Below are 93995 nucleotides of genomic sequence, written 5' to 3' on the forward strand. Positions count from 1 at the left end.
ATGTCCTTGCCGCCCAGGTCCATGTCGAACCCGGCGTCGCGCAGGGCGCGGACCTTGTCCTCCTCGCGCGCCTTGGTCTCGACGAACTCCTCGATGTCGGGGTGGTCGACGTCGAGGACGACCATCTTGGCGGCGCGGCGGGTGGCGCCCCCGGACTTGATGGTCCCGGCGGAGGCGTCGGCGCCGCGCATGAAGGAGACCGGGCCGCTGGCGGTGCCGCCGCTGGAGAGCAGCTCCTTGGAGGAACGGATCCGGGAGAGGTTGACGCCGGAGCCCGACCCTCCCTTGAAGATCACGCCCTCTTCCTTGTACCAGTCGAGGATCGACTCCATCTGGTCGTCGACGGCCAGGATGAAGCAGGCACTGACCTGCTGCGGCGAGGCGGTGCCGACGTTGAACCAGACGGGCGAGTTGAAGCTGAAGACCTGGTTGACCAGGGCGTGCTTGAGCTCGTGGTCGAAGATCTCGGCGTCCTCGTCGGTGGCGAAGTAGCCGTGCTCGACCGCCGTACGCGTGTAGACGCCCACCACCCGGTCGACCAGCTGCTTGAGGCTCCACTCGCGCTGCGGGGTGCCGACCGCGCCGCGGAAGTACTTGGTGGTCACGATGTTGGCGGCGTTGACCGACCACGACCGGGGGAACTCGACGCCGCGCTGCTCGAAGTTGATCGAGCCGTCGCGCCAGTTGGTCATGACGACGTCACGGCGCTCCCAGGTCAGCTCGTCATAGGGATGCACACCTGGCGTGGTGAAGATGCGCTTCATCTTCAGGCCCTTGCGCGGCCTCTTGCTCCCACGTGCCACCGCGCCGACAGTCTCCGTCATGACTTCCCCCTCCTGGGGCTCCGCAGAGCCCACGAATCGGACCACACCAACGCGCCGCCTCAACCCCCGGCGCCCGGGGTCTGCATCAGTCCTGCTCGGTGGAGCGCTCCGCCCGGAGCCGCTCGATCTCCGCCTCGAAGTCGGCCAGGGTCTCGAACCCCCGATAGACGGAGGCGAACCGCAGGTACGCCACCTCGTCCAGCTCGCGGAGCGGGCCCAGGATGGCCAGCCCGACCTCGTGGGCCGCGATCTCGGCGCACCCGGTGGCCCGGATGCTCTCCTCGACCCGCTGGCCCAGCTGCGCCAGGGAGTCCTCGCCGACGGCACGCCCCTGGCAGGCCCGCCGGACTCCGGCGATCACCTTTTCCCTGAAGAACGGCTCCGTCACGCCGCTGCGCTTGCTCACCATGAGCAGGACGGTCTCCTGCGTGGTGAACCTGCGCCCGCATTCCGAGCACGTGCGCCTGCGGCGGATGGCCCCACCGTCCTCGGTGGCCCGGCTGTCGATGACGCGCGTGTCCAGGTGGCGACAGAACGGACAGTGCACGCGTGTCGCCTCCTTGAACTAACGGAACGGCCGACCTGTCTCACCTACCCACGGCGCGCACGCCCAGGCGTCCGCGCACACATCTTCGAATAGTCGAGATGCGGTAATGGAACCACAAGCTGTGGTGATGAGTTGCGATGCAGCCACTAGATGTTGTGGTCCAACCGTAGAAGTGCGCGACCATGAACGCAAGTTGAAACGACCTTGCGGGACGAAGTCGCTGATCAGCCCTCACATCGCGGCGTGTCGCCGCCGGGCGGGACCCCTCTCGTCCCGGACGCCCCTTCCCTCACACACGCCCCGGGCGATCCGTCAGACGGGACGCCCCGCCACACCTCTCCCCCACCCTTTCGGGCCCTTCCCCTACGTACGCCACCGCCTCGGCCCCGTCACGGGGAATCAGGACCCCGGCCCTTCGGTCCCCCCGGAGACAAGGACCCTAGACCCCCCGGCCCCGCTACGCGGGACAGGACTCCCGGCCCTACCGCGAAGGACAGGACTCCGCCCCTTCGGCCCCCTCGAAGACAAAGACCTTAGACCTCCCGGCCCCGCCTCGGGGACGAGGCCCTCGGGCCCCGGCCTCCCTCAGCGGACGAGGCCCTCGGGGAGGTAGAGCCGGGTCCCCGGCCGGACCTCGGGGCCGGACAGCCCGTTGAGGTCCATGACGCGACGGACCGTCGGGCCGGCGTCGGCCTCCTCCGTCAACGCGTCCGCGATCTCCCACAGCGTGTCGCCCGCGTGCACCGTGATCCGGGGCAGGCCCTCGAGATCGGGCCGCCCGCCCGCGGAGGCCATGTCGATGCGCCCGCCGATCCAGAGCACCCCCAGGGTGAACAGCGCGAGCGCCGCCACCACCACAATCCTTCCACGCCTGGTGAGCCGGAGCGGCCGCCGGACGGCCGCCGGACGGGTGGCGCCGGAACGGTGAGCCCGCACCACGGGCACCACCACCGCCCCCCGCGCCTTCCCCTGCCCGGACGCGCGTCCGGCTCCACGCACGGTTGCGCGCCCGGGTTCCCGGTTGCCCCCTCGTCGCGGCTCGCGGCCCGGCTCTCGACCAGGCCCCCGGCCTGACTCCCGGCCGGCTCGCCGCCCCCGCTCACGCCCGGACGCCCGCCCCGCCTCACGCTTGGAGCCCTGCCCCGCCTCATGCCCCGGGCCCTGTCTCGGCTCGCGCTTGGAGCCCTGCCCCGCCTCCCGCCCCGGCCCTTGTCTCGGCTCGCGCCCCAGGCCTTGTCTCGGCTCGCGCCCCGGCCCCTGCTTCGGCTCACGCCCGGGCGCCCGCTCGGCCCCCCGGCCGGCCCCTCGCCCGGACGCCCGCCCGGAGCCCTGCCCGGCCCCCTGTCCCGGCTCCACCGTGGAGCCCCGCGCGACCTCCGGCCCCGCTCCCACCTCAGCCCCTCGTGCGACCTTCCGCCCCAGCCTCGCCTCGGACTCTCGCGCCGCTTTCCGTCCCAGCCCCGCCTCAGACCCTCGTGCGGGCTCCGGCGTGGGGCCCGGCTCCGGATCCGGCTCCGGGCGCGGGGGCGGCACGAGCCTCAGGCGTGGCGCCTCCGATGATCTCTGCGCCGTCCGGGATCTCGGCGCGGTCCTGGATCGCGGTGTCGTCGTGGTCGGTTTCATGGTGACCCCCATCCCCTCGACCTGGCCGAACACATGTCGAAGAAAGATCGGCGAATCGAACACGATGTCGATCGAACTCCCGTACGATGTTGTACACCACAGCGTCGCCGATTTCGAGGACATTCGAACAATTGTTTGAATATGATCTTCGGCCAAGGTATGGTCGCTGTGTGCGACGTGTCAGATACAGACCGGGAGGCGAGGAGTTCGTATGAGCCAGCACAACGAGAACGGTTCGGCCGCCAGCGACCTGGCGGTTCGAAGGCGTGACTCCCTTGGCCTCACCCCCAGGCAGCGGAAGATCCTTGAGGTCATCCGCGATTCCGTGCAGCAGCGCGGCTATCCGCCGTCCATGCGGGAGATCGGCGAGGCGGTGCAGCTCACCAGCACCTCCAGCGTGTCGCACCAGCTGACGGCGTTGCAGCGCAAGGGCTACCTGCGGCGTGACCCGCACCGCCCCCGCGCCCTGGAGGTCCGCCTTCCCGGCGAGCCCGTGCTGTGGGTGGATCCCGACTCCGGTGAGGACGAGACCCCGGTCAGCCGCCCGACCGCCGCCTACGTCCCCCTGGTCGGCCGGATCGCCGCCGGTGGTCCCATCCTCGCCGAGGAGAGCATCGAGGACGTCTTCGCCCTGCCCAAGCAGCTTGTCGGCGAGGGCACCCTCTTCCTCCTCCAGGTGACCGGTGACTCGATGATCGAGGCCGCCATCGCCAACGGCGACTGGGTGGTCGTACGCCAGCAGCCGGTCGCCGACAACGGCGACGTGGTCGCGGCGATGATCGACGGCGAGGCCACGGTCAAGACCTTCAAGCGCAGGGACGGCCATGTCTGGCTCGTCCCGCACAATCCCAACTACGACCCGATCCCGGGTGACGAGGCCACCGTGCTCGGCAAGGTCGTCGCGGTCCTCCGCAAACTCTGAGCCACGGCCGCACGCTCTGAGCCACGGCCGCACGCTTGGGCCACGGGCCTCCGCAAGTTCCGGGCCACGGGTCCTGCGCAGGCTCTGACGCGGGCGTGCCCAGGGCAGGCCACGGACCGCTCCCCGCACCCGCCGAGCGAGCGGTGAGCGGCCACCTTCGGGACACGCCGCGTCCTGACACGAGTTCCACGCCCGCGCCTCCAGCCTCCACGCGACACGCCGGAGGACGCGCGACACGCCGGATGGGTGGTGTCCCGACATCGGGACACCACCCATCCGGCGTTCTCAGGGCCTCACCCGCCCGCCTACGGGACGATGTTGACCAGCTTGGGCGCGCGGACGATCACCTTGCGCGGCGCGCCGGACAGGAAGGGCCGGACCTTCTCCGACTCCAGGGCCAGCGCCTCCAGGTCCGTCTCGGAGATCTCCGGGGAGACCTCCAGCCGGTCGCGCACCTTGCCCGCGACCTGGACGACGCAGATGACCGACTCCTGGACCAGCAGCGCCGGGTCGGCCACCGGCCAGCCCGCGGTGGCGACCGAGGCGGAGTGCCCCAGCCGCTCCCAGCCCTCCTCCGCCACGTACGGCGCGACCAGGGACAGCATGACCGCCAGGGCCTCGGCGGCCTCCCTCACCGCCGGGTCGGCGGCGCCGGGGCCGGAGTCGATGGCCTTGCGGGTCGCGCTCGTCAGCTCCATCATGCGGGCCACCGCGACGTTGAAGCGGTGGGAGTCGACCAGCTTGGTGACCTCGTCGATGGTGTGGTGGACGACCTTGCGCAGGTTCAGGTCTCCGGCGGTGACGTCCGCGCCGGGAGCCGAGGCCGCTCCGGCCTCGGCCATCACGCGGAACGCGCGGGCCAGGAACTTCTGCGACGCCGCCGGTGAGACGTCGGCCCAGTCGATGTCGTCCTCGGGCGGCCCGGCGAAGACGACGGTCAGCCTGACCGCGTCGACACCGTAGGCGTCGATCTGCTGCCCCAGGTCGACGCCGTTGCCCAGCGACTTGGACATCGCCTTGCCCTGGTTGATGACCTGCCCCTGGTTCAGCAGGCGGGTGAAGGGCTCGACAAAGTCGATCATCCCCATGTCGTGCAGGACCTTGGTGAAGAACCTGGCGTACAGCAGGTGCAGCACGGCGTGCTCGACGCCGCCGATGTACTGGTCGATCGGGCCCCACCGGCGGACGCGCTCGACGTCGAACGGACCGTCCTCGTACGCCGGGTCGACGTAACGCAGGAAGTACCACGACGAGTCGACGAAGGTGTCCATCGTGTCGGTGTCGCGCTTGGCCGGGCCGCCGCACTTGGGACAGGAGACGTTCACCCAGTCCTCGGCCGAGGCCAGCGGGGAGACGCCCTTGGGCGCCAGGGCCTCGCCGCGCATGTCGGGCAGGGTGACGGGCAGCTGGTCGTCGGGGACGGGCACCTCGCCGCAGTCGGCGCAGTGGATGATCGGGATCGGGCAGCCCCAGAAGCGCTGGCGCGACAGCAGCCAGTCGCGCAGCCGGAAGTTGACCGTGAACCGTCCGGTGCCCCGCTCGCTCAGCACCTCGATGATCTTCCGGATCGCCTCGGTCTTGCCCAGGCCGTCCAGCGGGCCGGAGTTGACCATCGCGCCGTCACCGCTGGTGGCGATGCCGGTCTCGCCCGGGTCGGCCAGGCCGGTGTGCACGACCACCCGTACCGGCAGGTCGAAGGCGCGGGCGAAGTCCAGGTCGCGCTGGTCGTGCGCGGGCACGGCCATGATGGCGCCGTGGCCGTAGTCGGACAGCACGTAGTCGGCCGCCCAGACCGGCATGCGCTCGCCGTTGACCGGGTTGACGGCGTACCGGCCCAGGAAGACGCCGGTCTTCTCCTTCTCGGTGGACAGCCGGTCGATGTCGGACAGCTTGGACACCTCGACCCGGTAGGCCTCGAACGCCTCGCGCCGGTCGTCGGTGACGATCTCCTCGGCCAGCGGCGCGTCCGGGGCGACCACGAAGAAGGTGGCGCCGTACAGGGTGTCGGGACGGGTGGTGTAGACGGTGACCGGCTCGTCGCGGCCCTCGATCACGAAGTTGACGTCGGCGCCCTCGGACCGGCCGATCCAGTTGCGCTGCATGGTCAGCACGCGCTCGGACCAGCCGCCCTCCAGCAGGGCCATGTCGTCCAGCAGCCGGTCGGCGTAGTCAGTGATCTTGAAATACCACTGGGTCAGCTCGCGGCGGACGACCTCGGCGCCGCAGCGCTCGCACTTGCCGTCCTTGACCTGCTCGTTGGCCAGCACGGTCTGGTCGTTGGGGCACCAGTTGACCAGGCCGCCCTTGCGGTAGGCCAGGCCGCGCTCGAAGAAGCGGTTGAACAGCCACTGGGTCCACTTGTAATACGAGGTGTCGCTGGTGTGCAGGCGGCGGGACCAGTCGAAGGAGATCCCGTAGCGCCTGTAGGAGTTGGCCTGGGTCTCGATGTTGGCGTAGGTCCACTCCGCCGGGTGCGCGTTGTGCTTGATCGCGGCGTTCTCGGCGGGCAGGCCGAAGGAGTCCCAGCCGACGGGGTGCAGCACGTTGTAGCCGCGCTGGACCCAGTAGCGGGAGATGACGTCGCCCAGGGCGAACACCTCGGCGTGCCCCATGTGCAGGTCGCCCGAGGGGTAGGAGAACATGTCGAGCATGTAGCGCCGCTCACGCGGGTCGGCGGGGTCGTCGGAGGCCCGGAAGGGGTCCAGTTCCTCCCACCTGCGCTGCCACTTGACCTGCAGGGCCTGCGGGTCATAGTGCTGCTCGTCGCTCTGCATGTCGGCTCGCTCGCTCACGTCGGTTTCCTCGGGGTGTGTCTGCGTGGATGGTCTGACCCGTCCGGCCCAATACAAAAACCCCCCGCTCACGCGGAGGGCAGCCGCATCGGCAGGGCGCTCAGGGACGGGGACGCCGATGCGGCCCGATAAGCAGGGTCGCGGCACGCATAGACCAAGACTATCGCAGCCCGCAAGCCGTATTCGTGGCCAGGGAAAACGGGGCCGATCACGACAACCGGGGGACAGGATCCGGCCGGCTCGGCAGAATGGGGGTTTCCGCACCGGCCGGGAGAACGAGACTCGATGGCTATACGCCTGTTGTGACCTCGTATGTCTCTCGCGTTTACTCTTTTAACCGTGGCACATTCAGCAGAGCCGGGGCAGGGCCCGGATCCGATGGAGGTCGGCCTGCCCATGCAGGATCCACCGACCGACCCCACCGGACTCCAGTTCAGGGGGGCGTTCTCCGGTTTCCCTGCGAGCCCCCCCGTCTCACGTGAGACCATGCCCAATACGCCTAATTCGGGCACCCGCGCGGGAGGTAAGGAAAGCATGGCCTCGGAGCAGTCCAGCCAGTCCCACCTGCCTTCGGCATGGCCGGAGGCTGCCGAGCCGTCGCCCTCGCGGCCGAACGACCCCCTCGGCTCCGGTGCCCGGCCGTCCCGCCCCCAGGACGAGCCGCAGGGCGGCAACGGCTCCTCGTGGCAGACCTCACCCGGCGGCGGCCCCTCCTCCGGAGGCAGGCCCCAGAGCCCCCAGCCCCACGACGACGGCCGTACGCCGAACCCGCAGGCCGACGGCTGGGCCCAGGCGACCGGCCCGCAGAACAACGGCTGGGCACAGGCGTCCAACCCCCGCAGCGACAGCTGGTCGGAGGCCTTCAGCCCGCGCAACAACGGCTGGGCGCAGGCGTCGAACTTCCAGGGTGACAGCTGGTCCCAGGCGTCCGGCCCCCAAGGATCCGTGCAGGGGTCCGGTTCACAGGGTGACGGCTGGGCGCAGGCATCGGGTTCCCAGGGGTCCGGCTCCCAGGGTGATGGCTGGTCCCAGGCATCCAGCCCGCAGGGGCCCGGTTCGCAGGCCGACGGCTGGGCGCAGGCGTCCGGCCCCCAGGACGCCGACAACCGGCACCAGACCTCCCCCGGCAACGGCTGGCCTCAGCCCACCCCCTCGCAGGACGGCTGGGCGCAGGCCTCCATGCCGTCCAACGACGGCGGCCGTACGCAGAGCCCGCAGGCCGACGGCTGGGCCCAGGCGTCCGACCCGCGCAACGACGGCTGGGCGCAGGCGTCGACCCCCCAGGGCGACGGCTGGGCGCAGGCATCGGGTTCCCAGGGGTCCGGCTCCCAGGGTGATGGCTGGTCCCAGGTATCGGGTTCCCAGGGGTCCGGTTCGCAGGCCGACGGCTGGGCGCAGGCGTCCGGCCCCCAGGACGCCGACAACCGGCACCAGACCTCCCCCGGCAACGGCTGGCCCCAGCCCACCCCCTCGCAAACCCAGTCCCAGTCCCAGTCCCAGGACGGCTGGGCGCAGGCCTCCGCGCCGTCCAACGACGGCGGCGCCCCGTCCTCCCCGAACAACGGCTGGCCGCAGTCCGCCCCGTCACAGGACGGCGACACCCGGCACGCCCCCACCCCTCAGGCCGACTCGTCCAACGGCTGGGCGCGGGCCACCGCGTCGCCCGACGCCGGCTGGCCCAGCACCACGCCCCACGACGACGGCCGCGCGCAGAGCCCGCAGGCCGACGGCTGGGCCCAGGCGACCGGCCCGCGGAACAACGGCTGGGCACAGGCCTCCGATCCGCAGGGGTCCGGCCCGCAGACCTCCGCACCGCAGCCCTCCACACCGCAGGGGGACGCGCACCGGCAGGGTTCCGGCACGACGGCGGGCGAGACGCGGCAGCCCACCGGACCGGGGCACGACACCCCCGCCTGGCCCCCGGCACAGCCGGCGGAGAACAACGCGTGGCCGCCCTCACCCGCGCAGGCGGGGAACGCCCAGTGGCCGCCCACACCCCCGGCGGGCGGGCACGCGTGGCCTCCGGCCTCCTCCCCGGGGAACGGAGGTCCCGCTGACGCGCAGACCTCGGCGTTCACCCCCTCGTGGGCGGGCGCCGACGCTCCGGCGGCTCCCTTCGGGGGCGCTCAGCCGGGCCTCGCGCAGGGAGGTGCCCAGGGCGCCCCTTCCGGTGCCGTCCCCGGCGGCCCCCCTTTCGGAGGCGCCTCACCTGACGGCGGCACGGACGACGGAAACGGCCGGCGCAGCTACGGCGTGCCGGACAACCCCGCGATGTGGGCCCTGGCGGCGAACGCGGCGGCCACCGGCGCGCCCTCACCTCAGGCGACCCCCCTCCACCCCGGAGCGGCCGGCTCCCCGCCTCCGCCCCAGCCCGGCCAGCCGGGTCAGCCGGGTCAGCCCGGACACTCGGGCCACCCCGGTCAGCCCGGCCACCCCGGTCAGCCCGGACATCACCTGAGCCGCGACCCGTCCGACCCGAACAGGCCGTTCGTCACCGCGGGCCAGATCAGCGGCCCGAAGACACCCCCGCCCGAGCGCCAGCAGGAGCTGTGGAACACGGTCTTCGGTGACAACTACCAGGCCATCGAGGACGAGGACGAGGAGCAGGGACGACCGGTCTGGATCTTCGCGCTGGCCGGGTCCGTGGCCATCGCGCTGCTCGGCGCGGTGCTCTGGGCGTTCCTGGCCGGGCCGCTCGCCGGCGGCGAGGAGATCGCCTCCGACCCCAAGCCCTCGGCGACGGCCACCAAGAAGCCCGCCAAGCCCGCCGCCGTCGGCCGCCTGCCGCGTTTCACCGGCGACGCGTCGCCGGTGGCCGGCACGCTCACCGACCAGCAGGCGGGCATCACCCTGGCACAGCTCGGCGCCCCCTGGCGGCAGGACCAGCGGCCCAGCGTGCCCACCACCTACGGCTTCACGACCCGCCAGTACCTCCCGGCGGGTACGGACTCCACGGGCAAGACCCAGTTCGCGCAGCTGATGTCGGGCCCGCTCTCCCCGCGTCTGAAGAGCAAGTACACCTCGCCGGAGAACCTCGCACCGGTGATCAACGCGGTGGCCTCCAGCGGGCGCAACAAGTTCTTCCCCGAGGACAACACCGCCCGCAAGACCGCCCAGCAGACCCTGTCGGTGAACGGCCTGCCCGGTCAGCTCGCGGCGTACGAGATCACCTCGGGCGACTCGAAGACGACCATGGTCGTGGCGGCGGTGAGCACCGGCGCCGACCTGCCCTCGATCGTCTACATGTCGGTGCCGGACAGCAAGAAGGAGCTGCTCCCCGACATCAACACCGTCTTCAAGTCGATCCGCGCGGCGGGGTAGCGACACCCCACGGGCCGCGCGGCGGGGTGAGACCCCGAGGGCCGCGCGGCGGGTGGTGACCGTCGCGGGCCCGGCGGGCTCCGAAGGCCGCTGAAGCCGCCGAAGGCCACGAAGCCGCTGAAGGCCACGGAGAGCTCAGAAGGTGCACTCCATCCGCTTGATCCCGTTGATGAAGCTGGAGTGGAGCCGTTCGGGAGCGCCACCCTCGATCGTCGGGACGCGGCGGAGCAGCTCCCGGAACATGACGGTGATCTCGCGGCGGGCCAGGTGGGCGCCGAGGCAGAAGTGCGGCCCCGGGCCGCCGAAGCCGATGTGGGGGTTGGGGTCACGGGTGATGTCGAAGCGGAGCGGGTCGGTGAAGACGCTCTCGTCGCGGTTGGCGGCCCAGTAGTAGAACACCACCTTCTCCCCCGCGCGATAGAGGTTGCCGTTCATCTCGTGGTCGCGGGTGAGCTTGCGGCGCATGTAGTTGACCGGTGAGGCGAGGCGGACGATCTCCTCGACGGCACCGGGCAGGCGCCCGTCGAGGTCCCGCAGCAGCAACTCGCGCTGGTCGGGGTTCTCGGTGAACAGGCGCAGGCCGTGGGAGATGGCGTTGCGGGTGGTCTCGTTGCCCGCCACCACCAGCAGGATGAAGAACGACCCGAGCTCCTGCATCGTCAGCTTCTCGCCGTCGATGTTGGCGTTGACCAGCGACGAGGTGAGGTCGGCCGTGGGATGCTCCGCCCGGTGCGCGGCGAGGTCCTGGACGAGTTGCTGCAGCTCCATCCCCGCGGTGAGCAGCCTCTCCGCGACGGTGTTCATGTCGAGGCCGACGTACTCGGGGTCGAAGCCTCCGAGGATGACGTTGGACCTGTCGAAGACCGTGCGGTAGTCCTTCTCCGGGATCCCCATCATGTCGCAGATGATCTTCAGGGGCAGCTTGGCGGCCACCTCGGTCACGAAGTCGCAGCCGGATCCCTTCTCGATCAGGTCGTCCACGATCCTCGCGGCCGCGGTGTCGACGTCGGCCTCGAACTGCTTGATCATCTTCGGCGTGAACGCCCGGGACACGATCCTGCGCAGCCTCGCGTGCCGGGGGTCGTCCATATTGATCATCGAACCGAAGTACTCGGCGAACTCGGCGGGCATGTCGAGGATGTTGGTGGCCCCGCCGTCCCCCGAGCAGAACACCTCGGGGTTGCGGCTGGCCTCCAGGATGTCGGCATGCCTGACCAGCGCGTGGTAGCCGACCCCTCGCGGGATCAGCGGGGTCTCCATCTCCTGGTAGAAGACGGGACGCTCCAGCTCCCTCAGGAGCCGGAAGGCGTGCTCCCGTTCCCGCATGGGCCTGGCCCAGAAGTCGGAGTCCGACAGGTCGAAGTCGTCGGCGGAGACGATCGGCTTCCGCTCGGCTGGCGTCACGCTCATGGCGCCCATCATTTGGGAAAGCAAACGCTTGCGTCAATGAGGCGTCCCGGGCCGCTCCCGGAAGACGTCCGCGAACCGCTCTGGGAAGGCACCCCGGGCCGCCCTCAGAAGTCGCAGTCGAGGTGCTTGATGCCGTTGATGAAGCTGGAACGCAGGCGGTCGGGCTCCCCCGCCGAACGGATGCCGGGCAGGCGGGTGAACAGCTCGCGGAACATCACGGTGATCTCGCGGCGGGCCAGGTGGGCGCCGAGGCAGAAGTGCGGCCCCGGGCCGCCGAAACCGACGTGCGGCCCCTCGGTGCGCCGGATGTCGAAGCGGTACGGGTCGGTGAAGACGCTCTCGTCGCGGTTGGCGGCCCAGTAGTACAGCAGGACCTTGTCGCCCTCGCGGTAGAGGTGGCCGTTCATCTCGTGGTCGCGGGTGAGGCTGCGGCGCATCCAGGCGACGGGCGAGGCGAGGCGGACGATCTCCTCGACGGCACCGGGCAGGCGCCCGTCCAGATCCTGCAGCAGCAGCTCGCGCTGGTCGGGGAACTCGGTGAACAGGTGCAGGCCGTGGGAGATGGCGTTGCGGGTGGTCTCGTTGCCCGCCACCACCAGCAGGATGAAGAACGACCCGAGCTCCTGCATCGTCAGCTTCTCGCCGTCGATGTTGGCGCTGGTCAGGGCGGTGATGAGGTTGTCTCCGCCCTCGGCGGCGAGGGAGATGACGAGGTCCTGGAGCCCCTGCCCCGCGCCGAGGAGCAGCTCGGCCGCGCGGCTGACGTCGGCGATGAACTCGGGGTCGCCGCCCGACAGGATGATGCTCGTGGCGTCGAAGACCGCCTGGTAGTGCTCGGGGCCGATGCCCATCATGTCGCAGATGATCTTCAGGGGCAGCTTGGCGGCCACCTCGGTCACGAAGTCGCAGCCGGGCCCCTTCTCGATCAGGTCGTCCACGATCCTCACGGCCGCGGCGTCGACGTCGGCCTCGAACTGCTTGATCATCTTCGGCGTGAACGCCCGGGACACGATCCTGCGCAGCCTCGCGTGCCGGGGATCGTCCATATTGATCATCGAACCGAAGTACTCGCCGAACTCGGGGCCGAGGTCCTGGACGGAGGTCGCCCCCCGGCCCGAGGAGAAGATGTCGGCGCGGCGGCTGGCCTCGATGATGTCCGCGTGCCGCACCAGGGCGTAGTAGCCGGGGCCGGGCGGGGCGAAGGAGATCTCGGGCTCGGCGAACAGGAGGGGGCCCGGCTGCGCGCGGAGCACCGCGAAGGCGGCCTCCCGCTCGGCCATCGGCCGCTCCCAGAAGGAGATGTCCGACAGGTCGATGTCCGCGAGTGAAACCGTCATGCCAGCCTCCACTAGAACCGCATTCTGTTTCATGGATCTTGCCACAGGACCCTCGGCTCAACCAGCCCAGAACGAGGTCGCCGGCCTTCCGGGAACGTTCCCGACATGGGAGGCGCCCGGCCTGGGAACATGCTCCCGCCTGGAACCCGGTGAAAGGAAGGCCACGGCCTGGCCAAGCTGGTCCGTCCGTCCGTCCGTGCGGGCCCGTGGCCGTAGGGCGCCCCGGCGGTCGGGAACTCGCTGCTCAGCGGCCGTACGGTCCCGCGGTCCTGCTTCCGCCGGAAAGAGATGTCCGCCGGAAGGAGCGTCCATGGAAAGAGCCGTCCACGGAAAGAGCCGTCCGTGGAAAGAGCCGTCCACGGAGAGACCGGAAAGAAAGGAGGGGGCGGGTCAGCGGTCGGCGGCGATGAGGTCGGCGGCCCTTTCGGCGATCATGACGGTGGGCGCGTGGGTGTGTCCCCGGGTGATGAGCGGCATGACCGAGGCGTCGGCCACCCGCAGCCCGGCGATCCCCCGGACCCGCAGGACCGGGTCGACCACCGACCCGGGATCGTCGCCCATCCGGCAGGTGCCGACCGGATGGTAGAGGGTCTCGCTGCGCTCGCGGATCCAGCGGACGAGCTCCTCCTCGCTCCTCGGGTCCCAGTACGGGTCCATCGGCGGCCCCGCGAGCGGCCGGAGCGCCTCGGTGCCGAACAGCTCCCTCGCCTTCCGCAGCCCCGCGACCTGCCGCCGGACGTCGGCCTCCGCCGTCAGGTAGCCGGGGTCGATCACGACGTCCCGGCCGTCCAGCGAGAGGCGTCCGCGGCTCTCCGGCCGGAGCAGGATCGAGGCGATGGTGAGGCCGTGGCCGGGCGGCGGGGTGAGGCCGTGGTTGATGAAGGAACCGGGGGCGAAGATCAGCTCGATGTCGGGGGCGGGCTCCTCCTCGGAGGTGCGGATGAACGCCACGGCCTCGCCGACGTTGGAGGTGAGCATGCCCCGGCCGCCGGTCAGGAAGCGGAGCAGGTTGACGACCGACTCGGCCCCCGCGAGGGTGATGGGCCTGAGGCAGTGCAGGAAGACGCCCGACGCGAGGTGGTCCTGGAGGTTGGCGCCGACCTCCGGCAGCTCGTGGACCGGCTCGACACCCGCGGCCCGCAGCTCGTCGGCCGGGCCGACGCCCGACAGCATCAGCAGGTGCGGTGAGCCGATCGCTCCGGCCGACAGGACGACCTCCCGGCGCGCCCTCACCACCGCCGTGCCGTCCCCGTTGTCGCCGCCGTACTCCACCCCGGTCGCGCGCCCGTTCTCGACGAGCACCCGGCGTACGCGCGAGGAGGTCAGCACGGTGAGGTTGGGCCGCCTGGCCGCGGGGGCGAGGTAGGCGTCGGCGGAGCTCCAGCGGCGGCCCCTGCGCTGGGTGACGGGGGTCGGCGAGCAGCCCTCGTTGGAGGGGCCGTTGAGCTCCTCCAGGCGGGCGATGCCCAACTCCTCGCAGGCCCGCAGGAAGAGCGCGGTCGCGGGGTTCGGGGAGCGCAGCTCCGAGATGTGGATCGGGCCCGCCGTGCCGTACACGCCGCCGCGGTTGGAGCCGGTGCGGCGCTCGATCCTGTGGAAGTACGGGAGGACCTCCTCGTAGGACCAGCCCGGCACGTCCCATCCGTCGTAGTCGGCGCGGTGCCCGCGCACCCACATCTGGGCGTTCATCGAGGAGGACCCGCCGAGCATCCGGCCGCGCGGCCAGTAGAGCTCCCTGCCGGACAGCTCGGGCTGCCTGGCGGTGGTGAAGTCCCAGTCGCGCTCGGTCTTGAACAGCTTGGAGAAACCGGCGGGCATCCGGACCTCCAGCCCGCGGTCGGAACCGCCCGCCTCGACGAGGGCGACGCTCGTTCCGGGGTCGGCGGAGAGACGGTTGGCCAGGACACATCCCGCCGACCCCGCACCCACGACGACGTAGTCGTACTCCACGCTCACCGACCCTTCATCGCACAACCAGCCGGCTCGCCTCCCCGTAAGCGTGCTCTTATTTACTTACGTCCCCATGCCTTGCCCGTCAATTTGTCACCGTGTTACCTACCGGTCAGTATCCCGGGCTGCCAGTATGAGCGAGTCAGAGCTTGCTCGGAGGAGGACGCACGATGCTCAACCTGTCGATCGCACTGGAGGACAGCGCCAGGGAGGCCCCCGACCGCACCGCACTGGTCTTCGGTGACCTGCGGCTGCCGTACTCCCTGGTCAACACCATCGCGAACCAGGTTGCCAACCTACTGGTCTCCCGCGGGATCGGTAAGGGCGACAAGGTGGCGCTGGCCTGCCCCAACCTGCCCTACTTCCCGTTCGTCTACTACGGGATCCTCAAGACGGGCGCCACGGTCGTGCCGCTCAACGTGCTGCTGCAGTCCAGGGAGATCGCCTACCACCTGGAGGACTCGCACGCCAAGGCGCTGTTCTGCTTCGAGGGCACCCCCGAGCTGCCGCTGGGCGAGCGGGGCAGGGCGGGCTTCGAGGGTTCCTCGGCCGAACACCTCTTCGTCCTGCCCGCCGCCGCGTTCGCCACCGAGTCCGAGTACGGGGAGACGCTGTGGGCCGCGCTGGAGGGTGTCTCCGGCGAGTTCGAGACCGTGCAGACCTCACCCGACGACACCGCGGTGATCCTGTACACCAGCGGCACCACGGGCCAGCCCAAGGGCGCCGAGCTCAGCCACCAGAACATGCTGCTCAACGCCATGGTCTCCGACGGCATGTTCCCCCGCACCGAGGGCGGCGACGCCTACCTGGCGGTGCTGCCGCTGTTCCACTCCTTCGGGCAGACCGTCGTCATGAACGCCGGGTTCCTGCGCCGGGCGACCGTCGTGCTCGTGCCGCGCTTCGAGCCGGGACCGGCCCTGGAGCTGATGCGCGCCGAGAACATCACGCTGTTCGCGGGCGTGCCGACCATGTACTGGGCCATGCTGACGAAGATCCACGCGGACGGCGACGAGGTGCCCACCTCGCTGCGGATCGCGGCCGCCGGCGGCGCCTCCTCCCCCGTCGAGGTGCTCAAGGACTTCGAGAAGACCTTCGGGGTCGGCATCCTGGAGGGGTACGGCCTGTCGGAGACCTCCCCGGTGGCCAGCTTCAACCAGCTCGGCAAACCCACCAAGCCCGGCACGATCGGCACGCCGATCTGGGGCGTGGAGATGAAGCTGATCGACGGCGACTGGAAGACGATCGAGGGCGAGGGGCCCGGCGAGATCGCGATCCGCGGCCACAACATCATGAAGGGCTACTACAACCGGCCCGAGGCGACCGCCGAGGTCATGCGGGACGGCTGGTTCCGCACCGGCGACATCGCCACCCGCGACGCCGACGGCTACTACTCCATCATCGACCGGGCCAAGGACATGATCATCCGAGGTGGATTCAACGTCTACCCGCGCGAGCTCGAAGAGGTCCTGATCACCCATCCCGAGGTCTCCCTCGCGGCGGTGGTCGGGGTCGCCCACGACTCGCACGGCGAGGAGGTCAAGGCGTACGTCATCCGCACCCCCGGCGCGACGATCACCGAGGAGGAGCTCATCGCCTGGGGCAAGGAGAACATGGCGGGGTACAAGTACCCGCGGATCGTCGAGTTCCGCGACGCGCTGCCGATGACCGCGACCGGGAAGATCCTCAAGCGCGAGCTCCGCTGAGGGGCCGCACCCGCCACCTGACCTCCATGAGGTCGCGAACGGCGGCGGGGCCGGGCTCCTGACGGCACGCGACGTGCCGTCAGGAGCCCGTCCCCGAGGTTCCGGGCCGACCGGGACAACCGGGCCGGGGTAACCGAGCCGGGCCAAGACGTCGGGCCGACCGGGATGTCAGGCCGGCCCGAGGTGTCGGGCCGGCCACGATGTCAGGGCGACCGGGACGTCAGGCTGAGTAGACCTCGAACTCGGACAGCTGCCCGGCGGGCCAGCCGGTGTTGCCGGTGACGTTCACCCGGACGTACCGGGTGGACGTCGCGGTGAACGTGATCGTCACCGTGTTGCCCGAGCCCGGGTCGAAGGAGCGGCCCGCCGATCCCGCGAGCGTGGTGAACGACGACCCGTTCGTGCTGCCCTGCACCGACAGCGTCTGCGTGCGGGCCTGCCACGCCGCCTGCGGCGGAAGCTTCAGCACCACCCTGCCGACCGTCGCGGCGGCGCCCAGGTCGACCTGGATCCACTGCGGGAACGCGTTGTTCGCGCTCTCCCAGTAGCTGTTCGCGTCACCGTCGACCGTGTTCGCCGGGACGAGGTTCTGCGTGTGGCTGCTCGCCGACGTCGCCTTGCCGCGCGCCAGGTTGGCGTTCGGGGCGGCGTCCGTGGTCACGGTCACGGTATTGGACGGGGACGAGGCGTTGGCGGCCGCGTCGTGGGCGGTGACGGTGAAGGTGTACGCCGTCGCGGGGCTCAGCCCGGTCACCGTGTGCGCGGTGCCCTGCACGGTGGCCACGACGGTGCCGCCCCGGCGCACCTGGTAGCCGGTCACCCCCACGTTGTCGGTGGAGGCCGACCACGACAGCGACACTCCGGTCGCCGTCTTCCCGGTCACGGTGAGGTTGCCCGGGGTGCTCGGCGGCTGCGTGTCGCCCCCGGTGACGGACCCGTACACCTCCAGCTCGCCCAGCTGCGCGGCCGTCCAGCCGGTGTTGCCGGTGAAGGTGAGCTGGACGTACCGGGTGGAGGCGGCGGGGAACGTGATCGTCACCGTGTTGCCCGAGCCCGGGTCGAAGGAGTGTCCCGCCGGTCCGGCGAGCGTGGTGAACGACGACCCGTTCGTGCTGCCCTGCACCGACAGCGTCTGCGTGCGGGCCTGCCACGCCGCCTGCGGCGGCAGCTTCAGCACCACCCTGCCGACCGCCGCCGCCGTCCCCAGGTCCACCCGGAGCCACTGGGGGTAGGCGTTGTTCGCGCTCTCCCAGTACGTGTTCGGGTCGCCGTCGACCGCGTTCTGCGGGACGAAGTTCTGGTTGTGACTGCTCGCCGTCACCGTCTTGCCCCGCGCCAGGTTGGTGGTGGGGTCGCCGCCCCCGACCATGGGCTGGGTGGGGCGGACGGCGGTGAGGGCGATCTGGCCCTTGAGCATCCGGCCGCCGTCGCCGGTCAGGCGCAGGTAGTAGTCGGCCGAGCAGGCGGTGCCGTCCTCGTCCAGGGCGAGCATGCCGGAGTTGGCCGGGACGTCGGCGAGGGTCTCGGCGGTCTTGGCGATCTGGTTGCCCTCGTTGTACTCGTCGAACATGGAGATGTAGATGCCCTGCGCGCCGACGCGGACCATGTTGTAGAACTGGCGCCACATGAAGTCGCCGTGGCGGCGCTGGCGGGTGGTGACGTCGCCGGGCAGCACGCAGGGCTGGTAGTCGATGCCGTGGGCGTCGCAGTCGGCCTGGTCGGGCAGGTTGACGTTGGTGTAGAAGTGGTCGACGTCGGCGATGGTCCCGATGCGCCCCACCATCCACGGGGAGATCATGTGGAAGGCGTGGTAGACGTCCAGGAAGCCCGGCCGGGAGTCCTCGACGCCGCGCCGCCAGTGGGTGGGCACCCCGCCCATCACGTAGCAGCCCTGGGCCTTGAACCAGTTGACGACGTCCAGGCAGGGGCCGGGCGCCCAGGGGCGCTTGGGGTCGTTGAAGCCGAAGCCCCAGATGCCGACGACGGGCTTGCCGTTCTGCACGGCGTAGGCCGACGAGGCGGTGTGCGCCCTCATCTTGGTGAGCCAGTCGGTCTTGATCTCCGGCTGCATGTTCGTCCAGTCGGTGACGTCGTACATGATGTAGTACTTGCGGCCGTTGGCCTCGGCGGCGGCGCGGACCTTGGCGGCCATCGCGTCACGCGTGGGGCCCTCGCCGCCCATCGGGTTGAAGCGCTGCAGGGCGGCGGTGTCGATGTTGTTCTCGCGCATCCAGCGGAAGTGGGTGTCGACGGTCTGCTGGTCGTAGGAGGAGAACAGGGTGGCGGGGCGGCCGTTGTTGAGGTTGGCGTAAGCGGTGGGATAGGCGTTGGTGTACTCCCGCATGTCGGGCCAGGCGACGATGGTGTTGTTGGAGGGCGAGGGGCTCTGGGACATGTCCTGGCTCCAGTGCCACCAGCCGTTGATCGGGGCGGCGTCGCCCTTGCAGGCGAACCAGCCCTGGTAGCCGACGGTGATCTTCCCGACCACGTCCCCGGGCGGGCTGGCGGCGTGGGCCGCGCTGCCCAGCGCGGACAGTAGCTGCGACGACGACACCGCGGCGAGGGCGGACCCGGACATCACGGAGGTCATGAACCTCCGGCGCGAGACGGCCACGTGAGACTCCTTTCGTCCGGAGCGGCCATCCGTGCTTCGCCGCTCCTTCCGGGGGCGGGGGGGTGCCGTGCCGGTGAGCCCGCGTGTCCGGCCGGAACGCGTTCCGCCCGGGAGGAAAGCCGCACGCCACAGGCACGGGAGCGGCCCGCGCCGTCCCCGGCGCGGCAGCGGGCTGCCTGCGTCATCCTGACAGGAACCGATACGCAAACGCAATAGTCAGAAATGTAGATGAAATCTTCCGGCATCAACTTGCAAGAATTTGCGTTCGGTGTTTGCGTCCGGACCGTTCCAAGGCGCGCGTCTCGTGGCGGGAAACGAACGGCCCCCGCCACGGGGTGTCCGTGGCGGGGGCCGGAGAGTCCGGTGTGAACGCGTTCACCTGAGCGCCCGCGCGGATTCTCGTAGAGGAACATCCCGTACGAGCGTCTCCCGCGCGGAGGTCTCCCGTGTGCGCGTGTCCCGGATGCGCGTGTTGTGGATGCGCGTGTCGCGGAGGTCAGGGCCAGTCGAGCGAGGGGCGGAGCGGGACGCCGGCCGTGCCGTCGGCGTCGAGCTTCACCCCGAGGACCTGGTGGAGCTGGATCTTGTTGCGTTCGAAACCGACCACGCAGGCCGCCATGTAGAGGCGCCAGACCCGCGCCGTCCCCTCGCCGACCTCTTGGACCGCCTCGTCCCAGTGCTCGTCGAGGTTGGCGCACCAGAAGCGGAGGGTCTGCGCGTAGTGCTCGCGCAGGTTCTCCTCGTGGCGGATCTCGAAGCCGGTGTCCTCGATCTGGCGGGCCAGGTAGCCGACCGACTCCAGCTCCCCGTCGGGGAAGACGTAGCGGTTGATGAAGCCGCCCGCGTTGAGGGTCTTCTCCGTGCCCGTCGGGCGGGTGATGCAGTGGTTGAGCAGCCGCCCGCCGGGGACGAGCTTGTCGTACAGGAAGCGGAAGTAGAAGGGCAGCTGGTCCTTGCCGATGTGCTCGGTCAGGCCGATCGAGCTGACGGCGTCGAAGCCGGTCTCCGGCACGTCGCGGTAGTCCATGTGGCGGACCTCGGCGAGCTCGCCGAGACCGGCCTCCGCGATGGCCTTCTGCGCCCACTCGGCCTGCTGGCGCGAGAGGGTGACCCCCAGCGCCTTCACGCCGTACTCGCGGGCGGCGTGGATGACCATCCCGCCCCAGCCGCAGCCGACGTCCAGCAGCCTCATGCCGGGCTTGAGGTCCAGCTTGCGGGCGACGAGCTCGAACTTGGTGCGCTGCGCCTCCTCCAGCGTGGAGTCCCGCTCGGGGAAGACCGCGCAGGTGTAGGCCATGGAGGGGCCGAGCACCCAGGAGTAGAACCTGTTGGAGACGTCGTAGTGGTGGTGGATGGCCTCGGCGTCGCGCTGCTTGGCGTGCCTGCTGCCCATCCGGGCGAGCACGCTGCGCCGCACCTCCTGCGGGGGTGGCGGCATCCGCGTCAGCAGCGGGCGGACCCCGAGGGCCCGGATGGCCGAGAGCTTCTGCCCGACCGGGATGTCGTTGACGGTGAGCGACCACATGCGGGACAGCAGGGTGTACATGTCGCCGTCGACGTCGAGGTGACCGGACACGTACGCCCTGGCCAGACCCAGCTCTCCGGGGGCCTGTGCCAGGTACGCGACGGCCGCCGGGGTCTTCACCTCGACACTGATGTCGGCACCGGCCGGCCCGGCCTTGCTTCCGTCGTAGGCGACGAAGCGCACGTCCGCCTCGGGCCCCATGACCTTCTCGAAGATCTCTGCGAGCAACACAGAATCAGCCTCTCTTAACGCCCCCGAACACACTTGTCGTAGAGGTCGAGCAACCGGCCACCCCCGTCGTATGCCCGCTTGACCGGCCAGTAGGCGGTTCCGTTATAGAACCGCCAGAATTCATCCTCCGGGTAGAACGAAGTGGAGTACAGCGATTTATGCCCCTCCAGTTCGTGAACGCGGTTCTCGATCAGACGGTTGTGGTAACCGTCGAACTGCCCCCTGGGGAGGGGGACCGTTCCCCAGAAGCCGAAGTTGACGTAGAGCCGTCCCGGCTCCAGCGGGTAGAGCGGCCACTCGCCGTCGGATCTCAGCGGGCACATCCAGACCGGCGCCATGCCGACCTTGTCGTGGAAGAACTCCAGGAACTCGGCGCCGCGCTCGACGGGCACCTCGATGTCCTGGATGACCGACTCCTGCACGGGCAGGTCGCGCCAGCGGTCGACCCTGGCGACCACGCCGTACTTGCGGTCGAGGCCGACGAGCCTGCGGTAGACGTCCGAGCGCATCCACTTGCGCGGCATCAGGGAGCGCACCAGCGCGGTCTGCACGCCGAAGGCGCGCGAGCACCAGAACCAGTCGGTGTCCCAGCGCCACAGGTAGTCGCGGACGGTGAGCCAGTCGCGGGTCCTGGTCTGGATCGACCGGTAGTAGATGCGCATCCCGGTGTAGTCGGACAGATACGGGGCGCGCTCGGCGAAGCGGCCCACCGTGATGTAGAGCTCTCCGGGGCCGAAGAACGTGCCGTCGACGAAGTCGACGCGCTCGCCCTCGTACTCGCCGCGCTCGCAGATCTCACGCATCGCGAGCATGCACTTGTCGGCGTCGCCGAACGGGATGTGGGTCAGCCTCACGTACGGCTGGACGGGCTTCAGCTTGATGCGGATCCGCAGGGCGTAGCCGAGCGTGCCGTAGGAGTTGGGGAACGCGCGGAACAGGTCGCGGTGCTCGTTGTCGTCACGGGCCACCACGATCCTGCCGTCGCCGGTGAGGATCTCCAGCTCCTCCACCGACTCGTGCGGCAGGCCGTCCCTGAAGCTGGTGGACTCGATGCCGAGCCCCGTCACCGCTCCGCCCAGCGTGATCGTCTTCAGCTGCGGCACGACGTACGGCATGAACCCGTGGGCGAGCGTGGCGTCCACCAGGTTCTCGTAGGTCGTCATCCCCTGGACCTCGGCGGTCATCGCCACCGGGTCGACCTGGATCACCTGGTCGAGGTCCCTGGCCGAGAGCTTCGCCGACCGGGCGCCGTCCCTGAACCGGAACAGGTTGGTGGTGGCCTTGGAGAGCCGGGGCACCGCGTCTCCCGGGAGGGCGGCGTAGGACTCCCTGATCTGCTCCACCGCCTGACGGTGCGCCGACATCCCCGTCATCTGTCGCACGGTGATCACCCCCATGACCTCGTTGGAAAGATCGCCCCTAGGCACGTTATAACTCGGATGTCTCCGGAGCCAGGCAGGGCGCGTTAAACACGGGAAAACTCTACGACCGTCCTTCTTACGATCTTCGACCGACCACCGCGTCGACCCCGTTGACCACGTTCGCGACGGGGCGGCCCTCGATCGCGGCCTGCAGGTTGTCCAGCACGCACCGGATCAGGCGACCGGTCGACTGGGGGGTCACCCCGGCCACGTGCGGCGAGAGCAGCACCCTCGGGGCGGTGCGCAGCGGGTCGTCCTGTGGCAGCGGCTCGGTGTCGAAGACGTCGAGCGCGGCGCCGCCCAGATGCCCCGACTCCAGGGCCGACAGCAGCGCCGCCGAGTCGACCACCTGCCCCCGCGCCGCGTTGACGAGCAGCGAGCCCGCGGGCATCAGGGAGGGGTCGACGAACCTTCTGGTCTCCTCCGTCAGCGGGACGACCAGGACGAGGACGTGGGAGCTCGCGACCAGTTCACCGAGCTCACGGTAGGTGTAGGGCACCTCGCGCGGCGTGCGGGTCCAGTAGGAGACCTCGCACCCGTGGGCGGCGAACATCCGGGCGGCGGCCTCGCCGATCGGGCCGAACCCGACGATGCCGACGCGCGAGCCGTACAGCTCGGCGGGCCCGAGCTCCAGCTGCGGCCAGCGTCCCGCGCGGACCGCGGCGTCGGCGTCGAGCAGCCGCCGCGACAGCGCGAGCGCGGCGGCGAGACACCACTCGGCCACCCCGATCGCGCTCACCCCCGCGGTGTTGGCCAGCGGCACGCCCGCCCCGGTGAGCGCGGCGAGGTCGTGGCCGTCCACGCCGACGGAGGGCTGCTGCACGAACGCCAGGTTCGGCGCGGCCCGGACGGCCTCGGCGTCCAGGGCGAGCCCGCCGCTCCAGTCGCCGACCACGATCTCGGCCTCGCCGAGGGCTGTCAGCAGCGACTCCCGGTCGCGGGCCGCGGGGACCGACACGGCGACCCGGTCACCGAGCGAGCCGAGCAGGTTGCGCACCGCCTCCTCGGGGAGCGGCGGCAGCGCGAGCACCCTCCAGGGCGCGCCGCCCGCCGCCTCGGGGTGGAGGCCGCCGGACGTGCTCTGGGTCATGTGACTCGCCTCCAGGGGAAGGAACGTGGAACTTTGGGGACTTCGGGGGACTTGAAGACCTTGGGGGGTTGCAAGGGGTAGGCCGTCGGGCGCGGGGTCCGCGCTCCGCGGGACGGGTCACTCGCCTCCGCGCGGGTGGAAGCTGTCGAACACGCGGGTCATCAGGGCCTGCTGGGCGACCCACTCGTCGTCGTGGGTGGTCCAGCTGAGCACCATGACCGAGTCGCCCACCTCGACGAAGCGCCGTACCTCGTGGTAGGTCACCCCGGCGGTGGCCCAGGGGGCTCCCCCGCTGTCCTTCATCGTCCAGGTGAACTCCCACTGGAGCCCGGCGCCGTAGGCGAGGGGGATCTTGGCCGTGTCCTCGGAGTGGATGTCGCTCCACTGGGCCACGTTCTCCTTGACGATCTCCTGGAGCGACTCCAGGCCGTCGACGCCCCCCTCCAGCGGCTCCACCGACAGGTGGGCGGCGCCGTCGCGGCGCAGCCACTGGGTGTAGCCCGTCTCGGCCGCCCAGTCGCCGTTCCAGCCGGCCGGGTAGCCGATGGACCAGTTCTCCGGGGGGCGGGCCCGCCAGGTCTTCAGCCCTCCGGCGGGCACCGCCGCCGCCCTGGTCCTGCTGGGCTTGGAAGTGGGGGTCGGGGTGGGGGTCTCCGACGCGTTCTCCTCCGTCGGCTCCGGGGTGGCCTCGACGACGGTGGGCGCCGAGCGGGCCACCGGCCGCTGCTCGGGCTGTGACATCGCCACGGCCGCCGCGGCGCCCCCGGCCGCCAGGAGCACGACGGCCCCCACGATCAGCGGGAGCCGCCCTCCCTTCCGGCGTCCGGACACGGCCGCGCTTCTGGTCTCGTGCCCGTCCCACCCTCCGGCGTGGTGGGAGGCCTTGCCGATGCGGCTGAAGTTCTCCTGCGTACCGCTCGGGATCCCTCCCGTACGGTGGCCCCCGGTCCCTCCCACGCGGCGGACGGCGGTCTCCCCGGTGCGGCGGGCCGCGGTCGCCGGGTCGTTGATGACCTCGGCCAGCATGGCGTCGGCCTGCTGCGCGGTGAGCCGGTGGGCGGGCTCCCGCTGGAGCATGCCGGTGAGCACCGCCCGCGTCTCCGGGGGCAGCACGCCGAAGTCGGGCTCCTCGGTGAGGAGCGCGCCGAGGGTGGAGATGGCGTCGCGGCGCTCGAAGGGCCCGTGGCCGACCAGGGCCGCGTAGAGGGTGGCGCCGAGGGCCCACAGGTCGGACCAGGGGCCGGCGTCGACACCGGTGGCGCGCTCGGGCGGCAGGAAGCTCGGCGAGCCCGTCACCATGCCGGTCTGGGTGAGCGAGGTGTCGCCCTCGATGACGGCGATGCCGAAGTCGGAGAGCACGGCGCGGCCCTCGGCGTCCAGCAGGATGTTGCTCGGCTTGACGTCGCGGTGCAGGATCCCGGCCTCGTGGGCCGCGCGCAGGGCCGACAGGACCTGGCGGCCGATGTCGGCGACCTGGTGCACCGGCAGCAGGCCGACCTCGTCCAGCCCGCGGGCCCTGACCAGCTCCATCACGATCCAGGGGCGGCCGTCCTGCTCCGCCACGTCGTAGATCGCCACGATGCCGCGGTGGTTGAGCCTGGCCGCCGTCCTGGCCTCGCGGGAGGTGCGGGTCAGCTGGACCTGGTGCTCGGCCGGGGAGAGGTTGGGCGGCAGGAGCACCTCCTTCACGGCGACCGAGCGGTTGAGGAGGGTGTCGTAGCCCTCCCACACGACGCCCATGCCGCCCCTGCCGAGCTCTCGCAGCAATCGATAGCGCCCAGCGACCACCCGTTCACTGTGCGGATATGTCATCGCAAAACCCCTAGGTCCCATTCGGAGAGGGCGCAAGTTTCCCATACACGCGCGGGCGCCACGCGACTCCTCGCGATGTGTCTTGCCATGGAAAGCCGAATGTTGTTCTACTTGGGCGGGAGGGGCGGCCGTGATCAAGACCGATCGATCGCTCGTTCACGCCGTACCCGACGAGACCGGAACGCAGCCGAGGAGAATGCCGATGGAGCGCGTGACCAGGAAGGGCCCGCTGGCCGGAGTCCGCGTGCTCGAACTGGCGGGGCTGGCTCCCGGGCCGTTCGCCGGGATGATGCTGGCCGACCACGGGGCCGAGGTGCTGCGCGTCGACCGCGTGAGCGCCGTCGCCAGGGCCGGCGACAGGCCGCGCCCCGACGTGATGGACCGGGGCAAACGGACGATCGGCCTGGACCTGAAGTCCCCCGAGGGGGTGGCCGCGTTCAAGGAGCTGGCCCGCCACGCCGACGTGGTCGTCGAGGTCTTCCGGCCGGGGGTCGCCGAGCGCCTCGGCATCGGCCCGGCCGACCTGCACGCGGTCAACCCGCGCCTCGTCTACGGGCGGATGACCGGCTGGGGCCAGGACGGCCCGCTCGCGCCGGCCGCCGGGCACGACATCGACTACATCGCCGTCTCCGGCGTGCTGTCGATGCTGGGCCGCGAGGGCGAGCGCCCCACCCCGCCGATCAACATCCTCGGCGACTTCGCCGGGGGCGGCCTCATGCTCGCGTACGGCGTGCTGCTGGCGTTGATCGAGCGGGAGCGCACCGGCGAGGGCCGGGTGATCGACGCCGCCATGGTGGACGGCGCGGCGACGCTGTTCGCGATGTTCCACCACGGCGTGCAGACCGGCGGCTGGGGCCCGCGCGGCACGAACCTGCTCGACACCGGCGCGCCGATGTACGACACCTACGAGACCGCCGACGGCCGGTACGTGGCCGTCGGGGCCCTGGAGCCGCAGTTCTGGGCCGAGATGGTCACCCTGATGGGCCTGGAGGACCTGCCCGACCGCGGCGACAGGGCCCAGTGGCCCGCGCTCCGCGAGCGGCTGACCGAGGCGTTCCGGTCCAGGACCCGCGCCGAGTGGGAGGCGGTGTTCGACGGCTCCGACGCCTGCGTCTTCCCGGTGCTGGAGGGGGACGAGGCCGCCGACCACCCGCACAACAAGGCCAGGGGCACGTTCGTCGAGGTCGGCGGGGTCAGGCAGCCCGTGCCCGCGCCGCGCCTGCTCGGCGTGCCCGAGCAGGACCTCTCCCCCTCCACCCGGCTGGCGGACCTGTCCTCCTGGGGGCTGCCCGACGAGGCCGCGACGCGGCTGCGCGAGGCCGGGGTGCTGGCCTGACAGGCGGCGAGACGGGCAGGCAGACCGCGGGCGACGGTCCCGTCGGCACGAACACCGAAACAATGGAAGGCACTGAAGGCGTGAAGGACACGAGCACCGGGGGTACGGGGAACATGGACGTTTTCGAGGCCCTCTACACGACCAGGGCGATGCGCAGGGTCAAGCCGGACCCGATCCCGGAGGATGTCCAGCGGAGCATCCTGGACGCCGCGGTCCGCGCGCCCAGCGGCGGCAACGTGCAGAGCTGGCGTTTCCTGCTGGTCGACGACCTCGCGGTGAAGGAGCGGCTGGGGCCGCTCTACCGGGACGCCCTCGGGCGGCTCTTCGAGGGCCACTACAAGCCGATGCGCGAGAAGGCCGAGGCCGAGGGCGACACCCGCACGCTCAACGTGCTGAAGTCGGCCAAGCACCTGGCCGACCACTTCGAGGGCTACCCGCTGCTGCTGTTCGCGTTCGTCCGCAACGACCCGTCCGGCGGCTCGATCTTCCCCTCGGTGTGGAGCGCTCAGCTGGCCGCCCGTGCCCACGGGGTGGGCAGCGCGCTGACCAGCGTGCTCGGCATCTTCTATCCCGAGGAGACGCTGCGGGTGCTCGGCGTGCCCGAGGGCAAGGGCTGGACCCTGGCCTGCACGGTCACCTTCGGCTACCCCACCGGACGCTGGGGCGTCGCGCCCCGCCGCCCGGCGCACGAGGTGAGCTACCGCAACCGGTGGGGCCAGGAGGTGGGCTTCGAGGTCCCCGAGCCCCTGTGGAAGCCGGAGAGCTGACCCCGGCGGCCCTGGGCCGCCCACCTGACACCGGAACGGCCTCCACCCGAGGCACCGGCGCGCCCGAAGGGCCGCCCGGCCGGACGCGTCGACGCGTCCGGCCGGGCGGCCCTTCACCTTTCCGGGGCCCGGTCGGCTTCTCCACTGCAAGCGGGCCGTTCTACACGGGACACACCTACCGCAGTCGTACGTCTCTTCGTTGTAGGTGTTGATTCGAATGTAGTAGATGTACTACATTCATTCACATGAGTACTGCATCATGTGTCCGCGCCCCGTCCCCGCCACCAGCCACGCGGCTCTCCTGAGCCGGGAAGGGCGCCGGAATGTCAGCGGAAGACGTCTACAACCGGATCTCGGTACTGAGAGCCGAGCGCGGGATCTCACGTAAGGATCTGGCGGCCGCGCTGGGGGTCCACTACCAGACGATCGGCTATCTGGAGCGCGGCGAGTACAGCCCGAGCCTGTTCCTCGCCATGCGGATCGCCGAGCACTTCGAGGTGCCGCTGGAAGTCGTGTTCTCCCTCAAACCGTTCCCCCGGCTCGGCAGTGGCCAGGCCAGTTGACCCCCGCCCCGGCCGGCAGGCCCGGGTCTCCCCCCGGAGGTATTCGATGAACACGTGGAAAGAAACCTGGAGCAAGTCCCGGGCCGAGCTCCTGCAGCCCGACGAGCTGCCCGGCTGGTACGCCACCCGGAGCCGCAGGCGGCTGATCGCCTCGGTGGTGATCCTCGCGCTGGCGCTCCTGTGGGCGGACGTCGCCGTCTCCTGGGCCGACGCGCCGGGCGACGGCGACGAGCTGTCCGACTTCGCGCTACTCGCGATCAGCACGGTCCTCTGCATACCGGCGATCTCGTTGCTCAACATCGCGACCCGCGGCGTCGTCGAGCTGTCCGAGCGCGATCTGGACGAGCGTCAGGTGGCCGAACGCCTGCGGACCGTCGCCATCTCCCAGCGGATCATGTCGGGCATCCTGGTCGCCCTCTTCGTCACGGCCCTCGTGGGGGGCAGCCTCCCGGGCCCCGACTACTCCATGCCGGCGGACGCGATCTTCTCCCTGGCGCTCGCCCTGATGCTGACGCACTTCATGCTCCCGCTGATCGTCGCCGGATGGCGGCTGCCCGACCCGCCCGGCGACGACGACTGAGCCCGCCCCGGTGGGCGGACCGGCCGGGAGCGGCCCGTACGGCGGCGAGATCCCGGCGCGACAACGCACGGCGGGGAGGTCCGGTTGTGGCCACGAGGGCCGCACCGGGCCTCCCCGTTCGGTTCGCGGGAAAGGTCCCGCTCCACGCGTCGGGAACGGTCCCGCTCAGCGCATCGGGGACAGGACCGCCGCGTAGATGTCGGCGCCCCCCGGGTGGTGCACCTCCAGATCCGTGGTGAAGGACCTCGGCGGGGTGCCTCCCGACTCGGTGTGCTTCCACAGCTGCTGCCAGGCCTCCAGCAGGACGCCCGGCATCGGCCCGCGGGCCTCGACCTTCAACGACGGCACCCCGGGCACCCGTACCGCCACCATGCCCTCGGGCAGCGCCGCGGCGCTGCGCACGGCGACCCCGACGATCTGGGTGTAGGAACCGTGGTGGTCACTCTCGTAGTCGGTGAGCACCGCGTAGATGTTCTCGTCGACCCGTCCCGGCACGTGGGCGAAGGCACCCGGGGATCCCGCCCGCGCCCAGAGCGCGCCGAGCCTTCCCCGGCCCGGCTCCGCCTCGTCGGCGTTCGACGTCCGTACGGCATGACCTACGACGAGCATCTCGGGCCGATCAACCACGATCACAATGCCTCCTCATGGCCATCCACTTATTCACGCAAACCGGATCTTAGCCTTCGGCCCGACCTGCCCGGTCATCTTCGGAGACCCGGAAAAGGGGAACGCTCATCTCTGGCAAATCACGGGATAAGGTGGATCAACGTGAAATTTCTCAATGGGACGGCACCGGCTCACGACCTGACCTACAGCGACGTTTTCATGGTCCCGTCGCTCTCCTCCGTCGGCTCGCGGCTCGCCGTCGACCTCTCCAGCCGGGACGGCACCGGGACCACCATCCCCATCGTGGTCGCCAACATGACGGCGGTGGCGGGACGGCGGATGGCCGAGACCGTCGCGCGGCGGGGCGGGATCACCGTGATCCCGCAGGACATCCCGATCGACGTGGTCGCCGACGTCGTCGACTGGGTCAAGAGACGCGACCTGGTCCACGACACGCCGTTGACGCTCACCCCGCACGACACCGTCGGCGAGGCGCTCAACCTGCTGCCCAAGCGGGCCCACGGCGCGATCATCATCGTCGACTGGGACAACCGCCCGACCGGCGTGGTCACCGAGAGCGACTGTTCCGGCGTGGACATGTACACCCAGCTCTCCCAGGTGATGTCCGACCACCTTCTCACGCTGCCCGCCGGGCTCGACCCGCGCGAGGCCTTCGACCGCCTCCACGAGGGCCGTCACCGGCTCGCCCCGATCGTGGACGAGGAGGGCCGGCTGGTCGGCATCCTGACCAGGACCGGCGCGCTGCGCGCCACCCTGTACCGGCCCGCCGTCGACGACTCGGGCAGGCTCCGCGTCGCGGCGGCCGTCGGGGTCAACGGCGACGTGGCCGCCAAGGCCAAGGAGATCCTCGACGCCGGGGTGGACTGCCTGGTCGTGGACACCGCCCACGGCCACCAGGAGAAGATGATCGGTGCCCTGAGGGCCGTCCGCGCGCTCGGCCCGGACGTGCCCGTCGCGGCGGGCAACGTCGTCACCGCCGAGGGTGTACGGGATCTCGTCGAGGCGGGGGCCGACATCCTGAAGGTCGGCGTCGGCCCGGGGGCCATGTGCACCACCCGGATGATGACCGGTGTGGGCCGCCCGCAGTTCTCCGCCGTGCTGGAGTGCGCCGCGGAGGCCCGCAGGCTGGGCCGCCACGTGTGGGCCGACGGCGGCGTCCGCCACCCCCGTGACGTGGCCCTGGCCCTGGCCGCGGGGGCGTCCAACGTGATGATCGGCTCGTGGTTCGCGGGCACCTACGAGTCGCCCGGCGACACCCGTACCTCCGCCGACGGGCGCAAGTACAAGGAGAACTTCGGCATGGCCTCGGCCCGCGCGGTACGGCTGCGCACGGCCGAGGACTCCCCCTTCGACCGGGCGCGCAAGGCGCTGTTCGAGGAGGGGATCTCCACCTCCAGGATGTATCTCGACCCGGCCATGCCCAGCGTGGAGGACCAGATCGACGCCATCGTGGCCGGCCTGCGCTCCTCGTGCACCTACGCGGGCGCCACCACCCTGGAGGAGTTCCACGAGCGGGCGGTGGTCGGCGTGCAGAGCTCGTCCGGCTACACCGAGGGCATGCCGCTCCACCAGAGCTGGTGACCCACCCGCGGGGGCGCGGCTGCGGGGGTTCGGGGTCGCCGCCCCCGCGGCGGGTCCATCCGTGGGAGCGCGGCGCCGCCGTACGCGTGGCGCCCGCTCTCGCGGATCACCCTCCCGCAGGCCCTCGCCCGCGGACCACCTCCCGCGGGTCATCTCCCACAGGTCATCTTCCGCGGGTCCTCGGCGCCTGGTCGTCGAGGTCGGCGCGGGTGCCGGAGGCGCGGCGGTCCTCCAGCGGCAGCGGTCTGCACCGGTAGCGGGTGAGCCGGTACACCGCGGCGAAGGCCGCGAGTACCAGCGCCACCTCCACTATCACGATGAACACGATCATTTCCGATTCCTTCGTGACCTCGGCGCCGGTGCCCCTTCTCCCGCCCCCACTGGCGCCGTATTGCAGGAACCCTAACGGTAAGCCCTTACCAATGTCCAAAATGTCCGACTTTCTTTTCCAATTCATGGAATTGACCGCCTGCACTCCCCGGGATTCGCCACGCGCGACAAGATCCTGGCAAGGGACGCGCATCCTCCCGGGGACACGGGGTAGTCGGCTCGTCGAGCCATCTCCCACCCCCGAAAGGCGAGCGGAAATGAATGGAACGCCCACCGGCCTGGACACGCAGGTCGTCGTGGACCGGAGGGTCCTGGCAGGCTACGACAACTACCTCGCGGCGCAGCGAACCGTGGACGGGCTCTCCGACGCGGGATTTCCCGTCGAGAACGTGGCGATCGTCGGCAGCGACCTGAAACTCGAGGAGACCGTCACCGGCAGGATGACCAACGGGCGGGCCGCGCTCACCGGAGCCGGGAGCGGCGCGGCCTTCGGCGTCGTCGTGGGCATGTTCCTCGGCCTGTTCACCTCGACCACGATGTCGTTCTTCGTGCTCGTGCTCTGGGCGGCCCTGTGGGGTGCGGTGATGGGCGCCGCGTTCGGGTTCATCAACCACGTGTTCACCGGCGGCAAGCGGGACTTCGCCTCGCGCAGCGCGATCGTCGCGGGTCGCTACGACGTGCTGGTCGCGGCCTCGCACATGGACCACGCGCGGGCCATCCTGGAGTCGACTCCCGGCCCGGCCGACACCATGGTGGTCGAGGTCCCCCCGTCCGCCGGCCTGTACGACCCGGCCGCCGCGGGGAGCACCGCCCCCGCCCACCCCATCCCCCCTCGGACGCTCGCCACCGACGTCCCCCCGCAGCCGACCGCCCCCGACATCTCGGGCCGCCCGGTCACCTCCGACCTCCCCCCGCAGCCGGTCACCCCCGACTTCACCCCGCGACCGGCCACCTCCGACCTTCCCGCGCAGCCGGGTACCCTGTCCGGCCCCGCCACCGAGGACACCCCGGCCCCCGTGCCGCCGAGCACCTCACCGGTCACCGGCGAACGCCCCGTCCCCGCGCGGCCCGACACCTCCGAGCACCAGATCCCCGCTCAGCCCACCTCCCCCGACCGCTCCACCGCCTCGGCCGCCAAGGAGCGTCCCGGCTCCTGAAGCAGGTAGGGGAATCCGGTGGGCCTCCCGGACGGGAGGCCCACCGGACCTGTTCCGGATCTCGGGAAACCGGCGGTGCCGACCGAGGCGACAGCCGTCGAGGGACCTGATCACAAGAGATCCACCCACCCGGGGGACCGGGGGCCTGCCCATGGGAACCGGACGAGGCCGGACCTTCCTCGCCCTCGGAGAAACCATCGGGCCACACACACGTCCGGATCACGCCGGTACCCGCCGACGCCGCCAGGATCGATCGGCCATTCGGACGACACCCCTGGTTCCGTCGACTCAGATTCCTTTCTCCCGCAATCTCCGGCGAATGCGTCCCGCTTCCGCGCGCGCCACCTCGGTTTCGTCAGAAGCTCTCATCCGGTCCTCCTCGAACAGCAGGACGCGGGACAGGCACTGAAGAGCGTCCGCCATTCGCTCACGCCACAGGGCGAACTCCTCCGTCGACGTTCCCCCGCCGGTTTCCGCGACCGGACCTCTCTGAAACCTCGGAGCGCGCTTCGGAACTCGGGCGGCATTCCCACCTGGCGCTCATCCTGGCCGCTCACACCGGTCGGGGCGGCGGTGTCCCGCTCCTCACCGGGGCAGCGACCGGACGGAAGGGGACGGCTCGCTATTCGTCCGCGTCCCACGCGCCCAGGAAGAAGAACTCCAGGGGGATTTCCAAGCTCGGCCAGGGGCCGTGTTCCTCGGTAATGGCGAGAATCTTGTGAACGACTGTTACGAAGCGCCTTGGACTCGCCCGCAAAAGATTGTCGGAGTCCTCGACCAGAACCGCATAAGGCCCTCTCCCTTCATCAGGGATGTTCGAGTAGTAATCCTGGAATCCCCACCAGTTGCCACCGGTCGGATGAGGCCATCCGAGCCGTTCGCCTATGTCGTCCAGCAACTCGGCCACGGAGGCGTCCTCCGTCACCCGGACGGCCGAGACCTCGAACCCCAGCCCGCTCAAGAGCTCGTTCAATCGCGATTTGTTCGACTGGTTGACCAGGTAGGGACGCCCTCCGCCCACCCACGGGGTCTTCTCCAGAACTTTCAGGTAGCTCATGTTCCGCCTTGTGATCGATGTCCGGGGTCTCACCACCGAACTGGACGAACGCCCCGTGGCCGTCACTGTAGTGATCCATTACCTCGGCAGGGCACCGGGCGATCGCCGTCGCCCTTCACGACGCTCCCGGGTCACGCCCCCAAAGCCGGAGGGCGCCCCGGGACCGGGGCGCCCTCCGGGAGGTGGACGCGGAAGAGGATGGCAGGTCAGCCCTTGACGCTGCCCGCCAGCAGGCCGCGGACGAAGTAGCGTTGCATCGACAGGAAGACGATCAGCGGGATGATCAGCGAGACGAACGCTCCCGAGGTGAGGCGTTGCCACTCGTTGCCCCTGGTTCCGGCCATCTGTGCCAGCCGTACCGTCATCGGGGCGCTCTCCGGGGTGCCTCCGGCGAAGATCAGGGCCACCAGCAGGTCGTTCCAGACCCAGAGGAATTGGAAGATCGCGAAGGTGGCGAGCGCGGGGACGACCAGCGGGAGGACGATCGTGCGCAGGACCTTGCCGTGGCTGGCCCCGTCGACCCTGGCCGCCTCCATCAGCTCGCCGGGAAGCTCGGACATGAAGTTGTGCAGCAGGAAGACGCCCAGCGGCAGCGCGAAGCAGGTGTGCGCGAACCAGACCTGAATGAACCGGGCCGGGCCCTCCAGGTCCCAGGCGGGCATCAGCTGGAGGCCGAAGACGGACACGCCCTCGGAGAAGAACGACAGCAGCGGGACGAGCGCCATCTGCAGCGGCACGATCTGCAGCGCGAAGATGCCGATGTAGATCCACTCACGCCCGCGGAACGGCAGCCAGGCCAGCGCGTACGCGGCGAAGGTGGCCAGGGCCAGCGGGAAGAGCACCGACGGGATCGTGATGACGATCGAGTTGATCAGGAAGCTCATCATCTGGCCGGAGGACGAGGAGGTGCCGAACAGGACCTCCTGGTAGTTCTCCAGCGTGAGCTGCGGGCTGGAGAAGAACGTCCACCAGCCGGTGGTCTTGACCTGGTCCTCCGGGCGCAGCGAGGAGAGCAGCAGGCCGAAGGTCGGGGTGGTCCACAGGACCGCGATGACGATCGCGACGAGGCTGGCGATCCGGCCGCTCAGCCTCCGCCGTACGCGCTGCGGCGCGGTCGTCGTTCCGGGCCGCGCCACGGTCTGGGTCAACGTGGCCATGTGGACTCCTTCGCCCGCCGCGTGCTCGCGGCGCCTGGCCGGCCTGCTCGCCCGGTCACCTGACGGCCTCCCTGCGCTGGCGGATCTGGTAGATCACGATCGGGGTCACCAGGACGAACAGGAAGACCGCGAGGGCCGCGCCCTTGCCCGTCTCGCCGTACCGGAACGCCTGGTTGTACATCTCGTTGGCGATGACGCTGGTGTCGAACTGGCCGCCGGTCATGGTGCGGACGATGTCGAACAGCTTGAGCGTGCCGATCGACTGCGTGACCAGCACCACGATCACGGCCGAGCGGATCGACGGCAGCGTCACCCGGAAGAACATCTGCAGCGGGGTCGCCCCGTCCAGCTTGGCGGCCTCGATGATCTCGGCCGGGATCCCCTTGATCGCGGCGGAGAGCACCACGGTGGCGAACCCCGCCTGGATCCAGACCATGACCACGATCAGGAACAGCGTGTTGAGCGGCGCCTCCTGGAGCCACTGCTGCGGCTCGCCGCCGAAGGCGACCGTGATCTGGTTGAGCAGGCCGATCTGGTCCTGCTCCTCGGAGCGGTAGGCGTAGACGAAGCGCCAGATGATGCCCGCGCCGACGAAGGAGATCGCCATCGGCAGGAAGACCAGCGACTTGGCGAGCGACTCGAAGCGGGTGCGGTCGACCAGGACGGCGTAGACCAGCCCGATCGCGGTCACCAGCAACGGGACGAGCAGCACCCACACCAGGGTGTTGCGAAGGACGGTCACCGCCTCGGGCTGGGTGAACATCCAGGAGTAGTTCTCCAGGCCGACCCACTGCTTGCCGTCACCGCTCATGAACGACAGCAGGGTGGTCCGCACGGCCGGTACGACCAGGCCGATGGCGAGGAGCAGGAGGGCGGGCAGGAGAAGGATCGTGGCGTGGGGCCACGCGCGCCGCCGCATCGGAGCGCGGTCGACCAGCACCAGGATCACCGCGACCACCACGAGGAACGCGGCGACGCCGATCAGCAGCTGGACGACCTTGGGCAGTTCGGCGGCGAAGTCGAAGTCCATCGGAGGATCTCCCGGAAGGATCGGGCCGGGCGGGCGACGGTCCGGCCCCGCGTCGCCGCGGGGCCGGACCCACCGGGTCAGGTCAGGACTTGGGCCAGGAGGCTTCGATGTAGTCGAGGACCGTCTTGGTGTCCTTGCCGTTGATCCAGTCGGTCATGCCCTTCCAGAACGTGCCCGCGCCGACCGCGGCCGGCATCAGGTCCGAGCCGTCGAAGCGGAAGACCGTGCTCGGGTCCTGGAGCATCTCCATGGAGAGCTTGTCGATCGGGTTCTGGGCGTTGGCCGGGTCGACGCCCTTGCGCGCGGTGACGTAGGTCGCCAGCTTCATGCGGGTGGCGGGGAACTCCGCTCCGGCGAGGTAGGCCTGGACGGCCTGGACCTCGGGACGGTCGGCGAAGGCCGCCACGAACTCGCCCGCGCCGAGCACCGGCTTCTTGGCGGGGTCGTTGCCCGGCAGGTAGAAGGCGAACACGTCGCCGTCCTCGGCCACCTTGGTGCCCTCGGGCCAGAAGTTGGCGTAGAAGGACGCCTGGCGGTGCAGGGCGCACTTGCCCTCGGTGATCGGGACGCCGCCCTCCTGGAAGGCGGTGCTCGCGATCGACTTGACCGGGCCGTAGCCGCCGTTGACGAACTTCTCGTTCTTGAGGATCGCGCCGACCTTGTCGACCGCCGCGGTGACCTTGGGGTCGTTGAACGGGGTCTTGTGGCTCACCCAGTCGTCGTAGCCCTCGGGACCGGCCTCACGCAGCATGAGGTCCTCGATCCAGTCGGTGGCCGGCCAGCCGGTCGCGTCACCGGACTCGATGCCCGCGCACCACGGCTTGACGCCGGTGCCGGCGATCGTGTTGGTGAGCGTCATGAGCTCGTCCCACGTCTTGGGGATGGCCCAGCCCTTCTCGGTGAACATCTTCGGGGAGTACCAGACGAAGGACTTCACGCTGGCGCCGAGCGGGGCTCCGTAGAAGACGCCGTCGACGGTGGAGTACTTGGCCCAGTCCTCCGACCAGCCCTCGGCGGTGAGCTTCTTGACCTCCTCGGAGGCGGGCTTGAGCTTGCCCGCCTTGGCGAAGCGCTCCAGGAGGCCCGGCTGCGGGAAGAAGGCGATGTCGGGCGGGTTGCCACCGTCCGCGCGGACCTGGATCTGGGCCTCGAACTCGCCGGTGCCCTCATAGGTGATCTTCAGTCCGACGCAGTCGGCGAACGGCTTCCACGCCTGCTCGAAGAGGTCGGCCTCCGTGTCGCGGATCGGCGAGTAGATGCTGACGGTCTTGCCGTCATGTTTGCCGTACTGGCTGAAGGCGGCGCATTCGGGGGCGGCGGCGGCGCTGGCGCCGCCGCTCGCCGACGGCGCGGGGTCCGAGGAGCCACAGGCGGTGACGACCAACGCCAGCCCTATGCTGCCCGCCACAAGGGCGGTGCGCCGAGGCCGAGAGAGGAGCGACATGGAACCTTCCTCCATATACACAATTGCCGGGGAGTGTGAGAGCGCTCTCTGGAAGAATTGTCTGCCCACAACGCGATGTCAAGAACTGTGATATTACGGTTACGGTCTCAATTTTCTTGACACGATCAGTGCGATACCGTGATGCTCCAGAGAGCGCTCTCACGTGAACAGCCGAACAGAATGGGGCGGTGAGGACATGACCATGTCCGCCGAAAAGTCCTACGACCTTCAGGACTCCGGCGTGCTGAGGTTTCCCGAGGGCTTCGTCTGGGGCGCCGCCACCGCGGCCTACCAGATCGAGGGCGCCGCCCGGGACGACGGCAGGGGCCCCTCCATCTGGGACACCTTCTCCCGGACCCCCGGCAAGGTCCACGCGGGCCACACCGGTGACGTCGCGTGCGACCACTACCACCGCTATCCCGAGGACGTCGCGCTCATGCGCGACCTCGGCCTGCACTCCTACCGCTTCTCCATCTCCTGGCCCCGCGTGCAGCCCGACGGATCCGGCCCGGCCAACCCTCGCGGCCTGGACTTCTACGACCGCCTCGTCGACGAGCTCCTCGGCAACGGCATCACCCCCATCGTGACGCTCTACCACTGGGACCTGCCGCAGACCCTGGAGGACCGGGGCGGCTGGACCAACCGGGAGGTCGCGCAGCACTTCGCCGACTACGCCGCGATCGCGCACGGCAGGCTGGGCGACCGGGTCGAGACGTGGACCACCCTGAACGAGCCCTGGTGCTCGGCCTTCCTCGGCTACGCGTCGGGCATCCACGCCCCCGGCCTCGCCGAGTCCGCGCTGGGCTTCGCCGCCGCCCACCACCTGCTGCTCGGCCACGGCCTCGCCGTCCGGGCGCTGCGCGCCTCCGGCGCCGCGAAGGTCGGCATCACGCTCAACCTCTCCCCTGTGATCGGCGACGACACCCCGGCCGCCGAGCTCGTCGACGGCCTGCAGAACCGGATCTTCCTGGACCCGCTGCTGCGCGGGGAGTATCCCGCCGACGTCGTCGAGCGGGCCCGCCGCTTCACCGACTGGTCCTTCGTCCACGACGGGGACCTGGAGACCATCAGCGAGCCGATCGACCTGCTGGGCGTGAACTACTACCACCCGCAGACCGTGACCGCCCGCGCCGGCGAGCCCGCCAACCCGGTCTACCCGGGCAGCGAGGGCATCGCCTTCGACGGGGCCGACGCGCCGCGGACCGCGATGGGATGGCCGGTCCAGCCGTTCGGCCTGACCGACCTGCTCCTGCGGCTCTCGCGCGACTATCCGGGCACCCCACTCATCATCACCGAGAACGGCGCCGCCTTCGACGACGTCGTCGAGGACGGCGAGGTGCACGACGTCGGCCGTCTGTCCTACCTCGACGGGCACCTGCGCGCGGCGCACGCGGCCATCGAGGGCGGCGCCGACCTGCGCGGCTACCTCGTCTGGTCACTCCTGGACAACTTCGAGTGGGCCGAAGGGTATCGCAAGCGGTTCGGTGTCGTACATGTCGATTACGCGACGCAACGCCGCACCCCCAAGGACAGCGCCCTGTGGTACAGCGAGGTCGTACGCCGGAACGGGCTGTGAGGGCCCGTCCAACCCTGGAGAAGGTGGCCGCCCGGGCCGGTGTGTCCCGGGCGACCGCCTCGCGCGTGGTCAACGGCTCCACGCGCGTGGCACCGCAGATCCGCGACGCGGTCAACCGCGCCGTGGAGGAGCTGGGCTACGTGCCCAACCAGGCGGCGCGGAGCCTGGTCACCCAGCGGGCCGACTCCGTGGCACTCGTCTTCCCCGAGCCGGCGACCCGCGTCTTCTCCGACGACCCGACCTTCGCCGGGATCATCCGCGGGGTCAGCATGGAGATCGAGGAGGCCGACAAGCAGCTCGTGCTGATGCTCACCGGCATGGCGGGCGGCTACCAGCGGGTGGAGCGCTACGCCACCAACGGCCACGTGGACGGCGTGATCATCGCGTCGATGCACGGCACCGACCCGCTGCCGGGCATCCTCGCCAGGCGCGGGGTGCCGGTGGTGTGCAGCGGCCGGCCGACCGTGCCCAGCAGCCTGCCGTACGTGGACATGGACAACGCCGGCGGCGCCGAGCGCGCGGTGCGGCACCTGATGGAGCGGGGCAGGCGGCGCATCGCCACCATCGCCGGGCCGCAGGACATGATCGCCGGGATCGACCGGCTCAACGGCTACCGCGCCGTGCTGCGCGACTCCGACCGCCGCTCCATCGTGGCGGTCGGCGACTTCACCCGCGACTCGGGGACGTCGGCGATGCGGCAGCTGCTCGCCGACGACCCGGAGATCGACGCGGTGTTCGTGGCCAGCGACCTGATGGCGCTGGGCGCGCTCTCCGCCCTGCGCCAGGCGGGCCGGCGGGTTCCCGAGGAGGTCGCGGTGGTCGGCTTCGACGACATCCCGGCCGCGTCCTACACCGAGCCCCCGCTGAGCACGGTCAGGCAGCCGACCGTCGAGATGGGGCGGAGGCTCGCCCGCATGGTCCTCGACCTGGAGGAGAAGACACAGGTGATGCTCCCCACCGAGCTGGTCGTACGGGAGTCCACGGCCTCCTGAAGCGGGGACCGTCTCCTGAACCGGGGAACACGGCGCCGCGCCCCGGGCGCGGGACCACGCGACGCCGTGCCCTGCGCGGGACCACGACCGCCCCGTGCTCCGGCCGCGGACTACGACGACGCCCGGACGACCAGTTCCGTGGACACGATCACCGGTTCGGCCGGGCCGCCCTCGAAGAGGGAGAGCAGCAGACGGACCATGGCCGCGGCCTGCTCGGCGTGCGGCGTGTGGACGGTCGTCAGCGGCGGGTCGGTGTAGCGGGCGGCCTCGATGTCGTCGTAGCCGACGATCGCGACCTCCTCGGGAATGCGCCGGCCCGCCTGGCGGAGGGCGTGCATCGCGCCGATCGCCATCAGGTCGTTGGCGGCGAAGACCGCGTCGATCTCCGGGTCGTCGACCAGCAGCTGCCGCATCGCCACCGCCCCCGACTCCCGGGTGAAGTCGCCGACCGCGATGATCGAGCGGCGGTCGGAGTCACGGAGCACCTCGCGGTAACCGGCCAGCCGGTCCTGCCCGCCGATCATGTCCAGCGGCCCGGCGATGGTGGCGATGCGCCGCCTGCCCCGTTCCAGCAGGTGCCGCACGGCCGTGGCGGCGCCCTCGACGTTGTCGTTGTCGACGTACGGCATCGCGACCGGCACGGCGGGCCTGCCGTAGGAGACGACCGGGACGCGCAGCCGCGTTAGCGCGACCGGCAGCGGGTCGGCGCCGTGGCTGGAGACGAGCATGACGCCGTCGACGTGGCCGCCGGCGATGTAGTGCTCCACCCGGGCGTGGCTCTCCGGCGACCCGGCCAGCAGCAGCACGACCTGCTTGTTGACGGCCTCCAGCTCCAGGCTGGCCGAACGGATGACGGTGGAGAACATCGGGTCGTCGGAGAACACCCGGTTCGGCGACTCCGAGACGACCAGCGCGACCGAGTTGGTCGTCTGGGTCACCAGGTTCCTCGCCGCCCCGTTGGGGACGTAGCCGAGCTCGTTCACCGCGCGCATGACCAGGTCCCGGATGTCGGCGGTGACCGTGGTCTGGCCGTTCACCACCCGGGAGACGGTCGACCGGGAGACCCCGGCACGGGCGGCGACCGCCTCCAGGGTGGGTCGTCTCATCGTCTTCTTCCCCTACGGTCGGTTACAGTCCGTTACGCGTGATGACATCGCGGTACCAGAACGCGCTGTCCTTGAGCAGACGCCGCTGGGTGGCGAAGTCGACGTGCACGATCCCGAACCTACGCCGGTAGCCTTCGGCCCACTCGAAATTATCCAGCAGCGACCAGACCAGGTAACCACGCACATCCGCCCCGTCGGCGATCGCGGCGTGCACGGCGCGCAGGTGGCCGTCCAGATACTCGGTCCTGCGGGTGTCGTGGACGTGGCCGTCCTCCACGACGTCGTCGAAGGCCGCGCCGTTCTCGGTGATGAGCAGGCCGACCTCCGGGTAGTCGTCGGAGAGCCGCACCAGCAGGCGGGAGAGGCCGTTCGGCACGATCGGCCAGCCCATCGCGGTGGCGGGCACGCCGTCCGCGGAGCAGAACCGGATGTCCTCGCTGCCCGGCCACGCCGCGTCGGCCGCCTCGCCGGGCCCCGCCTCCACCACGCACGGGTTGTAGTAGTTGACGCCCACCAGGTCGATCGGCTGGTTGATGGTCGCCAGGTCGCCGTCCAGGATGTGGCCGGCGCCGCCGTTGCGCCCGACGATGTCGAGGAACCCCTGGGAATACTCTCCGCGCAGCGCGGGGTCGAGGAACTGCCCGACCAGCATGGTGTCGATCCGGGTGACCGCCTCGGCGTCCGCCTCGGAGATCTCGGCCCCCGGGTCGCTCACCTGGGCGGGGGTGATCACCGGTGACAGGTTCAGGACCAGCGAGATCTCCTCCGCGCCGCTCTCGCGCAGTGCCCGCGCCGCCATCCCGTGCCCCAGCAACAGGTGGTGGGCCGCGCGCAGCGCCGCCGCGGCGTCGGTCCTGCCGGGCGCGTGCACCCCGTTGCCGTAGCCGAGGAAGGCGGCCACCCACGGCTCGTTCAGGGTCGCCCAGTTGCGGACCCGGTCCCCCAGCCGCGCGTGCACGGCCGCCGCGTACTCCTCGAAGCGGTGGGCGGTGTCGCGCTCGGGCCAGCCGCCCGCGTCCTCCAGCGCCTGCGGGAGGTCCCAGTGGTAGAGGGTGGCGTACGGCGTGATGCCCGCCTCCAGCAGCCGGTCCACCAGGCGGCTGTAGAAGTCGAGGCCGCGCGCATTGACGGGCCCCTTGCCGTACGGCTGGACCCGGGGCCAGGCGATCGAGAACCGGTAGGCGGCCAGGTTCAGCTCGGTCATCAGCCGGATGTCGTCGGCGTGGCGGAAGTAGTGGTCGCAGGCCACGTCGCCGGTGTCACCCCCGACGACCTTGCCCGGCGTACGAGAGAAGGTGTCCCAGATCGAGGGCTCGCGGCCGTCCTCCTTCACGGCTCCCTCGATCTGGTAGGACGCGGTGGCCGCGCCCCAGACGAAACCGGTGGGGAAGTCCGCACGCCCTTCCGTAAGGGTGGCCCCCCGAGTGCCGACGACGGTCATCCCTTCACCGCTCCCTGCATGATTCCTCCGATGATCTGTTTGCCGAGTAGAGCGAACACGATGACCAGCGGCAGCGTGCCGAGCGTGGTACCCGCCAGGCCGAGCACGTAGTCGTTGACGTATCCGCTGGCCAGTGTGGACAGGGCGACCTGGACCGTCGGATCCTCCGGGGTCAGGACGACCAGCGGCCAGAAGTAGTCGTTCCAGACCGACATGAAGGTGAGCATGCCGAGCACCGCCGCCGCCGGGCGGGCGGCCGGGAGCACGACGTGCCAGAACAGGCCCCAGGTGCTGCAGCCGTCGACGCGCCCCGCTTCGAGCAGCTCCGTCGGCAGTGCCCGGGAGAGGTACTGGGTCATGAAGAACACGCCGAACGCGTTGACGAGCGCGGGCACGATCAGCGCGTACATGGTGCCGGTCCACTCCAGCTTCACCATCAGCATGTACAGCGGGATGATGCCGAGCTGGGTCGGCACCATCATCGTCGCGACGGTGAGCAGGAGCAGGGCGTTGCGTCCGCGGAAGCGCAGCTTGGCGAAGGCGAACCCGGCCAGCGTGGAGAAGAACATCACCGCGATCGCGACGGAGCCCGAGACGATGACGGAGTTGAGCATCGCCAGCGCGAAGGGGACCGTGTCGAAGACGCGGGCGACGTTGGCGAAGAAGTTGCCGCCGGGGATCAGCGGCGGCGGCACGTCGGCCAGGGCCGCGTTGTCGCGCGAGGCGACCACGACGCTGTAGTAGAGCGGCAGCATGGAGAAGAACGCCACCGCGATCAGCGTCAGGTAGGTGAGCCTGCGGGCGGCGCCGCCGGAGCGCCGCCGGACCGCGGTGACGGCGGTGTGAGCGCTCACGACAGCCCTCCCTTCCCGCGACGGGTGAGCAGGTAGTTGACGCCGGCGACCACCACGATGAAGACGAACATCATCCAGGAGATGGCCGAGGCGTAGCCGAAGTCAAGCTTGGTGAAGTTCTCGTAGATGAAGAGTGAGAGCGTCTGGTACTGCCGGTCCACCCCGCCGGTGATGATGTAGGAGCTGAACAGCAGCGGCTCGGCGAGGATCTGCATGGCGCCGATCGTCGAGGTGATGACGACGAAGATGATCGTGGGCTTGATCATCGGAATGGTGATCTTGCGGAGCTGGGTCATCCCGCTCGCGCCGTCGATGGTGGCCGCCTCGTACAGCTCACGCGGTACGGCCTGCATGGCCGCGAGGAAGATCAGCGCGTTGTAGCCCGTCCACCTCCACATGATCATGGTGGAGATGGCGAAGTGGGAGCTCAGCACGCCCTCGTTCCAGGCGACGCCGTCCACGCCGACCAGTGAGAACACCCAGTTGATCATGCCGAAGTCCCGGCCGAACAGCTGGCTGAAGATGACCACCACCGCGACCACGCTGGTCACGTTGGGCAGCAGCAGCGTGATGCGGAAGAAGGTCTGCGCCCGCAGCGGCCGGTTGAGCAGGTGGGCCAGCCAGATGGCGAGCAGCAACTGCGGCGCGGTGGACAGCACCCCGATGGACAGGGTGTTGAAGGTGGCGTTCCAGAAGTAGTCGTCGGCGAGCAGCGTCCTGAAGTTCTCCAGGCCGACGAACGTCTGCTCGTCCCGGAGCAGCGTCCACTCGTGCAGGCTCACCCAGGCGGTGTAGGCCAGGGGGAACAGCCCGAACGCGGAGAACAGCAGGAAGAAGGGGGCGACGTAGGCGTACGGCGAGCCCTTGACGTCGAGCTGGTGGACCAGATGGCGGCGGAGGCGGGGAGGCCGCGTCGGCCTGTTCGGTGGGACCGCCGCCAGGCGATCGGGCGCGCGGGTGGCCATGGCAGCTCCTTTCGGCGATTCGTTGGACGGCGGGGGCGGGCGACTCGCGAGGGCGGTGGAAGGTACAAGCAGGTGGCCGACCGGTGCGGGACCAGTCGGCCGGGGGCGACTACTTGATCCTGCTGACGTCCTTGAGCGCCTGCGCCCAGGCCTCCTCCGCGTTCTGCTTGCCCTGGTCGACCCGCTGGAGGCCGTTGCCGATCGCCTGCAGCACGTCACCGGCCTTGGGACCCACGGGCTGCGGCTTGAGCGCCTTGGCGGCGTCGGTGAAGATCTTGCCGATCGGCGCGTTGCCGAAGTACGGGTTGACGTAGTCCTTCACCGCGGGGTCGTCGTACAGGGCGGGCAGCGAGGGCAGCGCGCTGGCCTCCTTGAAGAGCTTGATCTGGCTCTCCTTGTTGGTCAGCAGGTCGATCAGCGCCGCGGCCTCCTTGGGGTGCTTGCCCTGCTTGGGCAGCATCAGGTGGGTGCCGCCCTGGTTGCCGCCGCCACCGGGTACGGCGGCGATGTCCCAGGTGCCCTCACCGGGCTTCTGGTCCTTGATCGTGCCGGTCTTCCAGGCCGGGCAGACCATGGTGGCGAAGGTGCCCTTGGCGATGCCGGTGTTCCACGGCGGCGAGAAGGCGGCGAGGTTGGCCGAGAGACCGTCGTTGATCATCTTCACGCCGGTGTCGTACGCCTGGCGCACGGCGGGGTTGGTGGCGGCGACGATGTTGTACTGGGCGTCGTAGAAGCCGACGGGGGCCTGCTCGACCATGGCGCGGAAGTGCTCGCCGGGGCCGTCGGTGAACTTGGCGCCCTCGACCTTGCCCGCGACGAACTTCTTGCCCGTCTCGATGTAGGCGTCCCACGTGGGCCAGAGCGCCGAGACCTCGTCGCGGTCGGTGGGCAGGCCGGCCTTCTTGAACAGGTCGGGGCGGTAGCACATGGCCAGGCCGCCGACGTCGGTGCCGAGGCCCAGGAGGGCGGAGCCGTCGTGGGAGACGCCCAGGTTCCACTTCCAGTCGAGGTACTCGCTCTGGCGCTTGTCCAGGCCGTACTCCTTGAGGTTGTGGAACTTGTCCGGCACCGGGGTGAAGGCGCCGATGTAACCGCCTTCGACGGCGACCACGTCCGCGGCGCCCGCGCCGGTGGTCAGCTGGGTGATGAGGTTGGTGTGGTGGTCGTTGAACTGCGCGCGGCGCTCCACGATCTCCACGTTGGGGTGGGTCTTCTTGAACTCCTCGTACAGCGGCGCGAAGTGGAAGTCGCTGAACAGCCCGACGGTCAGCTTGATCTTCTCGGCCGGCGCGGAGGCCGCCCCGCCGCTCCCGGCGGTCTCGGCGCCACCGCCGCCGCAGGCCGTCAGGCCCAGGGCCAAGGCGGAAACGGCGACCATCGGGGCGAGGAACCGCTGGCGTGACTTACGCATGGAACCCTCCTAGGGTCCTCATAAGTGATCATGGAGAGAGCGCTCCCTGAGCAGATTGATGCCAAGCGGGTGACGTGTCAACGGCCCCCCTGGCGCCGACAGGAGCTCGGCGATCAGCTTTTTACGGAGAGCGCTCTCCCAAGCCGTTGAACGTTTTCGCAGGTCACAAAGGTTTTCGGGTTAAATTTTCTAGTGGATGGAGCGTTCCCACGATGAAAGGTCACATTAAGGTCGCGTTTCCGTCGTGTTCCATGACGCCGCGCCGAGCTCTTGACACTCCTTACGGACCGGGTCACTCTCTTTCTCAGAGAGCGCTCCCCAGTGACTCTCGCCATGACTCCACGCGCCCCGGGACACCCGCGGCGCCGATGACCGCCGCCCGTGCGCGAAGCGCTCCCCCGTCACCCGCGGCTCGCTTTCCCGTGTACGAGGCGAGCCGGGGAACGCACTCACCGTCCGCGTGAGGCGCGGTCGGGAACGGGGCTCGCCCTCCGCGTGCGTAAGGCGCGCCCGGGAACGCGGTTCACCGTCCACGTGCGCGAGGCCGCCCACCTCGCGCCTCCGGAAGGACGACCCTCCGGAAGGACGACTCTCCGGAAGGACGACGCGAAGGCCGCCCCGGCCCCCATGGCTCTCGCGGCGGCGCCGGAACCCGTAGAGTCGTTCGGCCGGTCGGAAATCGACCGGCGCGTATCCAACCAAGGAGAACCACGTGGCACTGGAGAAGCCGGAGATCGACTTTCCGGAAGGCGCCCCGCCCTCGGAGCTGGAGATCGTCGACATCGTCGTAGGGGACGGCCCGGAGGCCAAGCCGGGGTACCAGGTCACCGTGCACTACGTCGGCGTGGCCTTCTCGACGGGCGAGGAGTTCGACGCGTCGTGGAACCGCGGCGACGCCTTCCAGTTCCCGCTGGGCGGGGGCCGGGTCATCGCGGGCTGGGACCAGGGCGTCGCGGGCATGAAGGTCGGCGGCCGCCGCCGTCTCACCATCCCGCCGCACCTCGGTTACGGCAACGCCGGTGCGGGCAACCGCATCAAGCCGGGCGAGACGCTCATCTTCGTCGTGGACCTGCTCGGCGTCAGCTGACGCCCAGGGGCAAGACGGCACGGGCGGGCGGGTCTCACCGGCGACGGGAGGCCCGCCCGGCGTGTTCCCCGCGTCCGCCGCGCCTTACATGTCCGCCGCATCTTGTACGTCTACCGTGTTTCGCGCGTCCGCCGCGTCTTGTGCGTCCGTCACGCTCTGCGCGTCCACCGCGTCTTGTGCGTCCGCCGTGTTTCGCGCGTCCGCCGCGTCTTGTGTGCCCCTCACCTCTTGTGTGTCTGTCACGTCCCCTGTGTCCGGTGCCGTCCCCCGCGTACCTCAACCGGGCGGTCATCTCGTGTTCAGGGGATTCGAGGGAGGGTTCATCCTCCCGGAAACGCGACGACTCCGAAAAGCAGCGCCGCACCTCACCGAAATGCCGTGTGCAGCTCTTAAGCTGGCCATTGTGTTGTTGATCGACCTCGCGCGCACCTCGGCGGCCGTGACCGCCAGCTCCGCCCGGCTGGTGAAGACCGCCCACCTCGCGGAGCTGCTCGGCAGGGTCGAGCCCGACGAGGCGGAGATCGCCATCGCCTACCTCTCCGGGGAGCTGCCGCAGCGCAACGTCGGCGTGGGCTGGACGAGCCTGCAGGACCCGCCCGAGCCCCGGCTGGCCGCCACCGCCACCCTGCGCGGGGTCCACGACCTGCTCGACCGGATCAAGGCCGTGTCCGGTCCCGGCTCGCAGAGCGCGCGCAGGACGCTGGTCGCCGAGCTGTTCGGCTCCCTCACCCGCCAGGAGCAGGTCTTCCTGTCCCGGCTGCTCCGGGGCGAGCTGCGCCAGGGCGCGCTCGAGGGAGTGATGGTCGAGGCCGTGGCGAAGGCGGCCGCGGTGCCCGCCGCCGAGGTCAGGCGGGCGCTGACGCTGCGCGGCTGGCTTCCCGCCGTCGGCGCCGCCGCCCTCGGCGGCGGGGTCGAGGCACTGCGCGCCTTCCACCTGGAGGTCGGCCGCCCGGTGTCGCCGATGCTCGCCCAGAGCGCCACCTCCATCGCGGCCGCGTTCGGCAAGCTCGGCGGGCCGGTCGCCGTCGAGTGGAAGCTCGACGGCGTCAGGGTCCAGGCGCACCGCTCGGGCGACCGGGTCGCCGTCTTCACCCGCGCCCTCGAGGACATCACCGCGCAGGTGCCCGAGCTGGTCGAGGCGATGAGCACCCTGCCCTCCCGCGACCTGGTCCTCGACGGCGAGGTCATCGCGCTGCGCGCCGACGGCCGCCCCGAGCCCTTCCAGGTCACCTCGGGCCGCGTGTCCAGCCGTACCGACGTGCCCCGCGCCAGGGAGAGGACCCCGCTGAGCGTCTTCTTCTTCGACGCGCTGCGGGTCGACGGCGCCGACCTGCTCGACCTGCCGGGTGAGGCGCGCCACGCGGCCCTCGCCGCCGCCGTGCCCCCGGAGCTGGTGACCCCCCGCCTGGTCACCGGCGACGTCGCGGACGGCGAGGCGTTCTTCAAGGACGTGATCAGGAGCGGCCACGAGGGCGTGGTGGTCAAGTCACTCCTGACGCCCTACGCGGCCGGGCGGCGCGGCGCGGGCTGGATCAAGGTGAAGCCCCGGCACACGCTCGACCTCGTCGTCCTCGCCGCCGAATGGGGCAGCGGCCGTCGCGAGGGCAAGCTCTCCAACCTGCACCTGGGCGCCCGCGACCCGCTGAACGGCGGCTTCGTCATGCTCGGCAAGACCTTCAAGGGCCTCACCGACGAGCTGCTCGCCTGGCAGACCGACCGCTTCCTCGGCATCGCCGAGGGCCCCACCGACGGCTGGACGGTCACCGTCCGCCCCGAGACGGTCGTCGAGATCGCCTTCGACGGCGTGCAGCAGTCGAGCCGCTACCCCGGCGGCATGGCGCTGCGCTTCGCCAGGGTCATCCGCTACCGCACGGACAAGACGGCGGACCAGGCCGACACCGTCGAGATGGTCCGCTCCCTCATGCTCTGACGTTCTTCATGCTCCGACGCCCCGCCACGCGGTTACCGGCCCCGTACGCGTGCCTCCCCCGGCCCGTCCGTTCATCGGCGCAGGGGACGCCGCGGGTGTCATTTCACGAGACGCAGGGTGAAGGGGTACCGGAAGTCGCCGTCGCCCGCCGCGGCCACGGCGCCGACCACCGACAGGACCACGCCGCCGATCCACAGCAGGGGCGTCAGGACGAAGCCGATGAACGTGATCGCCAGCACGATGGTCGCCGCGAGCATCGTCAGCTGGAAGTTGAGGGCCTCCACCGAGTGGGCCCGGACGTAGGGCGAGGTCTTGCCCGCGGTGAGCATCATGACCGCCGGGCCGATGACCGGGAGGCCGATCAGCGGAAGCAAATGGGACGCCATCGCGCCCAGACGCTCGGCTCCGGTGTCGCCCCGCGTGCCGGGGCGTCCGCACGCGGCCTGGGCCCGGCCCATGACCGGCGGGTAGGGCAGGGGCCGGACCGGATGCGTGCCGTACAGCTCCTGCATGATCGGGACGAGATCACCGTGGACGCGGGCCGTCATCGCCCGCTCCAGCCTGTCGTCGAACTCGATCTTGTCGAGCCTTCCCTCCGCGTAGGCGGCCTGGACGTGCTCGACCACCCGTTCACGATCCTGGTTGCTGACCCGAAGCCCCGCGTGACCGGGCTGGGGAGCCGCCGACACGCCCCCGTACCCCGGGCCCGCTGGTGTAGCTGTGCCTGCCATGAGACCGATACCCTTTCGTCGCCGCTTCGACCTCAATGCTCGTCCAGATTGTCGGCCCCGTATATCAGGATGAACCCCCATAAGCCCCTGAGACCCATCCCTGGCCTTCCGCCATGGAACGAGCAGGAGAGGTATACAAGGAAATATGAGATGGCGAGATCGCTATGGGTTGAGGCGCCTGCGCGGGCCGAAGATCGCCAAGTACGACCGCGCCACGACCGACGCCGACATCGAGTCGCTCATCGCCTTCGCGAAGTCGCGCCGGGGCGTCGAGTTCTACGTCGAGCCCGAGACCTTCGCGACGAACACCACGGCGGTGGCCGTCGCCGACGACGGTGAGTGGACCCGGCGCCGGGTCGGCTCCCCCGCGGTGATCCGCAAGGTGGCCCGCGACCTGGCCCTGCCCGTCTACGACGTGCAGCTGACCGGATACCCGCCCCGGATGAGGGCCTACAACGAGCGTCAGAAGCGCGCGGAGGGCTGAGCCGGAAGACCGGCCGCACACCTCGTCGCCGGAGCATCACCTGACCTACCGGGTTCGCCCGGGTTCACCGGCTCATCGGGACGTCACCGGCATCGGGGAGACCCCGCCCCCGGTGACGCGGGAACACGAAGGACCGGCGGCCGCCTCGTGGCCGGGGCCGCCGGACTCCTCCACCCTCGCGTCCGCACCTTCGCGGGATGACCGGCCGACGGGATCCGGCGAATCGCGAGACGACGGCTGCCGGGACGGCGAATGTCGGAACGGCGGATCGCGAGACGACTGATCGCGAGACGGCGGATGTCGCCGCCGTGCGCGCGGGCGGCATCGGCCGACGCGCCTCAGGCCCATGCCACCACACCTCGCCCACCCAACCGGCGTGCCCCGAGTCCACGCCACCACGCCCCGCCCACCCAACCGGCGTGCCCCGGATGCGTGCCTCCGCGCCCCGCCCAACCGGCGCGTCCAGGCCCCACGGCATTGCGCGGTCTTCTCACCATGCGGGATTCCCCTGGTTGAAGTGGCCGGCGAGAGGCAATCTCGATACATGCCGAGCAATGTCGTACCGGAGTGCGGGTGGCCGGGGGTCGGCCGCGTAATCTTTTTCTTCCCTTCAGGTGAGTACCCTCCGCAGGTTGAATCCCGCGATCATGAGTCGCTATGTAAACAGGATTTATGCGTATATGTACGTTTCATGTTGGTGCATGGTATGCGCTGAAGAGTGATGCCGATGGATTTCAAGGTTCTTGGACCGATCGAAGTGCGTACGGCCAACGGGCAGCCGATCGCCCTCGGACGGCGCAAACAACGAGTGTTGCTCGCCGCCCTGCTGCTCAATGCGGGTAAGGCGATCCCCACCCATCGGATGCTCGACTGGTTGTGGGGCGAACAGGCTCCCGCCAACGCCGAGTCGAACCTCTACACCTATATCTCCGCGCTACGCCGGGCACTCGGTTCGCCTTCCCGGATCGAGGCGGGCTCCAACGGCTACGTGCTCCGGGTCGCCCCCGGTGAAATAGACGTGAGATTGTTCGAAGAACTCGCCTCTCAAGGCCGTCTGATGTTATCCGAAGGGCGAAATGACGTCGCGCTCGAACGGTGCACCAGGGCTCTGGGCCTCTGGCGCGCCGAGTCGGTCCTGGAGGGGCTACCCCTGCCCGAGCCGTTGCGGGGCGAGGCCGCGCGGCTGGAGCGGCTGAGGACCACCGTCGTGGACGCCTCGCTGGAGGCCCGTCTGGCGCTGGGCCAGCACGGCGAGGTGCTTCCGGACCTGGAGGCGCTGACACGCAGGGATCCGCTGAACGAACGGCTCCGGGCACAGCTCATGCTCGCCCTGTACCGTTCCGGCCGCCGGGCCGACGCGCTCTCGGTGTACCAGCGCGCGCGGGAGCTGCTCGCCGCGGAGCTGGGCGTCGACCCCGGCCCGGACCTGATCCGGATGCACCAGCAGATCCTCGTCGACGACTCCGCGCTGGCGGCTCCGTCACCGTCGGTCATCGCCCGCAGGGTCTTCCCCCCCGCCGAGCTCCCGATCGACTCGGCCGCCTTCACCGGGCGTGCCGCCGAGGTCTCACGGCTGCGGACGGTGCTGGTCTCCGCGGCCCCCGGCCAGCTCGTCGTCTCCGCGGTCGCCGGAGCGGCCGGGATCGGCAAGTCGGCGTTCGCCGTGCACGTCGCCCACCAGATCGCGGACCGCTTCCCCGACGGGCAGCTCTACGTGAACCTGCACGGCTCCACCCCCAACGTCAAGCCGCTGCACCCGGCCGAGGTCCTCGCCCGCCTGTTGCGCTCCCTCGGCGGCGACGACGCGGCCGTGCCGACCGAGGTGGACGAGGCCGCCGCGCGATTTCGCTCGCTGACCGACGGCAGACGCCTGCTGTTCCTGTTCGACAACGCCCGGGACGCCGCGCAGGTACGGCCGTTGCTGCCGGCCAGTCCCACCTGCTGCGTGCTGATCACCTCCCGCAGGATGCTGACCTCCCTGGACGCCGCCGCGCACCTGCGTCTCGACGTCATGGCCGAGGAGGAGATGACCACCCTGCTGAGCCGCCTGATCGGCGACGAGCGCGTCGCCGCCGACCCCTGGGCGGCGCGCGCGATCGTACGGCTCTGCGGCGGCCTGCCGCTGGCGATCAGGATCGCCGCCGCCCGGCTCATCGCCCGGCCCGGCCTGTCGCTGCGCGGCCTCGCCGCCCGCCTCGCGGTCGAGGACCACCGCCTGTCCGAGCTGCAGGCCGACGACCGGGCGGTCCGGGCCTGCTTCATGGTGAGTTACCGCAGCCTGGACCCCGAGCACTCCCGCATGTTCCGGCTGCTGAGCCTGCTCGGCGGGTCCGACATCAGCGTCGCGGTCGCCGCCGCGCTGGCCGACCGCCCGGAGGAACGGACCGCGGATCTCCTGGACCATCTCGCGGACGTCCAGCTCCTGGAGGTCCGCGACGTGGACCGGTACCGCATGCACGACCTGCTCTGCCTGTTCGCCCGCGAGCGGACCCGGCTGGAGGAGACCGAGGAGGAGCAGGTGCGGGCCGTACGGCGGGCGCTGCACAGCTCCTTTGTCATCGCCTGCACTCTCGGTGACGTGTGCAACCGGCGGACCAGGCGAGACGCCAAGTTCGGTCACCTGGCGCTCGGCCGCTTCGGCATGCCCGCCGAGGGCTGCACGGCCGATCCCCGGTGGCTCAACGCGAAGATGGCCGACCTGATCTCCACCGCGCGCCAGGGGTCCGGCGCGGCGGGCGACGGCGGCGGTCTCCCGATCGTCCACGGCGCCCACCGGCACCGGTCGTCGTACGGGTGGGGCGGCTAGGGACACCGGAAACTCCCCCGGAGCGTCCGGGGGTCACGGAGGCGAGGCGGCCGCGCCCAGCGGGCCCACCGTGCCCACCGTGCCCACCAGGCCGGCCGGGCCCACCGCGTCGACCGCACCAACCGGGCCTCTCGTCGCCTCCCATCGCCTCCCGTCGCCGTCCACGGATGGGAGCGCTCCACCCCGTCGACGGCTACGAGAAATGAGCGATCCGAACCGGCGGGTAACGTGAACATGCTGAAAATAATTTCAGCGAACAACAGCCGAAATCACGGGAATTTACACGCTTGAAATATTCTCACGTACCCCCGCCGTAATCGCGGGATCCGGCATGCCCGAAATCACCGTCACACGCGGCCGTCGTGACCACGGGATCTGCGAAAGACGGCCCGACGAGTTCGCGCGCCGCGCCGCCCTTTTCGGCTCACGGTTCATCACGCGGGCGTCAACCTATACAGACTTGTATGGTGCGAGGTATAGCAGCATTTAACACCATTAGCGAGTTATCTCTTGTCTTCTCACACCTCTGGAGAGAAGGCCGGCACCTCGCGCAGGAAGACCCAGGGGATGACCGGTGACAGCGGCGGTAGTGCCGCAGGAGCCCGACGGGCACCCACCTCGCGACGATTGCCATCCTCGAACCAAACTCATCTGTGACGCCAGAAGCTGAAAAATCGCGGGAAAACGCCAGGAAAGGGCGGACGTGTCTGAGTTAATCGGCATCGATGAGTGTGAAAACCTTACCGTGAAGCAGGTTCAGAACCTGTACGGGAAGTACGTCAGCCGCAGCCAGGTCAACCTCATGACCTCGTTCGGCTTCGGCCGCGAGCTCGCCGAGCGGGCCGAGGGCGCCTGGATCTGGACCCGTGACGGCCGCCGGATCCTCGACGTCACCGGCGGGGTGGGCGTCCTCAACCACGGCCACAACCACCCGCGCATCCTGGCGGCCCGGCGCCGCTTCGCCGAGGCCAGGCGGATGGAGGTCCACAAGGCGTTCTTCTCGCCGTACGTGGCCGCGCTGAGCCACAACGTGGCCACCCTGCTGCCCGGCGACCTGAACATCTCCTACTTCCCGAACTCGGGTGCCGAGGCCAACGAGGGCGCCATCAAGATGGCGTACAAGTACCACGGCGGGAAGCGCAACACCATCCTGCGGTCCGACATCAGCTTCCACGGCAAGACCCTGGGGGCCGGGAGCCTGACCGGGTCGTCGGAGAACTCGTTCCGCTTCCCCGGGCTCCCGAACATCGTCGTCCATCCGTACGGCGACCTCGCGGCCGTGCGGGCGGCGGTCGACGCCGCGCGCACCCCCGACGGGAAGTGCGACGTCTACGCGATCATGGTGGAGCCGTTCAGCGCGTCGAGCATGCGCTCCTGGTCGGAGACGGACCTGCGCGAGCTGCGGCGGCTCTGCGACGAGCGCGACATCATCATGATCTTCGACGAGGTGTACACCGGCTGGGGCAAGACCGGCAGCCTCTTCTACTTCATGCGGTACCCGGACCTGCTGCCCGACATCCTCGTCTACTCCAAGTCGCTGGGCGGCGGGAAGGCGTCGATCGCCGGGTACACCGCGCGCGAGCCCATCTTCCGCAAGGCCTACGACCGGCTCTCCGACGTCATCCTGCACAGCACGACCTACTACGGCTTCGGCGAGGAGACCGTCACCGCGATCGAGGCGATCAACGTGATCGTCGAGGAGGACTATCCCGCGCGGGCACGGCAGATCGAGCGCATCCTGAAGCCCGGCCTGGAGAACATCCAGAAGCGCCACCCGGACGTCGTCGGCCAGGTGACCGGCACCGGGGCGCTGTGGGGGGTGTTCCTGACCGGCGGCCCCAAGGTGCTCGACCTGGCGGGCAAGCTGGTGCCCGGCTTCTCCAGCGACCCGCACTTCCGCACCAAGCTGATCACCCTCTCGGTGATCGCCGACCTCTACAGCGAGCACGACATCGTGTCGTACTACAGCCCGAACGTCGAGAACCCCCTCGTCGTCGCGCCGACCCTCGCCATCGAGCCCGACGACGTCGAGTACTTCGTGCAGAGCCTCGACAAGACCCTGTCCAAGGGCCTGCCCCGGCTGCTCGCCCGGTTCGTACGGGAGAAGGTGGGATCGCGGTGGCCTCTCGGGTCGTAGTGACCGGCAGCGCCGGGATGCTCGGCGGCAACCTGGTGCGGCGGCTCGTGCTCGACGGCCACGAGGTGGTCGGGGTGGACCTGCGCCCGCCGTCCGATCCGGACCCGGGATGGAGCCACCGGGTCGGCGACGTGCGCGACGTCGCGCTGATGGCCGAGGCGATGGCCGGGGCGGACGCGGTCGTGCACTGCGCCGGCGCGCTGCCCAGCTATCCGGCGGAGCAGATCCAGAGCCTGATCGTCGGGGGCACGCACAGCGTGCTGGAGGCCGCGCGCCTGGCCGGGGTGGAGCGGACGGTCCACATCTCCTCCACCGCCGTGTACGGGCTCCCCAAGCTGGTGCCCACCCCGGAGGAGCACCCGCGCGAGCCGGTCGACCCCTACACCAGGGCGAAGACCGAGGCTGAGGAGCTGGCCGACAAGTACCGGGCCGGCGGGATGTGCGTGCCGATCCTGCGCCCCAAGACCTTCCTCGGCCCCGGCCGGATGGGCCTGTTCGCGATGCTCTTCGAGTGGGCCGAGGAGGGCCGGAACTTCCCGGTCCTCGGCCGCGGGGACGTGCGCATCCAGATGCTCGCCATCGAGGACCTGGTGGACGCCGTGGCCGGCGTCCTGACGGCACCGGCGGACGTCGCGAACGACACCTACAACCTCGCGGCCGCGGAGTTCGGCACGCTGCGGGAGGACTTCCAGGCGGTGCTCGACACGGCCGGCCACGGCAGGCGTGTCGTGTCGCTGCCCGTCCGGCCGGCCCTGGCCGGGCTGCGGCTGCTGGAGCGGACCCGCCTGTCCCCGGTGTACGGACGGCTGGTGCACAAGCTGCTCGCCGACTCCTACGTCAGCATCGACAAGGCCCGGGACCGGCTCGGCTTCCGGCCCCGGCTGTCCAACAGGGACGCGATCCTCCGCACGTACGCCTGGTGGCGGGAGCATCGCGACGCGGGCCAGGCGCGGGGCGCCGGCCAGACCAGCCGCGACGCGTGGCGGCAGGGCGCGCTGTCACTGGCGAAAGTCTTCTTCTGAAGTGACGGGGAAAGCATGTACGTCGTCGAATCAGCAGACATTCCAGAACTCCCGCGGCCCAGGGGACCGGCCTCGGACCAGAAAACGGAAGCCCGGCCACGCCTGGTCACGGACCTCTTCAGGCTGATACGGCCCTCGCACGCGGCCAAGGCGATCCTCCTGGTGCCGCTCGCGCTCATCGACACCTCCCTGTGGAACCTCGCCAACGCGGTCGAGGTCGTCCTGGCCACGGTCGCGTTCATCCTGGCCTCCTCCGCCGTCTACGTCGGCAACGACATCGCCGACCGGCACCGTGACGTGCACCATCCCGTGAAGCGCCACCGTCCCGTCGCCGCCGGTCGCGTGGGGATCAGGGTCGCGTACGCCTACTGCGCCAGCCTGCTCGCGCTGCTCGGTGCCGTCATCCTCCTCACCCCGGGACCGTACTGGCCCATCGTGGTGTACCTCCTGATCAACATCGCCTACAGCCGCCGTCTCAAGCACATACCGCTGGTCGACGTGGGCACGGTGGCGATCTGTTTCGTCCTGCGGGTCGTCCAGGGGTACGAGGTGACCGGGGGGCGGGCGGCCACCTGGCTGCTCGTCACGGTGTTCTCGATGTCCCTGCTGCTCCTCATCGGCAAGCGGCGCCAGGAGCTGAAGGCGGGGACCGCGCACCGGCCCGCGCTGCACGGCTACTCGATGGAGCTGACCAACTGGCTGCTGCAGATCGCCTCGGTGCTCGCCCTCGTCTCCGGCCTCATGTACCTGCGCGACGAGGGCCCGTTCGGCCCCCAGTACGGCCAGACGGCGATGCTGCTGTCCACGCCCTTCGCGCTGTTCGCCCTCTTCCGCTACCTGCAGATCCAGCTGATGGACGAAGGCGGTGGTGACCCGGTCCGGATCCTGCTGCGCGACCGTGTCATGGTCGCCAACTCGATGTTGTGGGCCGCCACCCTGGGCGTGACGCTCGTGCTCGCCCAGCATCCCGTCCCGTTGTGAAGGCGACGTTGTGAGGGGGACGTTGTGAGAGCGACACGGAAGGAAAGAATGGAAGTCCGCATACTGGGTCCGGTCGAGGTGACCGCCGACGGCCGGCGCGTCCCCCTGGGACCGCCGCAACGACGTGCGGTGCTGGCCGCCCTCGCGGTCGACGTCAACCATCCCGTACCACTCCAGACGCTGATCGACCGGGTCTGGAACCTCCCCCCGGACCGGGCGACGGATTCGCTGTACGCCCACATCGCGCGCCTGCGGCAGGCGCTGACGGGAACCCCGGGAAACACGATCTCCATCGAGCGCCGCGGTGGCGGCTACGTGCTGGAGGCCGACCCCGACCGGGTGGACGCCCACCGCTTCCACCGGCTGGCGAAACAGGCGCAGACCCATGTCACCGACGACTCCGTCCAGGCCGCGCTGCTGGCCGAGGCGCTGGAGCTGTGGCGCGGCTCGCCGCTGACCGGCATCTCCGGAGACTGGGCCTCCCGGATGCGCTACAGCATCGAGCAGCAGTTCGTCGGCGCCATAGTCACCTGGGCGCAGGCGCACCTGCGGCTGGGACGGCCCGACGCGGTGGTCACCGAGCTCACCCCCCTCGTCCCCCGCTACCCGCTCGTGGAACCGCTCGCGAGCATGCTGATGCGCGCGCTCTGCGCCCTGGGACGCACCGCGGAGGCGGTGGCCCAGTACGCGCGGCTGCGCGGGTATCTCGCCGACCACCTGGGCATCGAGCCGGGGCCCGAGCTGCGGGCGCTGCACCAGGAGATCCTGCGCGGCGACCACGACCGGCCGACCTGGGTGGCCGAGGGGGTGGTCCTGGCCGGCGCCCACCACGCCGTCTCCGGCTGGGCGCCGCTCGGGCAGCCGCCACGCGCCGAGCCGCTGAGCTGGACCCGCCCCGCGGTCCACGTGCCCGACCGGGTGCTGTCCCGGCCCTGACCCTCTCCCCTTCCCCTTACGACCCGCTCCCGGAGGATCATCCTTTCGTCGAGACGACCAGGTGTTGCCCGCTGTGGTCGGAGAGGCCGTCCGACCGCACCAGCCCGTACCGGTGCACGGTGACGTCCGGCGTGGTGAACGCCCAGTCGATCCGCCACAGCGGCCACCGGTCGTCCCAGGAGGTGGGGTAGAGCGAACCGAGCACCGGGGTGGCGTCGACCAGCCGGTCCGGCAGCAGGCGCAGGATGCCCATCGCCGGTGAGGCGTTGAAGTCCCCGGCCAGCACGACCGGGTGCGGGTTCCTCTCGACGTCGGCCGCGAGCGCGCGGAGGTTGGCCTGCCGCCGCTCGTGCTGGGTCCGGTTGAGGCGGCGGGGGTCCGGGCCCTTCGGGAACGCGTGGACGGGGGAGTTGATGTGCGTGTTGTAGAACGAGACGATCTTCCCGCCGTCCCCGCCGGCCTGTATGTCGGTACGCAGCGTCTTCACCGCGGAGAAATCGGGCAGGCCCGGGTCGGGGGGCAGGATCGCGTCCCGTTTCTCCGACACCCACGGGCGGAGGTCGAGCCCCCGCTCCGAGACGATCGGGAACCGGGAGAGCGTCACCATCTCGCTCGCCACGGCGACGTGGTAGCCGGGGAACTCCCGGCGCAGCCTGGCCAGGTCGTCCACCCGGACCGCCTTGGAGTCCGGGCCGAAGTAGACGTACTCCTGCAGGAGGTACACATCCGCCTTCTGGGCGTGGAGGTAGCGGTAGAAGGCGTCGACGTCGCGCGCCGGAGTGCCGGTGGGCGGTGGCATCGTCACCTCGCCCACCACCATGTCCCAGTACAGCGTGTTCCAGGAGAACACCGTGATCGCGTCCGGCGGCGCGGGCGGGGGGCGGTGCCACAGGGCGGCGAGGTTGAGCCCGCTCGCGCCCCCGCCGAGCACCAGGGAGACGAGCGTCACCGCCGCGATCCACCCCCGGGCCGTACGCGCGAGCAGGGCCACCGCGAACAGCAGGACCGGCAGGACCGCGAAGGCGAACGGCGGGACGAGCTCCGGGGCCTGCCACCACCACACCCGGCCGGACAGAGCGCGATGGATCGCCACGAACACCAGCCAGGCGACCGGCGCGGACAGCAGCGGCCAGGTCCGCCAGCGCGACCGCCGGGCGGGCGGGGGCCCGGCGGTCGCGGTCACGACCCGCGTGTCGGTCATCGGCGGCGGCCGGATCCGGGACGTGCGCGCGGCGGCGCGGGCGGGCACTGGCGGGTCGTCACATCGCCACCCGTCACGTCGCCGCTCGTCACGTAGCCGTCCGTCACGCCGCCTGTCACGTCGCCGCCTCGCCGGCGGCCGAGGGGCGCGCGAGCAGGTCCGAGTCGTAGAGCCCGCGGAACCTGGCGGAGCAGAGCCACTGCGCGACCCCGGCCGCCACCCCGGCCGCGATGGTGACGTTCACCACGAAATGCACCGCGCCATAGTAGAGCAGGAAGATCGGGCCGCGCCTGCGCAGCACGAACCGGTACATGCCGAGGTCCGCGAGGATCGACACGGCCAGGGCGAGGGCCGGCAGCGCGGCACCGGCCGGGCCGAACGCCAGCGCCGGCAGCGTGGCCAGCGCCGCCAGCGCGGCGAGGCTGCCGCCGGCCCGGTTCGAGGTCTCGAACCCCCGGGCGAAGCGCTTGCGCCGCGCGTACAGCGGCACCCGGGCGCGTCCCCGCTTGAACAGCTTGCGCAGCAGCTTGGACAGCTCGTCGTCGTGGTCGTGCCGGGAGCGCACCTTCGAGGTGAGGACCATGTCGTACCGCTGGGTGAGGCGGTGGCCGTAGTCGACCTCCTCGGTCTCACGCAACCGGGTGTTGAACGGGCCGACCTCGTCGTACACGTGGCGGGGCATCGCGACCATCGCCGGGAAGAGGAACGAGATGGGCCCCTCGGAGCTCGCCGTCCAGTAGTAGTACTGCAGCGCGCGGTACTCCTCGACGAGGCTGTCGCGGATCAGCGGCTCCGGGTCGTGGATGCTGCACACCGCCCCGAGCCGCGGGTCGGCCGCGAGCATGCCCACCGCCACCTCGACGGCGTCGGGGTAGGCGGCCACGTCGGAGTCGACGAACACCAGGATCTCGCCGCGAGCGTGGGTGATGCCGAGGTTGCGCGCGCCGGCCACGCCCATGTTGCGCTCGGTGTGGACGACCCGGACGCCGAGCCGTTCGGCGACCGCGACGGAGTCGTCGGTGCTGCCGTCGTCCACCATGATCAGCTCAATGGGCCGGTACGTCTGCTCCTGCAGGGCGCGCAGGCAGAGCTCCAGCGAGGTCGCGTAGTTGTAGTTGGGCACGACCACCGATACCAGCGGGCCGGTCATCGCTCACGCCCCCATCGCCGGCGCGGACGCCTCCGGCATGTCGTAGGTGCGCCGGAACTTGCTGGACAGCACGCACTGCGCTGCGCCGACGAACACCGCCACCCCGACGGTGACGTTCACCAGGAAGTGGACCGCGGTGAAGTAGACGGTGAACGCCGGACCGGCGTACCCCCAGACGAAGCGGTACATCCCCAGGTCGGAGGCGATGAAGCCGATCAGCAGCACGAGCGGCACGAGCAGCCAGACCGGGCCGAACAGGACCGGCAGCGCCAGGGCGGCCACCGCGAACAGGGCGGCGAGCGAGCCCCAGCCGCGGCTGCTGTTGGTCGGGCCGCCGTTGAAGTCCGGCCTGCGCAGGTAGAGCGGGATGTGCAGGCGCGCGCGGTGGAAGAACTTCGACAGCACCACGCTCAGCCTGTCGTCGTGGTCGTGCGCGCCCCTGATCCGGGTGTCCAGCACGATCCGGTAGCGCTGGGTGATCCGGTGGCCGTAGTCGGCGTTCTCGCTGTGGCGCAGCGCCGGGTTGAGCGGGCCGATCTCGCGGAAGACCCTGGTCCACATCGCGAAGATCGCCGAGTAGATCGTGGTGATGTCGCCCGCGTCACCGGAGATCCAGTAGTGCAGCTGGAGGCTGCGGTAGCGCTCCACGCGGCTGTCGGGGATGAGCGGCTCCGGCTCGTACGTGCCGCACACCACGCCCAGCGTGGGGTCGGCGGTGAGCAGCTCCACCGCGTTGCCGACCGTGTCGGGGGTGAGCGCCACGTCCGAGTCGAGGAAGAACAGCACCTCCCCGCGCGCGTGCTCGACGCCGAGGTTGCGTGCCGCGGGCGCCCCGATGTTGGTGTCGGTGATCAGCACCCGCACCCCGTGCCGGTGGGCGATCTCCACCGAGTCGTCGGTGCTCCGGTCGTCGACGACGATCACTTCGATGTTCGGGTAGTCCTGCCGCTCCAGCGCGCTCAGGCACAGATCCAGCGTACGGGCGTAGTTGTAGTTGGGAATGATGACCGAGACCAGTGGCCGCTGCTCATCCATGGTCGAAGACCCCTTCGGGTTGGCGGGCGCCCGCCGGCCGGGAGGGGACCCGCCCGGCGGACGCTCGCACGCGTTGGTCTGTTCCGATGCTTGACATGGCTACTTGTCTCCCGCCGGAGCCGGCTCCGCCATCGGTCGTGGTTCCGGTTCCGGTTCCGGCAGCGGGGACGGGTTACGCCGGAGGACGATCTCGGCCGCCCCCAGCGCCGCCGCCCCCAGCGCCACCTCGCCGACCGTGGAGACCAGCCGGCTCGCCACCGCCACCACCGCGGCCGCCGGCGCGGGCAGCACCACCGTCAGGGCTGCGGTCAGCACCGCCTCGCGGACGCCGATCCCGTCCGGCAGCACGACCGTCAGCATCCCGACCGTCGTGGCCAGGGTGAACGCGCCCACGCACAGTCCCAGGGAGGGCAGCGGGTCGGCCCCCATCGCGACCGCGAGCAGCCACAGGTGCAGGCCGGTGACCAGCCAGGACACCGCCTGCGCGACGACCGCCAGCCGTATCCCCCGCGACGAGGCCGTCCTGGCCGGGTCCGGCCGGCGCAGCACCCGCAGCACCAGGCGCGCGCCGTGGTTGACCAGCTGCGGCCGTACCAGCACGACCACGACCAGCACCGTCGCCGCCGCCACCAGCCACGCCACCTGGGTGCCGAGCATGTGCACGCCCGCGAGCAGCCCGATCGTGAGCCCGGTCAGCAGGACCAGGCTCATGCTCAGCGCCGCCGTACCCATCAGCCGCCCGAAACCGACGCCGTTGGCCGTGGCCACCTTGGTCGCGGCGATCAGGCCGGGCACCTTCCCCGGCACGTACTTGCTCAGGAACGTCACGAAGAAGACGCGTGCCACCCTCGGCTCGCCGACCGGCGGGCCGAGCTCCAGCAGCACCGCCCGCCACGCCAGGTAGCCGAACCCCAGCCCGGCCATGCTGATCAGCAGCGCGCCGGCCAGCAGGAGGCCGATCCGCCCGCCGTCGCTCCTGGCGAGCATGACGGAGACCACGCTCCAGTCCTGCCCGGCCAGCGCCACCGCCACCGCGCCCACCAGGACCAGCGCGAACGCCGCCATCAGGACGCGCACGAGCGCGCGGGGCGGGCGCCACCGCGGGCGCCACCGCGAACTCGACGGCCGGCTCTCGGTCACTCGGGCGCGCCGGCCGAGGAGACCCGGGCCAGACCGGTCTCGGCCGGGTGCCCCTGGCGGCGGAGCAGCTCGTAGACGAGCCGCGGCAGACCCGCGCCGGCCCCGAGGAAGAACGCCGTGTGGTAGCAGAACTGCATCACGGCCATCTGGAACGCGAAGCCCGCGCCCCGGTAGCGGTGGGAGTAGCGGAGGAAGTCACGGTTCACCGTGACGAACGCCGCCAGCAGCAGCGCGAGCACCACGAGCAGCCACGGCGCGAGGAGGACGAACGGCAGCGTGAACAGGCTCAGCGCCGCCGAGACGGAGGAGATCCGCGGCGGCAGGCGGCGGGTGCGCGGGTCCGGCCCGATCATGTCCAGCCGGAACCCGATCGTGTCGTCGTCGTACAGCCGCCGCGCCCTCAGCATGATCACCGGCAGGGTGCTGGCCCTGACGAACCGCTCCCACATGCACTCCCAGAACCGGTCGACGTCGTCGGCCCTGGTGACCACGGTCGCGGTCACCACCAGCCGGTACTTGGACGGCACCCGGTTGCCGAACTCGAAGTCCTCGCCGTCGCGCAGCCGCTCGTCCAGCCCGCCCGCCTCGCGGTAGACCGTGCGCGGGATCAGCGAGTTGGACAGGAACGTGGAAACCGCCCGCTGGCGGTCGAAGTGCTCGGAGAAGACGCGGTACCTCTCCACCAGGCCGTCGTCGTACAGCGGCTCCTTGTCGTAGATCCCCTGGACCATGCCGCAGTCGGGCGTCTCCCGGTAGGCTCGCACCGCGTTCTCCACGGCGTCCGGGGCGAGCGCGGTGTCGGAGTCGACGAAGAAGAGCAGGGGCGCGCTGCTGGAGTCGACCCCGGTGTTGCGGGCCCCCGACGGCCCCTGGTTGGTCGGCAGCTCCACGATCGTGCACGGGAACTCCCGCGCGATGTCCAGCGAGCCGTCCGTGCTGCGGTCGTCGACCACGATCACCTCGGCCACGGGGTACGTCTGCGCGTACACCGCCTCCAGGCAGGCGCGGAGGGTCTTCTTCTTGTTGTAGTTCGGCACGATGACCGCGACATCCTCGGGTCGCGAGGTCGCCGGATCCGTCATGTGTGTTCCTTCCGCGGCTCAGTGGCCAACCGATAGAACCGTTTGCTGAGGACGGTGGTCGGAGAGTCCGTCGGCCCCGGGCATCTCGTAGCGGTGCACGGTGACGTCCGGCGTGGTGAACATCCAGTCGATCCGCCAGAGCTCGAGGGTTCCGGTGGTGTACGTGACCGGATAGAGGGACGGCAGCGCCTCGGTGTGGTCGACCAGCTTCTCCGGCAGCAGCCGGAGCATCCCCATCGCCGGGGTGGTGTTCAGGTCTCCGGCGAGCACCACCGGCCGGTCGTTCGCCTCGATGTCGGCGCGAAGCGCCCGGTAGCTCGCCTCCCGCCGGGCGTGGGCGTACTGATTGGAGTCGCGGGTCTCGCCGTCGTACAGCCGCCATCCGGTCGGGGGCTGGTTGACCTGCGTGTTGTAGAAGGAGACGATCTCGCCTCCCACCCGGATGTCGGTGCGCAGCGTCTCGACCGTGTAGGAGGTCGGCCAGTCCCGCATCACCTCCGGGATCGTCTTCTGGTCCGCGGGCAGCCAGGGGGTCATGTCGAGCCCGCGCTGCCCGACGACGGGGAGCCGGGAGAGTGTGATCAGCTCCCCGGACGTCGCGACCTCGTACCCCGGGAACTCGCGTCGCAGCTCCGCCGTCTTGTCGATGCGGAGCGCCATGTCGGCGGTCCACTTCGTCGTCATCATGTCCCCCGCCGAGGTGTCGACGTAGAGATACTCCGCGAGCAGGTAGACGTCGGCGTCCATCTCGCGCAGGTAGTCGTAGAAGCCGGGCGAGTAGCTGTTCCCGTCGGAGGTGCGCCAGTCCTGGTCCCAGAACTCGGTGTTCCACGCGACCACCTTGACGGACCCCGGCGGCGCGGGCGGCGGGGTGTGCCAGAGGGTCGCCACGTTGATCCCGCTCGGCCCCGCGCCGAGCACCAGGGCGAGGACCAGGACCGGGATGACCCGCCATCGGACCGGGCGCGCCAGCGGCGCCACCACCAGCACCAGCGACGGCACCACCACGAACATGAACGGCGGCATCAGGTCCAGCGGGGCCCACAGCGAGGTACGGCCGCTCGCCAGCAGGTGCGCGGCCAGGAACAGCAGCCACCCCGTGGTGGCGGTCACCACCAGCCGGGTGCCCAGGCACCACCGCCGCCTCGGCCGGACGAACCGGCCGACGCGAACCCACAGGCCGACCGGCTTCTCCCGCTCTTCCGGCTTCTCCTGCTTTTCTGGCTTCCCTGGCTTTTCTGGCGGCACCTCCGCCGGCTGGTCCTCGGTCGTCTCCTCGGTCATGATGTCCCGGTCGCCCATCAGCACACCACCTCGGCACGTAGGTCAGGCCGGCGACAGCCATTGACGATCCGCGATCACTTCCAGCGGTACCTCAACGTACTGACCGGGTCTTGTCGCTTCCTTGTCGTCCGCGCCGCGGGCCGCGCAGGGCTCGGTCCTGGGCCACAAGCCGCACAGAATGGGAACCGTACGACATGCCGGACCGCGCGACAAGAATGAGACAAGCCGTCGAGGCTAGCGTGGGCGGGGAGCAAGGCGGTCGGAGGTCGGGCGGCGAGCCGCGACCGCTTGACCGAAGACCCACCTGGGCGGCCCCGCCCTGATCATCGGCCAACACCCGGCGGTTCGGAAAGAGCGGCCCTCAGCCAACGGAGCGACCTGTGAATCGAGAACGCCCGCTAGTCTCGGTCATCATCCCCAGCTTCAACCGATCCCACGTGTTACGCCTGTGCCTGCGCGCGCTGGAGAAGCAGACCTACTCCCCCATCGAGGTCATCGTGGTGGACGACTGCGGCACCGAGGACGCGGCGGAGGTGGCGAGGTCGATGGGCGTCACCGTGCTGCGCACCGAGGTCAACAGCGGCGCGTCGACCGCGCGCAACCTCGGCGCCGAGCACGCCCACGGCGAGATCCTGCTCTTCCAGGACGGCGACATCGCCCTCGACCCGGACGCCGTGGAGAACGCGGTGAACATCCTCCAGGCCGAGACCAGGCTGGGTGCCCTGGGAGGCATCCTGCACCCCGAGCCGCTGGCGGCCCGGACCCTGCCCGCGCAGTATCGCGCGCTGCAGATGTATCACTGGTGGATGCCGACCGACCGCCCGACCCTCGAACTGCACGCGGCCGTGCTCGCCGTGTCGACCAAGGTGTTCAAGGAGATCGGCCCCTTCAACCCGCACCTGAGCGACACGGTGTCCGCCGACTACCGCTCCCGGCTGATGCGGAAGGGCTACGAGGTGCGCATCACCGACGCCGTCCGCGGCCGGGCCGACCACGACTCCACGATGCGGATGATCCTGAGCAAGGTGTTCCGGCGCGCGCGGGTGAGCGCGCGGGAGTGGACCCGGGGCGAGACGCCGGGCGACTCCGTGCCGCGCGCGTTCGGTGGTGTCCTGCTGGTCGCCGCCGTGCCCGCCGCCCTGCTGCCGCTGCTGGCCGGCCCCGTCGGCGCCGTGGTGTCGCCGCTGCTGGTCGCCACCGCCGTCGTCCTGGACGGCAGCACCTACCGACGGGTGTTCGCCCGCCGGGGCATCCCCTTCGGCCTCTACTTCGGTGCCGTCCACCTCCTGGTCACCTTCGTGGGAGCGACGGGAGCGGGAGTCGGCGTGCTCCAGCGTCTCCTGCAGGGGGACGGCCGGGCGTTACCTGGATCCCCCGGACCGGTGACCTGAGCAATCAGTGACCCGTCGGCACGACGGACGACCGGGCGTTCCACAAGTATCCGGACCGATGATCTGAACGATCAATGACGCGTCGGCGTGGCGGCCTCCTCACCTCCGGGGCCGCCCGGCTCTCCCAGCAGCACGGCCATCGGGAGCAGCCACGCCATCCGGGGACTGCCCATCTCCTGATCGAGCTCCTCGGGGCTGGGCATCCTGTCGTCGAGCACGTGGGGCGGGACCAGATGGTGGATCGCGTGCGCGAGCAGGTGGGCCATCGAGTATCCGGGGTCGGCCTCGTGCGCCCGGGTGAGGGCGACGCCCGCCAGTGCGGAGTCTCCCCGCCGCCAGGCGACCAGGCCGAGCAGCGAGGCCACCGGAGGCACGAACCTCGGCTCCAGCCTCCGGGTGAGGTCGTGCCAGAGCTTGAGGTGCGCGTCATGGCTCTCGTCGGTGACCAGCGCCCACGCCTCGTCACGGATCCTGATCACCGCCAGGTCGAGCCCCAGCCTGGCAGCCTGCTCCTCGCCGAGCCGCCCTCCCGAGGCGTAGGTGACGATCGCCTCGCGGACCCTGGCCATGCCGTCCGCGACGAACTCCGCCGCGAACCCGTCGGCGTCGCGGCATCCGGCGAGCCTGCCGCGCATCTCCTCCGCGAGGCGGCCCGTCGCCTCGCGCATGGCCTCCCGCGCGGGCCCGGTGACCGGGTCGAGCGAGCGCTCCAGGGTCTGCCTGTCCGGCAGCGCGACCAGCCCGTGCAGGACCGCCTCGGCCGCGACCGCACCGGCCCGCCGCTCGTACGGCATGCCCTCGGCCGGACAGCAGTCGGTCCGCGAGCACCCGTACGACCAGTAGCGGCCGTCCTCCACCCGTAGCGCGTCGACGACGATGAGCCCGCTCCGGCGGAACAGCGCCAGGGCCTCGTCCACGGCCGGGGTCACCAGCGGGCCGGCACCGTAACCGACCACGACGACCTGGCTGACATCCTCCTTCCCGAAGAGCGGGACGATCTGGCCGAGACCGTCGGGCCCCAGGGGCAGGTCCCACCGGACGGTGAGGTGCAGCCTGCTCCTGGGCGGGCTGCCCGTGAGGCCGATGACGACCAGGCTGTCGGCGGGGTGGAACCCCAGCAGGTAGGGGACGGCTCCCAGAACGTCCTCCGTGGAGCCGAGCAGGAGCCGGGGCGGCGAAGCGGGTGGAGAGGGCGCATACGGCGGACGCGGCGGCTCGAACGAGACCGGGAACCGGGGGGACGGCACCGCGGGCGAGACCGGGGACGGAGACTCGGCCGGAGGTTGAGGTCGAGCCGGAGGTTGGGGTCGAGGGGACGAGGGCGCGGCCGAAGCCGAAGGTTGAGAGAGCGAGGGCTCGGGCGAGACCGGGAGCTGAGGGGACGAGGGCCCGGCCGAAGCCGGGGGCTGAGGGGACGAGGGCCCGGCCGAAGCCGGGGGCTGAGGGGACGAGGGCTCGGCCGAAGCCGGGGGCTGAGGGGACGAGGGCCCGGGCGAGACCGGGGTGTCGGGTGTCATGCCCGGAAGCCTCGCCGGAACCGCGACCCCCTTCCCGCGCCGAACCCCTTTCTGTGGAAAGCCCTCCGGCTGTCCACAGCCGACCGGCCGGGGGAGCGTGAGGACTACTCCTCAGACACCCCTGTCGACGCGCGGAGGAGCCCCGTCCGTCCTTCCCACCGGGAGGACGGGCGGCGCCAGGCGGGTGCGGACCATGATGGCCGCGCCGGCCACGGCGGCGGGCATCGCGATCACCGCGACGAACGGGATGAGGAAGAGCAGGAAGAGCAGGACCCCGAAGCCGAGCGCCGGGGCCTTGTTCCCCCTGAGTAGGCCGAAGCGCCGCTTGCGCGCCAGTCCCCTGCGCTCGAGGGCCAGCGTGGTCAGCTCGATCGTGAGGAAGAAGCCCGAGACCAGGGCGCCCAGGACCGGAACCACCGTCTGCCCGATCACCGGCACGAAACCGAGGAAGAACAGCGGGATCGTGAACAGCAACAGCCATCCGAGGGTGACCAGGCTGTCCCTGATGGATCGGGGGATCGACTTCCACAGCGGGAGCTCGTGGCCGGTCGGCACCTCCCCGTAGGTCTCCTCCACCTTCTCGGAGAGCTTCTCGTAGAAGGGCTCGCCCAGGATGAGGGTGATCGCCGTGAAGGTCACCACGGACAGGACCAGCGCCGCGCCGAAGAGCGCCAGCCCGACCACCGCCCGCAGCGCGGTCCGCGTGCCCTCGCTCCATCCGTCGGCGAACGGCGTGCCCCACGCGGCGATGTCCAGCGCGTTCGTGCCGAGGAAGTAGAGGCCGGTCGCGTAGAGGGCGAACGCGATCAGAGCCGGGATCAACCCGAACAGCCACCAGCGCGGGTATCGCGCGACCCAGCGCAGTCCCTGGAAGAAGAACCCGATGCCGTCCAGAAAGGAGCGGAAATGACCCATGGCGGAAGATTATCGGGATCGGCCATCCCCCGGGAGAGCGCGCCCCGGCGGGCGTCGGCACTCCACCTGGCGTACGGGACGGAAGGCTCGCTCAGGAACGCTGCCAGAGGGCGGGAACGGAGACCCCGAGGGTGCCGAAGAGGCGGCGGAGGAGGGGCAGGGAGATGCCCAGGACGTTGCCGTGGTCGCCCTCGATGCCGTCGACGAACCAGCCGCCCCGGCCGTCCAGCGTGAAGGCCCCGGCGACGTGGAGAGGCTCGCCGGTGGCGACGTAGGCGGCGATCTCGTCGTCTGTGGGGTTGCCGAAGCGTACGACCGTCGCGCCCACCTCCGCCACCTCGCGCCCGTCCGCGGCGTCGATGACGCAGTGACCGGTGAGCAGGCGGCCCTCGCGTCCGCGCATGCCGCGCCAGCGGGCGACGACCTCCTCGGGTGAGGACGGCTTGCCGTAGGCCCGGCCGTCGAGTTCGAGCATCGAGTCGCAGCCGATGACCAGCCCGCCGTTCAGGTCGGCGGCGACCACGGTCGCCTTCGCGCGGGCCAGCGCGAGGCAGAGCTCGCTCGGGCTGTCGGCGGTGATGGCGTCCTCGTCCACACCGCTGACGATCACCTTGGGATCGAGTCCGGCGCTGCGGAGCAGGGCGAGGCGGGCGGGAGAGGCGGAGGCGAGCACGATCTGGGTCACGGCGACCGAGCCTAGCGCGCCCCCGATCCACGACGGGTGCCCTGCCCACGACAGCCCTGCCCACGACAGACGCCCGCTCCGCGACGGATGCTCGGCCTACGGTGGGGACCGCACGGTTTCCGGCTCACTTTCGGTGGTAACGGAACGCGCGCGTCAGGCTGACGTCGCGGAACCGGGCGTCTGTCGTGGGCAGGGCTATGAATCAGGTGCCCGACGGGTCGGCGCGGTCGGATGGAAGAAGGTCGAGCGAGCGGGCCCTCCGCAGCGCCATCACCCGGTCGTGCACGCCGAGTTTGCGGTAGAGGTTCTCCTTGTGCTTGTTCACCGTCGCCTCCTTGATGTTGAGCCGGCGGCCGATGGCGTACGCGGTCAGCCCTTCGCCCAGGAGCATCAGGACCGCCATCTCGCGCGGGGTGATCCTGTACTCGGCCGGGTCGGCGAGCGTGGGCAGGCCGGACACGACCTTCTCGTGCGCTTCGACCGTGTCGAGGAGCGAGCGCGCGAGATCGGCGTACTCAAGATCCCGGCCGCTGTAACCGGTGCCGTCGCGGCTCATGATGACGCCGCGGATCTGACCGGGTAGGGCGTTCAGGGGCAGGGCGAGCTGGCGGTCGATGCCGATCGCCTCCCTGCCGACGTGGTAGGCCTCGCTCCTCCACCAGTCGCCGTCGGCGACGTCGTCCATGGCCAGAGGCGTTCGGTCCCCGGTTCGCGCGTAGTGGCGGAGCAGCGGGTGCGCACGCATGTGAGATTGGATCAGGGCGTCCAGTGGTGCTTGGTGCAGCCAGTCGGGCGATCCGGTCAGCGCGTGCCCGGTACCCGCCGCCCAGTCCAGGTCGATGAGCACCGCCAGGTCTCCCGGCAGGTCCTTCGTCAGCCGCTCCATCAGCAGGGGCCAGACGCGTACGGGGTCTCTCGTCGTGAGGATGTCCATCGCCAGGTCGTGAATGCGCCTGCCATCCCCCCTGAACAAAGACGTCATGAGCGCATTGTGCATGAACGGCTACCATCTGGCACGACAAATCGGAAGTACGCAGTTCTTCGTATTCATCGGCACGGCCGACCGGCAGGACAGTGGAGGTGACATACGAAAGGAGCCCGCATGAAGCGAGGAACCGCCCGTCTCGGATCACGCCTGGCGGGAGCCGCGCTGCTCGTCAGCACCACGCTGACGGCGGTGACGGAGGTTCCCGCCCACGCCGGCACCCTCGACGCGATGCGCCAGTGCGCCGAAGGCAAGGTCGCGAACCACGACATCCCGCGCCCGCTCGTCTGGGGCAACGGCGGCGGCGGGGTTCCCGTGGGCCGTAACCCGAGCAACATCATCGAGCCCGGAGACGTGTTCCGGATCATCCCGGACACGGGTTCGCGAGTGGACCCCGACGACTGGGAGGGCGCCAGCGTCGGCCCCGGCGGCAACGGGCAGGCCGCGCCGCAGGGATGGCCCTTCCCCGGCCTGGCCCAGTACTCGGCTGTACTGCGCCTCAACAACAACCCGGCAGGCTGGGTGGGTGATCCCGTGCGGGCGACGGCCCTCGGAGGATGCATGCTCTGGACCGACGCCCTGCCCGTCCGGCTGCTGTTCGGTGTCAACGACCCCGACCTGTCCGACAACTCCGGGCAGTGGAGCTTCCGTATACGGATATACGGCCGCGATTAGAGCGCGGCTCAAAGGCTGGGGCATCCGATCGTCGACGGCAACGACGTGGAGACGGTCTCGAAGAGCGAGTTCGTCGAATCGGGGGCCGCACCTCGATAACTGCCAGCCCGACCACTACCAATTGATGACGTTTCGTGTCAGCCTGACTACAGGCGGCGCATCCCAGGAGGAGTGAGCAGATGCCTTTTGATGACTACCAGCGGGAGAGCTCGCGGCGGATAGACCATCAGCGGGAAATGGTCCGGCGTTCCACCGACGAGTCGTCGCGTAGACGCGACCGCGAAGAACGGCATGCCCGTCGCGACAGCGACTCGGACGACCTGAGCCTCGGGACGCAGGTCGTCCTTGCCGTCGTGGCCCTCGTCGCCTTCCTCCTCGTGGTGTACCCGCAGTTGCCCCACCGCTGAGGGGCGGACGATCCCGGCAGCCGGCCGGCCGGCTCGGCATGCCGGTGAGCCAGCGGCCATGAAGGTGCCGCGGTCTGGAGGGTTCCGGCTCGAACCCCATGCGACGGAGGACGGACAAATGTCGACACAGGGTGACGAAGCATTCAGTCGGGCGCTGGCCTTGTACCAAGCGGGACATACCTCCGAGGCCCGGGACGTGCTCCTGGAGGTCGTCGCCGAGTTCCCCGACCATCGAGTCTGCAGGTACTCGCTGGGCGTGTGCCTGAACGAGTTGGGCGAGTGGCGTGAGGCGGAGCGGCACCTGGGCGCGGTGGTGGCGTCCGAGCCCACGCACCACCTGGCCGCCTACGAGCTGGGAGTGGCGCTTCAGGAGCAGGGCAGGCCCGACGAGGCCGCGGCCGCCTTCCGCCAGTCGCTGGCCAGGGACGTGGTGAAGGACGTGCGCCATCGTCTGGAGGCCTGCCGAGCGGACGGCGGGGCGGCGGCAGGCCGACCTTCGCGGAAGGTCGTCGCCCCGGACCCGCCGCCTCCGGTGACCGCCGCGGTCGTCGCTCCCGAGCCGCCGCCTCCGGCGCCCGCCACACCGCACGAGGTCGTGCTCCCGGCCGACTCCGAGCATGCCGCCGCCCTGGAGTACACCCGCACGGTCTCCGCGGGGGTCACGCCGTACCGGACCATGGCCACCGATCTGGACGAGCGGGGTGTCTACGACATCGGCGAGGAAGTGTGGTCGACCAGGACACAGACGCGGCACCTCGTGCTCACGCCGCTCGTGGCCACGGCGCTGGCACTCTCCGTCTCCGTGCTGCGGATGCCGCTGCTCGTCGTGGCGCTCGGGCTGTACGCCGTGGCGGCCTGGGTCACCGCCGTCGTCTCCGCCAGAATGACCTCGTACGTCTTCTATCAGCGCCGCGTCGACGTGGCCGAAGGCGTGAAGGACCGGACCAAGCAGGCGATTCTATATGCCTCGATCACCCGGGTTCGTTATGTCCGCACCCTTTCCTCCTACCTGACGAACACCGCCTCGCTGGAGCTGACCTACATGCTCGGAACGGAGAAGGAGTCGATCGTCCTCGCGGGGCTCGGCCGGCCCGGCAAGGTCGACAAGCTCTACGACGAACTGCAGGGGCCGGTCGTGCGCGAGCGGCGCGCCATGAAGAAGATCCTCTTCTAGGACGGGCGGATGCGCTTATTCGCCCGCGCCAACCTCGTGATCGCCGCGCTGATCGTGGCCGCGCTGGTCGTCCCCCGGGTCGACCTCGACGGGTCGGCCCTTCCCGACCTCGGCCTGCCCGGACTGCCGTTCACGGCGCCGGACAAGCCGATCAGAAAGAACGCGTCCGGACCACCGCCCTGGACGGTCCACGGACACGGCTGGCGGTTCACGGTGGAGCGGACCAGGCGCACGGTCAGCAGGTGGATGGGGAGGACCAGGCCGTCGATCACCATCACCGCGTACGTCACCCGGGAGGAGCGGCGGTTCGCCTCCCTGATGATCTACCGCATCAGCGACAAGGAGAGTGGCAGTGAGCTCGAGGCGGTGCCGTTCCAGGGCGGCGGGGACGGAGACCCGCCGCTCGACCAGCGCAGCAAAATCGTGTTCGTGGTGTGGGACACCTCACCGAGAGCGTCCCGCCTCACCGTCACCCTGCACGATTTCCATTGGCCGGACGGACGTGACCTGGTCCTCGGCGAGGTCCGGGTCCCGGCGTCCTGAGCAGGCCGGGAGGCCGAGATGATCGTCGATGTGGTGCGTGCCGCGATCTCGGTGGTGCAGGTCGTCCAAGCGGTTCCACCCCAGCCGCCGGGCTCCGGCCTGCGCGGAAAGCTGATCGCCGCGCTCGTGGAGCAGGCCGGCGAACTGCGGCCGGAGCCCGCTGAGCGGCCGCTGGCCGAGGCGTTCGCGACCTGGATCGAGCTGGCGGCGAGGCGGGAGTCCGACCCCTTGGCGTTCGAACCCCGACCGTACGCCCACGCGGCGGCCATCCTGGCCGCCGAGCTGGACCTCGCACTGGCATCCGCCCCGCCGCGGCCCGAACCAGGCGACACCGTCGCCCGGTCCAGCCTGTTCACGCGGTCATGACGGATCTCCTGCCGCAGGCTCTCCGGGACGCGCTGCACGAGGCCGCGGACCGCCTGCGTGGCCTCGACGACGCGGCCCACAGAGCCGATGACGCCCTCCAGCACGTGGTCAACGTCTTCGCGGTGCCCAACTTTCTCATGAACACCGATTTCGAGAAGGTTGGCGTCAACGCCCACGGCCTGGGGTCCAACGGTCCGTTCGCGTTCTCGCCGCTGAACCAGGTGCTCAGTGGGTACGGCCTGTTCGCCGGGGCGCGCGACACCTGGAACGGCGCTGTGAAGACCGGGGCGGGGCTGGGTAACGACAACAGCGAGCAGGTGTTCGACGGAACCACCACCGCCGCGACAGGACTCGCCGGGATCTACTCCGCCACGATGGGCCTGCTCGACGTCACCACCCAGGCCGGCGTGTTGGTCGGTGCCGGGCTGGCGGGGTACGGCGTGGGCACCACGGCGATCAAGGGAATCGAGGCGGCCACCGGCCGTAACATCGCCCACGACCTCGGCGACCTCCTCTTCCGGGCGACCCACGGGGGCACTGACGAGGCCTCGTTCACCCTGCCCTCCGACGTCGCGCCGCCGCTCCATGTACTGCCGGACCTGGCCAGGCCGCACACGGAGCACCACCAGCAGCACCACGCCTCACCCCCCTTGGCGCCGCACGGGATCGTCGAGTTCCAGGGCGGATGGTGGTACGAACGGGGAAGCGCCTGGCACGCGATCTCCTCGACACCGGTCCCCGGCGCGATCACGCACACGGAGGGTGGCTACCGGGATGCCGCCGGTGCCTGGCATCACATATCAGCGGGTGAATCGGCAGGCACCGCGGGGTCGGGATGGCGTGGACCGGAGGGCACCTGGCATCCCGTCGGTCCTGACGGCCATGTGATCCCGGGCGGCCAGAGCGTGGTCAACCTGGAATGGACACAGGACGCCGCCGGGTCCTGGCATCCCGTTCCGCCCGGCGTGCCTCCCCCGGCCGACAGCGGTGGCGGCACGCCGGGGGTCGAGCTGAACGCGGCCTGGTTCCTGGGGCATGACGGCGCGTGGCATCCGCTCCCCGTGCACGATGGGGCGGTGGGTGACGGCGGCCAGGCCGGAACCGTGGATGTGGTCTCGGCCGCCTACCAGTCGTCTGACGGCGTATGGCACCCGTTGCCCGTATCTCAGCTTGAGACCGGAGCTGCGCCATCCGGCGGGTCGGACCATGTCCATGGCGGCCAGGGGCCGACGCAGCCATCACAAACCGGAGCGATCCAGGATCACGGCGGACCGGCGCAAGCTGTGGCCGACCAGCCGCACTCCGATGGGGCCGGTCTGACAACCGGAGAACCCGCGGCGCAGGACAACGACGGAGGTTCCGAGACGGCGGCCGGGCATGTGTCGGGGTTGTGAACGGCCTCGGCCCCGGCCTGTGCTCCACGGGCGCCGAAACCGACGAGGTCACCGGTTCCGCCTCCCTCGACGGCTGAAGCGACGCCGTCTTCCGGCCTGGAGACGGTCACTGACCGTCACCGCCGTGGGAGACGGGTCCGGCCCTCTCCAGGCGACCCGAACGACCTCGACACGTCAACGTTTCGGGGAACGGGGCCACCCCCTCCTCCGCGACAGACACCTGCTTCGCGACGAAGGTCCGGTCCACGACGGGTGCCCGGAGGTCAGGCGTGCGGCGGGGGCGGGAGTTGCGGGGGCGGTTCCGAGGAGGGCAGCCCGGGGGCGATGTTCACCGGGAGCCCGGCGGCGGCGTAGGCCTCCGCCTCGGCCAGGGTCTCGTTCTCCAGCAGGGCCTCGGCGATGCCGTCCAGGCGGCTGCGGTGCTCCTCCAGGACGGACCGGGCGACCTCGTAGCACTCGTCCACGATGCGCCGTACCTCCTGGTCCACCGTGGCGAGGGTGTCCGGGGCGGCGGCGGGGCTACCGTCGGCGGCGGGCAGGACGGTCAGCGGGCCGATCCTGGCGGACATGCCCCAGCGGCCGACCATGCCGCGGGCGATCACGGTGACCTGCTCCAGGTCGTTCTCCGAGCCGGTGGTGACCACGCCGTAGACGACCTGCTCGGCCGCCATGCCGCCGAGGGCCCCGATGATCCGGTCGCGCAGGTACTTCTCGTCGTAGGCGTACCGGTCGGTGTCGGGCGTGGAGAGCGTGACGCCGAGCGCCCGCCCGCGCGGGATGATCGAGACCTTCCGCACCGGGTCGGCGCCCGGCTGGAGCATGCCGAGCAGCGCGTGGCCCGCCTCGTGGTACGCGGTGCGCCTCCGCTCGTCCTGCGGGATCACGACGGCGCGGGCCGCGCCGAGCAGGATCTTCTCCAGCGCGTCGGCGAAGTCGGGGGCCCGGACCCTGTCGTTGCCCCGCTTGGCGGCGAGCAGCGCGGCCTCGTTGATCAGGTTGGCCAGGTCGGCGCCCGTCATGCCGGGGGTGGTCCTGGCGAGCCGTTCCAGGTCCACGTCGTCGGCGAGCGGCACGCCCCGGCTGTGCACGCGCAGGATCGCCAGCCGCCCCTCGGCGTCCGGCGCGGACACCACGACGGTACGGTCGAAGCGGCCGGGACGCAGCAGCGCCGGGTCGAGGACCTCCGCCCGGTTGGAGGCGGCGATCACGATGACGCCCTCGGAGCCGGTGAAGCCGTCCATCTCGGTGAGGATCTGGTTCAGGGTCTGCTCGCGCTCGTCGTGGCCGCCGATGGTGCTGCCGCCCCGCACCCTGCCGATCGCGTCGATCTCGTCGATGAAGATGATCGACGGCGCGACCTTGCGGGCCTCGTCGAACAGCTCGCGCACCCGCGAGGCCCCGACCCCCACGATCATCTCGATGAACTCCGAGGCGCTCGCCGAGAAGAAGGGCACGTCGGCCTCCCCCGCCACGGCGCGGGCCAGGAGGGTCTTGCCGGTGCCGGGCGGCCCGGCGAGCAGCACGCCCTTGGGCAGTTTCGCCCCCAGCCTCCGGTACTTGTCGGGGTCCTTGAGGTAGTCGACCACCTCGGCGACCTCGTTCTCGACCTCGTCGATGCCCGCGACGTCGTCGAAGTCGACCCGCACCTTGGCCGGTTCCACCGGCTTGGCCGCCTTGGACCTGCCGAGGCCGCCGAGCCCTCCGAGGCCGCCCATCCCGCCGCCCATCGCGCCGGACGCCGCGCGCCGTACGAACCAGATCCACAGGCCGGCCAGCAGCAGGACCGGGACCAGGGACAGCAGGAGGTTCGACAGGAGGTTCCCGCCGACGGGCTCGGCCCTGATGTTCACCTTCGTCGCGAGAAGCTGCTGGTAGAGCCCCGCCCGGTCGGCGAACACCGGCAGCTCCGTGGAGAACCTGTCGTACGTGACGTCGCCGCTGTCGGGGTCGCGGGCGGGCTTCCTGAGGGTGCCCTCGATCGACGTGCCCGTGGCGTAGACGTCCTTGACGTTCCCCGCCCGGACCTGCTCGGTGAACTGGGTGTAGGAGACCGGCTCGGTGGGCTCCTCGAAGAACGAGGAGACGATGAAGAAGGTGGCGTAGACGACGGCCATGGTCATCAGGAAGCGCACCCAGTTGAACCTCGGGCGGCGCGGGGTGGGCGCCCCGTCGCCGTCGGGCAGGCCCTCGGACCGCCAGGGCTTGGACCCGCTCCCGTTGCCGGGCGTGTCGGGGCCGCTCCCCTCGCGCTCCCGGGACGCCGGTCGGTTCACCACTCCCCCTCGACGACTCGGGGGAGCCTGCTTGGACGGGCGTCCCGGAGGCGCGTCCGGGACGCCCGGCTCAGTCCGGGCCCTCAAACCGGGGCCGCCCCCGCGAAGAGCCCGGCCCCGCGCCCGGCGAGCGGGCGGGAGGTCGTCGCGCGTGCGGCGGCGGAGTGTCCGGCTGTGAAATTCCCCCGAGTTTCACCAGGTCACACGGACAAGGCGATTCCTGCCCAGGTGGGGCTCACTTCAATCTGTCACTTCACCTTGAGGGAGGAGACCGCGGTGTTGATGGCGCGCCAGTACTTGCTCTGGACGTCGGGGATCGTCGCGAAGAGCATCGCGGGCTTGGCGCCGGGGATCTCGGTCACGGCGACGGCGGCCATGGAGGAACGCGCCTTGCCCTTCGTCTTGTACTTCACCCGGTAGGCGAGCAGCCAGCCGTTCTTGATCGGCTGCGAGGCGGTCCAGGTGATCTTGCCGCCCTTGGGGTGGTGGTTGAGCGTCCACCGGGCGGCCAGCACCGCGGTGTCCTTGGACTCCTTCTGCACCAGGATCGGCACCGGGCAGCTCACGAGCATCCCCCGGTGAGCGGTCCCCTTCGCCTTCGGCAGCACCTGCTTGGTGGAGAACGGCGACGCGCCGAAGACCTTCCAGGGCTTGCCCAGGCGGACCAGCGACACGCCGGACTTGCCGTCCTGTACGCGTCGCTTGCTCTTGTCCGCCTTGCCGGAGAGGCGGCCGAGCCGCTTGTCACGCGGCAGGTTCGGCACCCGGGGATCGGCGAGGGCCGCGACGACGGCGCTGCGGTCGGGCGCCGGCTCCGAGCCGTCGGGCGCCGAGGAGGGAGCGGCCGTCTCGTCGGGGTCGTCCGAGGAGGACGCCGACGCGGAGGGGGACACCGACGCGGAGGCAGCCGGCTCCGCCGTGGGAGTCGCCGGGACGGACGGTTCCGCCGACCCTGGACCGGGCGAGGGTGGCGCGGCAGATGGCGCGGCGATCTGCCCCGTCTTTCCCTCGCCCGGTTGATCTGGGGAGCTCGAGGAGACGAAGCCGACGACCGCGGCGACCGCGGCCAGGATCACCGCGAGGCCCACGGCCAGGAAGCGGTAGATGACACGCATCGGCAGGTCGCCGATGCGGGACCGCTTCACGGGGGAGTCCAGTGGCTTCGGGGGGCTCTCCGCCACGACTCTCGGCATCTCCGACGTGGCCGCCTCCGCGGTCACGTATGTCGGCGCGGGACCCGTCTCCCGGGTCCCCTGAGTCCCACCCAACCCATCGAGCACGATCGGGAGCGTACGACAAATCCGGTTTTCCCGTGCGGGATCCCCATCACACTTCGGGAACGAGTACCTTCCTCACCCTTGTGCGAAATACCCTGCGATGATTCCAGGATGTTCGTGGAACGCCAGGTGGAGCTCAGGTTCGACGTCTCCTCGCGCGAGGCGAGGACGCACACCAACCTGTCGGCCGTACGCACCGACGCGCTGGGCCTCTGGCTGGCCGGTGACGAGACCGCCACGGTCGAGCATCTGGCGTTCCGCGCGGGGCGCTTCGACGACCAGCGCACCTTCCACCTCGCCGACTTCGTGGACCTGCCCGCCGGGCGCGACGAGGAGGCCGACATCGAGGGCCTGGGCCGGGCGGACGGCTGGCTCTGGGCGATCGGGTCGCACAGCCTCAAGCGCAGGCGGGTCAAGAAGGGGCACACGTCGCACAAGGCCCGTCGCCGCCTCGGCAGTGTGGTACGCGAGGACAACCGCTACATCCTCGTACGCCTGCCGCTCGTCGGCGCCACCCCGGTCCGCGAGGACGGCTCCCGCAGGGCGGAGATCCTGGCCGGTCCCGGCCGGAACCTGGCCGACCTGCTGGCGGACGACCCGCACCTCGCGCCCTTCGTGACGATTCCCAGCAAGGACAACGGGCTGGACATCGAGGGCATCGCCGTGCTCGACGGCCGCCTGTTCGTCGGCCTGCGCGGCCCGGTGCTGCGCGGCTGGGCCGCGATGCTGGAGATCCGGCCGGAGAGCGACCCCCGGCGTCCCGGCAGCCTGAGGCTCGCCCCCATCGACGGCAGGCCGTACCGGACGCACTTCCTGAACCTCGGCGGGCTCGGCGTCCGCGACATGTGCCCGCACCGGGGCGGGATGCTGATCCTCGCCGGGCCGACCATGAGCCTGGACGGCCCGGTCCGGGTGCTGCGCTGGGATCCGGAGGACGAGCCGTCGGTACGGCACGAGCTGGACCTCGTCGGCGACCTGCCGCACGGGAACGGGAACGACCACCCGGAAGGGATCACCGTCCTTGACGGCGAGCGCCTCCTGGTGGTCCACGACAGCCCCTCGCAGGCGCGTCTCACCCCCGAGGGCGGCGTACTCGCCGACATCGTCAGGATGCCCGGCTGACCGCTCCTGCCCCGGAACCGGACGCCCGGCTGACCGCTCACCCCTCGGAATCAGACACCCGGCTGACCGCTCGCTCCCGGAACCGGGCCACCGGCCGTCCCTTGACCGTTCACCCGCGGAACGGGACGCCCCCGCGCAGCCACGGGACGTCCGCGACGACCGTGCGGGAGCCGGGCTCGATCTCGGTGAACCCCGCGTCCCTGACCACCGGCAGGCCCGAGGCGACCAGCCCGGCCCACGCGGCGGGATCGGCGGTCCTCACCGAGACCGCCAGGCCCTTGTCCCGCCACGCCCGCCTGGCGTCGTTCCCGCTCGCGTGCCAGGCCAGCTGGACGGCGTGCCCCGCCTGGGCCATGGCCTTGCCCGCCGACATCGTCAGCCCCGGGTTGAGCCACAGCACCACGTCCCCGGGCGGTCCGGGCTCGCGGGAGTCGGCGAGTTCGGTGCCGGACACCTGGAGCCTGGAGAGGTCCCTGGGCCAGCCGTCCAGCGGTACCGGCGGGTGGACGCGGACCTCGGCGGTGCCCGAGGTGACGGTGACGCCGGGCAGGTCGAGCACCCGGCGCCACTCCGCCCCGCGCGCCCGCCGGACGACCTTCCTGAACCGGCTGCCGTCCCAGGCCCCCACGGCCTCGGCCCACTCACCGCCGTCGAGGGCGCGCGGGTCGTCGAGCAGTGCCAGCACGGCCAGGGCCGCCGCCTCCAGGGCGTCGGTCCGCTCGGGCGGCGCGGAGCGCTCGATCCGCACCACGAGCGGGAGGACCCTCCTGTCCAGGTCCCTGCCGTCCCCTACGCCGGTCATGCGATCCCCCCCGGCCGCCGCGTGTCGGATCCGGTTCCGTGGCCCGCGGCTCGTCCGCCTCGTTCTCTCACGCCTTCAAGGATGCCTGCTCCTTCGCGGTGGCCTCCCCCGGGCCGGGCCTCAGGGTGACGGCCTTCCTGGCGATGACGATCGACATGACGGCGGCGGCGAGGCAGAGGAGACCCGCGGCGTACCAGGCGAGGTCGTAGGCGCCGAAGTGGTCGCGGGTGACCCCCGCGGCGACCGCGGCGATCGCGGCGCCGACCTGGTGGGAGGCGAAGACCCAGCCGAACACCACGGCCCCGTCCGGGCCGTAGATCTGGCGGCACAGAGCGACGGTCGGCGGGACCGTGGCCACCCAGTCGAGGCCGTAGAAGATGATGAAGACGAGCATGCTGGGCTCGGCGGTGGCCCCGAACAGGCCGGGCAACGCCATCAGCGACAGGCCGCGCAGCCCGTAGTAGACGCCGAGGAGGACGCGCGAGTCGACCTTGTCACTCAGCCAGCCGGACGCGACGGTGCCGACCACGTCGAAGATCCCGATCAGGGCGAGCAGCCCCGCGGCGACCGGCTCGGCCATGCCGTGGTCGTGGGCCGCGGGGATGAAGTGGGTGCCCACCAGGCCGTTGGTGCTCATCCCGCAGATCGCGAACCCGCCGGCGAGCAGCCAGAAGGGACGCGTACGCGCCGCGCTCCACAACACGCCGAGGGCGCGCGAGGCGGCACCCCCGGCCCGCGCCGGGCGGGCGACCGGGGGCGCGGCGGGATCGGCGCCCAGGGCGGTGGTGCCCACGTCCTCGGGCCGGTCACGCAGCAGGAACCAGACCAGGGGGACCACGACGAGGGCGGCGACGGCGACCGTGACGGCGGCCGACCGCCAGCCGCTGTCCGCCGCCAGGTGGGCGAGGACGGGCAGGAAGACGAGCTGCCCGGTGGCGCCGCCCGCCGTGAGCACGCCGGTGACGAGGCCGCGGTGGCGGACGAACCAGCGTTCGGTGAGGGTGGCGGCGAAGACCAGGGCCATCGAGCCGGTGCCGAGGCCGACCAGCACACCCCAGCAGAGGATGAGCTGCCAGGGGGCGTTCATCAGGATGGTCAACCCGCTGCCCGCGGCGACCAGCAGCAGGGCGTACGTCACCACCCTGCGCATGCCGAAGCGGTCCATGAGGGCGGCGGCGAAGGGCGCGGTCAGCCCGTAGAGCATGAGGTTGACCGAGACGGCCAGCGAGATCGTGCCCCGGGACCAGCCGAACTCCTCCTGGAGCGGTGTGATCAGCACGCCGGGCGTCGCCCGGAAACCTGCCGCCCCGAGAATGGCCACGAACGCGACACCCGCCACGATCCAGGCCCGGTGCAGCCCGCGTTCGGGCTGCCGAGGGGTCGTTGTCATGCGCTCCATAATCGAGGGGCGGCGCTCCGGCCGACGAGTGGCCCGAGTGCCAATAACCGCAAGAATCAGGCCAGAACCATGTCTCGTGACTCGGACTCGTGAGACGGCCATCTCACATATTGGGTAAATTCGCTCAAGGGTTATGTTTTTTCTATTCTCCTCATTTGAGGGACTCGCATCCGGCATGGTCACGAGAGACGCGACGCCCGTCCGGATCCCGCCCGGCCGGACGGGGGCAGGCCGGGGCCGGGTGACCGAAGGGGGTGCCGTGTTCCACGCACGAAGGCCGGGAAGGTTCCTGGCGCTGCTGGCGAGCGGCGCGCTCCTGCTCGGCGCCTGCGCGGACACCGGCCCGGCGGACGACCCCACCGCCTCCGGCTCGGAGTCGGCCCCGCCGAGCGAGACCATCACCTACGCGTACGAGCAGGAGTTCCACTCCTACAACAACAACACCACCTCGGAGAACGCCACCCGCAACGCCGCCCCCCTGCAGCGGGTGCTGACGGGCTTCTGGTTCTACGGCGACAAGGGCGCGATCACCCCCGACAAGGACTTCGGGACGTACGAGAAGATCTCCGACGACCCGCTGAGCGTCAGGTACACCATCAGCGACAAGGCGGTCTGGTCGGACGGCGTCCCGATCGACTGCGACGACGTGATGCTGTGGTGGGCCTTCCGGTCCGGCAAGGTCAGGGGCTTCGCCTCCGCCGACACCACCGGCCTGCGGGACACCCGGGTTCCCGGGTGCGAGAAGGGCGGCAGGCAGTTCACGCTGGTCTACGACAAGCCGTTCGCGGACTGGGTGGCCGGGGGTCCGGGCGCGACCGAGATGATGCCCGCCCACGTGGTCGCCAAGCAGGACGGCCTGTCCGAGGCCGACTTCATCGCCGCGATCAAGAAGGGCGACTCGAAGAGGATCGAGAAGGGCATCACGTTCTTCAACGACGGCTGGGTCTCCGAGGGCAGGCTGCCCGACGCCGAGCTGATCCCGTCCTCGGGGCCGTACAAGCTCTCCAAGCTCGACGCCGGGCAGCGGCTGACCCTGGTCGCCAACGACAGGTGGTGGGGCACCCCGGCCGCGACCCCGACGATCGTCGAGCGCTTCATCACCCTCGACGAGCAGGCCCAGGCGCTGCAGAACCGCGAGGTCCAGATCGTCGAGCCGCAGCCGGGGCCCGACGTGCTCAGGCAGCTGCAGTCGCTGCGGGGCGTGGAGGTCGGCGTCTTCGAGAAGTACACCTACGAGCACCTCGACTTCAACTTCGACTCCAGCCCGTTCAGGGACAGGAGGCTGCGTGAGGCGTTCGCCAGGTGCGTGCCCAGGCAGCTCATCGTCAACACCCTGATCGGGCCCGTCTCGCCCGCCGCCAAGCCCCTGCAGGTCCGCACCGTGGCGCCCTTCCAAGCCAACAGCGCGGCGGTCGTCGCGGCCAGCGGCAGCGCGGACGCGTACACGCGGCAGGACATCGCGGGCGCCAGGGCGCTGCTGCGCGAGGCGGGCAGGACGGGCCTGGAGATCAGCATCGGCTACCAGACCCCGAACCCGCGCCGCACCGCGGCGGTGCAGCTCATCATCGACTCCTGCAACAAGGCCGGTTTCAAGGTCGTCGACAAGGGTTCCGAGGACTTCCTCGGCACCGTGATGCCGGCCAACGGCTACGACGTGGCCCTGTACGCCTGGTCGGGCTCCGCCCTGGTCAGCAACTGGGCCGCCAACTTCACCTCGCCGGTGAAGTGCGACGCCCGCTACAAGGCCAGCAACAACGGCTGCTACTCCAGCGCGCACGTCGACCGCCTCATCGCGAAGCTGAACTCGACCGTGGACCTCGCGGCCCAGGACCCGATCATCGGCGCGATCGAGAAGCGGCTCTGGAGCGACCTGGCCACCATCCCGCTGTTCCAGCACCCCGGCCTCAGCGCGTGGGACGAGACGCTCCAGAACGTCATCCCCAACCCCGCGCAGTCGACCATCACCTGGAACATGGACAAGTGGCGCCTGTCCTAGCGGTCCGCGCCTGACACCGGGCGGCACACGTACGGTCGCCGGGACGCCGCCCTTCCGCGGGCTTCGCCGACGGACCGGCCCCCCTCTGATCCTCCCCGGATCCTGCCCGGCCCCTTCCCGGGGCCGGTGATCCGGCGTTCACGACCGGTGCCCGTGCCCCAGCGCCCGTGACCCAGCGCCCCCGGCGTTCACGGCCGTTCTGACCCCCTGTCACATCTCCCGTCGAACCGGTTGAGAAAGCTGCTTCCAAGCCGTTGACGTGCCCGTAGCACGTATGTAACATTTGGCCAACGTCATGCAAGAATATTGCAATCCTTGTTAATTTTCTTGCTACTCCTCGCAACTCTCCAGGGATGCACTGCGTCGTGCACCTGCCCCCCATTTACGTGTGCGGTGAAGGCGCAGCCTTCACGCCCCGGCCCCTGCCGTGCCCGACGAGAGAAGAAGAGCGCGAATGAGAATGCTGTACAGACCGTTACGGCTGGTGGCGACCATGGTCGCGACCGCCGGCCTGCTCCTGGTGGGGTCGGTCGTCCCGGCCTCCGCCGCGGCCGGACCCAACCTGTCGCCGGGCAAGGCGACCCTGGCGAGCAGTTCGACGGGCGGGCAACCGGTGTCCGCCGTCAACGACGGAAACCAGTCCACCTACTGGGAGAGCGCCAACAACAGCTTCCCGCAGTGGGCGCGGATCGACCTCGGCACCGCCACGAGCGTCGACCAGATCGTCCTGAAGCTACCCCCGCCGACCGTCTGGCAGACCCGCACCCAGACGCTCTCGGTCCAGGGCGGCGCCGACGGCAACACCTTCAGCACGGTCGTGGCATCGGCCAACTACACGTTCAACCCGGCGACCGGCAACACGGTCACGATCGACTTCGGCGCCGCGACCCACCGATACTGGCGCGTTCACATCACCGCCAACACCGGCTGGCCCGCCGCGCAGATCTCCGAGTTCGAGATCTACGGTGCCGCCACCGGCGGTGACAACCAGAACCCGTCGGCCCCCGGCAACCTCTCCTTCACCCAGCCGGCCACCGGCCAGGTCAGGCTCGCCTGGAACGCCTCCACGGACAACGTGGGCGTCACCGGGTACGACATCTACGCCAACAACCAGCTGCGGGCCAGCGTCGGCAACGTGCTGACCTACACCGACAACCAGCCGGCGTCGGCGACCGTGACGTACTTCGTGCGGGCCAAGGACGCGGCGGGCAACCAGTCGGCCAACAGCAACTCCGTGACCCGCAACGGCACCGGCGACCCCGGTTCCAACCTGGCGATCGGCAAGGAACTGGTCGCGTCGGGCCACGTGCACAACTTCGTCGCCTCCAACGCGAACGACAACAACCTGGCCACCTACTGGGAGGCCAACTCCGGCGCGTTCCCGAACACGCTGACCGCCAGGCTCGGCGCCAACGCGAGCGTCAACTCGGTCGTGGTGAAGCTCAACCCCGACTCCGCGTGGGGCACCCGTACGCAGAACATCCAGGTCCTGGGCCGCGAGCAGAACGCCACCGGGTACACCAACCTGGTGTCGGCGCAGAACTACACGTTCAACCCGGCCTCCGGCAACACGGCGACGATCACCTTCAACGCCAGCGTCGCCGACGTGCAGCTGAGGTTCACCGGCAACAGCGGCGCGCCCGGCGGGCAGGTGGCCGAGTTCCAGGTCATCGGCGTCCCCGCGCCGAACCCCGACCTCACGGTCACGAACCTCTCGTGGACCCCGGCGTCCCCGAGCGAGGCAAGCGCGATCACGCTGTCGGCCACGGTCAGGAACGCGGGCAACGCCGCCTCCCCGGCGGACAGCGTGAACCTCAACCTCGACGGCACCCTCGCCGGTACCGTCGCGATCCCCGCCCTGGCCACCGGCGCCACCGCCACGGTGACCCACAACATCGGCACCCGGGGCGAGGGCAGCTACACGGTCAGCGCCAGGGTCGACGCGGACAACTCGGTCTTCGAGCAGAACGAGGGCAACAACACCCTCACCGCCTCGTCGCCGCTGGTGGTCTCGCAGGCCCCCGGCCCCGACCTGCAGGTTCTCAGCGTCACCTCCAACCCGCCGAACCCGGCCGTCGGCGCGCCGGTCACCTTCACCGTCGCGGTGAGGAACCGGGGGACCTCCGCGACGGGCGCGACCACGGTCACCCGCGTCGTGGTGGGCGGCACCACGCTCAACGGCAACACCGCGTCGATCGCGGCGGGCGCGACGGCCAACGTGGCCGTCAGCGGGAGCTGGACCGCCACCAGCGGCGGCGCCACCATCACCGCCACCGCCGACGCGACCAACACCGTCACCGAGACGAACGAGAACAACAACACGTTCTCGCAGTCGATCGTGGTCGGGCGCGGCGCGGCCGTCCCGTACGTCGAGTACGAGGCCGAGGCCGCCACCTACCAGGGCACCCTGCTGGAGACCGACGCGCTGCGCACCTTCGGGCACACCAACTTCGCCACCGAGTCCTCGGGCCGCAAGTCGGTGCGGCTGAACAGCACCGGGCAGTTCGTCGAGTTCACCTCGACCAGCCCCGCCAACTCGATCGTGGTCCGCAACTCCATCCCGGACGCGGCGGGCGGCGGCGGCATCGAGGCCACCATCAGCCTCTACATCAACGGCACCTTCTCCAGGAAGCTGACCCTCTCGTCGCGCCACAGCTGGCTGTACGGCAACACCGACGGCCCCGAGGCGCTGTCGAACACCCCCCAGGCCGACGCCCGGAGGTTGTTCGACGAGTCGAACGCGCTGCTCTCGCAGAGCTACCCGGCCGGCACCAAGTTCAAGCTGCAGCGTGACGCGGGCGACACGGCCTCGTTCTACGTCATCGACCTGATCGACCTGGAGCAGGTCGCGCCGCCGACGAGCCAGCCGGCCGGTTGCACCTCGATCACGAACTACGGCGCGGTGCCCAACGACGGTCTCGACGACACGGCCGCCATCCAGCGGGCGGTGACGGACGACCAGAACGGCGTCATCAGCTGCGTGTGGATCCCGGCGGGCCAGTGGCGCCAGGAGCAGAAGATCCTCACCGACGACCCGCTGAACCGGGGTCAGTGGAACCAGGTGGGCATCAGCAACGTCAACATCCGCGGCGCGGGCATGTGGCACTCCCAGCTGTACACCCTGACCGAGCCGCAGGACGTGGTGGGCGGCATCAACCACCCGCACGAGGGCAACTTCGGCTTCGACATCGACAGCAACACCCAGATCTCCGACATCGCCATCTTCGGCTCGGGCCGCATCCGCGGCGGGGACGGCAACGACGAGGGCGGCGTGGGCCTGAACGGCCGGTTCGGCGAGAACACCAGGATCACCAACGTGTGGATCGAGCACGCCAACGTGGGCGCCTGGGTCGGCCGCGACTACGACAACATCCCGGCCCTGTGGGGTCCCGGCGACAACCTGCTGTTCAGCGGCATGCGCATCCGCAACACCTACGCCGACGGCATCAACTTCACCAACGGCACGCGGAACTCGCGGGTGTTCAACTCCTCGTTCCGCAACACCGGTGACGACGCCCTCGCGATCTGGGCCAACCAGGCGGTGAAGGACCGGGTCGTCGACAACACGCACGACAATCACTTCGTCAACAACACCATCCAGCTGCCCTGGCGGGCGAACGGCATCGCGATCTACGGCGGCTACGACAACTCCGCCGAGAACAACCTGATCTACGACACCATGAACTACCCGGGCATCATGCTGGCGACCGACCACAGCCCCCTGCCCTTCTCGGGGACCACGCTGCTCGCCAACAACGGGCTGTACCGCACGGGTGGCGCCTTCTGGAACGAGGACCAGGAGTTCGGCGCGATCACGTTGTTCCCGCAGGGCAGTGACATCACCGGTGTCACCATCCGCGACACCGAGATCTCCGACTCGACCTACGACGGCATCCAGTTCAAGACGGGCGGCGGCAACATGCCGAACGTCGCGATCACCAACGTGAAGATCGACAAGTCCAACAACGGAGCCGGGATCCTGGCCATGAGCGGCGCCCGCGGCAACGCGGTCCTGTCGAACGTGACCATCACGAACTCGGCCGACGGCAACATCGTGAGGCAGCCGGGAACGACCTTCGTGATCACCGGCCAGTAACCCTTCCGGCAGGACGCTCCGGCCCCCTCACCCGGGGGCCGGAGCCCGAGAGAAGACCGGCCGTGCGCGTGCTCCCGGGGAACCCCCGGAGGCACGCGCACGGCCGGTCGCGTCCGTCCCGGCGAATCCCACCGGCCACGACGGCGCACCGCGATCTTTCCGGACGAACGGCGAAGGGGCCCGCCGGGAGCGGGCTTCACACCTGCGGACCCCGACCGCCGAAGCCCCTGACGGGAAGCACAAAGGCCCCGGATCGAAAGATCCGAGGCCCTGTCACCGAAGTGGAGCTATGGGGATTCGAACCCCAGACCTCCTCCATGCCATGGAGGCGCGCTACCAGCTGCGCCATAGCCCCTCGGGTGTAACCGATGTCCCCGGGCCCGGCCCGGCGACCACGCCAGTGTATAGGAAATCACCCCGCACCCTGTAACCGCCGCGACCCCGCCCAGGATCCGGCCGGCGGCACGGACCCCAGGGGGCCGGCTCACGGGGAACCGGCCCACCCGATCATGGTGCGCGCGTACGGGCGGCGCGGGTGCCCTCCGGACCGGCACAGGCACGAACACCGGCCGGACCGGCACGGGCGCGGGTGCGAACACCGGCCGGACCGGCACTGGCACGGGTGCCCGCTGGACCGGCACGGACACGAACACCGGCCGGACCGGCACGGGCACGGGCGCCCGCTGGAGTGACTCGGGCGCGGACGCCTACCGGAGCGACGCGGCCTTCTCGATCAGCCCGGCGAGCTCGGTCACCGCCGGGTCCTCGGTGGAGGCGGCCAGGCGGGTGGCGTGGGCGGCGAGGTCACCGGGCTCGGCTCCGGCGATTCCCTCCCCGGTGCGGAGATACTCCGCGAAGCCCGCGGCCACCACGTCGACCTGGAACCTCGGCGTGGACCCCTCCCACGGCGAGGCCGCCAGGTCACCCGCCTCCAGGGAACGGGCGGCCTCCGAGGGGTCGCGGGTGTCGGGGTCCTGCCAGCGCACGGTGGCGGTGGCCAGCTGCCCCGACGCCCCGCCGCGCAGCCGGACCTCGTACAGCGCCGTCACTGAGTGGCCGGGACCGATCTCGCCGCCGTCCTTGCCGTCGTCGCGGAAGTCCTCGGTCGCGATCTGCCGGTTCTCGTAGCCGATCAGCCGGTAGGACTCCACCGCCGAGGGGTTGAACACGACCTGCGCCTTGGCGTCGCGGGCGCGCAGGTCGAGGTTGGTGGCGAGCTGCTCGACGAAGACCTTGCGCGCGTCGTCGACGGAGCTGACGTAGACCGCGGCACCGTCGCCGTTGTCGGCGAGCTGCTCCATCAGCTCGTCCCCGTAGTCGCGGCCGACACCGACGCACAGCAGGGTGATCTTCCTGCCCGCGGCCTCCGCGACCCGCTCGAGGATGCCCTGCCAGGTGGTGTCCCCGGTGTTGGCCAGGCCGTCGGAGAGCAGGATGACGCGGTTGACGGCCACCGGCCTGAAACCCGTCGCGGCCTCGCCGTAACCGCTGGTCAGTCCCGCCTCCAGGTTCGTCGACCCCTGGACGGCGAGGCGTTCGACGGCGGCGTGGAGCTTCTCCTTGTCGGTCGCGGGGGTCATGGAGAGGACGACCTCCGCCTCGTCGCTGAAGGCCACGAGGGAGACGTGGTCGCCGGGCCCGAGCTGGTCGACGAGCTTGTGCAGGGCCTCCCTGACCAGGTCGAGCCTGCCGGACTCGCTCATCGAGCCGGACACGTCCACCACGAAGGTGAGGTTCGCCGGGCGCCGCGCCTCCGCGCTCGCCCGGCGGGTCTGCAGGCCGACGCGGAGCAGCGCGGTGCCGTTCCCCGGCGTACGGGCGCCGTCCATGTGCACGGTGAAACCGTCGTCCTTGGGCTCGGCGTAGTCCTGCCTGAAGGAGTTGACGAACTCCTCCGGCCTGACCTGGCTCGCCTCCGGCAACCTGCCCTCGTTGAGGATCCGTTTGCTGTAGCCGTACGAGGCGGTGTCCACGTCGAGGGCGAAGGTGGATATCTGCTCGGCGGAGGTGTCGCGCCGCCGGGGGGCCTCGGTCTTGGAGTCGTCGCTCCCGGTGGTGGCGCGGGCCTCGGTCTCCGCGGTGTCCTCCTCGGCCTCGGACGAACGTCCGTCCGGGGGCATGGACGGGACCGCCTTGCCGGACTCGGGCATTGGCTGGCCGGCTTGTTCAGCGGTGCCCGAACCGCCGCAGGCGGCGGTGAACATCAGGGCGAACAGGGCGAGTACGGCGAGAGCAATGGCGAGCGGGCGTGACTTCATGTCGCCTCCTGGGGATGCGTGTCATCCCCTACGACGACGGCTCCCTCCGGTCCGCCGGGAGCTTGACCCAAGCGAGCGCAAACCGTGTTCGGCGCGTGATCGGGGTTTCAGCGTCCCCACGCCGGGTCCCGCCCGCTGAGCCCGAGCGCCCGCTCGAACGGCGGGGCGTCCGCCGCCACGGGCACCTCCTCCCCGAAGACCCCCATCCGCCGTCCCCGCGGCGCCATCCCGGCGACGAAGGCGGCCACGGCCTCGCCGGTCGCGGTGTCCACCGCGTAGTCCTGACCGGTGGCCCTGGCGAGGTCCCAGCCGTGGATCGCCATGTCGCCCAGCACCATCTGGAGCACCAGGGCCATGGGCATCCCCAACGTGGGACTGGTTCCCTCGGTCACTCCCGGTGCCGACCAGGCGGCGAGCACCGCGTCGGCCCGGTCCGCGAAGGGGACGTGATCGGCGTCCTGCGGCGGCGGCTGCTCGCGGCGGGCCAGCGCCTCGAACATCGCGGCCGTCCAGGCCAGGTGGCCGAGCAGCTCCCCCACGTCGAAGCCGTCGCAGGGGGTGGGCAGGCCCAGCTGGTCGTCGCGGACGCCGCGGGCGACGGCCGCCGCACCAGTGACGGCGCGTGACAACATCTCGTTCATGACGGCCATGCTGTCGAGCCGGGCTCACAGCTGTCTTGAAAAAACGCGACATATGATCCTGCACCATGCGCGTGTATCTCGGCCTCGCGGCCAAACATCCGGGAGCCGGTATACCGGAGGCGATGCTGCACACCGTCAGGGGCGCCATCGACACCGCGTTCCCCGTACCCCCCGAGGTCATCAGGTCCCGGGAGTGGCACCGGCCGGGCGTCTCCGTGTTCGCCTGGACCAACGAGCCCGACGACTCCCGGCAGCCTCCCCTGCTGGAGACCGGGCACGACCGGGTGACCGGGGTGAACGGCTACCTGGCCGCGCCGGGCGACGTGAACCTGCTGGCGGCGATGCCGACCCTGGACACCGAGGCCGTCGGCGGGTGCTTCTCGGCGTTCCGGGCGACCGAGGACGAGCTGTCGGCCGCCACCGCGATCCACCGGGTCTGCCCGGTGTACTACGCCGAGACCCCCGACGTGCACGTGATCGGCAGCCGGGCGCTGCTGGTCCACCTCGCGGGCGGCGGCGACCGGGTCGAGTGGGACGTGCTCGCGCTGCAGTCGATGATCAGGCAGGGATACTTCCTGTCCGACGAGACGCCCTACCGCGAGGTGAGCGCGCTGCCTCCGTCCTCGTCGGTGACCGTCAGGGGCGGCCGCCGTACGATCGCCACGACCCCGCTCCCCTCCGCCGTACCCGCGCCCACGTCGCGCAGGGGGAAGAAGGAGCTGGTCGGCGAGCTGGCGAGCGCGCTGCTGGCGACGGTGGAGCCGCTGCGCGCGGCCGGGGAGCCGGTGAACCTCGCCCTCACCGGCGGCAGGGACAGCCGCCTGATCGCCGCGACACTGCACGCGGCGGGCATCCCGCTGCGCGCGACCACCAACGGCCTGGACACCCACCCCGACGTGATCATCGCCGGGCGGATCGCCCGCGCGCTCCGCGTCGAGCACACCGTCATCCCCCCGGCCCGCGCCGAGAAGAAGGACGCGATCGTCGTCGAGCACCCCCTCGCGCGGGCCTACGAGACGCTGCGCGCCTGCGAAGGCATGACGTCGGCGTACGAGTCGATCGTCGGCTACCTCCCCTACAGCGCCAAACCAACCATGTCGGGGCAGAGCGGGGAGATCCTGCGGGCGGGGGGCCTGCTGCTGCTCCAGACCGACCTGACGGAGAAGGCGCTGCGCCGCCGGGTGGACGTGACCTTCCTGCGGGACCCGGCACTGTTCACCGAGGAGGCCAACGAGCACGCCCGCGAGCTGGCCGGGCCCTGGCGGGAGCGGGCTCCGCTGGAGGCGCTCGACCACATGTACATCTCCTACAAGGTCGGCCGCTGGCACGCGGGGGCGCGGGCGGGCTCGCTGCGCAGGGGCGACCAGATCTGGCCGTTCCTCGACAACCGGGTGGTCCGCGCCGCGCTGGGCCTCGACCAGACCTGGCGGCTGTCGGAGGAGGTCATCTACGAGCTGCTCGGCGTCCTGGCCCCCGCGCTCAGGGACATCCCGGTCGAGGGCAAGCCGTGGCGGTTCAGCGTCGGGAGGCGTTACTACCCCTGGCAGCGCAAACCGCGGGTGCTGACCGCTCCGAAGACCGGCGGCGGTGGCTGGAACTGGCGGACCAGCCCCGGCGAGGAGCTGACCGGCCTGATCCGCGACCACGTCCTCGGCCGCCTGGACCTGCTGGCGCCCGTCGTCAAGCCCGACGAGGTACGCAAGCTGTTCGCCGAGCCCGTCCTGAAGAAGCCCAACCAGGCCTGGCACCTCTACACCGTGGCCACCATGCTGGGAGGCGACTATCCGGGCAAGGAGCCGGAGGGCCTGCCGAGGGTCCACATCCCCATCCCGTCGTGAGTCCGTTGTGTGTGCCCGTCGTGAAGGTTGTGAGCCCGTGGTGAGCGTTGCGAGCCCGTGGTGAACGTTGTGAACCGTCCGCCCGGTTCCGGGGCGGACGCCTCCCGCACCGCTGCGGCGAGCACCGGCGTGGAAAGGGGTGCCGGCGGTGGTGCGGGGGCGCCCGCCGACGACACCCGGGGCATCCTGAACTTCGGGGCGGCCCGGTTCCGCTACGGGCGCCACGCGTGCCACCCGGCCCTGGCCCCCTTCGTCGAGCACCACTGGATCGTCCGCTGGGAGCTGGACGAACCGTACGAGCAGCGGATCGTGTCCCATCCGTCGGTGAACCTGGTCTTCCACGAGCACGGTTCCCGCGTGGCCGGGGTCATCACCGGTGACTACCTGGAGGTCCTGACCGGCACCGGGGTCGTGGTCGGCAGCCGCTTCCGGCCCGCCGGTTTCCGGCCCTTCCTGGGCGCCCCGCTCTCCACGATCACCGACCTCTTCGCCCCGGCCTCCCAGCTCTTCGGGCCGGACGCCGACGCGGTGCTTCCGGCCGTACTGTCCGCCTCCGACGAGGAGGCCCTGCGGGCGCTGGAGGGATTCCTGCTCGCGCGGCTGCCCGCCCGCGACCCCGTCGCCGAGCGGGCGGCGGACCTCGTCGCGAGCGTGCTCGCCGACCCGGCCATCGTCCGCGTCGACGACCTGGCCGCCCTGCACGGGCTGAGCGTCAGGCATCTGCAGCGGTTGTTCAGCGACTACGTCGGCGTCTCCCCCAAATGGGTGATCCGTCGCTACCGCATCCACGAGGCCGCCGAGCGGGCCGGTCCCGCCACCGACTGGTCGCGGCTGGCCGCCGATCTCGGCTACAGCGACCAGTCCCACTTCACCCGCGACTTCACCGCCGTGATCGGCATGCCCCCCACCGCGTACGCCCGCCGCCTGGCGGGATGACCTTTCACCGTCGCCTCACCTGGGCGATGCGCGTCTTCCCGGTGTCCGCCGGTGTCCACCAGTGTTCGCCGGCGGGTCTTCCGCGCTCGGGCACCGTCCGGCCGTGTGAGCCTCGGACGGATCCGAGCACCGAACCCGGGGGCTGGATCCGGCCGCACAATTTTAGTGCGAAACAAGCCCTTAGCGTAATTTACCCTTTATCTCGGCGTGGTCCACTTATCCGACTAATCTGGACAATAGCGGCATTAAGATTTTATATAGACACCCAAATTCACGGAAAGTAAAGAAACGCGAACCCTCCATCAAGCTTCCATTCCAGATTCCAGACACAGTTCTCCAGCCTATCCCCCAGGCTCCCCAAGAATGGCCGTTCGGCGTTTCTCGTCAATAGGAGGGGAGAGACAACGCACGTGTCTACTTTCATGAAACGGACCCTTGCGGGCGGCGCGCTCGCCGGGGCCGTCCTTCTTTTGCACTCCCCTGTCCCGGTTTCAGCCGATTCGCAACTTCAGATATCGGCACGAGCTCGCCACGACCAAATTCGACCCATCGGAAGCATCTCGGGCGACCCCTGCCCTGTGATGCTTTCCAGCATTTGTACGAACTTCATCTCTCTGCCCACCGTGATCCGCACCAGGGATGTCGTGACCACCGGCACGATCATCCATAACGGGTTGCGACCGACCGCGGACGACGCGGCTTTCATCCCGCTGTGCAGGTGGCTGGGTCTACCCACCTTCCTTTGCAGGATCCCCGACGGAGTTCAGGGCCCACCCGGCCCAGCGGGCCCGAGGGGCCCACGAGGCCCCGCAGGCCCAGCCGGAGCCAACGGCTCCAACGGCGCACGCGGACCGGCAGGACCTGTAGGCCCCGAAGGACCCGAGGGCCCGGCAGGACCGGAAGGCCCAGCCGGACCCGAGGGACCCGCAGGCGCCGACGGCGCACCCGGACCCGAGGGACCAGCCGGCCCCGCAGGCGCCGATGGCGCACCCGGACCGGAAGGACCAGCCGGACCCGCAGGCGCCGACGGCGCACCCGGACCGGAAGGACCAGCCGGACCCGCAGGCGCCGACGGCGCACCCGGACCGGAAGGACCAGCCGGACCCGCAGGCGCCGACGGCGCACCCGGACCGGAAGGACCAGCCGGACCCGCAGGCGCCGACGGCGCACCCGGACCGGAAGGACCAGCCGGACCCGCAGGCG

72 protein-coding genes, 1 tRNA gene and 1 pseudogene (1 of these 74 running past the window's edge) are annotated in these 93995 nt (G+C 70.5%); 33 read left to right on the plus strand and 41 right to left on the minus strand.

Annotation, left to right across the window (positions count from 1 at the left end):
- From ACFYWM_RS22640 to ACFYWM_RS22650, 3 genes are all read right to left on the minus strand, one after another.
- Positions 1–824, minus strand: partial view of a vitamin B12-dependent ribonucleotide reductase gene (locus tag ACFYWM_RS22640; RefSeq protein ID WP_389917413.1) — the start only. It extends 2038 nt beyond the left edge of the window; the window shows 824 of its 2862 coding nt (coding positions 1–824); its start codon is at positions 822–824; its stop codon lies beyond the left edge, outside the window.
- 85 nt (positions 825–909) lie between these two features.
- Entirely contained in the window at positions 910–1371 is a 462-nt protein-coding gene (gene nrdR, locus ACFYWM_RS22645; protein ID WP_389917414.1) for a transcriptional regulator NrdR, read from the minus strand.
- A 585-nt stretch (positions 1372–1956) separates the two neighbouring features.
- Positions 1957–2223, minus strand: coding sequence for a LysM peptidoglycan-binding domain-containing protein (locus ACFYWM_RS22650; RefSeq protein ID WP_389917415.1), 267 nt, complete (start codon positions 2221–2223; stop codon positions 1957–1959).
- Positions 2224–3205: 982 nt separating this feature from the next.
- Here ACFYWM_RS22650 and lexA point away from each other — a divergent pair.
- Complete coding sequence (gene lexA / locus ACFYWM_RS22655; RefSeq protein ID WP_343972512.1) at positions 3206–3916, plus strand: transcriptional repressor LexA; 711 nt, start codon at positions 3206–3208, stop codon at positions 3914–3916.
- 305 nt (positions 3917–4221) lie between these two features.
- On the opposite strand, the gene leuS is transcribed toward lexA, so the two are convergent.
- Complete coding sequence (leuS, locus tag ACFYWM_RS22660; RefSeq protein ID WP_389917533.1) at positions 4222–6690, minus strand: leucine--tRNA ligase; 2469 nt, start codon at positions 6688–6690, stop codon at positions 4222–4224.
- Between the two features lie 552 nt (positions 6691–7242).
- Between leuS and ACFYWM_RS22665 the strand changes: the two genes are divergently transcribed.
- A complete protein-coding gene (locus tag ACFYWM_RS22665) occupies positions 7243–10029 on the plus strand; it encodes a hypothetical protein (protein ID WP_389917416.1) in 2787 nt (928 codons plus the stop codon).
- Positions 10030–10164: 135 nt separating this feature from the next.
- On the opposite strand, the gene ACFYWM_RS22670 is transcribed toward ACFYWM_RS22665, so the two are convergent.
- The 3 genes from ACFYWM_RS22670 to ACFYWM_RS22680 form a co-directional block, all read right to left on the minus strand.
- Positions 10165–11439, minus strand: a complete 1275-nt coding sequence (locus ACFYWM_RS22670) for a cytochrome P450 (RefSeq protein ID WP_389917417.1) — start codon at positions 11437–11439, stop codon at positions 10165–10167.
- 104 nt (positions 11440–11543) lie between these two features.
- Complete coding sequence (locus ACFYWM_RS22675; RefSeq protein WP_389917418.1) at positions 11544–12776, minus strand: cytochrome P450; 1233 nt, start codon at positions 12774–12776, stop codon at positions 11544–11546.
- Between the two features lie 390 nt (positions 12777–13166).
- Positions 13167–14732 (minus strand): GMC family oxidoreductase, encoded by a 1566-nt coding sequence (locus ACFYWM_RS22680; RefSeq protein WP_389917419.1) that lies wholly within the window; start codon positions 14730–14732, stop codon positions 13167–13169.
- Between the two features lie 164 nt (positions 14733–14896).
- Between ACFYWM_RS22680 and ACFYWM_RS22685 the strand changes: the two genes are divergently transcribed.
- Positions 14897–16429 carry a long-chain fatty acid--CoA ligase gene (locus ACFYWM_RS22685; protein WP_389917420.1) on the plus strand — a complete coding sequence of 511 codons (1533 nt, stop codon included), beginning with the start codon at positions 14897–14899 and terminating at the stop codon, positions 16427–16429.
- A gap of 220 nt (positions 16430–16649) precedes the next feature.
- On the opposite strand, the gene ACFYWM_RS22690 is transcribed toward ACFYWM_RS22685, so the two are convergent.
- The 5 genes from ACFYWM_RS22690 to ACFYWM_RS22710 form a co-directional block, all read right to left on the minus strand.
- Entirely contained in the window at positions 16650–19043 is a 2394-nt protein-coding gene (locus ACFYWM_RS22690; RefSeq protein ID WP_389917421.1) for a discoidin domain-containing protein, read from the minus strand.
- A gap of 496 nt (positions 19044–19539) precedes the next feature.
- Positions 19540–20799, minus strand: a complete 1260-nt coding sequence (locus ACFYWM_RS22695) for a class I SAM-dependent methyltransferase (RefSeq protein WP_389917422.1) — start codon at positions 20797–20799, stop codon at positions 19540–19542.
- A gap of 14 nt (positions 20800–20813) precedes the next feature.
- Positions 20814–22163 carry an FAD-binding oxidoreductase gene (locus ACFYWM_RS22700; RefSeq protein ID WP_389917534.1) on the minus strand — a complete coding sequence of 450 codons (1350 nt, stop codon included), beginning with the start codon at positions 22161–22163 and terminating at the stop codon, positions 20814–20816.
- 133 nt (positions 22164–22296) lie between these two features.
- Positions 22297–23310 (minus strand): NAD(P)-dependent oxidoreductase, encoded by a 1014-nt coding sequence (locus ACFYWM_RS22705; protein WP_389917423.1) that lies wholly within the window; start codon positions 23308–23310, stop codon positions 22297–22299.
- 117 nt (positions 23311–23427) lie between these two features.
- Positions 23428–25122 (minus strand): serine/threonine-protein kinase, encoded by a 1695-nt coding sequence (locus ACFYWM_RS22710; protein ID WP_389917424.1) that lies wholly within the window; start codon positions 25120–25122, stop codon positions 23428–23430.
- Between the two features lie 202 nt (positions 25123–25324).
- Here ACFYWM_RS22710 and ACFYWM_RS22715 point away from each other — a divergent pair, with 202 nt between their 5' ends.
- The 4 genes from ACFYWM_RS22715 to ACFYWM_RS22730 all read left to right on the plus strand — a co-directional run bounded on the left by ACFYWM_RS22715 (position 25325) and on the right by ACFYWM_RS22730 (position 28368).
- On the plus strand, positions 25325–26458 hold the full coding sequence (locus ACFYWM_RS22715; protein ID WP_389917425.1) for a CaiB/BaiF CoA transferase family protein: 1134 nt from the start codon (positions 25325–25327) through the stop codon (positions 26456–26458).
- A gap of 113 nt (positions 26459–26571) precedes the next feature.
- A complete protein-coding gene (locus ACFYWM_RS22720; RefSeq protein ID WP_389917426.1) occupies positions 26572–27225 on the plus strand; it encodes a nitroreductase family protein in 654 nt (217 codons plus the stop codon).
- A 323-nt stretch (positions 27226–27548) separates the two neighbouring features.
- The gene (locus ACFYWM_RS22725; protein ID WP_389917427.1) at positions 27549–27788 is read left to right on the plus strand and encodes a helix-turn-helix transcriptional regulator; all 240 of its coding nucleotides are present in this window, start codon (positions 27549–27551) and stop codon (positions 27786–27788) included.
- Between the two features lie 46 nt (positions 27789–27834).
- Positions 27835–28368 carry a hypothetical protein gene (locus ACFYWM_RS22730; RefSeq protein ID WP_389917428.1) on the plus strand — a complete coding sequence of 178 codons (534 nt, stop codon included), beginning with the start codon at positions 27835–27837 and terminating at the stop codon, positions 28366–28368.
- Positions 28369–28533: 165 nt separating this feature from the next.
- Here the strand turns inward: ACFYWM_RS22730 and ACFYWM_RS22735 are convergent, their stop codons facing one another.
- Complete coding sequence (locus ACFYWM_RS22735; RefSeq protein ID WP_389917429.1) at positions 28534–29001, minus strand: GyrI-like domain-containing protein; 468 nt, start codon at positions 28999–29001, stop codon at positions 28534–28536.
- Between the two features lie 135 nt (positions 29002–29136).
- Between ACFYWM_RS22735 and ACFYWM_RS22740 the strand changes: the two genes are divergently transcribed.
- Entirely contained in the window at positions 29137–30576 is a 1440-nt protein-coding gene (locus tag ACFYWM_RS22740) for a GuaB1 family IMP dehydrogenase-related protein (RefSeq protein WP_389917430.1), read from the plus strand.
- A gap of 163 nt (positions 30577–30739) precedes the next feature.
- On the opposite strand, the gene ACFYWM_RS22745 is transcribed toward ACFYWM_RS22740, so the two are convergent.
- Entirely contained in the window at positions 30740–30907 is a 168-nt protein-coding gene (locus ACFYWM_RS22745) for a hypothetical protein (protein WP_389917431.1), read from the minus strand.
- A gap of 256 nt (positions 30908–31163) precedes the next feature.
- Between ACFYWM_RS22745 and ACFYWM_RS22750 the strand changes: the two genes are divergently transcribed.
- Entirely contained in the window at positions 31164–32063 is a 900-nt protein-coding gene (locus ACFYWM_RS22750) for a general stress protein (protein ID WP_389917432.1), read from the plus strand.
- A gap of 622 nt (positions 32064–32685) precedes the next feature.
- Here the strand turns inward: ACFYWM_RS22750 and ACFYWM_RS22755 are convergent.
- The 4 genes from ACFYWM_RS22755 to ACFYWM_RS22770 all read right to left on the minus strand — a co-directional run bounded on the left by ACFYWM_RS22755 (position 32686) and on the right by ACFYWM_RS22770 (position 36751).
- Positions 32686–33120, minus strand: a complete 435-nt coding sequence (locus ACFYWM_RS22755) for a hypothetical protein (protein WP_389917433.1) — start codon at positions 33118–33120, stop codon at positions 32686–32688.
- 206 nt (positions 33121–33326) lie between these two features.
- On the minus strand, positions 33327–34277 hold the full coding sequence (locus tag ACFYWM_RS22760; RefSeq protein WP_389917434.1) for a carbohydrate ABC transporter permease: 951 nt from the start codon (positions 34275–34277) through the stop codon (positions 33327–33329).
- Positions 34278–34332: 55 nt separating this feature from the next.
- Complete coding sequence (locus ACFYWM_RS22765) at positions 34333–35307, minus strand: carbohydrate ABC transporter permease (protein WP_389917435.1); 975 nt, start codon at positions 35305–35307, stop codon at positions 34333–34335.
- 82 nt (positions 35308–35389) lie between these two features.
- Positions 35390–36751, minus strand: a complete 1362-nt coding sequence (locus ACFYWM_RS22770; protein ID WP_389917436.1) for an ABC transporter substrate-binding protein — start codon at positions 36749–36751, stop codon at positions 35390–35392.
- A gap of 196 nt (positions 36752–36947) precedes the next feature.
- Between ACFYWM_RS22770 and ACFYWM_RS22775 the strand changes: the two genes are divergently transcribed.
- Together ACFYWM_RS22775 and ACFYWM_RS22780 are read left to right on the plus strand one after the other, a co-directional pair.
- The gene (locus ACFYWM_RS22775) at positions 36948–38327 is read left to right on the plus strand and encodes a GH1 family beta-glucosidase (protein ID WP_389917437.1); all 1380 of its coding nucleotides are present in this window, start codon (positions 36948–36950) and stop codon (positions 38325–38327) included.
- Positions 38324–39319: a LacI family DNA-binding transcriptional regulator gene (locus tag ACFYWM_RS22780; RefSeq protein WP_389917438.1), complete on the plus strand. Its 996-nt coding sequence runs from the start codon at positions 38324–38326 to the stop codon at positions 39317–39319. The genes ACFYWM_RS22775 and ACFYWM_RS22780 overlap by 4 nt, the downstream gene beginning before the upstream one ends.
- 110 nt (positions 39320–39429) lie before the next feature.
- Here the strand turns inward: ACFYWM_RS22780 and ACFYWM_RS22785 are convergent, their stop codons facing one another.
- The 5 genes from ACFYWM_RS22785 to ACFYWM_RS22805 all read right to left on the minus strand — a co-directional run bounded on the left by ACFYWM_RS22785 (position 39430) and on the right by ACFYWM_RS22805 (position 45096).
- Entirely contained in the window at positions 39430–40425 is a 996-nt protein-coding gene (locus tag ACFYWM_RS22785) for a LacI family DNA-binding transcriptional regulator (RefSeq protein WP_389917439.1), read from the minus strand.
- A gap of 22 nt (positions 40426–40447) precedes the next feature.
- On the minus strand, positions 40448–41866 hold the full coding sequence (locus ACFYWM_RS22790) for a GH1 family beta-glucosidase (RefSeq protein ID WP_389917440.1): 1419 nt from the start codon (positions 41864–41866) through the stop codon (positions 40448–40450).
- On the minus strand, positions 41863–42720 hold the full coding sequence (locus ACFYWM_RS22795; RefSeq protein WP_389917441.1) for a carbohydrate ABC transporter permease: 858 nt from the start codon (positions 42718–42720) through the stop codon (positions 41863–41865). The genes ACFYWM_RS22790 and ACFYWM_RS22795 overlap by 4 nt, the downstream gene beginning before the upstream one ends.
- A complete protein-coding gene (locus ACFYWM_RS22800) occupies positions 42717–43685 on the minus strand; it encodes a carbohydrate ABC transporter permease (protein WP_389917442.1) in 969 nt (322 codons plus the stop codon). The genes ACFYWM_RS22795 and ACFYWM_RS22800 overlap by 4 nt, the downstream gene beginning before the upstream one ends.
- 109 nt (positions 43686–43794) lie before the next feature.
- Positions 43795–45096, minus strand: a complete 1302-nt coding sequence (locus ACFYWM_RS22805) for an extracellular solute-binding protein (protein ID WP_389917443.1) — start codon at positions 45094–45096, stop codon at positions 43795–43797.
- Between the two features lie 712 nt (positions 45097–45808).
- Here ACFYWM_RS22805 and ACFYWM_RS22810 point away from each other — a divergent pair.
- Positions 45809–46183, plus strand: coding sequence for an FKBP-type peptidyl-prolyl cis-trans isomerase (locus tag ACFYWM_RS22810; protein WP_389917444.1), 375 nt, complete (start codon positions 45809–45811; stop codon positions 46181–46183).
- 403 nt (positions 46184–46586) lie between these two features.
- Positions 46587–48113, plus strand: coding sequence for an ATP-dependent DNA ligase (locus ACFYWM_RS22815; protein ID WP_389917445.1), 1527 nt, complete (start codon positions 46587–46589; stop codon positions 48111–48113).
- A gap of 98 nt (positions 48114–48211) precedes the next feature.
- On the opposite strand, the gene ACFYWM_RS22820 is transcribed toward ACFYWM_RS22815, so the two are convergent.
- The gene (locus ACFYWM_RS22820; protein ID WP_389917446.1) at positions 48212–48844 is read right to left on the minus strand and encodes a DUF1707 and DUF4870 domain-containing protein; all 633 of its coding nucleotides are present in this window, start codon (positions 48842–48844) and stop codon (positions 48212–48214) included.
- A 145-nt stretch (positions 48845–48989) separates the two neighbouring features.
- Here ACFYWM_RS22820 and ACFYWM_RS22825 point away from each other — a divergent pair, with 145 nt between their 5' ends.
- From ACFYWM_RS22825 to ACFYWM_RS22850, 6 genes are all read left to right on the plus strand, one after another.
- Positions 48990–49328: a hypothetical protein gene (locus ACFYWM_RS22825; protein WP_389917447.1), complete on the plus strand. Its 339-nt coding sequence runs from the start codon at positions 48990–48992 to the stop codon at positions 49326–49328.
- Between the two features lie 727 nt (positions 49329–50055).
- Entirely contained in the window at positions 50056–52134 is a 2079-nt protein-coding gene (locus ACFYWM_RS22830) for a BTAD domain-containing putative transcriptional regulator (RefSeq protein ID WP_389917448.1), read from the plus strand.
- 745 nt (positions 52135–52879) lie between these two features.
- On the plus strand, positions 52880–54271 hold the full coding sequence (locus ACFYWM_RS22835) for an aspartate aminotransferase family protein (RefSeq protein ID WP_389917449.1): 1392 nt from the start codon (positions 52880–52882) through the stop codon (positions 54269–54271).
- Positions 54253–55293, plus strand: a complete 1041-nt coding sequence (locus tag ACFYWM_RS22840; RefSeq protein WP_389917450.1) for an NAD-dependent epimerase/dehydratase family protein — start codon at positions 54253–54255, stop codon at positions 55291–55293. Before ACFYWM_RS22835 ends, ACFYWM_RS22840 begins: the two co-directional genes overlap by 19 nt.
- A gap of 162 nt (positions 55294–55455) precedes the next feature.
- The gene (locus tag ACFYWM_RS22845; protein WP_389917451.1) at positions 55456–56274 is read left to right on the plus strand and encodes a UbiA prenyltransferase family protein; all 819 of its coding nucleotides are present in this window, start codon (positions 55456–55458) and stop codon (positions 56272–56274) included.
- Positions 56275–56322: 48 nt separating this feature from the next.
- Positions 56323–57210, plus strand: coding sequence for a BTAD domain-containing putative transcriptional regulator (locus ACFYWM_RS22850; RefSeq protein WP_389917452.1), 888 nt, complete (start codon positions 56323–56325; stop codon positions 57208–57210).
- Between the two features lie 37 nt (positions 57211–57247).
- On the opposite strand, the gene ACFYWM_RS22855 is transcribed toward ACFYWM_RS22850, so the two are convergent.
- The 6 genes from ACFYWM_RS22855 to ACFYWM_RS22880 all read right to left on the minus strand — a co-directional run bounded on the left by ACFYWM_RS22855 (position 57248) and on the right by ACFYWM_RS22880 (position 64120).
- Positions 57248–58411, minus strand: a complete 1164-nt coding sequence (locus tag ACFYWM_RS22855; protein ID WP_389917453.1) for an endonuclease/exonuclease/phosphatase family protein — start codon at positions 58409–58411, stop codon at positions 57248–57250.
- A gap of 115 nt (positions 58412–58526) precedes the next feature.
- The gene (locus ACFYWM_RS22860; RefSeq protein WP_389917454.1) at positions 58527–59561 is read right to left on the minus strand and encodes a glycosyltransferase family 2 protein; all 1035 of its coding nucleotides are present in this window, start codon (positions 59559–59561) and stop codon (positions 58527–58529) included.
- 3 nt (positions 59562–59564) lie between these two features.
- Positions 59565–60596 (minus strand): glycosyltransferase family 2 protein, encoded by a 1032-nt coding sequence (locus tag ACFYWM_RS22865; protein ID WP_389917455.1) that lies wholly within the window; start codon positions 60594–60596, stop codon positions 59565–59567.
- Positions 60597–60695: 99 nt separating this feature from the next.
- Complete coding sequence (locus ACFYWM_RS22870) at positions 60696–61673, minus strand: lysylphosphatidylglycerol synthase domain-containing protein (RefSeq protein ID WP_389917456.1); 978 nt, start codon at positions 61671–61673, stop codon at positions 60696–60698.
- 59 nt (positions 61674–61732) lie between these two features.
- Positions 61733–62818, minus strand: coding sequence for a glycosyltransferase family 2 protein (locus ACFYWM_RS22875; RefSeq protein ID WP_389917457.1), 1086 nt, complete (start codon positions 62816–62818; stop codon positions 61733–61735).
- Between the two features lie 18 nt (positions 62819–62836).
- On the minus strand, positions 62837–64120 hold the full coding sequence (locus ACFYWM_RS22880) for an endonuclease/exonuclease/phosphatase family protein (RefSeq protein ID WP_389917458.1): 1284 nt from the start codon (positions 64118–64120) through the stop codon (positions 62837–62839).
- 362 nt (positions 64121–64482) lie between these two features.
- On the opposite strand from ACFYWM_RS22880, the gene ACFYWM_RS22885 reads away from it, so the two are divergent.
- Positions 64483–65493, plus strand: a complete 1011-nt coding sequence (locus ACFYWM_RS22885) for a glycosyltransferase (RefSeq protein ID WP_389917459.1) — start codon at positions 64483–64485, stop codon at positions 65491–65493.
- Positions 65494–65564: 71 nt separating this feature from the next.
- On the opposite strand, the gene ACFYWM_RS22890 is transcribed toward ACFYWM_RS22885, so the two are convergent.
- From ACFYWM_RS22890 to ACFYWM_RS22905, 4 genes are all read right to left on the minus strand, one after another.
- Positions 65565–66740 carry a DUF4192 domain-containing protein gene (locus ACFYWM_RS22890; protein ID WP_389917460.1) on the minus strand — a complete coding sequence of 392 codons (1176 nt, stop codon included), beginning with the start codon at positions 66738–66740 and terminating at the stop codon, positions 65565–65567.
- A gap of 381 nt (positions 66741–67121) precedes the next feature.
- A complete protein-coding gene (locus ACFYWM_RS22895) occupies positions 67122–67925 on the minus strand; it encodes an EI24 domain-containing protein (protein ID WP_389917461.1) in 804 nt (267 codons plus the stop codon).
- Positions 67926–68016: 91 nt separating this feature from the next.
- Positions 68017–68610: a Maf family protein gene (locus ACFYWM_RS22900; RefSeq protein WP_389917462.1), complete on the minus strand. Its 594-nt coding sequence runs from the start codon at positions 68608–68610 to the stop codon at positions 68017–68019.
- Between the two features lie 202 nt (positions 68611–68812).
- Positions 68813–69592 (minus strand): LuxR C-terminal-related transcriptional regulator, encoded by a 780-nt coding sequence (locus ACFYWM_RS22905; protein ID WP_389917463.1) that lies wholly within the window; start codon positions 69590–69592, stop codon positions 68813–68815.
- 120 nt (positions 69593–69712) lie between these two features.
- Here ACFYWM_RS22905 and ACFYWM_RS22910 point away from each other — a divergent pair, with 120 nt between their 5' ends.
- From ACFYWM_RS22910 to ACFYWM_RS22935, 6 genes are all read left to right on the plus strand, one after another.
- Entirely contained in the window at positions 69713–70270 is a 558-nt protein-coding gene (locus ACFYWM_RS22910; protein WP_389917464.1) for a hypothetical protein, read from the plus strand.
- Between the two features lie 179 nt (positions 70271–70449).
- On the plus strand, positions 70450–70677 hold the full coding sequence (locus ACFYWM_RS22915) for a hypothetical protein (RefSeq protein ID WP_389917465.1): 228 nt from the start codon (positions 70450–70452) through the stop codon (positions 70675–70677).
- 118 nt (positions 70678–70795) lie between these two features.
- The gene (locus tag ACFYWM_RS22920; RefSeq protein WP_389917466.1) at positions 70796–71851 is read left to right on the plus strand and encodes a tetratricopeptide repeat protein; all 1056 of its coding nucleotides are present in this window, start codon (positions 70796–70798) and stop codon (positions 71849–71851) included.
- 9 nt (positions 71852–71860) lie between these two features.
- On the plus strand, positions 71861–72394 hold the full coding sequence (locus tag ACFYWM_RS22925) for a hypothetical protein (RefSeq protein WP_389917467.1): 534 nt from the start codon (positions 71861–71863) through the stop codon (positions 72392–72394).
- An 18-nt stretch (positions 72395–72412) separates the two neighbouring features.
- Positions 72413–72760, plus strand: a complete 348-nt coding sequence (locus tag ACFYWM_RS22930) for a hypothetical protein (protein WP_389917468.1) — start codon at positions 72413–72415, stop codon at positions 72758–72760.
- 104 nt (positions 72761–72864) lie between these two features.
- Complete coding sequence (locus ACFYWM_RS22935) at positions 72865–74154, plus strand: hypothetical protein (RefSeq protein WP_389917469.1); 1290 nt, start codon at positions 72865–72867, stop codon at positions 74152–74154.
- A gap of 263 nt (positions 74155–74417) precedes the next feature.
- Here the strand turns inward: ACFYWM_RS22935 and ftsH are convergent, their stop codons facing one another.
- A complete protein-coding gene (ftsH, locus tag ACFYWM_RS22940) occupies positions 74418–76427 on the minus strand; it encodes an ATP-dependent zinc metalloprotease FtsH (RefSeq protein ID WP_389917470.1) in 2010 nt (669 codons plus the stop codon).
- 248 nt (positions 76428–76675) lie between these two features.
- The gene (locus tag ACFYWM_RS22945; protein WP_389917471.1) at positions 76676–77542 is read right to left on the minus strand and encodes a hypothetical protein; all 867 of its coding nucleotides are present in this window, start codon (positions 77540–77542) and stop codon (positions 76676–76678) included.
- Between ACFYWM_RS22945 and ACFYWM_RS22950 the strand changes: the two genes are divergently transcribed.
- Positions 77532–77684, plus strand: coding sequence for a hypothetical protein (locus tag ACFYWM_RS22950; protein ID WP_389917472.1), 153 nt, complete (start codon positions 77532–77534; stop codon positions 77682–77684). The genes ACFYWM_RS22945 and ACFYWM_RS22950 overlap by 11 nt on opposite strands.
- A gap of 131 nt (positions 77685–77815) precedes the next feature.
- Positions 77816–78826 (plus strand): DUF3616 domain-containing protein, encoded by a 1011-nt coding sequence (locus tag ACFYWM_RS22955; RefSeq protein ID WP_389917473.1) that lies wholly within the window; start codon positions 77816–77818, stop codon positions 78824–78826.
- 109 nt (positions 78827–78935) lie between these two features.
- Here the strand turns inward: ACFYWM_RS22955 and ACFYWM_RS22960 are convergent, their stop codons facing one another.
- Positions 78936–79628 (minus strand): peptidyl-tRNA hydrolase, encoded by a 693-nt coding sequence (locus tag ACFYWM_RS22960; RefSeq protein ID WP_389917474.1) that lies wholly within the window; start codon positions 79626–79628, stop codon positions 78936–78938.
- Positions 79629–79695: 67 nt separating this feature from the next.
- Positions 79696–81018 (minus strand): MFS transporter, encoded by a 1323-nt coding sequence (locus ACFYWM_RS22965; protein ID WP_389917475.1) that lies wholly within the window; start codon positions 81016–81018, stop codon positions 79696–79698.
- Positions 81019–81286: 268 nt separating this feature from the next.
- On the opposite strand from ACFYWM_RS22965, the gene ACFYWM_RS22970 reads away from it, so the two are divergent.
- Entirely contained in the window at positions 81287–83023 is a 1737-nt protein-coding gene (locus tag ACFYWM_RS22970) for an ABC transporter family substrate-binding protein (protein ID WP_389917476.1), read from the plus strand.
- Positions 83024–83477: 454 nt separating this feature from the next.
- Positions 83478–87119 (plus strand): CARDB domain-containing protein, encoded by a 3642-nt coding sequence (locus tag ACFYWM_RS22975; protein ID WP_389917477.1) that lies wholly within the window; start codon positions 83478–83480, stop codon positions 87117–87119.
- A gap of 282 nt (positions 87120–87401) precedes the next feature.
- Here ACFYWM_RS22975 and ACFYWM_RS22980 read toward each other — a convergent pair.
- The 3 genes from ACFYWM_RS22980 to ACFYWM_RS22990 form a co-directional block, all read right to left on the minus strand.
- A tRNA-Ala gene (locus tag ACFYWM_RS22980) sits at positions 87402–87474 on the minus strand.
- Between the two features lie 352 nt (positions 87475–87826).
- Complete coding sequence (locus tag ACFYWM_RS22985; protein WP_389917478.1) at positions 87827–89377, minus strand: von Willebrand factor type A domain-containing protein; 1551 nt, start codon at positions 89375–89377, stop codon at positions 87827–87829.
- 107 nt (positions 89378–89484) lie between these two features.
- Complete coding sequence (locus ACFYWM_RS22990) at positions 89485–90018, minus strand: TIGR03086 family metal-binding protein (protein WP_389917479.1); 534 nt, start codon at positions 90016–90018, stop codon at positions 89485–89487.
- 65 nt (positions 90019–90083) lie between these two features.
- Between ACFYWM_RS22990 and ACFYWM_RS22995 the strand changes: the two genes are divergently transcribed.
- From ACFYWM_RS22995 to ACFYWM_RS23005, 3 genes and pseudogenes are all read left to right on the plus strand, one after another.
- Positions 90084–91856, plus strand: a complete 1773-nt coding sequence (locus ACFYWM_RS22995; RefSeq protein WP_389917480.1) for an asparagine synthase-related protein — start codon at positions 90084–90086, stop codon at positions 91854–91856.
- 69 nt (positions 91857–91925) lie between these two features.
- Positions 91926–92792 carry a DUF6597 domain-containing transcriptional factor gene (locus tag ACFYWM_RS23000; protein ID WP_389917481.1) on the plus strand — a complete coding sequence of 289 codons (867 nt, stop codon included), beginning with the start codon at positions 91926–91928 and terminating at the stop codon, positions 92790–92792.
- Between the two features lie 981 nt (positions 92793–93773).
- Positions 93774–93995, plus strand: a pseudogene (locus tag ACFYWM_RS23005) (hypothetical protein); the annotation flags it as partial.

This window comes from Streptosporangium sp. NPDC002721, assembly GCF_042888905.1.
Classification (GTDB): Bacteria; Actinomycetota; Actinomycetes; order Streptosporangiales; family Streptosporangiaceae; genus Streptosporangium.

Coding starts and splice junctions, on each gene's coding strand:
- ACFYWM_RS22700 (WP_389917534.1), bottom strand. CDS start 22,163: ATGTCGGCGCACCGTCAGGCGGTGGAGCAGATCAGGGAGTCCTACGCC.
- ACFYWM_RS22945 (WP_389917471.1), bottom strand. CDS start 77,542: ATGCGTGTCATCTACCGCTTCCTGGCCGTGGGCCTCGCGGTGATCCTG.
- ACFYWM_RS22850 (WP_389917452.1), top strand. CDS start 56,323: ATGGAAGTCCGCATACTGGGTCCGGTCGAGGTGACCGCCGACGGCCGG.
- ACFYWM_RS22715 (WP_389917425.1), top strand. CDS start 25,325: ATGGAGCGCGTGACCAGGAAGGGCCCGCTGGCCGGAGTCCGCGTGCTC.
- ACFYWM_RS22875 (WP_389917457.1), bottom strand. CDS start 62,818: ATGACGGATCCGGCGACCTCGCGACCCGAGGATGTCGCGGTCATCGTG.
- ACFYWM_RS22675 (WP_389917418.1), bottom strand. CDS start 12,776: ATGACGGTTTCACTCGCGGACATCGACCTGTCGGACATCTCCTTCTGG.
- ACFYWM_RS22775 (WP_389917437.1), top strand. CDS start 36,948: ATGACCATGTCCGCCGAAAAGTCCTACGACCTTCAGGACTCCGGCGTG.
- ACFYWM_RS22790 (WP_389917440.1), bottom strand. CDS start 41,866: ATGACCGTCGTCGGCACTCGGGGGGCCACCCTTACGGAAGGGCGTGCG.
- ACFYWM_RS22760 (WP_389917434.1), bottom strand. CDS start 34,277: ATGGCCACGTTGACCCAGACCGTGGCGCGGCCCGGAACGACGACCGCG.
- ACFYWM_RS22965 (WP_389917475.1), bottom strand. CDS start 81,018: ATGACAACGACCCCTCGGCAGCCCGAACGCGGGCTGCACCGGGCCTGG.
- ACFYWM_RS22985 (WP_389917478.1), bottom strand. CDS start 89,377: ATGAAGTCACGCCCGCTCGCCATTGCTCTCGCCGTACTCGCCCTGTTC.
- ACFYWM_RS22860 (WP_389917454.1), bottom strand. CDS start 59,561: ATGACCGGCCCGCTGGTATCGGTGGTCGTGCCCAACTACAACTACGCG.
- ACFYWM_RS22805 (WP_389917443.1), bottom strand. CDS start 45,096: ATGCGTAAGTCACGCCAGCGGTTCCTCGCCCCGATGGTCGCCGTTTCC.
- ACFYWM_RS22705 (WP_389917423.1), bottom strand. CDS start 23,310: ATGACCCAGAGCACGTCCGGCGGCCTCCACCCCGAGGCGGCGGGCGGC.
- ACFYWM_RS22730 (WP_389917428.1), top strand. CDS start 27,835: ATGAACACGTGGAAAGAAACCTGGAGCAAGTCCCGGGCCGAGCTCCTG.
- ACFYWM_RS22880 (WP_389917458.1), bottom strand. CDS start 64,120: ATGGGCGACCGGGACATCATGACCGAGGAGACGACCGAGGACCAGCCG.
- ACFYWM_RS22765 (WP_389917435.1), bottom strand. CDS start 35,307: ATGGACTTCGACTTCGCCGCCGAACTGCCCAAGGTCGTCCAGCTGCTG.
- ACFYWM_RS22710 (WP_389917424.1), bottom strand. CDS start 25,122: ATGACATATCCGCACAGTGAACGGGTGGTCGCTGGGCGCTATCGATTG.
- ACFYWM_RS22750 (WP_389917432.1), top strand. CDS start 31,164: ATGAATGGAACGCCCACCGGCCTGGACACGCAGGTCGTCGTGGACCGG.
- ACFYWM_RS22825 (WP_389917447.1), top strand. CDS start 48,990: ATGAGATGGCGAGATCGCTATGGGTTGAGGCGCCTGCGCGGGCCGAAG.
- ACFYWM_RS22785 (WP_389917439.1), bottom strand. CDS start 40,425: ATGAGACGACCCACCCTGGAGGCGGTCGCCGCCCGTGCCGGGGTCTCC.
- ACFYWM_RS22855 (WP_389917453.1), bottom strand. CDS start 58,411: ATGACCGACACGCGGGTCGTGACCGCGACCGCCGGGCCCCCGCCCGCC.
- ACFYWM_RS22820 (WP_389917446.1), bottom strand. CDS start 48,844: ATGGCAGGCACAGCTACACCAGCGGGCCCGGGGTACGGGGGCGTGTCG.
- ACFYWM_RS22950 (WP_389917472.1), top strand. CDS start 77,532: ATGACACGCATCGGCAGGTCGCCGATGCGGGACCGCTTCACGGGGGAG.
- leuS (WP_389917533.1), bottom strand. CDS start 6,690: ATGCAGAGCGACGAGCAGCACTATGACCCGCAGGCCCTGCAGGTCAAG.
- ACFYWM_RS22755 (WP_389917433.1), bottom strand. CDS start 33,120: ATGAGCTACCTGAAAGTTCTGGAGAAGACCCCGTGGGTGGGCGGAGGG.
- ACFYWM_RS22770 (WP_389917436.1), bottom strand. CDS start 36,751: ATGTCGCTCCTCTCTCGGCCTCGGCGCACCGCCCTTGTGGCGGGCAGC.
- ACFYWM_RS22670 (WP_389917417.1), bottom strand. CDS start 11,439: ATGAGCGTGACGCCAGCCGAGCGGAAGCCGATCGTCTCCGCCGACGAC.
- ACFYWM_RS22910 (WP_389917464.1), top strand. CDS start 69,713: ATGAAGCGAGGAACCGCCCGTCTCGGATCACGCCTGGCGGGAGCCGCG.
- ACFYWM_RS22665 (WP_389917416.1), top strand. CDS start 7,243: ATGGCCTCGGAGCAGTCCAGCCAGTCCCACCTGCCTTCGGCATGGCCG.
- ACFYWM_RS22960 (WP_389917474.1), bottom strand. CDS start 79,628: ATGACCGGCGTAGGGGACGGCAGGGACCTGGACAGGAGGGTCCTCCCG.
- ACFYWM_RS22920 (WP_389917466.1), top strand. CDS start 70,796: ATGTCGACACAGGGTGACGAAGCATTCAGTCGGGCGCTGGCCTTGTAC.
- ACFYWM_RS22955 (WP_389917473.1), top strand. CDS start 77,816: ATGTTCGTGGAACGCCAGGTGGAGCTCAGGTTCGACGTCTCCTCGCGC.
- ACFYWM_RS22720 (WP_389917426.1), top strand. CDS start 26,572: ATGGACGTTTTCGAGGCCCTCTACACGACCAGGGCGATGCGCAGGGTC.
- ACFYWM_RS22925 (WP_389917467.1), top strand. CDS start 71,861: ATGCGCTTATTCGCCCGCGCCAACCTCGTGATCGCCGCGCTGATCGTG.
- ACFYWM_RS22990 (WP_389917479.1), bottom strand. CDS start 90,018: ATGAACGAGATGTTGTCACGCGCCGTCACTGGTGCGGCGGCCGTCGCC.
- ACFYWM_RS22865 (WP_389917455.1), bottom strand. CDS start 60,596: ATGGATGAGCAGCGGCCACTGGTCTCGGTCATCATTCCCAACTACAAC.
- lexA (WP_343972512.1), top strand. CDS start 3,206: ATGAGCCAGCACAACGAGAACGGTTCGGCCGCCAGCGACCTGGCGGTT.
- ACFYWM_RS22915 (WP_389917465.1), top strand. CDS start 70,450: ATGCCTTTTGATGACTACCAGCGGGAGAGCTCGCGGCGGATAGACCAT.
- ACFYWM_RS22830 (WP_389917448.1), top strand. CDS start 50,056: ATGGATTTCAAGGTTCTTGGACCGATCGAAGTGCGTACGGCCAACGGG.
- ACFYWM_RS22995 (WP_389917480.1), top strand. CDS start 90,084: ATGCGCGTGTATCTCGGCCTCGCGGCCAAACATCCGGGAGCCGGTATA.
- ACFYWM_RS22975 (WP_389917477.1), top strand. CDS start 83,478: ATGAGAATGCTGTACAGACCGTTACGGCTGGTGGCGACCATGGTCGCG.
- ACFYWM_RS22745 (WP_389917431.1), bottom strand. CDS start 30,907: ATGATCGTGTTCATCGTGATAGTGGAGGTGGCGCTGGTACTCGCGGCC.
- ACFYWM_RS22895 (WP_389917461.1), bottom strand. CDS start 67,925: ATGGGTCATTTCCGCTCCTTTCTGGACGGCATCGGGTTCTTCTTCCAG.
- ACFYWM_RS22800 (WP_389917442.1), bottom strand. CDS start 43,685: ATGGCCACCCGCGCGCCCGATCGCCTGGCGGCGGTCCCACCGAACAGG.
- ACFYWM_RS22930 (WP_389917468.1), top strand. CDS start 72,413: ATGATCGTCGATGTGGTGCGTGCCGCGATCTCGGTGGTGCAGGTCGTC.
- ACFYWM_RS22685 (WP_389917420.1), top strand. CDS start 14,897: ATGCTCAACCTGTCGATCGCACTGGAGGACAGCGCCAGGGAGGCCCCC.
- ACFYWM_RS22725 (WP_389917427.1), top strand. CDS start 27,549: ATGTCAGCGGAAGACGTCTACAACCGGATCTCGGTACTGAGAGCCGAG.
- ACFYWM_RS22905 (WP_389917463.1), bottom strand. CDS start 69,592: ATGACGTCTTTGTTCAGGGGGGATGGCAGGCGCATTCACGACCTGGCG.